Source organism: Azospirillum agricola, assembly GCF_017876095.1.
Classification (GTDB): Bacteria; Pseudomonadota; Alphaproteobacteria; order Azospirillales; family Azospirillaceae; genus Azospirillum; species Azospirillum agricola.
Window position 1 is genome coordinate 1 of record NZ_JAGINM010000025.1, and the last position, 97,497, is coordinate 97,497.

Below are 97,497 nucleotides of genomic sequence, written 5' to 3' on the forward strand. Positions count from 1 at the left end.
GACGTGCTCTACCGCCACCCCGAGGTGCTGGAGGCCGCCGTGGTCGCCCGCCACGACGAGAAGTGGGGCGAGACGCCCTGCGCCTTCGTCACCCTCAAGGACGGCGCCACGGCGACGGAAGCCGACATCATCGCCTTCTGCCGCGCCCACATGGCGCATTTCAAATGCCCGCGCACCGTCGTCTTCGGACCCCTGCCCAAGACCTCCACCGGCAAGATCCAGAAGTTCGTCCTGCGCAAGCAGACCGAGGCGCTGTAGGGGCCGGGGGCGGGCCGGGGGCTCACGGCCCCCGGCGCACCCTTCCGCTTAAAGCAGCGTTTCCAGAACCCGGTCGGGCGGGGTGTGGCCGTCGGTGAAGGTCTTGACGTTGATGACGACCTTCTCGCCCATGTCGATGCGGCCCTCGATGGTGGCCGAGCCCATGTGCGGCAGCAGCACCACGTTGTCGAGCCGCAGCAGCTTCGGGTTCACCGCCGGCTCGTGCTCGAACACGTCGAGGCCGGCGCCGGCGATCTCGCCCTTGGACAGCATGCGGGTCAGCGCCACCTCGTCGATGACCTCGCCGCGCGAGGTGTTGACGATGTAGCAGTGCGGCCGCAGCAGCTTCAGCCGGCGTTCCGACAGCAGATGGTAGGTGGCCGGGGTGTGCGGGCAGTTGATCGACACCACGTCCATCCGCGCCAGCATCTGGTCGAGGCTGGACCAGTAGGTCGCCTCCAGCTCCTGCTCCAGTTCGGGGTGGACGCGGCGGCGGTTGTGGTAGTGGATCGACATGCCGAAGGCGCGCGCCCGGCGGGCCAGCGCCTGCCCGATCCGCCCCATGCCGAGGATGCCCAGCCGCTTGCCGGTGATGCGGTGGCCGAGCATCGTCGTCGGCCCCCAACCGGTCCACTGGCCGGAGCGGACCAGCCGCTCGCCCTCCGCCACGCGCCGCGCGGTGGCCAGCAGCAGCGCCATGGTCATGTCGGCGGTGTCCTCGGTCAGCACGCCCGGCGTGTTGGTGACGACGATGCCGCGCTCGCGCGCCGCCCGCAGGTCGATGTGATCGACGCCGGTGCCGAAGGAGGCGATCAGGCGGAGCTGCGGCCCGGCCTGCTCGATCAGCTCGCGGTCGACGCGGTCGGTGACGGTGGGGACCAGCACGTCGGCGGTGGCGACCGCGTCGCGCATCTGCACCGGCGTCAGCGGCACGTCGTCCGGATTGAGCCGTGTGTCGAACAGCTCCATCATCCGGGTCTCGATGACGTCCGGCAGCTTGCGGGTCACGACAACGAGCGGCTTCTTCTTGTCGGTCATCGAGCGGGGCCTCCCTAACCTCGGCCGTCCGCGCCGCGCGGCGTGGATCGGCCAGTCGTTGCCATACCAAGCGGTTGGGGCACTGTCCAGCCGACTGTGACGAATGACCGCCCTGTGGAAGCCGCCGCCCCTCCACCCTCCCCCCGGCCCGTGACAACCGCCCGCCGGCCCCGCTCCGGCGGCGGCGAGCCTTGCCCCGAAGGAGCACCCCTATCTATAGTGCCGTCCCGCCGTCGCACCCCCCGCTTGCCCCCGGTGTCGTCCATGCCCGTTCGCCGTTTCGCCTTCGCCGCGCTGGTCCTGCTTGCCGGGATGGGAGTCGGCCTGGCGTCCGGCACCGCCGACGCGCAGGCCCGCAAGGAGAAGGACCCGACCCACGCGTCCGGCCTGCCGATCCCGCGCTTCGTCACGATGCGCGTCGGCGAGGTCAACCTGCGCTCCGGCCCCAACGGCAGCTACCCGATCGACTGGGTGTTCACCCGCAAGGAGATGCCGGTGGAGATCATCCAGGAGTTCGACACCTGGCGCCGCATCCGCGACTGGGAGGGCAGCGAGGGCTGGGTCCACCAGAGCGCCCTGTCGGGAAAGCGCGGCGCCCTGGTCGTCGGCGGCGTCCGCGCCCTGCGCAAGGCGCCGCAGGCCGACGCCCCGGTCGTCGCCCGCGCCGAGACCGGCGTCATCGGCTCGCTGAAGAAGTGCCAGGGCGACTGGTGCGAGGTCGACATCAAGGGCTATCGCGGCTGGCTCCAGCGCGCCGATTTCTGGGGCACCTATCCGGGTGAAAAGGTGGAGTAAGGACGGAAAGGTTTTTCAGGCGAAATCCTTCGCCAGTTCCGCCCGCACCGCCTCCGGCATCACCGCCAGATGACCGTAGTTGGGATGCCCGATCCCGACCAGCACCTGGGCGCCCGGCTCGCGGAAGGCGGCGACCTGCTCGTCGGTGAAGTCGAAATGCAGGAAATGGACGGAGGAGGTCTTGCCGGCGGCGTTGGTCCGCTCGACGTCGCCCTCCGGCCGGCCGGCGATGGCCTGGCCGGCGAGCCGGATCGTCATGAAGCCCTCGACCCCGCCGAGCGCGCCCAGCACCCGGTCGCGGCGCTCGGGGTCGTCGATTTCGAACATCACCGTGGCGACCAGCTCGCGCCCCTTGGGAATCAGCGGATTGTAGGCGCGGAGCTCGTCGGCGATCTGCTCCTCCCCGCCCTTCTCGATGTGCAGCATCTCGTGGATCTGCTGCCACATCGTCTCGTAGCTCTCGAAATAGAAGGTCGCGTGCGGACCGACCGAAACGCGGCGGTTCCTCTTGACCGCGACCAGCGCCTTGCGGCGGGCCAGCCGCTCCTGGGCGTACCGCGCCATCGGCATGATGTCGGCGCGGGTGATCTCGGTCTTGGCGGCCATGGCGGCTCCTGCGTTCAGACGGTGATTCCGTAGGCGCGGGCGAACAGTTCGACCGGGTGCAGGTTCTCCGGCCTGGGACCGTCCGTCCCGCCGCCGTTCAGGCGGTCGATGCCCTGCATGATGTGCGGCCCGGCGATCGGGCATTCCGAGGCGACGTAGATCTTGCCGGCCTTCAAAGCCTGGGTGGCGACCGGCTTGCCGACCTTGAGCGCCACCGGGAAATTCCCGGTCAGCACGCCCCATGACCCGCCATGGCCGGAACAGCGCTCGATCACCTTCAGGTCGGCCCTGGGGATCAGCCGCAGCATCTCCGCCGCCTTCTGCCCCATGTTCTGGGCGCGGGCGTGGCAGGCGACATGCAGCGCGACCCCGCCCGGCAGTGGCTCCAGCCCCTCGGCCAGCCCGTCGCGCCGAGCGATGTCGACGATGTATTCGCTGACGTCGAAGGTCGCCTGCGCCAGCTTCTCCACCGCCGCGCGGTGCGGCGCGTCCCTCGGCACGATCAGCGGCCATTCCAGCTTCAGCATTAAAGCACAGCTCGGCACCAGGGCGATGACGTCGTAGCCCTTGTCGATCCAGGGGCCGAGCGCCGCCGCCACCGTCGCCGCCCGCGAATCGACCTTGGCGAGGTCGCCCTGCTCCAGCTGCGGCATGCCGCAACAGGCGGGATAGACCACCTCGCTCTCGACGCCGTTGCGCGCCAGGATGGCGCGGGCCGCCATGCCGATGGCCGGGTTGTTGTAGTTGGCGAAGCAGGTGGCGTAGAGCACCGCCTTGCGCTTGCCGAAGGCCGGGGCCGCGCGGTTGAGCTCCAGCGGCTCGGCCTTGGCCCGCATGACCAGGGTCTTGCCGTTGAACTTAGGCAGATGCGCCTCTTGATGGACGCCGGCGACCTTTTCCAGGAGCGGCCGGGTGATCCTGTTGGTCTCGGCCGAGGCCCAGTTGGCGATGGCCGCGACCGGCCGCGCCAGCTCGCCGTTGCGGTCGGTCTCAGTCAATTGCCTGAGGGCGAAGGGAACGCCGTGCTTTTGCGCCTCCACCGCCCGGTGGCGCACCATCAAATGCGGGAAATCGAGCGCCCAGGGGTGCGGCGGCACGTAGGGGCATTTGGTCATGAAGCACATGTCGCACAGCGTGCAGGCGTCGACGACGCCCTTGAACGCCTCGGACGGCACGCCGTGCAGTTCGGCCTCGCCCGCGTTGTCGACCAGATCGAACAGGCGGGGAAAGCTGTCGCACAGGTTGAAGCAGCGCCGGCAGCCGTGGCAGATGTCGAAGACCCGCCGCATCTCCGCGTCCAGCTTGGCCTCGTCGGAGAAGTCTGGGTTTTGCCAGTCGAGCGGGTGGCGGACGGGCGGCTCCAGGCTGCCTTCGCGCATGGGCGTGTCTCCCTTGGACGTCTCTTCTTTCGCGCTTTTCCGGAGAGCTTTTTTCAAAAGCGGCACAGCCCCTCCCCAACCCTCTCCGACGAAACGGGGAGGGAGGGACCGGCGCGCCCGTGTCGGTGCGGGAGAAGCCTCCCCTTACAGCGCGTCGAGCGCCTTCTGGAAACGGCCGGCGTGGCTCTTCTCGGCCTTGGCGAGGGTCTCGAACCAGTCGGCAACCTCGTCGAAGCCCTCGTCGCGGGCGGTCTTGGCCATGCCCGGATACATGTCGGTGTATTCGTGGGTCTCGCCGGCGATGGCCGCCTTGAGGTTGGCGTCGGTGGCGCCGATCGGCAGGCCGGTGGCCGGGTCGCCGACCTCCTCCAAAAATTCCAGATGGCCATGCGCGTGGCCGGTCTCGCCCTCCGCCGTGGAGCGGAAGACGCTGGCGACGTCGTTGAAGCCCTCGACGTCGGCCTTCTGGGCGAAATAGAGATAGCGGCGGTTGGCCTGGCTCTCGCCGGCGAAGGCGGCCTTCAGGTTCTCTTCGGTCCTGGTACCCTTCAGCGACATGACTGGTTCCTCCGGACGGTTGCGCCCGGCGTCGCCACGCCCACGGCGCGGCGCGCTGGCGTGGGCGGGATCTTCGCACCAACCGTTGGTCAGGTCAACAGTCTGGAGCCCCTCTAAAAACCCCGGCAAACCGCCGTGCACAAAAGGTTTTCTGAGAGTAAGTCGCAGTCGCTCCGGACGATCACTCGCCGTCTTCGACGAGACGGACGATCACATCGACGCGGGCGATTCGCGTTCCGGTCGGCGCGCTCGGCAGGTTCTGGATCGCCAGATGGTCGCCGGGGATGTCCTCCAGCCGGCCGGTGTTCTCCAGAAAGAAATGGTGATGGTCGCTGGTGTTGGTGTCGAAATAGGATTTTCCAGCCTCCACCACCACCTCGCGCAGCAGGCCGGCGGCGGTGAACTGGTTCAGCGTGTTGTAGACGGTCGCCAGCGACACCGGCAGGTCGGCCGACACCGCCTCGCCATGCAGCTGTTCCGCCGTGACATGGCGGTCGCAGCCTTCGAACAGCAGGCGGGCGAGCCCCAGGCGCTGGCGGGTCGGTCGCAGGCCCGCGCCGTGCAGGCGGTCGAGAGCGCGCTTGAAGGGGCGGTGGGCGGTCGTCATGGGCAGCAACCTGCTGAGACGTCGAGATCCGATACGGGGCACGACGTGAGGCACGATGACTTGCGGCGGAAGGCCGCAGATCGTTCCACTGTAGAACGAATCCGCCGCGCGACGCAAGAAACTGCGTCGCGCGGCGGTCATCGGGAATGCGCGCCGGACGGTGACGTCCGCTCAGTAGCCGCTGGCGATCCGCTCGATCAGCTGCTTCACCGTGGGGATGAAGCCGTCCTTGTAATAGGGATCGGAGGCGAAGCGGTAGGCGTTGTGGCCGGCGAACATGAGCTGGTTCTCGCAGTCGTCGGTGTGGCTGACCGCCTGGAGCGTCTTTTGGATGCAGAAGGAGCGCGGGTCGGCCTTCTTGCCGGTGGTGCCGGCCTCGTTCTGCATCCAGTTGGAGAAGCCGCAGGCCGACAGGCAGCCCATGCAGTCCACCTGGTCGCGCAGGATCTTCTCCGACTGCTCCGGCGTCACGAAGACCAGCGTGCTGTCCGGCGTCTTCAGCGCGGTGGTGAAGCCCTGGCTCAGCCAGCCCTCGGCGCGGGCCTTGTCGGTCTCGGTGACGTAGACCGGGCGGCCGCGCGGACCGACCGGGAATTCCGAGGAATGCTCGCCCACCGGCTTGGACAGATAGGCGATCTGCCGCTCCGACCGCGCCATCAGGTCGAGCAGGAACGGGTTCTTCACCGCCGACGAATAGAAGCCGGTCGGCGAGAAGCGGTTGAGGAAGACGTCGCCCGGCTTCAGGTTCAGCAGCCGGTTCTTCCACGCATCGGAGATCGGGCTTTCCTGGGTCAGCAGCGGGCGGGTGCCATACTGGAAGGCGACGGGGCCGAGATCGGGGTTGTCGATCCAGTCCTCCCACTCCGACAGCCACCAGACGCCGCCCGCCATGACGATGGGCGTGTCGTTCAGGCCGAAGCTGTTCATCATCTGGCGCAGCGCCAGGACGCGGGGGAACGGATCCTCCGGCTTCTGCGGATCCTCCGAGTTGGACAGGCCGTTGTGGCCGCCGGCCAGCCAAGGATCCTCGTAGACGACGCCGCCGAGGTTGTCGCGGAACTTGTGGTAGGCGCGCAGCCACAGGGCGCGGAAGGCGCGGGCCGACGAGACGATCGGGTAGTAGTGGACGCCGTAGCTGACGGCGATCTCGGCCACCTTGTAGGGCATGCCGGCGCCGCAGGTGACGCCGTGGATCATGCCCTTGGAGCCTTCCAGCACGCCGTGCAGGATGTGCTCGGCGCCGCCCATCTCCCACAGGACGTTCATGTGGATGCGGCCCTGGCCGTTCGACGCCTCATGGGCGATTCGGGCCTGTGAAATGCCGCCCTGGATGCCGAAGGCGATCAGTTCGTCATGGCGCTCGCGCCGGGTCTTGCCCTTGTAGATCTGCGGCAGCAGGTTGCCGTTCTCGTCGTAGCTGTCGGCGTTGACCCCCGAAAAGGTGCCGATGCCGCCGGCCGCCGCCCAGGCGCCGGAGCTTTCGCCGTTGGACACGGCAATCCCCTTGCCACCCTCGACGAGCGGCAGAACATCCCGGCCGGACATCGGCAACGGCTTCAACGCCTTCAACGAACCCTCCAAAAACCGTACGTGCACCCATGGGGGCGCCGGATCAAAGCGGCGGATACCAGACGACGAAAGACCCCGCCGGAAACGGACCGGTTCCGGCAGGGCGCGCCATGCGGTCCTATATATGAGGAAACGGCCCGTCCTACGAGTGGATTCGGCCCAGCACGCAAAAAACGTTCACACTTTTCCGCAACCGCGAACGGAAGGTTCCGCCAACTCCGCCGCCAGCCGCCCCGGCGCGTCGGTGAAGACCGCCGTGACGCCCCAGCCGAACAGCGTCCGCGCCCGCTCCGCGTCGTTGACGGTGTAGGCCAGCACCGGCCGCCCGGTGGCGCGGTAGGCGGCGACGCTCTCCGCCGTCTGCCACTCCTGGTTCACGTTGAGGCTCGCCGCCCCCACCCGGTCGGCGATGGCCGCCCAATCCGCCGGCTCCTCCCAGATCAGGTAGCCGCGCGGGATCTCCGGCCACAGGTCGCGGGCGACCTCCAGGCAGGGCACCTCGAAGCTGGAGAGCAGCAGCGGCCGGTCGGCCGGCCACAGCGGGCGCAGCACCTCCAGCGCCGCCCGGGCGGTCGCGACGTCCTGCCCCGGATAGGGCTTGATCTCCAGGTTGAGGCCGAGGCCGAGCTCGCGGATCAGCCCGACCGCCGCCTCCAGCGTCGGCACCCGCTCGTCGGCGAAGCGCGGGTCGAACCAGGAGCCGGCGTCGAGTTGACGCAACTGGTCGAGGTCGAGCAGCGGGACCGGCCCGCGCCCGGTGGTGGTGCGGTCGAGCGTGTCGTCGTGGATCAGCACCGGCCGCAGGTCGCGCGTCAGCATGACATCGACCTCGACCCAGCGGGCGCCCTGGCTGGCGGCCTCGCGGAGCGAGGCGAGCGTGTTCTCCGGCGCGCTTTCCTTGGCGCCGCGGTGGCCGATCAGACGGGGAAGAGTCGACAGCATGGGTCTCACGGGAGTAAGAGCGGACGCTTCCTTACATGACGGAATCCGCCGAGGCGGGAAAGAGCGATGAAGGCCCTTCACAACGTTTCCGATCTGGTGGCCGCCGGGCTGATGACCCCCGAGGCGGGCAAGGCCGTGGAAACGGTGGCCGGACGCTACGCCGTGGCGGTGACGCCGTACCTGCGCGACCAGCTGGCCGGGCGTACACCCGACGACCCGCTGTACGCGCAGTACATCCCCTCCCCCGAGGAGGCGTACACGGCGCCGGAGGAGCGCGAGGATCCGATCGGCGACGTGGCGCGCAGCCCGGTCAAGGGCATCGTCCACCGCTACCCGGACCGGGTGCTGCTGAAGCCGCTGCACGCCTGCGCGGTCTATTGCCGCTTCTGCTTCCGCCGCGAGATGGTCGGCCCCGGCGGCGAGGCGCTGACCGGCGAGGAGCTGGACGCGGCGCTCGCCTATGTCCGCGACCATGACGCGGTGTGGGAGGTGGTGGTCACCGGCGGCGACCCCTTCCTGCTGTCGCCGCGCCGGCTGCGCGGCATCGTCCAGGCTTTGTCGGCCATGCCGCATGTCGGCATCGTCCGCCTGCACACCCGCATCCCCGCCGCCGATCCCGAACGGGTGACCGCCGAGCTGGTCGAGGCGCTGACCGCCCCCGACCTCGCCACCTGGGTCGCCGTCCACGTCAACCACGCCGACGAGCTGACCCCGCCGGTCCGCGCCGCGCTGGCCCGGCTGGTCGAGGCCGGCATTCCGCTGGTCGGCCAGTCGGTGCTGCTGAAGGGAATCAACGACAGCCCGGCGGCGCTGGAAGCGCTGTTCCGCGGGCTGGTGCGCAACCGGGTCAAGCCCTACTACCTGCATCACCCCGATCTGGCGGCCGGCACCAGCCATTTCCGCAGCACGCTGGCCGAGGGGCGGGCGCTGGTGAAGGGGCTGCGCGGGCGGGTGTCGGGGCTCTGCCAGCCGACCTACGTGCTGGACATCCCCGGCGGCCACGGCAAGGCCCCCGCCGCCCCCGCCTGGATCGCGGATGAGGGAGAGGGGGAGTACAGGGTCGAGGACTTCACCGGGGCGACGCACCGCTACCGGGGGTGAGCGCTCAGTCCGGAATCAGGAACTGCACGCCCAGCCAGCGCCAACGGCCCTCCGGGGTCGGCAGGGTGCAGTTGACCCGCGCCCGGCCCGGCGGGAAGGGATCCTTGATGCGGACCTCGACGCGGTCCTCGGCGATGCGCTCCAGCACCGTGCGCCCCTGGCCGGCGGCGAAACAGGCCAGCTTGGCGCTGTCGCCGACGCTGTCGGCGATGGTGAAGCCCAGCGGCGGCGGATTCACCGTGATCAGCGGGTCGTCCGGCGTCAGGTCCGACACCGGCAGCGGCAGCGCGTTGGCAGCGAGCTGGAAGCGGTCGACGCTGCCGTAGGTCTCGTTCATCAGGAAGCGCGGCAGCCCCCACGGATCGGCCTGCGGGTGCAGCACGCCCGACTGCTGGCCGAAGGCGGCGACGAAGCCCTGCTCGGCCACCGCCTTGCGCACCGCCAGGGAATATTCACCCTGCGGGTAGGCGAACAGGGTCGGCCGCTGCCCGAGTTCCGTCTGGAAGCGGTCGGACATGCGGCGCAGCTCCGCCACCACCTCGGCCGGCGACCGCGGCACCAGCGACTGGGTCGAGCCGCCCAGCCCGCCGATGGTGACTCCGGCCGCCGCCATCTGGCGGATCTCCGACCAGCTCATGTGGGCGGGCGAGCCCCGGTCGACCGCGTCGGTGGCGACGAACAGGGTGAAGGGAAGGTTGGCGGCCTTCAGGCGCGGCCACGCCTCGGTGTAGGCGGAGCGGCTGGCCTCGTCGATGGTGATGGCCACCGCCCGGTCGGGCAGCGGCTTGCCGGTGCGCAGCGCGTCGAGGATCTTCGGAAGCGGCAGGACCTGATAGTCGCCGTCGGTCAGCTCGTCGAGATGCGCCTCGAACTGGTCGATGCGGATGCTGATCGACGGATTCTGGTCCTCGCCGAAGCGGTCGTAGGCGAACACCACCGCGCTGGCGCCGGTGTCCGCCGCCATGGCCCCGCGTCCCGCCGGAACCAGGGCGGTCCAGACGGTCAGAACGGCGGTGGCGAGCACCCTGACGGCACGGCGAAACGGCATGGCGTCCTGTGACAACGGGAAGCCGGATCAAAAATCCGGCTTGTGGCAAGAGATGTGCCACAGTCCCCCATGCCGGAACAAGGTCCGCCACGGCGTTTTTCCACCAAGGCCGGCGATGCGATGCGCGCATGCAACAACCGATGCGCGGCGGGCTTCGTTTCGTGCGCGGGCCCGCCCGCCTCGCCCTCACATCATCCGGCCGCCGGCGGCGGTGTCGGCCAGCAGCGGGTAGCGCTCGGCGTCGGGAAGCTGGTAGTGCCACCATTCCGACGCGTAATGGTCCCAGCCGGCGGCGCTCATGACGCCGAGCAGGAGGGCGCGGTTGCGCTGCTGCTCGGTGGTCAGGTCGGTGCGGCCGTGGTGCGAACGCTCGGTCATCGCGTCGAAGCCGGTCCCCATGTCGAGCGGCCGGCCGGACGCCGCGTCGGCCAGCGTCAGGTCGATGGCGACGCCGCGCGTGTGGTTGGAGCCCAGCCGGGGGTCGGCGATGTAGGTGGGGTCCGGAAAGGCATGCCAAAGCCTCCATTGCGCCTCGGCCGGCCGGAAGGCATCGTACACCCGCAGCCGGCAGCCGATGCCGCGCGCCAGCGCGATCGACGCGCGCAGCCGCCGCGCGGCCTCGGGGTGCAGCAGGCACACCGGCGCGCGGTAGATCGGCACGCCGGACAGATTGTCCGCCGTGGCGTAGAGAAGGTCCAGGTCGATGTCGTAATCCGGCGGCGCGATGTCGATCAGCATGGTGCGTAAAACCGTTTGTGTACGGATGGGAGGGCCGAGGGGTGCTGTCTAGCACGGGTTTGACGGGACGATGAAGGTTCTGGGACTGGACACGGCGACGTCGGGCTGTTCCGCCGCGCTGTGGGACGATGGCGCGCTGACGGTCCGCCGCAGCGCGCCGATGGCGCGCGGCCAGGCGGAGGTGCTGGTGCCGCTGGCCCAGGCGGTGCTGGCCGACGCCGGAATCGGCTTCTCCGGGATCGACCGCATCGCGGTGACGGTCGGGCCGGGCGCCTTCACCGGGCTGCGCATCGCGCTGGCCGCCGCGCGCGGCATCGCCGTGGCGCAGGATTTGCCGGTGATCGGCGTCACCACCTTCGACGCCGTCGCCCACGGCCTGCCGGAGGCGGAGCGCGCCGGGCGGGCCGTGCTGGTGGCGGTCGACAGCCGGCGGACGGAACCCTTCCTCCAGCTCTTCGACGCCGCCCTGGCCCCGCTCGGCGAGCCGGCGATGCTGGAGCCGGCGGCGGTGCCGGCCTGGCTGGACGCCCGCCTCCCCGCCGACGCCCCGCTCCTGCTCGCCGGCGACGGCGCCGGTCCGCTGCGCCCGGTTCTCGACGGGCGCCCGGACCTGTCCTGGGCGGCGGGCGACGGCGTGCCGGACGCCGCCGTGGTGGCGGCGCTGGGGGCCGCGCGGCCCGCCGGACTGCCGGCGGAGCCCTTCTACCTGCGCCCGCCCGACGTCACGCTGCCGAAGCCCAGATCATGACCGCCAGGCGGGACGATCCGCACCTCCACGCCGCCGGCCCGCTGGAAGCCGGCGTGGTGACGGCGCTCCAGCAGGCCTGCTTTCCCGACGATCCGTGGGACGTCGCGTCCGTCGCCGCGCTGATCGGCCCGCCCGGCGGCTTCGCCGCGCTGGCCCTGCGGGGAGAGGAGCCGGTCGGCTTCGTCATGACCCGGGTCGCGGCGGAGGACGCCGAGATCCTCGCCATCGGCGTGCTTCCCGCCGGCCGCCGGTCGGGGGTCGGGCGCCGCCTCGTGGAGGCGGCGCTGAGCGGGGCCCGGCATCTGGGCGCGACTGCGCTGTTTCTTGAAGTGGCCGAGGACAACGACGCGGCGCGCGCTCTATACAAGGCTTGCGGCTTTTTTTCCGTCGGCCGCCGCCCCGGTTACTACAGGCGGCGGGACGGGCGGGTGGCCGCCCTGGTGCTGCGCCACGACCTCGCCCCGGCCTTCCCGGGGCAGGGGGGTTAATTTTTCCGCACCACCAGGCGGTGAACGCCCGTCGGCTCCTCCGGCCGCTCGGGAACGACCGACAGAATGCTGTGCCCCAGTTCCGCCAAGGAACGGGGCACGTTTTCCAAGGGTTCGCCAGCATTCAGGCGGACTTCGAGGGTCTGACCCGCCGCCATCCGCTCCACCATCAACTTGGTCTTGACGAAGGTTAACGGGCAGAGCTGGGTGGTGATGTCGAGAAACAAGTCCCCGGAGATTTTTTCGCCCACTGCTTCCTCTTTATGATCAAAGGATGGATATTGCACCTCGGGTGAAACCTCTTTATATGGAGAGGAACGAATGCCGCGGAGCAAGCTTACATGAGCAACGGGTCCCCTTCCAACGCGCTGTTGTCTCTGACCACGGAGATCGTGGCGGCGCATGTCTCTAACAATACAGTCGCTCTCACCGATCTTCCGACGCTGATCGAGCAGGTCTACAAGTCGCTGGCCAATGTGGGCACCGAACCCGTGGTGGCGGAGGAGCGGCCGCAGCCCGCCGTTCCGATCAAGAAGTCGGTGACTCCCGATTACATCGTCTGCCTGGAAGACGGCAAGAAACTGAAGATGCTGAAGCGGCATCTGAAGACGGCGTACAATATGTCGCCCGAGGAATACCGCGACCGCTGGGGCCTGCCGACCGACTACCCGATGGTCGCCCCCAACTACGCCCGCCAGCGCAGCTCGCTGGCCAAGCAGATCGGCCTGGGCACGCGCGCCCGCCGCGGCGCCGCCTGACCGGGGCTGTGCCTGACCGGGGCGGCCCAGCCCGGCGTCATGCTGACGGATTTGTGACGGAGCGCGGCCCTTCCGGCCGCTGCCTGGCAAGCGGGGCGGGAAGTCGGACAGGAAGCCGGCAGCCCCGACGATGTCGGTTGACCGCCGCCCGCCGCTTCGTGTTATCCCTTGCGATGCGATCGCACCTTCGCGCATCGTCACCGGCCGCTTGTTCCCGGTGACGAAGGCCGGTGCGCCGCACCGTCGCGAACCACGGCAGCGAACCGTCGACATGGCTGATACGAGCGTTGACCAGGGCGAGGCGTCCGTCATTCGGACGGGATCCCTGGAAGTGCGGCTGGCCAAGACCGCCGCCGAGGTCGATTGGGCGCAGGCTCTGCGCTACCGCGTGTTCTACGAGGAAATGACGGCGATTCCGTCGGACGCGATGAAGGCGCAGCTCCGCGACTTCGACGAGTTCGACGCGCTGTGCGACCATCTGCTGGTCATCGACCACGCGCGCGGCAACGGCCCGGACATGGTGGTCGGCACCTACCGCCTGATCCGCCGCCCGGCCGCCGCCCGGGCCGGCCGCTTCTACTCCAGCGACGAATACGACATCTCCCCGCTGGTCGCCTGGCCCGGCGAGATCCTGGAGTTGGGGCGCTCCTGCGTCGACGCCGGCTACCGCACGCGCGGCAGCATGCAGCTTCTGTGGCAGGGCATCGCCGCCTATGTGTTCCAGCACGACATCGCCCTGATGTTCGGCTGCGCCAGCCTGCCGGGCACGGATCCCGGCGCCCTGGCCGAACCGCTGGCCTACCTGCACCACCATCATCTGGCCCCGCCGGAACTGCGCGCCACCGCGCTGCCGGAGCGCTACGTCTCCATGAACCTGATGGAGAAGGACGCGATCGACCCGCGCCGCGCGCTGAACATCCTGCCGCCGCTGATCAAGGGCTATCTGCGGCTGGGCGGCTTCATCGGCGACGGGGTGGTGATCGACCACCAGTTCAACACCACCGACGTCTGCATCGTGGTGAAGACCGACCTGATCACCGACAAGTATTTCAAGCATTACGAACGTCGCAGCCGCGACGGCCAACCCGGCTGAAGGTTTGAAGACAGCGATGACGGACACCGCGCGAGCGTTGGGATCGACCGGGCGCGGGGCGTTGCGTCTGACCTTGTACGCGGCGTGGACGCTGCTGCTGATCCCCCTTCAGGCGCTGGCCGTGGCCCGTGGCTGGCCGCTCCGGCACCGCCTGCCGGTCTTCTACCACCGGAGCTGCGCCCGCCTGCTGGGCATCGACGTGGTGGTCCGCGGGCGGCGCGTGGCCGACGGGCCGGTCCTGTTCGTGTCCAACCACTCGTCCTACCTGGACATCACGGTTCTCGGCTCGGTCATTCCCGGTTCCTTCGTCGCCAAGACCGAGGTGGCCGGCTGGCCCTTCTTCGGGCTGCTCGCCAAGCTGCAACGGACGGTCTTCGTCGAGCGCAAGGCGCGGACCGAGGTCGGCAAGCAGCGCGACGACATCGGCGGCCGCCTGGACGCCGGCGACAGCCTGATCCTGTTCCCCGAGGGGACGTCGAGCGACGGCAACCGCACCCTGCCCTTCAAGACCGCCCTGTTCGCGGTCGCCGCCCGGCGCATCGGCGACAAGCCGCTGACGGTGCAGCCGGTCAGCGTGACGCCGACGCGGCTCGACAACATTCCGATGGGCTTCGCCTTCCGCCCCTTCTACGCCTGGTACGGCGACATGGACCTCGCGCCGCATTTGTGGCAGGCGTTCAAGCTCGGCGGCATGACGGTGGAGGTGGAGTTCCATCCGCCGGTGACCATCGACGGCTTCTCCAGCCGCAAGGCTCTGGCCGAGCATTGCCACCGCACCGTCACCCTGGGCGTGGCCCGCGCCGTCTCCGGCCGCCACGAGCTTGCCGACCAGCCGCTCCCCGTCGCGCCGCCAGCTGCACCGGCACCGGCTGTCGCCGCCACCACGGCGACCTGAACGGACTTGGTTCGAAGGGGTGTGCCTGTGGGGGAGCGAACCGCCCAGTCAAGGCACGCCTGATGCCAGCCATGACGGACCAGACCGCTAACTAAACTCTAACGTTAGAGTTTGTGAAACTCTAACGGCGTGCTTGCCCCGGACATGGAAAGGCCCCGAAAGGCGTTACCTTTCAGGGCCTTAGAGTGGTGCCGCAACAGGGATTTGAACCCCGGACCTACTGATTACGAATCAGTTGCTCTACCCCTGAGCTACTGCGGCGTCGTCGTGGCGGGGAACATAGCGACGTGCTTTGCCGGATGCAAGCGAACAATTTCAGAAAATCGCTCGCTCAGCCATGCTGGCGGATCACCTCCAGAAACGCGTCGGCGTAGCGGTCCAGCTTGCGCCCGCCCACACCGGGAAGATGGCCAAAGGCCGCGTGGTCGCGCGGGCGCTGGCTGACCATCTCCAGCAAGGTGCTGTCGTGGAAGATCACGTAGGGCGGCACCCCCTGCGCCTTCGCAAGCGCCGTGCGGCAGTCGCGCAGCGCGTGCCACAGCGCGTCGTCGGCCGCCGACAGCGTCCCGCGCGCGCCGCCGCGCGACACCCCCTCGCCCGACGAACCGCCGCGCCCGCCCTGGCGGCGCAGCGCGTCCTTCACACCACGGCGGCGCTCCTGCACCGGATCCTTGCGGAGAGCCACCGTCCGCTGGCCCTTGATGACGGCGACCCCGGCGTCGGTCAGGCGGAAGCCACCATACTCCAGATCCACCGTCAGCAGGCCGTTGGCCACCAACTGCCGGTAGACCGACTGCCACTCCGCCTTCGACAGGTCCTTGCCGACGCCGAAGGTCTTCAGCGTGTCGTGCGCCTGCTGCGCCACCTTCTCCGTCGCGTTGCCGAGCAGCACGTCGATCAGATGGCCGGCGCCGTATCGCTGGCCGGTGCGGTAGACCGCCGACAGCGCCTTCTGCGCCGCGATGGTGCCGTCCCAGCGCTCGACCGGGTCCAGGCAGGTGTCGCAGTTGCCGCAGGGCTCGGCCAGCGTCTCGTTGAAGTAGTTCAGCAGCACCTGACGCCGGCAATGCGCGGTCTCGCAGAAGCCCAGCAGGGCCTCCAGCTTGCCGCGCTCGACCCGGCGGTGGCTGTCGCCGGCCTCCGACTGCTCCAGCATCTGGCGCAGCATCACCACGTCGGCCATGCCGTAGGACATCCAGGCGTTGGCCGGCAGGCCGTCGCGCCCGGCGCGGCCGGTCTCCTGATAGTAGGCCTCCAGGCTCTTGGGCGGGTCGAGGTGGCAGACGAAGCGCACGTTCGGCTTGTCGATGCCCATGCCGAAGGCCACGGTCGCCACCATGACCAAGCCCTCGCTCTTGATGAAGCGGTCCTGGTTGGCCTCGCGCACGTCGGCCGGCAGCCCGGCGTGGTAGGGCAGAGCCTCGCGCCCCTGGGCGTTCAGCCAGGCCGCCGTGTCCTCGACCTTCGCGCGCGACATGCAATAGACGATGCCGGCGTCCTCCGGGTGGTTCTCGTTCAGGAAGGCCAGCATCTGCTGGCGCTCGCTCTTCTTCGGGACCACGCGGTAGGTGATGTTGGGGCGGTCGAAGCTGGACAGGAAGACGCGGGCGTCGGTCAGGCCCAGCTTCTCCTTGATCTCGTTGCGGGTCTGGACGTCGGCGGTCGCGGTCAGCGCGATGCGCGGCACCAGCGGGTGGCGCTCGTGCAGGATCGAGAGCTGGAGATACTCGGGCCGGAAGTCGTGGCCCCACTGCGACACGCAATGCGCCTCGTCCAGCGCGAACAGCGCGAGCGTCGTGCGGTCGAGCAGGTCGAGGAAGCGCGGCGTCACCAGCCGTTCCGGCGCCACATAGACCAGATCGAGATCGCCGGCGACCATGTCGCGCTCGACCTCGCGCGCCTCGGCGGCGCCCAGCGAGGAGTTCAGGAAGGCGGCGCGCACGCCCAGTTCCCGCAGCGCCGTCACCTGGTCGCGCATCAGGGCGATCAGCGGCGACACCACCACGGTCACGCCGTCGCGGACCAGCGCCGGGATCTGGTAGCACAGCGACTTGCCGCCGCCGGTCGGCATCAGCACCAGCGCGTCGCCGCCATGGACGACATGGTCGATGATGTCCGCCTGCTGGCCGCGAAAGGAATCATAGCCGAACACCGCGCGCAGCGCGTTCAGCGCCGCGTCGGAGCCTTTGCCGAACCCCTCGTTGGGGTCACGGCCGGAAAGGGAAAACAACAAATCCACGCCGATGCGGTTCAGTTGGTGGGGCCGGAAACCGGCTTTGCGTTTCTGGGTCCATCATGTGGCACAGATCGCCCCACCGGCAAAGCCGCAATCGGAAGCCGCCGGGGCCGAGGGCTGGAACAAGCGTTGGGCTGCCACACAGGCGTGTGAAGCGATGGCGTCGCTCTTCTCCTGCGGGTAAACTGAAAACGGCGGGCGGAATGGACCACCCGCCGTTTCAGAAGGAAGAAAACGGCATGAAGAAGATGCCTTTCTTCCTGGTGCTCCAGTGGCGGAAATGGCGGATCGAAATCCGCCTGATCCGGCGCTAGGCGCATCAGGAGCGTGCCGGTGGGTGTTAGGAGCACCCATCGGCTACCTCCAAACAAGATACTCCCGACCAAGGCGCTTTTCAACGCAGGGTCTACAGAAGATCCCGCAGCATCGCCACCAGCGGCACGTCGGCCGGCGGCATTGGGTAATCGCCCATCCGGACCGGCCGGACCCAGGCCAGGGTCTGCCCCTCGCGCGCGGTCACCTCGCCTTCCCACACCCGGCAGACATAGAGCGGCATCAGCAGATGGAAGCTCTCGTAGCTGTGCGAGGCGAAGGTGAAGGGGGCGAGGCAGCTCGCCGCCGTGTCGATCCCCAACTCCTCCTTCAGCTCGCGCACCAGCGCCGCCTCGGGCGTCTCGCCCTCGTCGACCTTGCCGCCGGGAAATTCCCAGAGCCCGGCCAGCGACTTGCCGGGCGGGCGCTGGGCGAGCAGGACGCGGCCGTCGGCGTCGACCAGGGCGACCGCCACCACCAGCAGCGTCGGCAGCGAGCCTCGGGCCGGCGTCGAGCTGGGATCGAAACAGGCGGTCATGGCCGTGTCAGCTCCGGTAGCTGCCGTTGATGTCGATGTAGCCGTGGGTCAGGTCGCAGGTCCACACCTTGGCGGTGCCGCGGCCGAGCCCGAGGTCGATGTGGACGTCGATCTCCTTGCCCTTCATGTGGGCGGCGACCGGCGCCTCGTCGTAGCCGGGAACCTCCATCCCGTCGGCACAGATCAGCGTGCCGCCGACGGTGATCCTGATCAGGTCGCGGTCGGCGCGCTCGCCGGCCCGGCCGATGGCGGCGACGATGCGGCCCCAGTTGGCGTCCTCGCCGGCGATGGCGGTCTTGACCAGCGGCGAGTTGGCGACGGTCAGCGCGATGCGCTTGGCCGCCGGGTTGCTGTCGGCACCGTCCACCGTGATGGCGACGAACTTGGTCGCCCCCTCGCCGTCGCGCACGACCTGCAACGCCAGATCGAGCAGCAGATCCTCCAGCGCGGCGCGGAACTCCGCCAGTTCGGCGGCGTCGGCGCTGGCGACCGGAGCGTTCCCGGCCTTGCCGGTGGCGAACAGCAGCAGCGTGTCGCTGGTCGAGGTGTCGCCGTCCACCGTGATGGCGTTGAAGGTGCGCTCGGTGAACTCCGACAGCATGTCCTGCAACGCGGTCGGCGCGATGGCGGCGTCGGTGAAGACGAAGCCCAGCATCGTCGCCATGTCCGGCGCGATCATGCCCGAGCCCTTGGCGAAGCCGGAGATCGTCACCGTCGTGCCGCCGATGCTGGCGGTGCGGACCGCGCCCTTGGGAAAGGTGTCGGTGGTCATGATGGCGCGCGCCGCCTTCTCCCAGGCGGCCGAGTCGGTGGCGAGCGCCGGGACCATGCCCGGCAGGCACCTGCCGATGGCGTCGGCGGCGAGCGGGATGCCGATCACCCCGGTGGACGCGATGTAGACCTCGTCGGGCGCGCAGCCGGCGATGGCGGCCGCGGCCTGCACGGTGGCCTGCACGGTGGCGTCGCCCGCCTTGCCGGTGAAGGCGTTGGCGTTGCCGGCGTTGACCACGACCGCGCGGGCCGAGCCCTTGGGCAGGCTGTCGCGGCACCAGATCACCGGGGCCGAGCAGGTCAGCGAGCGGGTCAGCACGCCGGCGACGGCGGTGTCGGGATCCAGCACGGCCAGCAGCAGATCGTCGCGGCCCTTGTATCGGATGCCGCTGTTCGCCGTGGCGATGCGCACGCCGGCGATCGGGGGCAGCGTCGGAAAGCTGGCGGGAGCCAAGGGGGAGAGCGTCGTGGCCATGGGGCGATTCCCGTGATGGGCGCGTGGTGCGGGGTGTCGGGGAAGATGTGGTGGAGGCTGAGGGCACGTGCCCCCACCCTGCCCCTCCCCCGCTTCGCGGGGGAGGAAACTCCGCCGCTCCGCCACTGAACTCCCTCCCCCGCCCGTGCCGAGGCAGGGTCGGGGTGGGGGTTAGGCGAGCGGCGGCTTCGCGGGCGTCCTCAGTTCTTCTTCGGCTCGGCCGCCGGAGCGGGAGTCGCCGGGGCCGGCTCGGCGGCCTTCGGCTCCTCCTTGGGCATCGGCGAGCCGTCCATCTGGAAGGTCTCGACCTTGGCGCCGGCGCGCAGCTCGTCGACCAGGGCGGTCACGATGTCCTTGGACAGCGTCTGCTCCAGCTGCGGCTTCACCTCGTCGAGCGTCGGCGCCGGCTGGGTGCGCTTGTCCTCGACCTTGATGATGTGATAGCCGAACTGCGTCTTCACCGGCTCCTTGCTCACCTCGCCCTTCTTCATGGCGAAGGCGGCGTTGGCGAAGGGCTCGACCATCGCGTCCTTGGTGAAGTAGCCGAGATCGCCGCCCGACTGGGCCGCGACCGTGTCCTTCGACTTCTCCTTGGCGATCTTGGCGAAGTCGCCGCCCTTCTTCAGCTCGGCGAGGATGGCCTTGGCCTCGTCCTCCTTCTCCACCAGGATGTGGGCGGCCTTGACCTCCTCCTGCGGCGGGTTCTGCTTCAGGAAGGCCTGATAGGCGTCGTCGAGCGACTTCGCCGTGATGCGGGCCTTCACCTCCTTCTGGATGTAGGCGCGCTGCACGGCGCGCTCCTCGGCGCGCTTGATCTCGTCCTTGACCTCGGGGCTGTCGGCCAGCTTGTCCTTGTAGCCGGCCGCGGCGACCAGCTTGCCGCTGACCAGCTGGTCGAGGACGGCCGGGTAGATCATCTCGATCGGCATCTGCTGCACCTGCGGCGGCAGCTGCGACACCATGCGGGTGACGTCCGACTGGTGCAGCTCCTCACCGTTGACGCGGGCGACCACGGGGTCGGCGACGGCGGCGGTCGCCGGGGCGGGGGTAGCCGGAGCGGGAGTCTGGGCGTGCGCCGCCAGGGCGATGCCGCAGGCCGCCATCGAGAGAAGCGCGGTGCGGAACATACGATTGACCATGACCTGTCTTTTCCTTCCGGCGGATGTTATCGAAAGCAAGCCCCCGAGGCACCGGAGCCATCCGCCGCTCCGCGCCCGATTCCGCGTGGATTAAGCATGGGTCGCGCGCACGGGGCAAGGGTCCCATCGATCCGTCACACAACTGTGGCCGCCCGCCCGCCGATACCAGTCCCCCGCCGCCTTTTCCGGCGGGTTTCCGCCCGCTTTCCCGAAGGTTTCCGGCGCGGCAAAGGGGCGGGTCTCGTTGACAGGGCCTTGCCATAGTCCTATGTCAGACCCGTCGATAGGCTGGCCCAACTCCGCTTTACTTCCGAGGTTTTCATGTTCGGCGCTCTCGCCCGCAAGATTTTCGGCACCGCCAACACGCGCGCGGTCAAGGCGCTGCACAAGACCGTCCAGCAAATCAACGACTTGGAACCGTCGCTGATCACGCTGTCGGACGACGAGCTGAAGGCGCGCACCGGCTGGCTGCGCGAGCGCCTGGGCAAGGGCGAGTCGCTGGACGACATCCTGCCCGACGCCTTCGCCACCGTGCGCGAGGCGGCCAAGCGCGTGCTCGGCCAGCGGCATTTCGACGTGCAGCTTCTCGGCGGCATGGTGCTGCACCAGGGCAAGATCTCGGAGATGCGGACCGGCGAGGGCAAGACGCTGGTCGCCACGCTGGCCGTCTACCTGAACGCGCTGGAGGGCAAGGGCGTCCACGTCGTCACCGTCAACGACTATCTGGCGACCCGCGACAGCGGCTGGATGAGCCGGGTCTACGGGTTCCTGGGTCTCTCCACCGGCGTCATCGTCCACGGCCTCGACGACGAGGAGCGCCGCGCCGCCTACGCCTGCGACATCACCTACGGCACGAACAACGAGTTCGGCTTCGACTATCTGCGCGACAACATGAAGTTCCGGCTGGAGGAACTCGTCCAGCGGCCCTTCAACTACGCCATCGTCGACGAGGTCGACTCGATCCTGATCGACGAGGCGCGCACCCCGCTGATCATCTCCGGCCCGTCGACCGACGCGGGCGAGATGTACATGCAGGTCGACGCGCTGATCCCGGCGCTGACGCCCGAGGATTACGAGAAGGACGAGAAGCACCGCTCCGTCAGCTTCTCCGAGGTCGGGCAGGAGCACATGGAGCGGCTGCTGGCCGAGGCCGGGCTGCTGAAGTCGGGCGGGCTCTACGACATCCAGAACGTGGCGCTGGTCCACCACGCCCAGCAGGCGCTGCGCGCCCACACGCTGTTCCAGCGCGACAAGGACTACATCGTCAAGGATGACAAGGTCATCATCATCGACGAGTTCACCGGGCGCATGATGGACGGCCGCCGCTTCTCGGAAGGGCTGCACCAGGCGCTGGAGGCGAAGGAGAAGGTGACGATCCAGCGCGAGAACCAGACGCTCGCCTCGATCACCTTCCAGAACTACTTCCGCATCTACCCCAAGCTGGCCGGCATGACCGGCACCGCGCTGACCGAGGCCGCCGAGTTCGGCGAGATCTACGGGCTGGAAGTCGTCGACATCCCGACCAACGTCCCGGTCAAGCGCATCGACCATGACGACGAGGTCTACCGGACCGCGACCGAGAAATACCACGCGATGATCGACCTGATCGAGGAGGCCCGCAAGCGCGGCCAGCCGGTCCTGGTCGGCACCACCTCGATCGAGAAGTCGGAACTGCTGTCCGACCTGCTCAACAAGCGTGGGATTCCGCACAACGTGCTGAACGCCCGCCACCACGAGCAGGAGGCCTACATCGTCGCCCAGGCCGGCCGCGCCGGCGCCGTGACGGTCGCCACCAACATGGCCGGCCGCGGCACCGACATCCAGCTCGGCGGCAACGTGCAGATGCGCATCGAGGTGGAGCTGGCGAACCTGCCGGAGGGGCCGGAGCGCGAGGCCGCCATCAAGCGGATCGAGGCCGAGGTCGCCGAGGCCCGCGAGAGGGTGAAGGAGGCCGGCGGCCTCTACGTGATCGGCACCGAGCGGCACGAGAGCCGCCGCATCGACAACCAGCTGCGCGGCCGATCGGGGCGCCAGGGCGACCCCGGCACCTCGAAGTTCTTCCTGTCGCTGGAAGACGACCTGATGCGCATCTTCGGGTCGGAGCGGATGGACAGCATGCTCCAGCGCCTCGGCCTGAAGGAGGGCGAGGCGATCATCCACCCCTGGATCAACAAGGCGCTGGAGAAGGCGCAGCAGAAGGTCGAGGCGCATCACTTCGATGTCCGCAAGAACCTGCTGAAGTTCGACAACGTCATGAACGACCAGCGCAAGGTCGTCTACGAGCAGCGCCGCGAGGTGATGGAAAGCGCCGACATCGCCGAGGAAATCCAGGAGATGCGCCATCAGATCGTCGCCAACATGGTGGCGACGGCGATCCCGGCGAACAGCTATTCCGAGCAGTGGGACATCGACGGCCTGCACGAGGCCGCCAACCGCCTGCTGGGCATGGATCTGCCGGTCCACGAGTGGGCCAAGGAAGAAGGCATCGCCGAGCCGGAGATCGAGGAGCGCGTGCGGGAGGCCGCCGACCGCAAATACGCGGAGAAGGAGGAGTCCTACGGCGCCGAGACGATGCGCCACGTCGAGAAGAGCCTGCTGCTCCAGATCCTCGACCAGGAATGGAAGGACCACCTGCTCCAGCTCGACCATCTGCGCCAGGGCATTTCCCTGCGGGCCTACGCCCAGAAGGATCCGCTGAACGAGTACAAGCGCGAGGCGTTCGAGCTGTTCGACGGCATGCTGATGGCGCTGCGCGAGCAGGTCACCTCGGTGCTGATGCACGTCGAGATCCGCATGTCGCCCTCGCCGGAGGAGCTGTTCGCCCGCCAGATGCAGGAGATGCACGAGGGCCGCAACGATCCGGCGCTGGCGCTGGCCGGCGGCGAGGAGCTTCCCGACGGCATGGCCCGCGCGTCCGCCGCCGGGATTCCGGAAGACCAGCCGCTTCCGGCCGACGTGATGGCGACCACCCAGCGCAACGCCGCCTGCCCCTGCGGCTCGGGCAAGAAGTTCAAGCACTGCCACGGGCGCATCGCCTGAGGATCGCCTGAGGATCGAGGATCGGTTGAACGGCCCGACAGCCGGACACGCACGCGAAAGGCGGCTCTCCAATCGGGGAGCCGCCTTTTGTCAACCCGGCTTCTCGCTCCCGCGGATGATGGCGGCGAGCGCTGGGAGCCGGTTTGGCCGCCGGCCCGTCCTGTTCACCAGCGGATCACATAATCGCCGGTCCACGGGCTGGAGCCCGGCCGCAGGTTCTTCGTGCCGAAACTGTCCTGCAAGGCGGGGAAATTGGCGTTCACCGTAACCCCGCGGGCGCTCCAGCCGCCGATGTCGCGGGTGACGGTGAACTCGTTCTCGGTCTGGATCAGGTTTGGATCGTTGACGGCCTGTATCCGCATCGTCCCCTGCTTGGCGGCGGCGAGTTCCGCCTCACGGCTGGAGATTATCTCATTCCAGCCGTCTTCCGCTTTCAGAGCGCCGGAGGCGAGGCCGCTCTTCATGCGGCCGATCTCGTCCGGATAGGCTTCGAGAACCACCTTCCTGTGATCGGCAAGGGCTTGGTCCAGCGTCTTGGGCATGCCGTCGTAGAGCCCTTGGAGGGAGCTGGCGGCGCCATGCACGTCCCGCTCCTCCTCGCTCGGTTGACTCCGCTGGCCTTCGTCGAGCGCGGGCAGCTTGGAAAGCTGGCCGTCGCGAAACAGCGCGGCGCTGCCCGCCTGCATGTGCGCCGCGAGTTGACCCGCCAGCGCGCGCCCCTGCTCCGCCTTCGACAGCAAAGCTTTGGCCCGGTCCGACAGATCGACCGTGAACGAAGGACCACGGTCGCCCGCTGCACCGCTTCCACCCTTTTTCACGAAGACTTCAGCGTTGGATCCGGAACCGGAACGAGCATACGGACCATTCCGTATCGAAGTATTTTCTGTGCCGATCACGCTCATGTTCCTCCCCCCTCCGCCGGAAGTCCTGATTTCCCCGACCATTTCACTATAGGGCAAACACTCCGGACGATGAACACTCGAAACTCCGACCGGCGGGCGTCCGGTCCCGCCGGATGACCGGCATCCATCGGGCCTTCTTGGCGTTCGCCAGCACCATGATCGCTTCAAGGCGCGTTGGCCAACTCCGCCGGCGCTCCTATGGGCAGGAAGAGGTCGGTGACCGCCGCGCCCTCCGGCACTTCGGGGAAGAAGGCGATCCGCTGGCAATAGAGTGGAAAGTCGCGCCGTTGCTCGCCGCTGCGCGGCAGCCAATCCATGCAGAGATGCAGGATCGCCGCGCAAAGCGACTCCTCGGACCCGGTGTGGCGCAGCACGGCACAGCGGCCGCCCGGAATGGTCTTGACGACGACGCCGGCGTCGTTCGGTTCGATCGCGCGATCGGTGGCGGCGCAGAGATCGAGGCGGAACGCGGCGGGCGGCGTGGTCAGGGGATCGTCGTACAGGATGTTGAAGGTGGCGCCGAGCCCGGGCGGCAGCGCCACCGCCTTGCGCCACGCGACGAAGCGCCGGGTCGACTCGCCGATCAGCGCCGGGTCGCCGCGATGCTCCAGCACGGCAACGCGCGTGTCAGGCACCGCGACGATCCGGACCTCGCCGTTTCGGAAACCCCGTTCGGCATCGACCATTCCATCTCCTCCGATCCGCTTGACGCAAGTCCTGCCCCACATGCACCCACCCTAACTCTCATACCGCCGAGCACAAGTCCTGACAGCCCCGTGACTCGTCATGCCCGGCCTTGAGCCGGGCATCCACGGCCGCAAATGATCGGAAGGAGACCGGGCGTGGATGACCGGGGCAAGCCCGGTCATGACGGAAAGGAAGCTGGGTGTGCCAGCGCTTCCGCTTGGCGGTACCACAGCCTCATCGTGGTACACCCGCCGCTCCACCCGGACGCAACGACGCGGCGACGGAAACCATGGTAGCCTGACACTGTTTCTTCGACCGAACGGTTCGGGGGCGAATTCCATGCTCAACGAGTTCAAGACATTCATCAGCCGCGGCAACGTCGTGGAACTGGCGGTCGGCATCATCATCGGCGCCGCCTTCACCGGCATCGTCAACTCGCTGGTCAAGGACATGCTGATGCCGCCGATCGGCTGGATCATGGGTGGCATCGACTTCTCCAACTACTTCATCAGCCTGTCCGGCGGCCGGTACGACAGCCTCGCCGCAGCCGAGGCCGCCGGGGCGGCGACCATCAACTACGGCCGCTTCATCAACGCGCTGATCAATTTCCTGATCGTCTCGGGCGCGCTGTTCCTGATCGTCCGGCAGGTCAACCGCCTGCACTTCATGCACAAGGCCGAGGCCGGGCCGTCGCGCCAGGAGGTGCTGCTGGAGGAGATCCGCGACGCGCTCCGCGCCCGCGCCGCCACTCCCGACACGGCGCCTCCCCCGAACCGTCCAGCCTGACCGGCGGGGCAACCCCGGCAAACGCATGGAGGGCCCGTGAAAGGCGCAGGGCTTCCCCTGGTGGAAAGATCTTGGTTTGTGCGCCGCAATAGACTATGTAGTGCGTCTTGATCGCTGGAGGCTCGCGCGTCTCTTGAGCGAGACGCGCTTAGATTTCGCAGGGCGTCCACCCCAAGGTGGGGACGGACGGTCCGTGCTTCGGATAGACGCCTCTCCCTCTCGACCTCCTCCCGGCGAAACCGCCGGCTTCTCCCACGTCCGCCATCCGGGCGCGCGTGGGCGTGCCGTCATGCTTTGAGAAGGTTGATACGCTTTGTCGTTTTCCGAACTCGGTCTGCACCCGCTCGTCCTGAAGGCCCTCGAGGCGTTCGAATACACCACCGCCACCCCCGTCCAGTCCGCCGCCATTCCGCCGGCGCTCGAAGGCCGCGACATCCTCGCCACCGCCGAGACCGGCACCGGCAAGACCGCCGCCTTCATGCTGCCGGCCCTGACCCGCATCGCCGAGCTGCCGCGCCTGGGCGTCGCCGCCCCGCGCGTGCTGGTGCTGGCCCCGACCCGCGAGCTGGCCAAGCAGGTCACCGACGCCGCCCGCAAATACGCGAAGTTCATGAAGCTGAACATCGTGGACGTGGTCGGCGGCATGCCCTACCGCGAGCAGCTCCGCCTGCTGTCGCGCCCGGTCGACGTGCTGGTCGCGACCCCGGGCCGCCTGCTCGACCATGTGTCGCGCCGCCGCATCGATCTCGAGGCCGTCGAGGTTCTGATCCTCGACGAGGCCGACCGCATGCTGGACATGGGCTTCCTCGACGACGTCGAGACCATCGCCAAGTGCTGCCCGCCGACCCGCCAGACGCTGCTGTTCACCGCCACGCTCGACCGCCGCATGGCCGGGCTGGCCGGCAACCTGCTGCGCAACCCGGAGCGCGTCGCCGTCGAGAGCCAGGCGACCTCGATCAACGTCGAGCAGCGCCTGCACCACGCCGACGACCTCGACCACAAGCGCCGCCTGCTCCAGCACATCGCCGCGACCCCGGAGGTCGGCAAGGCGATCATCTTCGCCGCGACCAAGCGCGACGCCGACACGCTGGCCGAGGAGCTGAGCCTCGCCGGCCACGCCGCCGCCGCCCTGCACGGCGACATGGACCAGGGCAAGCGCAACCGCACGCTCCAGCGCCTGCGCACCGGCCAGGTCCGCCTGCTGGTGGCGACCGACGTGGCGGCGCGCGGCATCGACGTCCGTGACATCACCCACGTCATCAACTTCGACCTGCCGCGTTCGGCGGAGGACTACGTCCACCGCATCGGCCGCACCGGCCGCGCCGGCGCCTCGGGCATCGCGATCTCCTTCGCCTCGCGCGCCGACCGCGAGACGCTGTTCCGCATCGAGCGCTACACCAACGCGACGCTGGCGATCCACACGATCCCCGGCCTGGAGCCGCAGCGTCCCTTCACCGCCGGCGGCCGTCCGCCGAGCCGCAACGGCCGCCCCAGCGGCGGTCCGAAGCCGTGGCAGCGCAACAACAGCCATGGCGGCGACAGCAAGGGCGGCCACCCGGCCCGCTCCGCCCGCCCGGACCATGCCCGGTCGGACAGCCACCATGGCCAGGGCCGCCCGGACCACAGCCACGCGCGGCGCGAGCCGCACGCCAACGGCAAGCCGGCGCACGCCCGCGCCAAATCCTGGTAAGACGACAGCGCCTTCACCGGCGTGACTGAGAACGGCGCGGCTCTCCGTGGAGGGCTGCGCCGTTTTCGTTTGTCTCCGCGAATCGGCGCGATCGGATTGGCGTGATCTTGACGGCCGCCGGCAATCCCGCCGATGTCGTGGCGGCGGCGTCTCCGCTATCCTTCCCGGCGCCACCCGCCAGAAGGACCGCGCGCCATGCTGCAACTCCGCCCCAACTGCGAATGCTGCGACCGGGACCTGCCGCCCGACTCCGTGGACGCCTACATCTGCTCGTTCGAATGCACCTTCTGCGGCGACTGCCGCAGCCGGCTGCCGGGCGAGCGCTGCCCCAACTGCGGCGGCGAACTGGTCCGCCGCCCGATCCGTCCGGCCGCCAAGCTGGCCGCCAACCCGCCGGCGGCCGAGCGCACCGTGAAGCCCGGCGGCTGCGGCCTCGCCTTCTGAGCGGCTGCGATCGCCGACGCTTCGGCCTTGACCGAAACGGGCGAGGGAGCTTCCCCTGTAAGCTCGGCCTGTAAGCTCGGGGCGAAAGGAGACCGTGATGCGGATCGCGGCGATCACCGCGCCGCCGGTGGCGAAGCCGCCGCGCACCGGGCCACGCGGCGCGGCGCGGCGCCACGCGCGCCTGTGCTACCACCACCTCGCCGGGGGACTCGGCGTGGCGATCACCGACGCCCTGCTGGCGCGCGGCGTCATCGAGTTCGACGACGGCGCCGTCGGCGCCGCGCTGTGCGCGCATCTTCTGGAGCGGGACGTCATCCGGCGCAGCGGGGAGAGCCGGACCCTGTCCACCACGCCGCGGGGGCGGGCCGTGCCGCGCGACCTGTTCGGCATCGGCGCGCCCGCCGACGCGGCGGCCTTCTGACGATCCCCGCGAGCGCCACCGTCCCAAAAAGCGCATACCCCATCCGGTTGCGCTGCGGTGGCGAAGAGCGGCGTTCCTCCTGTATGGTCGCGCCAACGGTTGAGCGATCCACAGGGTGTCCGATGATCCGGCGTGCGCGTCTCCTCCCCTTGGCCTTGGCCCTGACCACGCTGATGGTCCCCGGCTGCATGCCGCGCGAGCGCATTCCCAACCCGCCCGACGTGCGCTCCGCGCCGGAAGGCACGGGGCTGGAGCCCGTTTACGGCCAGTGGGAGGCCGACAAGGCGACGCAGCTGCGCAGCCAGCCCTCGGCCAGCGGCCCGGTGGTCGCCACCATCGGCGCCGGGCAGGCGGTCAGCGTGCTGGGTCGGGTGCGCAACAGCGACTGGATCGCGGTGAAGGCCGGCGGCTCCACCGCCTATGTCCGGCTGCATCTGCTGCGGCTGAAGGGCAGCGCCCCGGCCGGGTCGCGCGGCACGACCACCACCATCGCCAAGCCGGCCGACAACGCCGGCCCGTCGATCAAGGCCGCCCCCCGCCGCAAGATCGGCGCCTCGCCGATCGCGGAGTGAAGAAGGAGGGAGCGGCGGTCCGCCGCTCCCTTTGAAGCCGGTTTTTCAGCCCAGATTGTGCTTGGCCACCACGGCGGCGAAATCGTCGCCGAAATGCTCGCCGACGCGGATCACCGAGACGCCGTGCGGGATTTCCTTGAGCGACGGGTGGTCGAGGTTCAGCGAGGTCAGCAGCGCCATCGGCACGTTGTGGGTGACGCTCATCGCGCGCAGGCCACGGATCAGGTCGAGGCCGGACAAACCGTCCATCACCATCGAGGCGATGACCATGTCGGGCGGCACGCGGACCGCGAGGCTGATCGATTCGATGGGGTCGGTCACCGTCATGGTGCGGAAGCCGCAGGCGGCCAGTTCCGCCCCCAGCTTCTTGGCGATCACCTTGGACGGCGTCACCAGCATGATCTCGACGTTGCGGACCTCGATGTCGGTGACCTGGAACTCGTAGCGCACCGGCAGCGCGCGGATGATCTGGTTGGTCTCGGCCAGCCGTGGCTGCTCGGCGCGGTCCACCAGCTCGGCGATGCGGTCGATGAAGGTCTGGGCGTCGGTGAGCTGCCGGATGTCGAGCTGCTTCAGGCCGCTCAGGTAATCCTCCAGCCGGTGCGCCACGAGGCTGACCGTGGGATAACCGAAGCTGGTGCCCATGCCCTTGAAGTTGTGGGCCTCCAGCCGCAGCACGCCGATCGTCTCGGCATCGCTGCGGGCACCTTTCGTCCGTTCCGCCAACGCGCCGTTCATCAGCTCCAGCCGATCCCGCGCGTCATCGACGAATTCCATGCGAAGGCGGTCTTCAAGGTCGTCGGTCGACAGGATCGAGGCCATGGAGGGATCATTCCGGCAGGTTGATGTCGCCGCCAAGCTACACCAGAATCCGGCCCCAAAACAAACGCGGACGCGACCCCGGTCGAAAAGGTCGCGTCCGTGCAAGAATTCGGTAAATAAAAGGTTACAGACGGTTCAGCAGATCCTGGAACCACGCCAGCCGTTCTTCGGCCTGGGCGACGTCTTGCTCCAGCCACGCGGCGAAATGACCGGTGGAGGCGGTGTTGGCGCGCTTCAGGTCGCCCAGCCGCGCCAGTTCGGTCTCGTACAGGGCGACGAGATTGTCGACCTGCTCCTTCTGCGACTCGGTGTCGAGCAGATGCAGGAAGCGCAGCTTCAGCGCGATGACCAGCTTGTTCAGCCCGTCGGCCGAGGGGGCGCGGACGTTGGCGCGGATCAGCGTGTCGAACTCGGCGCGGCCGGCCGCGGTCGGGCCGAGCAGCGCGTTGTCCTCCATCCCGCTGCCGTCGAGCGCCTCGATCAGCCCTTCGTAGCGCAGCATCTCCAGCGAGGTGCCCATCAGGTCGAGCGACGGGCCGACGAGGCGGTCGAGGAAATGACGCACCGACCCGGCGAGGTCGGCGTAGCGCAGCGGCCCGCCCTGGATCAGCGTGCCCAGGACGACGAGGCGCACGGCCTCCTTCGGCATCAGCGAGTTGTCACGGTACATGGCAAACCCCTGGACAGGTTTAGGGACGGGCGGGCGCGAACAGGATGGCTGCGAGTCAATCGCAACCACCCTGTCAAGTTAGGGCCGCGCGCCCCGTCTGTCCAGAGGGGAAAATATTCGTACCACGGGAGAAGCACCCGCGACCGGAGTCCGCCCGTGGGTCCGGTCAGGCGGCCAGACGCAGGTCCAGCCGGCTCCACACGTCGAGCAGCGCCTCGACCAGCCGCTCCATCTCGGCGTCGCCGTGCAGCGGCGTCGGGGTGAAGCGCAGCCGCTCGGTGCCGCGCGGCACGGTCGGGTAGTTGATCGGCTGGACGTAGATGCCGTGCCGTTCCAGCAGTTCGTCCGACGCGCGCTTGCAGCGGTGGGCGTCGCCGACCATCAACGGGACGATGTGGCTGACCGAGGGCATCACCGGCAGGCCGGCGGCGGCGAACAGCCGCTTCAGCGTGGCGGCGCGCTCCTGGTGGCGCTCGCGCTCGGTCTGGCTGGTCTTCAGGTGGCGGATGCTGGCCAAGGCACCGGCCGCCAGCACGGGGGCCAGCGAGGTCGAGAAGATGAAGCCGGCGGCGAAGCTGCGCACGCAGTCGATCAGCGCCGCCGAGCCGGTGATGTAGCCGCCCTGCACGCCGAACGCCTTGCCCAGCGTCGCCTCGATGATGGTGAGACGGTCCATCGCGCCGTCGCGCTCGGCCACGCCGGCCCCGCGCGCGCCGTACATGCCGACCGCGTGCACCTCGTCGAGGTAGGTCATGGCGCCATGCTTCTCGGCGACGTCGCACAGGTCATGGATGGGGGCGATGTCGCCGTCCATCGAGTAGACGCTCTCGAAGGCGACCACCTTCGGCCGGCCGGGGGCGATGGCGGACAGCAGCTCGTCGAGATGCTTGGGGTCGTTGTGGCGGAAGATGTGCTTCTCGGCGCCCGAGTTGCGGATGCCGGTGATCATCGAGTTGTGGTTCAGCGCGTCCGACAGGATCACGCAGTTGGGCAGGATCTTGCCCAGCGTGGTCAGCGTCGCGTCGTTCGACACGTAGCCCGAGGTGAAGAGAAGGGCGGCGTCCTTGCCGTGCAGGTCGGCCAGCTCGCGTTCCAGCAGCACGTGGTAGCGGTTGGTGCCGGAGATGTTGCGGGTGCCGCCGGCCCCGGCGCCGACCTCGTCGAGCGCGTCGTGCATGGCCTTCAGCACGGTCGGGTGCTGGCCCATGCCGAGATAGTCGTTGGAGCACCAGACCGTCACGGTCCGCTCCCGCCCCTGCGAATCGCGGAAGGTGGCCGTCGGGAAGTTGCCGGCCTGCCGCGCCAGATCGGCGAAGAACCGGTAGCGGCCGTCCTGCTTCAGCGTTGCGATCTGGCTGCGGAAGAAGCTCTCGTAATCCATCGCGCGGGTTCCGTTCGCGGTCGTACCAACGATCTGCTGCGCCGGCCCGGAGGGGATAAACCCTTCGCTCCGTCCCTGCGCAACGGGAGGATGGCATCTTCATCATCAAAGTGCCATCCGGCATTGATCGAAATCAAGACCGCCCCACTGGGACATTCGCACGAGCCGACGGCTTCGGTTGCCGCCGGTTCCAGCGGGTCGCTCATACCAAAGTCTGGAAGAACGGTTTCCCCCTTCGCCATGGCCGGGCTTGGCCCGGCCATCCACGAGCGCACGTGAGACTTGCGCGTGGATGCCCGGCACAAGGCCGGGCATGAGGATGCTTGGAGGCGGCGAAGCGGGAAGGCCCGATCTCCTTACCCGCGCAGGACCGGGATCGCGGCGTCGAGCGCCGTGGTCAGGCGGTCGAACATGTCGTTGACCTCGGCCTCGGTGATGACCAGCGGCGGGCACAGCGCGATGGAATCGCCCATGGCGCGGATGATCAGGCCGTTCTCCTGGGTCAGGCCGTTGACCACGGCGCCGGCGCGGCCGACCGGCTCGAAGTTGGCCTTGGTCGCCTTGTCGGCGACCAGCTCGATGGCGCCGATCAGGCCGGTGCCGCGCGCCTCGCCGACCAGCGGGTGATCGGCCAGCGCCTTCAGCCGCTTCTGGAACGGCACGGCGACGTCGCGGACATGGGAAACGATGTCGCGCTCCTGGTAGATCGCCAGCGTCTCCAGCGCCACCGCCGCCGCCACCGGATGGGCGGAGTAGGTGTAGCCGTGGCCGAAGGTGCCGATCTTCTTGCTCTCGTCGACGCAGGCCTGATAGACGGCCTCCGACACCATCACCGCCGAGATCGGCAGGTAGCCGGACGACAGCTGCTTGGCGCAGGTCAGGATGTCCGGACGCATCCCCATGGTCTGGCTGCCCCAGAAGTTCCCGGTGCGGCCGAAGCCGCAGATGACCTCGTCGGCGACCAGCAGGATGTCGTATTTCTTCAACACCGCCTGGATTTTCTCATAGTAGGTCGCGGGCGGAACCACCACGCCGCCGGCCCCCATGATCGGCTCGGCGAACATCGCGGCGACGGTGTCCGGCCCCTCGGCCAGGATCTGCGCCTCCAGCTGCTCGGCCAGACGGGTCGCGAACTCCTCCTCGCTCTCGCCCGGATTGGCGTTGCGGTAATGGTGCGGACAGTCGGCGTGCAGGATGCGGGCGATCGGCAGGTCGAAGTCGCGGTGGTTGTTCGGCAGGCCGGTCAGGCTGGCGGTCGCCACCGTCACGCCGTGATAGCCGCGCGTCCGCGCCAGGATCTTCTTCTTCTCCGGCCGGCCGAGCGCGTTGTTGTAGTACCAGATCAGCTTGATGGCCGTGTCGTTGGCCTCCGAGCCGGAATTGGCGAAGAACACCTTCGACATCGGCACCGGAGCCAGCGCGATCAGCTTCTCGGCGAGGTCGATGCCCGGCTCGTGCGACTTGTGGCCGAAGATGTGATAGCTGGAGAGCTGGCGCATCTGCTTGGCGGCGGCCTGGACCAGACGCTCCTCCCCCCAGCCCAGCGAGACGCACCACAGGCTGGCCATGCCCTCGATGTAGGCGTTGCCGGCGTCGTCGAAAACGCGCACGCCCTCGCCGCGCTCGATGACGAGCGGACCCTGGGTCTCGTGGGCGTGCAGGTTGGTGTAGGGGTGGAGAACGAAGGCCTTGTCGCGGCTTGCCGCCGAGTTGCCGATCGCGGTCATCTTGCTCTTCCTGTTCGAGGAACGAACCCCCAATTCGTCGCGGGGTGTTCGATATGTTAAACAGCCTCGGGGATCATACGCACAGTTCGGTCTCGCGACAAACCCGCGCTTCGGGCAATCGTGCCATGCGCGGGCGCGGGAGAGGGCGATGACCGCTGGACCGGGGGCGGCATCCGGCGCTATTGCCCCGGTACGCTTCGCTCCACGGATCCGGAGGCCCCCTTGACCACCCTCTACGCCATGCCCAGCACCGCCGCGATGGCGCCGCACATCCTGCTGCGCGAGATCGGCGCGCCCTTCGATCTGGTGCTGCTCGACCGCGACAAGGCGGAGCACAAGCGCGCGGACTATCTGGCGCTGAATCCGCACGGCCGGGTCCCGACGCTGGTCGACGGCGATCTGGTGCTGTACGAGGCGGCGGCGATCTGCCTGCATCTGGCCGACGCGCACCCGGAGGCCCGCCTCGCCCCGGCCGTCGGCACGCCCGAGCGCGCGGCCTTCTACAAATGGCTGGTCTACCTGACCAACAGCGTCCAGGCCGACATGCTGCTGTACTTCTATCCGGAGCGCTACGTCGAGGGCGCCGACGCCCAGGCCGCCTTCAAGCGGGTGGCGGAGGCCCGGCTGAACGACCAGTTCGACGGGCTGGACCGGGCGCTGGGCGGGCGCGAGTGGATGCTGGACGGCGGCTACTCGGCGGTCGATCCGTATCTGTTCATGCTCTGCCGCTGGACCCGCTTCATGCGGCGTCCGGCCCGCAGCCTGCCCAATCTCGGCCCCTACCTCGCCCGCGTCCTGGAGCGCCCGGCGGTGAAGGCCGCCTTCGCGGCGGAAGGGCTGGCGGCTCCGTATGTCTGATCCGCAGTTCCGGGCGGAAGGGGCGGAAAAAGCGAAGGGCCGGTGCGCTGTGCGCGCCCGGCCCTTTGGTCTTCGCTGTGCTGTCCGGCCTGCGCTGTCCAGCTCGTGCCGTGCCCTGACGAACTGGAGCGGGCGAAGGGATTCGAACCCTCGACCCCAACCTTGGCAAGGTTGTGCTCTACCCCTGAGCTACGCCCGCGCTCCCGTCGTCCGGGTGCGGCTTTCTACGGAAATCCGGCCGGCTCCGCAACAGGGAATCTGACGCCGCGCCGAAAAATAATCGCCACGCGGCACAGGCTGGAAAACGGAGGCCGGAAAAGCGAAGGGCCGGTGCGCTGTGCGCGCCCGGCCCTTTGGTCTTCGCTGTGCTGTCCGGCTCGTGCTGTCCGGCACGCGCCGTGCCCTGACGAACTGGAGCGGGCGAAGGGATTCGAACCCTCGACCCCAACCTTGGCAAGGTTGTGCTCTACCCCTGAGCTACGCCCGCGTTCCCGTCGTCCGGGAGCGGCTTTCTACGGAAATCCGACCGCTCCCGCAAGCGGAAAAACGCGGTCGCCCGCATTTTTCCCAAAAGCCGCCCTCCCCGTCCCGTTGGCCGCTCACCAGTCGGTCGGGCAGCCCCGGCAATTGTCCATCAAGGCGCCCTGGAAGATGGCGAAGCGGATCTTGGTCCCCTCCATCACCGCGCCCGACAGGTTGGTGTTGGCGAGCTTGGCCTCCTGAAGGTCGGCCCCCTCCAGGTTGGCGCCGGTCAGGTCGGCCTTGTCGGCCTTGATCGCCTCCAGGCTGGCGGCGGTCAGGTCGGTGTGGCGGAAGTCGGCGCCGCTCGCCCGCGCCTGCTCCAGGTTGGCGCCGCGCATCCGCGCGCCCTCCAGCTTGGCGTTTTGCAGGAAGGCGGTGCGCAGGTCGGCGGCGTCGAGGATGGCGCCGCGCAGGTCGGCGTTGCGCAGGTTGGCGTGGCGCAGGTCGGCCCGCATCAGGTTGGCCCCGCGCAGGTCGGCGCCGCCGAGATCGATGTTGCGCAGGTTGCGGTGGCGCAGATCCAGGTTCGGGCAGACGGCCTTGGGCACCAGCTTGCAGCCGGCCACCTCGGTCGGCCTCGGTTCCTCGCCGCCGCCGACGAGGGCTTCGGTGGAGGTTTCGCTCGGCTCGCTCTCCGTCGCCAGCGCCAGCGCGCCGGTCCCGGACAAGGCGGCGGGCAGGACAAGAGCGCTCAACAGGCACAGCGCGCGCAGGCTCGCGTTCATCAACGTCTCCACGGTTCCGGCAAAAACGGAGGGCAAAGAAACGGAGGGACGGGGCGGTGGAACCGCCCCGCCCGTCACGGGCAGCGCCTCACTTGGCGCTGGACACCTTCACGTCGGCCAGCTTGAACACCCAGAAGGACCCGCCCTGGGTCACGCGGGTGGTCAGGTCGGCGAGGTCGCCGCCCCACAGCGGGACGGCGCCGCCGTAGCCGGTGGTGATGCCGACATACTGCACCCCGTCCTGCTCCCAGGTGACCGGGGAGGAGATGATGCCCGAGCCGGTCTGGAACTTCCAAAGCTCCTCGCCCGTCTTGGCGTTGAACGCCTTGACGTAGCCGTCGCCGGTGCCGGTGAAGACCAGGTTGCCGGCGGTCGCCAGCGTGCCGGACCACAGCGGCAGCTCCTCCTTGTGCTCCCAGGCGATCTTGCCGGTCTTGGGATCGAGCGCCCGCAGCGTGCCGACATGGTCGTCGAACAGCTTGTGGATGCGGAAGCCCATGCCGAGATAGGCCGAGCCGGGGTTGTAGCCGACATGCTCGGTCCAGTAGTCCTCCTTCCAGTGGTTGGCGGCGATGTAGAACAGGCCGGTGTCCTCGCTGTAGGACATCGGGTTCCAGTTCTTGCCGCCGAGGAAGGGCGGGGAGACCTCGACCGACTTGCCGCGCTTCTCGTCGCCCACGGGCAGCGGCGGACGCTGGCCCTCGTTCTCGATGGGGCGGCCGGTCTTCAGGTCGATGCCCTTGGCCCAGGTGATGCCGTCGACGAAGGGATAGGCCGCCAGCACGCTGTTCGGCTTGTTCGCCTCGCCGCCGGCGTTGGCCAGCTTGTTGCGGTCGGTGACGTAGAAGAAGCCGTTGCGGTCGGCGTGCGCCGTCGCCTTGACCGTCTTGCCCGACGAGTCGGTGAAGTCGAACAGCACCAGCTCGTTGTTGCCGGAGAAGTCCCAGGCGTCGTTCGGCGTGTGCTGGTAGAAGCCCTTCAGCTCGCCGGTGGTCGGATCGACGTAGGCCTGGCCCGAGGTGTAGAGGCTGTCGCCCGGCCAGCGTGCCCAGCCGTTCCACGGCGCCGGGTTGCCGGTGCCGATGACGATGGTGTTGGTCTCGACGTCGAAGGTGGCGCTCTGCCAGGGGGCGCCGCCGCCGTGGCTCCACGCCTCGACCAGCTTGCCGTCCTTGTCGCGCGGCCAGGACGGGGCTTCCTTGTTGCCGGTGACGGTGCTGTCCTTGCCGTTCAGCCGGCCCATGTGCCCCTCGACCATGGGGCGCATCCAAATCTCCTCGCCGGTGTCAGGATCGCGGGCGTAGAGCCGCCCGACGACGCCGAACTCGTCGCCCGAGGAGCCATGGATCAGCAGCATCTTGCCGGTCTTCTGGTCCTTCACGATGGTCGGCGCGCCGGTCATCGTGTAGCCGACCTTGTGGTCGGCGAACTTCTGCTTCCACACCACCTTGCCGGTGTTCTTGTTCAGCGCGACGATCGAGGCGTCGAGCGTGCCGAGGAACACCTTGTCGCCGTAGATGGCGGCGCCGCGGTTCACCACGTCGCAGCAGGGGCGGATATCGTCGGGCAGGCGGTGGGCGTAGGACCACAGCCGCTTGCCGGTCTTGGCGTCGAGCGCGAACATGCGCGAGTAGGAGGCGGTGACGTAGATCACCCCGTCATGCACCAGCGCCTGCGTCTCCTGCCCGCGCTGCTTCTCGTCGCCGAAGGAGAAGGACCAGGCCGGCACCAGGCGCGAGACGCTGGAGGTGTCGATCTGCTTCAGGGTGCTGAAACGCTTGCCTTCCACGCCCATGCCGTACATCAGCACGTCGTGGTTGGTCTTGCCGTCCTTGGCGATGTCGTCCCAGGTGACGTCGGCGGCCGAGGCCGGCGCGGCGGTCAGGGCGGTGCCGAGCAGACCGGCGACGATGGCGGCCACACTGGCGCCGAGCGTGAGGCGAGAGCGCGCCTTATGGGACCAAGCTGTCATGCGTTTCCCCCGAATGTTTGGCCCTTGGGGATTCGGGCGATCCGAATCCGGGTGGCCGGACTTTGAGCAGAATGGGCAATCGGACTTTCGGCGGAGCGGCCGGCGCCGGCCCGCGGCCGTCCATCGCCATCCGGCCGGAAGACGGGAGTGCGATGCCTCCCGGCCGGGAATGACGGAACGCGCGAAAGGGCGCCGCTTCCAAGAAAAAGCCCTGATCCGGCAAGATCCGCCTGAGACCGGCGAAAGCAGACCCCCGCACGGATCGGCCTTCGTCGTCTTGCCGTGTCCTATTGTTTCTCCGAAAGCCGGGGCGGCGACAATGGGACGTTGGACGGATGATGAATTCCCCCAACAAATAGGATGACTTCCTGTCGTGATCCGGGAAAATATCCTGCCCGCGGGAGCTTGATCGAAGGGCTCATGGCCGGACGGCCGGCGCGGTTGCTACCCTTCCGCACAGCCGCAATCCCTGCCAGCGAGGGCTTCCGATGACCGCGACCATCCTGCTGGTGGACGACCACCCCATCATCCGCGCCGGCTGCCGGCGGCTGTTCGGCGACGCCGGTCTGGGACGGGTCGTCGAGGCGGAGGATGCCGGCGGCGCGCTGGCGCTGTGGCGGTCGGAGCGGCCGGACATCGTCGTGCTCGACCCCGACCTTCCCGGTCCGGACGGCGGCATGGGGGTGATGAGGGCCATGCTGGCGGAAAACGCGGCGGCGCGCGTCCTGGTCTTCGGCGGGCGCGGGGATCCGGCGGTCGCGGCCGGCGCGCTGAAGGCGGGGGCGAAGGGCTACGTCGCCAAGAACAGCGCCCTGGACACCCTGCTGTCGGCGGTCGGTCAGGTTCTGGCCGGCGGCATCCACCTCGACCACGCGCTGGCGCGCGACCTCGCCTTGATGAGCCTGTCGCCACCGCCCGACCCGCTGGCCCCGCTGACCCTGCGGGAGCGCGAGATTCTCGGTCTGCTCGGCCGCGGGCTGACGGCGGCGGCGATCGCCGACTCGCTGGGAATCAGCCGGAAGACGGTCGCCAACGCCTGCACGCAGATCAAGGACAAGCTGGGAGCCGACGGCCCGCGCGCCCTGGTCCGCATCGCCATCGACGCCGGGCTCGCGGGGTAGGGCGCCGCCCGGCCGACACGCCCGGTCAATGACGGACCTGGAGCCCCTTGAGATAACCGCCATCCGTCCCGGTCAGGAGGTGGAAGGGGCGTTCCCGCGCGTCAGCGCGGCGCCTGCCAGGGAAGCTCGCCGCCGACCAGCTTGCCGGCCTCCTCGGGCGGCAGCGGCCGGGCGAAGTGGTAGCCCTGGCCGTAGTCGCAGGCCAGCGCCCGCAGCAGGTTGGCGTCGGCGCTGGTCTCGATGCCCTCGGCGATGACGTCGAAGCCGAGCAGGCGCGCCAGATCCATGATGATGCGGACGATGGCGCGGTTCTCCTCCGACTGGTGCATGGCCGAGACGAAGGAACGGTCCACCTTCAGGCTGTCGATCGGCAGCTTGTGCAGGTAGGAGAGCGAGGAATAGCCGGTGCCGAAATCGTCGATCGACAGCTTGATGCCGAGCGCCCGCAGATCCTGGAGCAGGCGGATCGACTGCTCCGCCTTGTCCATCACCGCGCTTTCGGTCAGCTCCAGCTTCAGCCAGGACGGCTCGACCCCGGTCTCGCGCAGCACCTCGCGCACCACCTCGACGAAGTTCGGGTCGGAGAGCTGGCGGGTCGACAGGTTGACGCTCATGAACAGCGGCGCCGACCCCGGCTCGCGGTGGTCCTGCCAGAGAGCGATCTGCCGGCAGGCCTCGCGCAGCACCCAGGTGCCGAGCGACACCACGAGGCCGGTGCTCTCGGCGATGGGGATGAAGACGCCGGGCGGGATGTTGCCGCGCTCCGGGTGGTTCCAGCGGACCAGCGCCTCGAAGCCGGCCAGGCCCCCCGTCACCATCTCGACGATCGGCTGGTAGGCGACCCACAGGTCGGTGCCGCGCTGGAGCGCGCCGCGCAGGTCGTTCTCCATCCGCACCTGCTCGACCACATGGGCGTGCATGGCCGGGTCGAACCAGCTCTGGCGGCCGCCGCCCTGCTCGCGGGCGCGGCCGGTGGCGATCTCGGCGTCGCGCAGCACGTCCTCGGGCCGCTCGTGGCTGGGCATCGCCACGGCGACGCCGATGCTGGCCGACAGGAACACCGTGCCGCCGGAGCTGGAGCGCGCCGAGCGCACGACGCCCGACAGCTCGTCGAGCGAGCGTTCGACCACCGGCCGGTCGCAGGGCCCGGCGACCAGCAGCGCGAAGGCGTGGTCGCTGACGCGCGCGATCAGGTCGAAGGCGGCCCCGTGCGCGCCCAGCCGGTGGGCGAGATCGTCCAGCAGCTCGTTGGCGAAGGCCTGGCCCAGGCTGGTGCGGATGTCGGCGAAGCGGTCGATGTCCATGATGACGAGCGTGAAGGGCTCGCCCATGTTGCGGTAGTCGGCCATGTGCTTGAGCAGCATCAGGCGGTTGGCCAGCCCGGTCACCGGGTCGTAGTAGGCGAGGCGGAACAGGTCGTCCTGCACCTGCCGCCGCTCCGTCATGTCCTGGATGATGACGAAATAGCCGGCGATGGCGCCGTCCGGCGTGCGGTGGGGAGCGTGGACGCGCAGGATGTAGCGCTGCTGCCCGTCGGCCTGGGTCATCCAGCCTTCCGAGCCGGCGACCTCGCCGTTCAGCGCGCGCTTGACCAGGCTGGTCGTGCTGCGCTGCACCTCCGGCCCGAGCAGGTCGCCGATGGTGGAGCCGAGCGCGCGATCCAGCGTGGCGCCCATCATCTCCAGATACGCGCGATTGGCGTAGATGTGGCGGCGCTCGCGATCGAGAAGCCCGACCTTGACCGGCATCGCGTCAAGAATCTGGCGCAGCGTGTCGAGCGCCGGAGCACCGGAGGCGGTCCCGGACAAAGCTTCGACCAGCGCGGAGATGTGGGGGTCCGGATTCATGGCGAGGAAAGAGCGGAGCAACCAGCAGGAAATCGTCGCCCAACACTTACGCGATGTGTTGCCTTCGCGTCAAAACCAAAGCCACCGAAACGAGCCTTATCTTTGCCGTTTCCACGAGATCGGAACCGACAATCAAGCTTCATACTCCAGTATTCACGCAAGCCGGGGTTGCGGCCGGGCAGGGAATCGAATTGTTTTTGCGATTGATCTTGCGTGCCCATGCGATTGCTCCTGCCGCGACGCCTGAGAAGTATCATTCTTCCACCCGTTACCGGGAAAAAATCCAAGGTTGCTCAATTCGCCAAACCAATCCGTTTTGGGAGAGTCGCGCGCAACGGGCATGCCTGCGCTTCCCATTCGAACGGTCGCCAGCACCGGCGCTTTCCCCCTATACTGCCAAGACAAATAGGGGCGTTGGCCCGGCCGGCGCCCCGGATCAACGGCATCAGGGGAGAACGACGCCATGGCTTTCAAGGATCTGCTGGTCGTTGTCGACAGCGGGGCCGCATCCGAGGCCCGCCTCGATCTGGCCGCCCGGCTGGCGACGCAGACCGACGCCCATCTGACCGCGCTCTACACCTTCACCGACGTGGCGCTTCCCGGCTACATCCAGGCCGAGCTTCCGGCCGAGCTGCGCGCGAACCGCCGCAAGGCGCTGGACGAGCAGGCCGCCGCCGCCGCCCGCCGCTTCGATGAGGCGATGCGCCGCCACGGCCGGACCGAGCGGTCGGAATGGGTCGCCATCGAGGGGGATCCGACCGCCGCCGCCGCGCTGCGCGGCCGCTACGCCGACCTGATCATCGTCGGCCAGCCCGACCCGCAACACGACCGCGAAACGCCGGTCGCCCAGCCCGCCGACCTGCTGTTCGAAACCGGCCGCCCGCTGCTGGTCGTGCCCTACGCCGGCCGCTTCGCCAGCATCGGCGAGCGGGTGCTGGTCGGCTGGAACGGCAGCCGCGAGGCCGCCCGCGCCATCGGCGACGCCATGCCGCTGCTGGAGCAGGCCCGCCGGGTGGTGGTGATGGCCGCCAATCCGAAGCCCGGCCCGAACGGCCTGGGCGACGAGCCCGGCGCCGACATCGCCCGCCACCTGTCCCGCCACGGCTGCAAGGTCGAGGCGGCGCACATCAGCACCGACGTGGTCGAGGCCGGCGACACGCTGCTGAACGTCGCGGCGGACGAGAGCTGCGACCTGCTGGTGATGGGCGCCTACGGCCGGTCGCGCCTGCGCGAGCTGGTGCTGGGCGGGATGACCCGCTTCATGCTCCAGCACATGACCGTGCCCGTGCTGATGAGCCACTGAGGCGCCCGTGGGGTTAAGCGACCGCTCCCGCCGGAGTCGCCCTGGTGTCGCCCTGGTGTCCCCGGCGAATTGCGCGGAGTCGGCCGTGGGGAGAAGCGACCGGCCCGCTTTTCCCCGTCCCCCGGCGTGGGGGAAAGCGGCCGGGCCGTGGGGGAAAGCGGCGCGACTCGGGGCTTTCCCCTGGGGAGAAGCGGCGAATCAACTAATAAGAAATCCAACTAGCCGCAAATAGCCCGGTCGCCTAACCCCACATTGACTCCCCCGCCGCCGGCTCACCAGGATGCCTCAACATTTTGGTGGGGCGGCGATGGGCGACATACACAGGCTGGTGATCGAGCATGGCCGCGACCGCGCGAGGGCGCTCGTCCGGCCGGAGGAACGCCCGCTGGTCGACATCGCCGCCGATATCCTGGCGGACGAGAACCAGCATCTCGGCATCACCTACAGCGGCTTCTGCCTGACCAGCCTGCCGCACAAGAAGCTGGCCGACGACGCCCCCTGGGAAAAGCGCGGCCATCAGGTGACGCTGCTGGTCGAGCCGGGCCGGCTGAAGGTGAACGGCAAGGTGAAGCTGTTCGGCGTGCCCTACGGCGCCCGCGCCCGCATGATCCTGATCTATCTGCAAACCCAGGCGGTGCGCACCGGCCGGCGCGAGGTGGAACTCGGCCGCTCGATGCGCGACTGGCTGACCCGCATGGGGATCAGCGTCGGCGGCGAGACCTTCAAGGGTTTCCGCGAACAGTCGCTGCGCATTTCCGCCTGCACGCTGAAGTTCTTCTGGGACGGCGAGAACGCCGACGTCTTCGAGAAGGGCGGCATCGTCAAGCGCGGCCTGATCTTCCACGACGATCTCGGCGACCAGCGGCAGGGCACGCTGTGGAACGACGTGGTGCAGCTGGACGAGACCTTCTTCCAGGCGCTCCAGGACCACCCGGTGCCGCTGCTGGAGGAGGCGGTGCGGCAGTTGAAGGACCGCTCGCTCAGCCTCGACCTCTATGTCTGGCTGGCCTACCGGCTGCATTCGCTGCAACGGCCGCAGCCGATCTCCTGGCCGTCGCTCTACGCCCAGTTCGGCGCCGGCTACGACCAGATGAAGCATTTCAAGCCGCGCTTCGTGCAGGCCCTGCAATACGCGCTGGCCGCCTACCCCGACGCCAAGGTCGAACCGGCCGACGACGGCGTCGTCCTGCACCCCAGCCGCCCGCCGATCGCCCGCCTGCTGGCCTGAGGCCGGTCCCGGCGGACGCCGTGGGGTGAGGCGACCGGTCGCTTAACCCCACGCCCTCCCCTCCCGGCCGGGCCCTCTCAGCTCGGCCCGGACTCCCCGCACCAGGGCTGGCGCCGCTCGCCATGATAGGGGCGGACCAGGCCGGTCTTCAGCAGGGCGTCGGTCAGGTCGGCGCCGCCGGCCACCCGCACGCGGGCGCGCACCCGGCCGCCGTACTTGTCGGGCTGCACGTCCAGCAGATGCACCAGCCCGACGCCGACCAGCCCGCGCACCGCCTCGCGCGCGGATTCCGCCAGCGCCTTCTCCTGCGGGCAGTGGGCGCGCATTTCGGGGGCGTCGACGCCGTCGAGCCGCACCTTGGTTTCCACCGACTGCCCGAGCCAGATGATGGCGCGGACGGTCAGGGTGTCGCCGTCCACCACCTCGACGACCTCCGCCGGGATCGGGCCAGGCAGCGTGGCGGGCGCACCGCCGGCCGACGACGTCCAAGCCACGGCCAAGGCGGCGGCCAGCGTGGCGCCCAGCATGGCGGTCGATGTCCAGCGGCGGGGCGCGTGCATGGGAGGAAGCCTCGGGCCAAGGTACGGAAAGCGTGTCCTTGGCGCAGAGACTACCGCGCCCGCCCGGCCGGAGCAAGGCGCGTAAGGGCTTTTATTCCTGAATACCTTTGTATTCTATTTGGATTCCGGCCCGATCCCAGACACAAATCCTATCATCCGGTCCGGATCAGAAGTCCGAGCAGCGCCCCTTGAACTCCCAGTCGCCGTAGCGGGTCGGTTCCGGCCCCTGCGGGCCGCCGATCTCGCCGGGCTTCTGCTCCGGCCCCGTCAGGGCGGAGGCGTCGGAGGCCGTCCCGGCGGGCGGCGTGGTGGCGTCCGCCTTCGGATCGACCGGAAGGGACGTCGGTGCAGCGGGGGCGGCGGCGGGATCGGAGGGGGTCTTGTCGGTCATGGCAACCTGCGTGCAACCATCTTGAACGGGGGCTTCGGCCAAGCCCATATCATCGGCGAGGCGGGGCGGAAAGCCCGCCGGCCCCATCCTGAACCGATGCGACTGCCATGACCAGCACCCTGAAGACCACCATCCTCCTCGCCGCCCTGACGGCCCTGTTCATGACGGTCGGCTTCCTGCTGGGCGGGAAGACCGGCCTGATCGTCGCCTTCGTCGTCGCGCTTGGCATGAATCTCTTCAGCTACTGGAACTCCGGCGACATGGTGCTGTCGATGTACGGCGCCCGCGAGGTCGACGCCTACTCCGCCCCCGAATATTACGGGATCGTCGCCCGGCTGGCCGAGCGCGCCGGCCTGCCGATGCCGCGCGTCTTCATCATCGAGAACGACCAGCCCAACGCCTTCGCCACCGGCCGCGACCCGGAGCACGCCGCCGTCGCCGCCACCACCGGCCTCCTGCGCATGCTGAGCCCGGAGGAGGTCGCCGGGGTGATGGCGCACGAGCTGGCCCATGTGAAGAACCGCGACACGCTGATCATGACCGTCACCGCGACCATCGCCGGCGCCGTGTCGATGCTGGCGAATTTCGGCCTGTTCTTCGGCGGCTCCAGCAACGACGAACGCGGCGGCAACCCGCTGGGCATGGTCGGCGCCATCCTGGCGGCGGTGCTGGCGCCCATCGCCGCCTCGCTGGTGCAGATGGCGATCAGCCGCACCCGCGAGTACGAGGCCGACCGCATCGGCGCCGAGATCTGCGGCCGTCCCCTGTGGCTGGCCGACGCGCTGACCAACATCCACAACGCCGCCAACCACATCCCCAATTATCAGGCCGCGGCCCATCCGGCGACCGCCCACCTGTTCATCGCCAACCCGCTGAGCGGCGCCAGCCTGTCCAACCTGTTCTCCACCCACCCCGACATGGGCGAGCGGGTGCGCCGCCTGCGGGCGATGGCGGTCCCCCCGGCGGGCCACGCCCAGCCGCGCGGCGGCTTCATGCCCCAGCGCCGGAACCGCCCCGGCCCCTGGGGCTGAGGGGGAGCCCCGGCGGTTAGGGGATTGCGCGCCGGAGGGGTTGGCGACTACCTTTCCGGCACCGCACAACCACCATGTCCGCCAGGGGTCGCCCGCATGTCCGTCGCCGAGAAATACCGGCTCGTCACCCGTTCCGACTTCGACGGTCTGGTCTGCGCCGTCCTGCTGAAGGAGCTGGGCATCCTGGACGAGATCAAGTTCGTCCACCCCAAGGACATGCAGGACGGCAAGATCGAGATCACCGACCGCGACATCACCACCAACCTGCCCTACGTCGACGGCGCCCATCTGGTCTTCGACCACCATCTGTCGGAAACCATCCGCGTCGGCGAGAAGCCGAACTACGTCATCGACCCCAAGGCGCCCTCGGCGGCGCGCGTCGTCTACGATTACTACGGCGGCAAGGAGCGTTTCCCGACCATCTCCGACGAGATGATGCGGGCGGTCGATCAGGCCGATTCCGCGCGCTACGACCGCGACGACATCCTGAACCCGACCGGCTGGACCCTGCTGAACTTCCTGATGGACGCGCGCACCGGGCTGGGCCGCTTCCGCGAGTTCCGCGTGTCGAACTACCAGTTGATGATGGACCTCATCGACTATTGCCGGAACCACAGCATCGACGAGATCCTGGCCCTGCCCGACGTCAGGGAGCGGGTCGAGCTGTACAGCCAGCACGCCGAACCGTTCGTCGACCAGCTCAAGCGCTGCTCGACCGTGCGCGGCAACGTCGTCGTCCTCGACCTGCGCAACGAGGAGACGATCTACGCCGGCAACCGCTTCATGATCTACGCGCTGTATCCCGACACCAACGTGTCGATCCACGTGCTGTGGGGCCTGAAGCAGCAGAACACCGTGCTGGCCTGCGGCAAGTCGATCATCAACCGCTCGTCGAAGACCGACATCGGCCCGCTGATGCTGGAGTATGGCGGCGGCGGCCACCAGGCGGCCGGCACCTGCCAGGTTCCCAACGACCAGGCCGAGGCGGCGCTCGACGCCATCGTCGCCCGCATGCGGGCGGACGGCTGACTCCACCCTTTCCCCCATCATGCTGACCACCCACCGCATCTTCTCCGAGGCGTGGCTGGCCGACCTGTCGGCCGACACGCCCCGCGAGCGGGCTCTCGACAGCGCCCGGCCGGTGATCGACGCGGCGCTGCGGCGGATCGCCGAGGCCCTCGGCCAGTGGCGCGCCCAGGCGGAGGCGCTGGGCGCCAGCGGCGACCCGGCCCACATCACCCCGCTGCTGCGCACGGAAACCGAGGGGCTGCCGCGGGCGGCCGAGGCGGCGGACAGCGCCGTCCACGACGTCATGCAGCGGGTCGCCTTCAAGCGGCGGGAGCTGATGCCTCTGTTCCCGCCGCTGCTCGACCGCATCCACCCGGCGCACGCGGAGGCCGCGCTCCATTGCGGCGCGGCGCGCTGGCGGCTGATGGCGCTGCGGGTCCTGGCCGATCCCGGTGGCCCGTCCAGCCCGATCCAGGGCTACGGCACCCGCTACGTGAAGAGCGACCGTTTCGACGCCCGCGCCCTCCAAAGCCTCAGCGCCGCCGACCGCGTCCGCGCCGACCGGGCGCTGAAGCGGCTGGGCGAGAGCCCCATCCCGGAGGAGCTGGATCTGCGCCCGCTGGAGGGGCACGACGGCCTGTGGACGATGAAGGCGGGTGGCCGAAACCGCTTCATCCTGCGCATCGGCCAGGACCGGCGCGGACCGCACTATGTGATCGAGGATGCCGGGCCGGCGGGTGGCGTGGAGGCGCCCTGAACAGGCGGTTGTTTGCATCGCCTTTTATTTTCTGACACAGATGAACACAGAGAGACACAGATAAAAAATATCGATTCTTTCTTCGGGACGGCGTTCACCCCGAAGAAAAATTCATCTGTGTCTCTCTGTGTTCATCTGTGTCCAAACATCCTTGCCTTCAAATCCCCGCCACGCCCCACAGCAGCAGGGCGACCAGCCCGACCAGGATCAGCGCGGCCACCGCGTAGAGCGCCAGCGCCCGCCCGATGTCGGCGGGGGTGACGCGGGCGCGGCCGTCGCCGATCCACGGCTCGGTGATGACCACGCCGCCGTCGCGGTGCGGACCGCCCAGCGACAGCCCGAGCGCCCCGGCCATCGCCGCGATCGGCCAGCCCATGTTCAGCGACGGGTGCTTGCGGGCGTCGCGCGCCAGGGCGCGGAAGGCGCCGCCGCCCTTGGCCGAGACGAAGGGGGCCGCCAGCGCCAGCAGCAGCGCCGCCAGCCGCGCCGGCAGCGCGTTCAGCGCGTCGTCCAGCGTCGCGGCGGTCGAGCCGAAGCGCCGGTGCCGCACGCCGGGGCTGCCCAGCGCCGCGTCGGCCCCGTCCATCGCCGTCCACACCAGCAGCCCCGGCACGCCGAGCAGCGCGTAGGCGAAGACCGGCGCCACCAGCTTGCGGTCGAAGGCGCGGGCGGCGGCCTCCACCGCGGCGCGGGCGACGCCATGCTCGTCCAGCCCGTAGGCGTGGCGCCGGGTCAGCCCCTGCACCGCCTCCTGGCCGGCGCTGACCCCGCCCGTCTCCAGGGCGCGCCGCACCGCGCGCACCCTGGTCCAGGCGGCGCGCCCGCGCAGGCCGCACAGCAGGACCAGCAGCTCCAGCAGCCAGCCGCGCCCGAACGAGCCGATCCACTCGACGGCCAGCCCGGTCCCGGCGGCCATCAGCACCAGCGCCAGCACCACCAGCGCGCCGCGCACCATCCGGTCGGTGTCGCCGCGCCCGGCCCGGTTCAGCCGGGCGTCGGCGGCGTTGCAGAAGCGGACGGCGAGCCGCGCCGGGTCGGGAAGAATCCGGTCCAGCCAGTCGCCGAAGACCGCCTCGATCGCCAGCGCCAGAAGCAGGATCAGCAGCGGGCCGGGACCGCCGAAGGCTGTGCCGAACATCGCCGCCTCTCCCGTGGCGTCAGCGCGCGCCGGCCTGGCGCAGCAGGCTGGTCACGCGGGCGTTGCGGCCGTCCTCGGCCCAGTTCATCGCCGTGCGCCCGGTGAAGTCGGAGCGGTCCACCTTGGCCCCGCCCTTCAGCAGCCGGTCGACGAGGTCGGCCCGGCCGCCGCGCGCGGCGGCCATCAGCGGGGTCATCCCCTCGCGGTTGTCCTGGTCGACCTTGGCGCCCTTCTTCAGCAGCAGGTCGAGGATCTCGAAATGCCCGCCCTCCACCGCCGCCAGCAGCGGCGTGTTGCCGGCCTTGTCGGCGCGGTTGACGTTGGCGCCGCCGTCCAGCAGCGTGCCGACGATCGACGGGTTCCCCGCGATGACCGAGGTCAGCAGGGCGGTGCGCCCGTGGATGTCGGTCTGGTTGGGGTTGTCGCCCCGCAGCAGCGCCGACTTCAGCTTGGACAGGTCGCCCTGGTTCACCGCCTGCATGACGCCGGTGTCCTGGAACAGGCTGATCTGGGCATGGGCCGGGACATGGGCCGAAACGCTCAGCCCGGCGGCGAACAGGCACGCAATCAGCAGCCGTTTCATGGCGGGTGTCCTTCCTTGACAGCGAGATGGGCCGGATACTAGCCAAAAGGGCCGACCCTCAAAAGGATCTATGCTCGGCCGCCCGGTCTTTTCCACCCTCGCCCGACGGACATCATGCCGCGCAACCCGCTCGCCCGTCACATCGCGCTGTTCCTGCTGGTCAAGGCCGCGCTGATCGCGCTCGGCCTCTGGTGGTTCCTGGCCTCCATGCCGGAGCCGCGCGGCGCGGCACCGCCGCCGCCCGCCGCCGCCGGGAAGCCCTGACGGAACCTCCGTGCGTCCGGCGGGTTGGATTCGGGCCGTTGGATTCGGGCCGACGGAACGAGCACGCGAACGGAGGGGTGGAAGCATGGCCGACAGCACCGACACCAACCAGACGATCGATTCCAGCGCCTGGACGGGCGAGGCGGAGGCCGGCGGAGCGGCGCCGCGCGGCAGCGTCCGCGAGGCGGTCGCCGTCTTCGACAGCCGCGATTCCCTCCAGCAGGCCATCGACGACCTGACGATGGCCGGCTTCCAGCGCCACGAGCTGAGCCTGCTCGCCAACGACCAGACCATCCGCGACCGGCTGGGCCATGTCCCGCAACAGGTCGAGGATCTGGCCCACGACCCCGACGCCCCGCGCCAGTCCTTCGTCTCGCCGGAGGACATCGGCAGCGGCAAGGGCGTCGCCGTCGGCTTCCCCGCCTATGTCGGCGCCATCCTGGCGACCGGAGCCGTGCTGGCGACCGGCGGCACCGCGCTGGCCGCGGCGGCGGCGGCGGCGGCGGCCGGGGTGGGCAGCGGCGCGGCCGGCTCCTACCTGTCGCAATGGCTGACCGACAAGCGCAACGAGCCGATGCTCCAGCACCTCGACAAGGGCGGCATCCTGCTGTGGGTCAACATCGGCGACGCGGCGCGCGAGCGGGCGGCGGTCGAGATCCTGAACCGCCACGCCGTCCGCCCGGCCGAGGTCCACGAGGTCGCCCAGGCCGGGTCCGACTGAGTCCGCCAGCAGCCCTGCCGGGTGCCGGAGAAGCCCTGCGGAGCGCGCCGGGCAGCCCATTGACCCACGTCATGGGTGCGCGGCGCGCCCTTGCGCTATGGTCCGGGGATCGCATCCGGAGATCCCCCCTTGGACGCCCTGTCGCTGCTGCAAGACGGCCTCAACCACTGCGCCCTGGTCATCGACCGCGACGGCGGCTTCCTGCTGGCCCTGCTGTCGGCCGGGCTGGTCGGCGGCGCCACCCATTGCAGCGGCATGTGCGGCCCCTTCGTGCTGGCCCAGGTGTCCGCCCGGCTGGAGCATGTCCCGGCGGCGCGCATGTCGGAGCTCCACCGCCTGACCGGGGCGGCCGTTCTTCCCTACCATCTCGGGCGCGGGACGACCTACGCGCTGATCGGCGCGGTCGCCGCCTCGGTCGCCGGCCATGTCGGCGCCCTGCCCGGCCTGCGCTGGCTGTCGGTCGGGCTTCTGGCCTTCGCCGCGCTGTTCTTCCTCGGCTACGCGGCGAAGAGCCTGGCGGCGTGGCTGCCCCGGCTCCGGATCGCATCCGGCGCGCCGGTCCAGCGCTGGTGGGGCGACCGGGTGTCGCGCCTCGCCCGCCCGCTGTTCGGCAACCCGACGGGGTGGCGCGGCTACGGGCTGGGGGTGGCGCTCGGCTTCATCCCCTGCGGGCTTCTCTACGGCGCGGTCGCCGTCGCGGCGGCCAGCGGCAGCGCGCTGACCGGCGCGCTCGGCATGGCCGCCTTCGCCGTCGGCACGGTGCCGGGCCTGCTGGCGGTCGGTCTCGCCGGGCACCTCGCCGGGCGGACCTGGAGGACGGCGGTCGCCCGCGTCGCGCCGGCGATCATGCTGGTCAACGCGGGCGTGCTCGGCTGGATGGCCTGGAAGCTGGTCGCCTGACCCCTTTCCTCCGGACCCGGTGCGCAAAGCTTTGCCCTTGGTGAGCGGCGCTCCCCGGTGTACACCTGCCCCTCATGAAGGCGAGCCCAAGTACCACCTGCATCCCGCTCTCACGCGCCTGACGCGGAGAGCGTGAACGCGAGCGGCCTAGCAAGGTTGCCCGCGCTGGTCGCCTGCGCCCACGCGCAGGCGGGACGCCGCCGGTTCGGCGCCTCACACGCAGTGAGTGGCTCACATGGAAAACGTCTTCGAAAGCCCGTTCAAGGGCATCCCTCTGGAAAAGCAGGTTACCAACCCGAACATCATCGTCGGCCGGTACAGCTATTATTCCGGCTATTATCATGGCCACGGTTTCGATGACTGCGCCCGCTTCCTTCTGCCGGACGAAGGCGTCGACAGGCTGGTGATCGGCAGCTTCTGCTCGATCGGGTCCGGCGCGGCGTTCATCATGGCGGGCAACCAGGGCCACCGGAACGACTGGATCAGCACCTTTCCCTTCTTCTGGATGCCCGAGGCGCCGGCATTCGCCGGCGCGCGGAACGGCTATCGGCCGGCGGGCGACACGGTGGTCGGCAACGACGTCTGGATCGGCTCGGAGGCGATCGTCATGCCCGGCGTCACCATCGGCGACGGCGCCGTGATCGGCACGAGGTCGCTGGTGACGCGGGACGTCGAGCCCTACGCCATCGTGGGCGGCAACCCGGCCAGGGTGATCCGGAAACGCTTCGACGACGGCCTCGTCGCGTTGCTTCTCGAGATGAAATGGTGGGACTGGTCCGACGACCAGTTGCGGGGCGCCATGCCGATCCTGACCAGCGGCGACGTCGCGGCGCTTCACCGTCACTGGCAAGACGCGATCGAGCGCAGTTGACGCGGCCGTGCCCGCTCCGCTCCCGTTCGGCCGGGAGCCGGGCGGGCACAACCGGCACCGGCGGGCGTCCGCTGGGAAACGGAGCGGCCAAACGGAACGGTGGTTTCCGCCCGAATCCTCAGTGCGTCGCCCGCCCTCCCCTCAACGCCTGCCCGAGCGGGATTTCGCCGCTGCCCGGCTTGAGGGGCTGCTGCTGGCTTTCGTGCGGCGACCAGCCGGCCAGATAGAGGATCTGGAAGGTCACCGGGATGCGCCCGTCCGGCTCGGCGTACAGCTCGGCGTAGCGCCGCGCCGCGTCGAACAGCAGCCCGCGCGTCGCCGGAACCTTGCGGCGGGCCAGCACCGTGTTCGTCTCGCCCATGCCGCGCAGCTCGCGCATCAGGGCGAAGGCGTCGGAGTAGGTGACGGTCAGCGTGTCGCTGTCCACCACCGGCAGGGCGAAGCCGGCGCGCTGGAGCAGGCCGCCGGCGTCCTTGATCTCGGCGAAGGGCGACACGCGCGGCGACACGCCGCCGGCCTGTTCGAGTTCCGCCTCGTACAGGCAGCGGCGCAGCTCGAACAGGGTCTCCCCGCCCAGCATGGCGCCGCAGAAGAAACCGTCCGGCTTCAGCGCCTGACGGATCTGCACCAGCGCGCCCGGCAGGTCGTTGACCCAGTGAAGGCTGAGGTTGCTCACCACCAGATCGAAGCTGCCGGGGGCGAAGGGCAGGAACTCCTCGTCGGCGGCGATTCCGCGCGCCACCCGCGCGAAGCCCGGCGACAGGTCGCAGGCGACGAGACGCTCGATCCCCTTGCGCCCGGCCAGCGCCCGGCCGACCGCCCCGTCGTGGCAGCCGACGTCGAGCGCCATCGGGAAGGGACGCAGCACATCCTCCAGCCGGTCGGCCAGACGCTCCGCGACCTCGTCGAACAGGAAGGAATGGTTGGTGAATTCGGAGACGGCGCGGTCGCGGCGGCGGCGAACGAGCGCGCGGTCGAAGACGGTCATGCTGTCGGAACTGGCCATGGCCGCACTATACCCCAGCGCCGACGGGCGACAACCGTGCTACCATGGGACACCCCCACCTTCACCGACCGGCAGGGATGCGGATTCGCATGGGCATCGAGGAAGCCATCGGCGTCACCTACGAGGCGCTGATCGTCATCATCAAGATCACCTTCCCGGCGCTGGCGATCACCACCGCGCTCGCCGCGATCCTGACCATCTTCCAGTCGGTGACCAACATCAACGAGGCCTCGATCCAGCAGGATCTGAAGCTGTTCACGACGCTGGCCATCCTGTTCGTCACCGGCCCGGCGATCTTCATCGCGCTGCGCGACTACACGCTGCTGATCTTCGAACGCATCGCCATGCTGCAATAGCCGGCGCGGGCCCTCGCCCATGCCCATGCCGACCATGCCGGCGCTCCGCCGCCTCGCCGCCGCCGCGTCCGGCGCCCTGCTCGACGCGCTGCTGCCGCCGCGCTGCCTGTGCTGCGGCACGGCGGTGGACCGGCAGGGCGGCCTTTGCCCCGGCTGCTGGAGCGGCCTGAGCTTCATCGCCCCGCCCTTCTGCGCCCGCTGCGGCCTGCCCTTCGAGTACGCGGCGCAGGAGGGCAACGTCTGCGGCGCCTGTCTGGCCGCCCCGCCGGCCTTCGCCCGCGCCCGCGCCGTGCTGGTCTACGACGACGGCAGCCGCCCCCTGGTCCTGGGTTTCAAGCACGGCGACCGCATCCACGCCGCCGACGCCTATGGAGGCTGGCTCGCCCGCGCCGGCAAGGAGCTGCTGGCCGACGCCGACCTGCTGGCCCCGGTCCCGCTGCACCGGGGCCGCCTGTTCCGCCGCCGCTACAACCAGGCCGCCCTGCTGGCGCAGGCGCTCGCGAAGCGGTGCGGCGTCCCGGCCGTCCCCGACCTGCTGCTGCGCCAGCGCGCCACCCCGACCCAGGGCGGGCTGAACCGCGAGGGCCGGCACCGCAACGTCCGGGGCGCCTTCCGCCTGCGCTGCGGCCCGGCGTCGGTGGAAGGGAAGCGGGTGGTGCTGGTGGACGACGTGCTGACCACCGGGGCGACGCTGGCCGAATGCGCACGGGTTCTGGGGCGGGCGGGGGCGGCGCGGGTCGACGTCCTGACGCTCGCCCGCGTGGTCAAGGAGAGCTGAGAACGGGGTGGGAGGGCCGCGGCAACAAGGCGGCGGGACGGCATGGCAGACCGGCGGCGCGGCGTCCGGCGCGACGTCTGGTGCCCCGGGGGTGTTGATCCTATAGTTTGTTCCAACACCCCCCAGGAGCCAAGCCCATGGCCGAAATCGTCATCTACACCACGCCCTTCTGCCCCTACTGCTCGCGGGCCAAGAGCCTGTTGCAGAGCAAGGGCGTCCAGTACGAGGAGATCGACCTCTACGTCCAGCCCGGCCGCCGCAGCGAGATGATCGAGCGCGCCGAGGGCCGCACCACCGTCCCGCAGATCTTCATCGACGGCCGGCCCTACGGCGGCAGCGACGACATCCACGCGCTGGACCGCGCCGGCAAGCTCAACCCGCTGCTCGGCCTGCCGGCATGAGCGGCGTGCTGAAGGCCGCCTGCGTCCAGGTCAACGCGGGCACCGAGCTTGAGCCGAATCTGGCGGCGGCGGGCGATCTGGTCCGCCGGGCGCGCGACGCCGGCGCCGACTTCATCGCTCTGCCGGAAAATGTCGGCTGGATCGTCCAGGGCCGCGCCAAGACGATGGCGCGGGTGAAAAGCGAGGCCGAACACCCCGGCGTGCCCTTCTTCGCCGGTCTGGCGCGCGAGACCGGAGCGTGGCTGCTGTCCGGCACCCTGCACGTCCTGCTCGACGAGCAGCGGGTCGCCAACCGCAGCTATCTGTTCGACCCGCGTGGCCGCGCCGTCGCACACTACGACAAGATCCACATGTTCGACGTCGACCTGAAGGACGGCGAGAGCTACCGCGAATCGGCGACCTTCCGGCCCGGCGAGCGCGCGGTGGTCGCCGCCACCCCCTGGGGCGGCGTCGGCATGACCATCTGCTACGACGTGCGCTTTCCCTACCTGCACCGCGCGCTGGCCAAGGCCGGGGCCTCGATCCTGACCGCGCCGGCCGCCTTCACGGTGCCGACCGGCCGGGCGCACTGGCACACGCTGCTGCGCGCCCGCGCCATCGAGACCGGCTGCTTCGTGATCGCCCCGGCGCAGACCGGCACCCACGACGAGGGGCGCCAGACCTACGGCCACTCGCTGATCGTCGCCCCCTGGGGCGAGGTGCTGGCCGATGCCGGGGAGGAGGTCGGCTTCGTCGTCGCCGACCTCGACATGGCGCGGGTCGAGGAGGCCCGCCGCATGGTGCCGGCGCTGACCCACGACCGCGGCTTCGAGGTCGTGCGCGAGGGCTTCTGAGCCGGCGCGGGCGCTTACGATGCGGGCAGCGGCCTCGGTTCCGGATCGCCCCCGGACCCGGTGTCCAGACCGGCGCCGGGGGCGAGGTCGTTGACCGCGCAGAGCCGCTGCACCACCGCCGCCTTCGGCGACGCGACCTCCCCCTGCTCGAAACCGACGACCTGGAGCCGGCCGCGCGCCAGCTCCAGCAGTTCGCCGCTGCGCAGCAGGAAGGCCGGCGAGGACGGGCGGCCGAAGCGGGCGTTGCCGACCGCGAAGGTCTCGTAGAGCAGCACGCCGCCCGGCTCCAGCGCGTCGAGCAGGCGCGGCAGCAGGGGACGGTGCAGGTAGTTGGTGACGACGATCCCGGCGAAGCGGCGGTCCGCCGGCAGGGGCCAGGAATTCCCGGCCTCCGGATCGGCCTCCAGATCGGTTTCGAGCAGTTCGACCCCGGCGGCGCCGGCCAGATCGGCGACCCCGCGCAGGTCGCGATCGAGCCCGACCACCGGATGGCCAAGGCCATGGAACAGCCGCAGATGCCGGCCCGACCCGCAGGCCACATCCAGCACGGCGCCGCCCGCCGTCACCAGCGGCGCGAACCGGACCACCCAGGGCGAGGGCGGCGTCAGGGCGGCGTGCGGCGAAGGGGTCGGCATGGCGGCGGGGCGTCCTTAGTCGCGGTCCGTGGTCCATGGTCCATGGTCCATGGCCCGCAAGGATGTTTCGAAATCGAACGGCATGTCGTTTGACGGCGCGCGTCCGGCGTGCTGAATTAAGCCGTTTTCGGACCGGGCCGCAACCCGGCCCGGCTTTTTCGTGTGACCGTCAGGAAGTTGGGTGGGGACATGATCCTCTTCGCGTTGAAATGCACGGCCGAGCATCGCTTCGAAGCGTGGTTCCGCAACGGCGCCGCCTACGAGGAGCAGGCCGCATCCCACCAGATCGCCTGCCCGGTCTGCGGCGACACCCTCATCACCAAGGCCCCGATGGCGCCGCGCATCGCCAAGGGCGTCGCCAAGGCCGCCGACCGCAACCGCCCGCCGGAGGACGCAGCCCAGCCGACCGCCGAGTCGGCGCCGCCAGCCGCCCGGCCCGCCGCCCAGCTGCCGGTTCCGGCCCCCGCCGCGCTGCCCGCCCCGGCCGATGTCGTCGCCTCCCTGCCGCCCTCGCTGAACGACGCCCAGCGCGAGGCGGTGGCCGAGGTGATGCGCCAGCTCGCCGAGGTCCGCCGCACGGTGGAGAAGAACTGCGACTATGTCGGCGACCGTTTCGCCGAGGAGGCCCGCCGCATCCATTACGGCGAGACCGATCCGCGCGGCATCTACGGCGAGGCCTCGTCCGACGAGGTCGAGGAACTGCATGAGGAAGGTGTGGCATTTCACCGCATCCCCTGGCTGCCGCGCACCGATTCCTGACGCCCTCCCGCGTCGGCGCGGGTTGATTCCACCCGAAACCATTTGAAAAGCCGACTGTTTGCAAGGCGTCCCCGGGAACGGGGACGCCTTTCGCGCATCCGCGCCCGCCCATGCCGCCGGAGCCCGCCCACCGACCAAGGTCGGGGGTGCACCCAACAGTGATCTGTATCAAACAATTGGGTGGATCAAGGGCGTACGTAAGGACGGTACAGCCCGAGTGTCTTAAAGGACCGTCGAACAATCGCTCGGCACTCGCGAGGGGACGCACTATGAGTCAAAACGCACAACGGATTGTAAACAATCCAAAATTCCAGGAGCTGATCGCCAAGCGGTCGGCCTTCGCCTGGACGCTGTCGATCGCCATGCTTGTCATCTACTTTGGTTTCGTTCTGCTGGTGGCCTTCGGGAAGGGTTTTCTCGGCACGCCCATCGGTTCCGGCGTGACCACCTGGGGCATTCCCATCGGCGTCTTCACCATCGTCTCCGCCTTCATCCTGACCGGCATCTATGTCCGGCGGGCGAACGGCGAGTTCGACGAGCTGAACCGCCAGATCCTGGAGGAGTCGAAGTGATGCGCGCCATCAACCGCATCGCCGCCGCGACCGCAGCGGCCGGCGCCCTGCTTCCCGTCACCGCCTTCGCGGACGCCATCGGCGGCGCCGTGCAGAAGCAGGCGACGAACTGGGAAGCCATCATCATGTTCCTGATCTTCGTGGTGGCCACGCTGGGCATCACGTATTGGGCGGCGCGCCGGACGAAATCGGCGAAGGACTTCTACGCGGCCGGCGGCGGCATCACCGGCTTCCAGAACGGTCTGGCCATCGCCGGCGACTACATGTCGGCGGCCTCCTTCCTCGGCATCGCCGGCCTCGTCTACGCCTCGGGCTTCGACGGGCTGATCTACTCGGTGGGCTGGCTGGTCGGCTGGCCGATCATCCTGTTCCTGGTCGCGGAACGCCTGCGCAACCTCGGCAAGTACACCTTCGCCGACGTCGCCTCCTACCGCTTCCAGCAGATGCCGATCCGCACGATGGCGGCCTGCGGCTCGCTGGCGACCGTCACCTTCTACCTGATCGCCCAGATGGTCGGCGCCGGCAAGCTGATCCAGCTGCTGTTCGGCCTCGACTACATCGTCGCGGTGATCCTGGTCGGCGTGCTGATGATCGGCTACGTGACCTTCGGCGGCATGCTGGCGACGACCTGGGTGCAGATCATCAAGGCGGTGATGCTGCTGTCGGGCGCCTCCTTCATGGCCTTCATGATCCTGGCCCAGTTCAACTTCAGCCCCGAGGCGATGTTCAAGGCCGCCGTCGACGTCCACCCGAAGGGTCTGGCGATCATGTCGCCGGGCGCCCTCGTCACCGACCCGATCTCGGCGATCTCGCTGGGCATGGCGCTGATGTTCGGCACCGCCGGCCTGCCGCACATCCTGATGCGCTTCTTCACGGTGTCGGACGCCAAGGAGGCCCGCAAGTCGGTCTTCTACGCCACGGGCTTCATCGGCTACTTCTACATCCTGACCTTCATCATCGGCTTCGGCGCGATCCTGATGATCCTGCGCCCCGACGCCACCGGCGCCTATCCCTTCCTGACGGCGGCCCCGGCGGCCGGCGCCAAGGCGGTGGTCACCAGCATCATCGGCGGCACCAACATGGCGGCCATCCACACCGCCAACGCGGTCGGCGGCTCGCTGTTCTACGGCTTCATCTCGGCGGTCGCCTTCGCCACCATCCTGGCGGTGGTCGCCGGCCTGACGCTGGCCGGCGCCTCGGCGGTCTCCCATGACCTCTACGCCTCGGTCTTCGCCAAGGGCCGCGCCACCGAAGCGGACGAGATCCGCGTGTCGAAGATCACCACGGTGGTCATCGGCATCGTCTCGATCTTCCTCGGCGTCGCCTTCGAGAACCAGAACGTGGCCTTCATGGTCGGCCTCGCCTTCGTCATCGCGGCCTCGGCGAACTTCCCGATCCTGCTGATGTCGATGTTCTGGGGCAAGATGACCACGCGGGGCGCCGTCATCGGCGGTGCGCTCGGCCTGGTCTCGGCGGTCACGCTGCTGATCCTCGGCCCGACCGTGTGGAAGGCCGTGCTGGGTCACCCGGAAGCGATCTTCCCGTACGACAACCCCGGCTTCTTCACCATCCCGCTGTCCTTCATCGCGATCTGGTTCTTCTCGATCACCGACAACAGCGAGACCGCGAAGAACGAGCGCCGCGCCTTCGAGGCCCAGTACATCCGGTCGCAGACCGGCCTGGGCGCGGAGGGTGCCTCGGCCCACTAAGAAACCACGCGGCCCCCGCGCCGCACGCCAATTGTCGCACCCGCTTTCGCGCCCTGCGGGGCGGGTGTAGCCTGAAGCGCCCCTGGACCATCCGGGGGCGTCTTTTTTTGCCCGATCGCTTTCGCCCGACACTCGCGCAACCTCGCCACCGACGGAGCGGGCCGCTTGTCCGACACTTCTTCCGGCACCTCGTCCTCCACCGATCCGGCAGCCTTCGACTTCGGCCTGCCGCCCTTCGACCTGCTGACCGCCGGGGAGCGCGAGGGGCTGGCGTCGGCGCTCGACATCGGGATCTACGCCAAGGGGCGCCCCCTGCTGACCCGCGACGAGCCGGTCGACGCCCTGTTCGTCGTGCTGCGCGGGTCGGTGCTGGAGCGCCACGGCGGCGAGGTCGCGGCGCTGCACGGGCCGGGCGACCGCTTCGACCTGGCGGCGCTCTACGGCGCCGGTCCGGCGCGCGGCTTCGTCGCGGCGGAGGACACGGTCTGCCACCTGATCCCGCGCCCGGCGCTGGAGGCGGCGGCCCGCGACAACCCGGCCTTCGGCGCCGCCGTGCTCGGCGCCTTCGCCCAGCGCATGAGCGACCTCGCCGGCGAGCGCTCCAACCGCGAGATGGCGGCGCTGACCATGGCCCGCATCCGGCAGGCCTACCTGCACCCGCCGCTGTTCGTCCCCGGCACCGCCAGCCTGCGCGACGCCGCCGACGCCATGAAGCGCGGCAAGGCGAGCAGCGTGCTGGTCCGCGACTCCGGACCGGAGGGGGAACGCATCGGCATCCTGACCGGCACCGACCTGCGCGACCTCGTGGTGCTGGAGGGACGGCCGGTGGACGAGCCGGTCGGGCCGCTGGCCCGCTACGGGCTGCTGACGCTCGACCGCGACGACCTGCTGTTCAACGCGCTGGTGCTGATGACCAAGCACGCGGTGCGCCGAATCGTCGTGACCGAGAACGGCGCCGTCGTCGGCCTGCTGGGCCAAAGCGACCTGCTGGCGGTGCTGTCCAACCATTCCCAGGTCATCGGCCTCCAGGTCGAGCACGCCACCGATCCCGAGGATCTGCGCCGCGCCAGCCTGTCGACCGTCGAGCTGATCCGCGCGCTGCACGCCACCGGGGTGAAGGTCGCCTTCATCGCCGATCTGGTGACCGAGCTGAACCGCCGCATCTTCCGCAAGCTGTTCGAGCTGCTGGCCCCGCCCGACCTGCTGGCGAACTCCTGCCTGATCGTGATGGGCAGCGAGGGGCGCGGCGAGCAGCTGCTGAAGACCGACCAGGACAACGGGCTGATCCTGCGCGACGGCTACCATTGCCCCGATCTGCCACGCATCGCCGCCGACTTCAGCCGGCATCTCGTGGCCTTCGGCTACCCGCCCTGCCCCGGCGGCATCATGGTCTCCAACCCGGACTGGACCCGGCCGCTCGCCGCCTACAAGGACGCGATCTTCCACTGGATCCACCGCCCGGACGAGGCGGCGCAGATGAACCTCGCCATCTTCTACGACGCCGCCGCCGTGGCCGGCGATCCGGCGCTGCTCGACGAGGCCAAGGGCTACCTGCTGGGCCGTTTGCAGGACAACCAGATGTTCTTCACCCATTTCGCCCGGCCGACGCTGGCCTTCGACACGCCGTCGGGCCTGTTCGCCGCGCTGTTCGAGCGGCGCCGGGCCGAGCCGGTCGACATCAAGAAGGCCGGCATCTTCCCCATCGTCCACGGCGTCCGCGCCCTGGCGCTGGAAAAACGCATGACGGAGACCAACACGGTGGCCCGCATCTGGGCGCTGGCCGAGCTGGGCGCGCTCGACCGCAAGCTGGCCGGCGATCTGGCGGAGGCCTTCGCCATCCTCTCCACCATCCGCCTGAAGGCGCGGGTCGATTCCCCGGCCGACGGCGAAACGGGGACGGAACTCGCCATCGACAACCTCGTCCGCCTGGAAACCCTGGGCAAGCTCGACCGCGACCAGTTCAAGGACTGCCTGGCGCTGGTGAAGAGCTTCAAGGACACCATCGCCTATCACTTCCGCCTGAACCACTGAGGGGCCGGCGATGCCGACCACCGCCATTTCGGCCGCCGGCAGCGCCGCCGCCAGCACCGCCACGCGGCCCGAGGACCGCATCGCCCTCCATTGCGAGGCGACCAGCTTCGACGCCGCCAGCGCCCAGCCGCTGCGGGTCGTCGCCCTGCGCATCCGTGGCGAGCGCATCCTGACCGGGCAGGCCCTCGACCTGCGGCCCGGCGTGGACGGGTCCGCCGCCATGGTCGGCGAGCGGCTGCGGCGCTTCGTCGCCGACCGCCCGCTGGTCGGCTATTTCCTGGATTTCTCCGTCGCGATGGCGGAGCGGCTGACCGGCACGCCGCTGCCCAACGAGCGCGTCGAGGTGTCCGGCCTCTATTACGACCGCAAGGTCCGCAGCGCCTCGAAAAGCGCCGTCGATCTGCGGCTGGACAGCCTGATCCGCGACCTCGGCCTGCCGGTACGCGCCGAGGACGCGCGCGGCGCGGCGCTGGCCGCCGCAATGGCGTGGCTGACGCTGACCCGCGACGAGCGCTGACGGCGTCGCAGGGCGCGCCGCACACGAACGTCGGCACCAGACACATTTCCGCAAAGATTGCCGGGTACCATTCGCTCACAAAGATGGTGTGGCATACAATCCTTTATACGGATAGTTTCCGATTGCCGGCGCGACCCGTTCCGCCGCGCGCATCGGTGACGACGCCGAAACCGGCCAGAACACCGAACCGATTAAGAACACCGAACCGACAAGAACAACGAACTGGGAGTACACGCACATGCGCTTCAAGACCGCCCTGGCGCTGGGCGCCACCGCCGCCGCCCTGCTGGCCGGCGCCGCCACGGCGCAGGCACAGATTTCCGGCGACGCGGTGAAGATCGGCCTGCTGACCGACATGACCGGCGCCTATTCCGACGTCGCCGGGCCGGGCGCCATCGCCGCGGCGAAGCTCGCCATCGACGACATGGGCGGCAAGGTCGCCGGCAAGCCGATCGTGCTGCTGACCGCCGACCACCAGAACAAGGCCGACATCGCCGCCAACAAGGCCCGCGAATGGGCCGACACCGAGAAGGTCGACGTCTTCGCGGAGCTGGTGACGACCTCGGTCGCGCTGGCGGTCAACGAGATCGCCAAGACCAACAACAAAATCAGCCTGATCTCCGGAACCGCCTCTTCGCGCATCACCAACCAGGACTGCTTCAAGGGCGGCATCCACTGGACCTACGACACCTACGCCATGGCCATCGGCACCGGCAGCGCCGTGGTGCAGGAGGGTGGCAAGAGCTGGTACTTCCTGACCGCCGACTACGCCTTCGGCCAGAATTTGCAGGACGACGTGTCGAAGGTGGTGAAGGCCAGCGGCGGCACGGTGGTCGGTTCGGTCAAGCATCCCTTCCCGGCGTCCGACTTCTCGTCCTTCCTGCTCCAGGCCCAGGCGTCGAAGGCGAACGTCATCGGTCTCGCCAACGCCGGCGCCGACACCATCAACGCCATCAAGGCCGCCAAGGAGTTCGGCATCGTCGAGGCCGGGCAGCGGCTGGCCGGCCTGCTGGTCTTCATCTCCGACATCCACTCGCTGGGTCTGGAGACCGCCAAGGGGCTGAACCTGACGACCGGCTTCTACTGGGACTTCGACGACAAGACCCGCGCCTGGTCCAAGCGCTTCTTCGAGAAGACCGGCAAGATGCCGACCATGGTGCAGGCCGGTGTCTACTCCTCGCTGATGCATTACTTCAAGGCGGTCGAGGCGACCGGCACCGACGACACCGACACGGTGGTCGCCAAGATGAAGGAGACCAAGGTCGATGACTTCTTCGCCCGCAACGGCCGCATCCGCGAGGATGGCCGCATGGTCCACGACATGTATCTGGCCCAGGTGAAGAGCCCGGCGGACTCGAAGGCGCCGTGGGACTATTACAAGATCCTGCGCACCATCCCGGCCGAGGAGGCGTTCCTGCCCATCGCCGACAGCCAGTGCCCGCTGGTCAAGAAGTAAGGCGGACAAGCGGAAGCCGGAGGGGGGAAGCCGGAGGGGAGGAGCCTACTCCTCCCCGTCCTCCACCGGCTTCTGTTCGCCGCGGATGCGGCGGCGTCGGTCGGCGCTGCGCATGATCTGCCGGCCGTGCCGGTGCGCCGACGGGGCCTCCAGCGGGCCGCCCGGCCGCACCGGACGCTCGGCGAAGCGGCCCAGCGAGATCATGCGGTCGTACATCACCAGCGCCCCGGCGACGCCGACGTTGATGCAGAAGGCCATCGGGATCTTCACCACGAAGTCGCAGCGCTCGATCAGCGGCTGCGACAGGCTGGCGCGCTCCGGCCCCAGCACATAGGCGGCGCGGCTCGGGTGGCGGAAGCTGGGCAGCTCGATGGCGTCGTCGGTCAGCTCGACCCCGACCAGCGCGCAGTCCCTGGGCAGGGTGAGGTCGGCGACCCGGTCGTGAACGTAGAGCGGCAGGTGCATCGTCGCGCCCGAGGTGTCGACCAGCTTGGTTTCCCGCAGGTCGGGCTCCGGGTCGATGGCGAAGAAGAAGGAGGCGCCGAAGGCGTGGGCGGTGCGCATCAGGTTGCCGACATTGCCGGGCTTGCTGATGCGTTCGACGCCGATGGCGAAATAGCCGCGCATGAAGGGAACCGTGCAACAGAGGTAAGGATAGGGCGGGCGGGAGCTTGCCTCGCGGGACCGGCGGAGGCAAGCTTGCCGCCATGACCCACGATCATTCCTCCTGCTGCGGCGGCCACGACCACGGGCATGCCCACGGCCACGACCATGACCATACCCATCCCGCCACCGGCGCCGCCGACCTGTCGGGCCCGGCCGAAAGCCCCATCGTCGTCGAGGTGACGCGCGGCGCCATGGTGGAATCCGTCCACCGCGCCCGCGCCTGCATCGTCGACGCCGCCGGCCATGTGCTGGCCCGCTGGGGCGACATCGACGCGCCGGTCTACCCGCGCTCGGCCATCAAGTCGCTCCAGGCGATTCCGCTGGTGGAGAGCGGGGCGCTCGACGCCTTCGGGCTGGGCGACGAGGAGCTGGCGCTCGCCTGCTCCTCGCACAACGGCGAGGTCGCGCACACCAGCCGGGTCGCGGCCTGGATCGCCCGCGTCGGGTTGAGCGTCGACGACTACGAGTGCGGGGCGCAGATCCCCTACGACCCCGACACCGCCGCCGCCCTGGTCCGCGCCGGCGAGGCGCCGACCGCCTTCCACAACAACTGCTCGGGCAAGCACGCCGGCTTCCTGACCACCGCCCGCCACAAGGGCGAGCCGACCAGGGGCTATGTCCGCTTCGACCACCCGGTGCAGCAGCGAATCCTCGGCGTGATGGAGCAGATGACCGGGCAGGATCTGTCGCGGGCCCCGTGGGGCGTCGACGGTTGCTCGATTCCGACCATCGGCATCCCGCTCGGCGCCATCGCCTACGCCATGGCGCGCATCGCCGATCCGGTCGACCTGCCCGACGCGCGGGCCGAGGCGGTGACCCGCATCGCCGCCGCCTGGGGCGCGCATCCCTACCTGATCAGCGGCAAGGACACCTTCGACACCGCGATGATGCAGGCGTCGGACGGCCGCGTCCTGGTCAAGGGCGGTGCCGAGGGCGTCGGCTGCGTCGTGTTTCCCCAGTCCGGAATCGGCATCGCGCTGAAGATCGAGGACGGCGGCGCCCGCGCCCGCGAGGTGGCGCTGGCGGCGCTGATCCGCTCGACCAACGCGCTGACCGAGGAGCAGTGGAAGCGCGCCGCCGGCCTGCTGGCGACGCCGATCACCAACCGCGCCGGGCTGGAGGTCGGGACGATCCGCGCCGCCGGGAACTGGCCGGCGGCGTCCTGACGGCAGCGTCCTGACGGCAACGTCCCCACGGCACTTCGGCCCTCTCCGGAACTCCGCAAGCGCGATCAAGCCGGACCGGGATAGGGTCGCGGGACTGGAGGCGCCCGACGATGAGCACGACGCTGACGAGCATGACATCGGCCGGCGGGCCGGCCAAACCCGACACGCGGCTGGACTATGGACGGCGGATCGAACGGGTGGCGGCGCACATCCCCGCCCATCTCGACGACCCGCTGGACCTGGAGCGGCTGTCGGAAATCGCCTGCTTCTCGCCCTACCACTTCCACCGCATCTACCGGGCGATGACTGGGGAGACGGTGGCGGACACCCTGCGCCGCCAGCGCCTGCACCGCGCGGCGGGGGAACTGGTCCAGGGCCGGGGGACAGGGATCACCGGCATCGCCCGGCGGGCCGGCTATGGCAGCGTTGCGGCCTTCACGCGCGCCTTCACCCAGGTCTACGGCGTTCCCCCGGCCGCCTACCGCCGCCGGGGGCATCTGACGCCGTTCGCCTGGCCCCACACCAGAACGGAGGATGCCATGCAGACCGTCACCATCGAGAACCAGCCGGCGCTCCACCTGACCGGCTTTGACCACCGCGGCCCCTATATGGAGATCAGCGCCGCCTTCGACCGCATGCTCGCCTGGGCGGCCGGGCGCGGCCTGATCGGGCCGGGCGCGCGCAGCGCCGCCATCTATTACGACGATCCGGAATCGGTGGCCCCGGAGGCGCTGCGCTCCTTCGCCGGGCTGGTGACGGCCCCCGACCGGATAGCCGACGGCGGAGCGCGCTCGGTGACGCTTCCCGCCGGCCGCTACGCCGTCCTCGTCCATAAGGGTCCCTACGCGGAGCTTGGGGGAGTCTACCGCCGCCTCTACCGCGACTGGCTCCCGGCCAGCGGCCATGTCCCGGCCGACCAGCCCTGCTACGAGGAATATCTCAACGACCCGCGCGGCCTGCCGCCGGAGGAGTGGCTGACGCGGATCTGCGTGCCGCTGGGGTAAGGCTGACGCTGGACGGGAGCGGCCTCCACCAATCCCAGGCGTCGAAGGACACGGATGAACACGGATGCGGGCTTCGCCCGCGCACCGATCGCGGATGGGCCACCGTCATCCGTGTTCATCCGATCCATCCGTGTCTTCCTTGCATGTCTCGTCCCACACGACACGGCGCCAGGACTGCCAACCAGCCGGGACGGGTGCTAAGGTCCCACCCGTCCGCCCCCTCCCGCGAGCCTCCGCCCATGAGCATCGACGACCTGCGCGCCCAGTACGAGGCCTACCCCTACCCGGCGCGCGACCCGGCCGACGAGAAGAAGCGCCTGATCACCGGCTCGCCCAGCCATCTCGACGAGGTTGTCCATTACGTCTTCGGCGGACGGCTCGACCGCTCGCGGCCGCTGCGCGCGCTGGTCGCCGGCGGCGGCACCGGCGACGGCGCGATCATGCTGGCCCAGCAGCTCGCCGACGCCGGCGACGCCGGCCACGTCACCTACCTCGACCTGTCCGACGCCAGCCGCGCCATCGCCGAGGCGCGGGCGGCGGCGCGCGGCCTGACCAACATCGCGTTCCGGCGCGGCTCCCTGCTGGAACTGGATGGCCTCGGGCCGTTCGACTACATCGACTGCTGCGGCGTGCTGCACCATCTGGACGATCCGGCGGCGGGGCTGCGCTCGCTGGCGGGCGCGCTGGCGCCGGGCGGCGGGATCGGCATGATGGTCTACGCGCCGCTCGGCCGCACCGGCGTCTACCCGATGCAGGAGGCGCTGCGCGGCATGACCGAGGGTCTGCCACCCGCGGAGAAGGTGGCGCTGGCCCGCCGGCTGATCCAGCATCTGCCGGCCTCCAACTGGCTGCTCAACAACCCCTTCGTCGGCGACCACCGGCAGGCCGACGCCAACCTCTACGATTTGCTGCTGCATTCCTGCGACCGGCCCTACAGCGTCGGCGAGCTGGCTGCCCTGGCCGACAGCGCCGGGCTCGCCGTCGGCGCGCTGATCGACCCGGCGCGCTACGAGCCCGCGACCTGGATCAAGGATCCGCGCATCCTCAAGCGGCTCGACGGGATGTCCTGGCTGGAGCGCGCGGCCTGGACCGAGCGGATCACCGGCGGCATGACCAAGCACATCGCCTATCTGCTGCGCCCGGCCGACCTCGCCGGAGCGATCGCCCGGCCCGACGGGCCCGACGTCGTGCCGGTGCTGCGCGACCTCGACGGCGCGGCGCTCGCCAGGTCCATGCCGCCCGGCGGCAGCCTGGAGGTGGAGTTGCAGGGCGTCTTCGTGGCGCTTCCCCTGCCCCGCCTCGCCGGTCCGATCCTGGCGCGGGCGGACGGCCGGACGACGCTGGGGGAGATCCACGCCGCCGTCGCCGCGACCGCCGGCGTCACCTGGGACGCCTTTCTCGTGCAGTTCCAGCAGCTCTTCAAGGCCCTGGGCGGGGTGGGAAAGATGCACCTGCGCCGCTGACGGCCGATCCCGAAAATCCCAAGGCCCAAAAGCGAAAGGCCGCCGGGGGAAGCCCCGGCGGCCTTTCGTCCGTCCAAGCCTTGCGGGCTTAGTGGATGCTCTCGCCGTGCAGGGCGAGGTCGAGACCGTCGCGCTCGACGTCCTCGTCGACGCGCAGGCCCATCACCACGTCGATCACCTTCAGGATGATGAAGCTGGCGATGCCCGAGTACACGATGGTGGCGACGATGCCGTAGAGCTGCGTCACGACCTGGCCGGCGTTGCCTTCCAGCAGACCGGCGGTGCCGCCGATGGCTTCCTGGGCGAAGACGCCGGTCAGGACGGCGCCGACGATGCCGCCGATGCCGTGCACGCCGAAAGCGTCCAGCGAGTCGTCATAGCCGAGAGCGCGCTTCAGGCCGGTGGCGCCCCAGTAGCAGACGATGCCGGCGACCACGCCGATGACCAGCGCGCCCATCGGACCGACGAAGCCCGAGGCCGGGGTGATGGCGACCAGACCGGCGACGGCGCCCGAGATGATGCCCAGCACCGAGGGCTTGCCCTTGATGACCCACTCGGCGAACAGCCAGCTGAGAGCGGCGGCGGAGGCGGCGATCTGCGTGACCAGCATGGCCATGCCCGCACGGCCGTCGGCGGCGGCGGCCGAACCGGCGTTGAAGCCGAACCAGCCGACCCACAGCATGGCGGCGCCGACGAGGCTCAGCACGAGGTTGTGCGGAGCGAAGTTCTCCTTCGGGTAGCCCTTGCGCTTGCCGAGCACGATGGCGGCGACCAGACCGGCGACGCCAGCGTTGATGTGCACCACGGTGCCGCCGGCGTAGTCGAGCACGCCGTCGCCCGCCAGATAGCCGCCCGGACCCCAGACCCAGTGGGTGATCGGCGCGTAGACCAGCAGCGACCAGACGGTCATGAACACCAGCATGGAGGAGAACTTCATGCGGTCGGCGAAGGCGCCGGTGATGAGCGCCGGGGTGATGATGGCGAAGGTCATCTGGAAGGTGATGAAGACCGTCTCCGGGATCACGCCGGTCAGGCTGTCCTTGGTCAGGCCGTTCAGCAGCACCTTGCTGAGGCCGCCGAAATACGGGGTGCCCTCGGTGAAGGCGATGCTGTAGCCGGCGACGATCCACAGGATCGACATCAGGCAGCAGATCGCGAAGCTCTGCATGACCGTGGACAGCACGTTCATCTTGCGGACCATGCCGCCGTAGAACAGGGCCAGACCCGGAATGGTCATGAACAGGACCAGGACCGTCGACATCAGCATCCAGGCGGTGTCACCGGGGCTGAGCGTCGGTGCCGGCGCGGCGGCGGCCGCGTCCTGGGCGAGGGCGTCGGTGGGCACGCCGGCCACCAGGCCCAGGGCAACCGCCATCATGGGTGCGGCCAGAAGGAACAGACGGTTCATCGAGGCTCCTCATTTCTTCAAAATCGCTCCCGCCCCTCGCGGCGTCCATCCGAAGCCTTGCCGAATGGACGCCGCGAGGGGCGACCCCGTCCCGGTCGCCCCGTCCCCGGCGAAGACGGGGCGGCGGACGGGACCAAGGACGTCCCAACCTCTACAAGAAGCGTGCCAGCCGAAAATGGCGGGGAATCGTCAGGGTTGTCGAAGCCCCGGCCCCCCGATCGGGCATCCCCTTTCGAGTCGCGGGGCTGCTTTGCCCAGAAAAAAGGCAGGCATCGCTCTGGCCAAAGGAAAGCAATTTTCGGGTTTTTGATCCTTGAAACACCGCCGCTGCGCCACGTCGCGTCCCGGTCAGGCTTCTTTTTCAGCGGATGGGCAAAAAATAGGCATTTGGTGCGCCGCACTCTTGCGCAGACGGCCGCCGGGAAACCATTCGATCTAGGACCTGTCCGGAGCTGCGGTCTATGCGCCCACCGTCCGCTGCGCCTATTGGCCGGGCGGCGCAGATGTGGCACCGTCGTTGCCCCATGCGGTCGTTCGCACACGACCGGTGGCACCAAGAACGGCCTCAAGACGAATAAGGCAGGGGGAGTGTCGGCCATGCTCGACAAACGGGATCTGCGTCTGGCGCCGCGCCGCGCGGTGGCGCTGGTGCTGGCCGGGGGACGGGGCAGCCGTCTGAAACAACTGACCGACCGCCGCGCCAAGCCGGCGACCTATTTCGGCGGCAAGTTCCGCATCATCGACTTCGCCCTGTCGAACTGCGTGAATTCCGGCTTCCGCCGCATCGGCGTGATCACCCAGTACAAGTCGCACAGCCTGCTGCGCCACCTGCAACGCGGCTGGAACTTCTTCCGCGGCGAGATGAACGAGTTCTGCGACCTGCTGCCGGCGCAGCAGCGCATCGACGAGACCTCCTGGTACCAGGGCACCGCCGACGCGGTGTACCAGAACCTCGACATCCTGCGCGACCACGAGCCGGAATATGTCCTGATCCTGGCCGGCGACCACATCTACAAGATGGATTACGGCGCGCTGCTGCTCGACCACATCGCCCGGCAGGCCGACGTGACGGTGCCCTGCGTCGAGGTCCCGCGCGAGCAGGCGACCGGCTTCGGCGTCATGCACGTCGACGAGGAGCGCCGCATCATCGATTTCGTCGAGAAGCCGGCCGACCCGCCGCCGATGCCGGGCAAGCCCGACATGGCGCTGGCCAGCATGGGCATCTACGTCTTCAACGCCCAGTTCCTCTACGACCAGCTGGAGCGCGACGTCGCGACGCCGGGGTCGAGCCGCGATTTCGGCAAGGACATCATCCCGCATCTGGTCAAGAGCGGCGCCCGCATCATGGCGCACAACTACGCCGACAGCGCGGTGATCGACGCACCGGACGACGTGCCCTACTGGCGCGACGTCGGCACCATCGACGCCTATTGGGAGGCCAACCTCGACCTCTGCCACGTCACGCCGCAGTTGAACATGTACAACCGCGACTGGCCGATCTTCACCTACCAGGAGCAGCTTCCCCCCGCCAAGTTCGTCTTCGACGACGAGGACCGCCGCGGCATGGCCGTGGATTCGCTGGTCTCGGGCGGCTGCATCATCTCCGGCTCGACGGTGCGGCGCTCGCTGCTGTTCAGCTCGGTGCGCGTCAACTCCTACAGCGAGCTGCACGAGGCGGTGGTGCTGCCGGAGTGCGACATCGGCCGCCATTGCCGCCTGAAGAAGGTGGTCATCGACCGCGGGGTCAACATCCCCAACGGGCTGGTCGTCGGCGAGGACGCCGAGCTGGACGCCAAGCGCTTCTTCCGCAGCGAGGGCGGTGTCGTGCTGATCACCCGCGAGATGATCGAGGCGCTGCCGAAGGAGTGAGCTCCCCTTCGCTTTTCCGTCCTCCCGCCATTCCCGCCCGCGCGGGAATGGCGCTATAAGGGTGCGGCCTTCCCGGCCGCTTCCCTCCCGCCGCCGAGTGCCTCCCCGATGCGCGTCCTCTACGTCACGTCCGAATGCTACCCGCTGGTCAAGACGGGGGGGCTGGCGGACGTGTCCGCCGCCCTGCCGCCGGCGCTGAACGCCGCCGGGGCCGACGTCCGCCTGCTGCTGCCCGGCTATCCGGCGGTGCTGAACGGCCTGTCGAACCTGCACGAGGTCGGCGACCTGATCACCGACCTGCCCGGCTGCGACCGCGCCCGGCTGCTGATCGGCCGCACGGCGGACGGGGTGATGGCCTACGCGCTGGACGCGCCGTCGCACTACAACCGTCCCGGCAACCCCTATCTGGGGCCGGACGGACAGGACTGGCCGGACAACGCCCTGCGCTTCGCGGCGCTCGCCTGGGCCGCCGCCGGCTTCGCCGCCGAGGACAGCTACGATCCCTGGTGGCGGCCCGACGTGCTGCACGGGCACGACTGGCAGGCCGGGCTGATCCCCGCCTACCTCGCGCTGCGCCCCGACCGCTTCGCCGGCCCCTTCCGCCCCGGCACCGCGCTGACCATCCACAACATCGCCTACCAGGGCCTTGTCGGGCCGTGGATGATGGGCGACCTCGGCCTGCCCTCCGCCGCCTTCCGCGTCGACGGCGTCGAGTATTACGGCAACATCGGCTACCTGAAGGCCGGTTGCTACTACGCCGACCGCCTGACCACGGTCAGCCCGACCTACGCCCACGAGATCCAGACTCCCGAGCACGGCACCGGGTTGCAGGGGCTGCTCGCCACCCGCTCCGACGACCTGACCGGGATCCTGAACGGCGTCGATTACGGCATCTGGGACCCGTCGCGCGACCCGCACATCGCCGCCCGCTACACCCCCGACGATCTCGGCGGGAAAGACGCCTGCAAGGCCGACCTGCAATCCGCCTTCGGTCTGGAGCGCCGCCCCGACGCGCCGCTCGCCGCCGTGGTCAGCCGGCTGACCTGGCACAAGGGGTTGGATTTGGTGCTGGAGGCGGCGGCGCAATGGGTCGCCTGGGGCGGGCAGCTCGTGGTGCTGGGAAGCGGCGACGCGGCGAGCGAAGCCGGTTTCCGCCACCTCGCGCAATGGCACTCCCATTCGGTCGGCGTCCGCATCGGCTACGACGAGCCGCTGTCGCACCGCATCCAGGCGGGCTCCGACCTGTTCCTGGTGCCGTCGCGGTCGGAGCCCTGCGGCCTGACCCAGATGTACGCGCTGAAGTACGGCACGCTGCCGCTGGTCCGCCGCACCGGCGGTCTCGCCGACACGGTGATCGACGCCAACCCGGCGGCCAGCAACGACGGTAGCGCCACCGGCTTCCAGTTCGTCAACGCCAGCGCCCAGGAACTGCTGTGGTCGCTGCGCCGGGCGATGAACCTCTACCGCAAGCCGGAGCGCTGGCAGGCCATGCAGCGCCGCGCCATGACGAGGGACTTCGGCTGGCACGGCCCGGCGGAGGAATACATGGAGCTGTACCGGAGCATCGCCGGCAATTCGTAACGAATTGAAGAATCGACCGCCAAGCCACGATCAATCATGCCGTTCATCTGTGTTCATCTGTGTCTAAAATTCTCCTGCCCGACCAGAACCTGTCCGGGACGGCTGTTTTGTTTGACACAGATGAACACAGATAGACACAGATGAACGGGGATGACCGCCGGCTCTGCCCGTCCCTTCTTCTCCCGCATATCCGTATGGCCGTGCCGAAGCGCACCCCGCCCGTACACACCATCGTTGCGCCCATCCCGCGTCCGCCCTATGTTCCCCGGCAAACTCTTAAAGTCCCGGGCCCCGATGACTGACCTCTCGCACATCCGCAATTTCTCGATCATCGCCCACATCGACCACGGCAAGTCGACGCTTGCCGACCGGTTGATCCAGCAGTGCGGCGGCCTCGACGCGCGCGAGATGCGCGAGCAGGTGCTCGACAGCATGGACATCGAGCGCGAGCGCGGGATCACCATCAAGGCCCAGACCGTCCGCCTGCTCTACAAGGCCGAGGACGGCAAGCAGTACACCCTGAACCTGATGGACACCCCCGGCCACGTCGACTTCGCCTACGAGGTCAGCCGGTCCTTGTCGGCCTGCGAGGGCTCGATCCTGGTGGTCGACGCCTCCCAGGGGGTCGAGGCGCAGACGCTCGCCAACGTCTATCAGGCGATCGACAACAACCACGAGATCATCCCGGTCCTCAACAAGATCGACCTGCCCGCCGCCGAGCCGGACCGCATCAAGCAGCAGATCGAGGACGTGATCGGGCTGGACGCGACCGACGCGGTGGAGATCTCGGCCAAGACCGGCCTGAACATCGCCGCCGTGCTGGAGGCCGTCGTCAAGCGCCTGCCGGCGCCCAAGGGCGACGCCGACGCCCCGCTGAAGGCGCTGCTGGTCGATTCCTGGTACGACCCCTACCTCGGCGTCGTCATTCTGGTGCGCGTGGTCGACGGCGTCCTCAAGGTGAACCAGAAGGTCCGCTTCATGGCGGCCGGCAGCTCCCACGACGTCGAGCGCGTCGGCGTCTTCACGCCGAAGGCGCTGCTGACCGGCGAGCTGCGGCCCGGCGAGATGGGCTTCATCACCGCCGCGATCAAGGACATCACCCAGACCAAGGTCGGCGACACCATCACCGAGGAGCGCAAGCCCGCCGCCGAGCCGCTGGCCGGCTTCAAGCCGTCGGTGCCCGTGGTGTGGTGCGGCCTGTTCCCGGTCGACGCCGCCGATTTCGAGCGGCTGCGCGATTCCTTGGGCAAGCTGAAGCTGAACGATGCCAGCTTCCATTACGAGGCCGAGACCTCGGCGGCGCTGGGCTTCGGCTTCCGCTGCGGCTTCCTCGGGCTGCTGCATCTGGAGATCATCCAGGAGCGGCTGGAGCGCGAGTTCAACCTCGACCTGATCACCACCGCCCCCTCGGTGGTCTACAAGCTGACCATGACCGACGGGACGGTGCAGGATCTGCACAACCCGGCCGACATGCCCGACGTGGTCAAGATCGACCACATCGACGAGCCGTGGATCAAGGCGACCATCATGCTGCCCGACGAGTATCTCGGCGGCATCCTCCAGCTCTGCACCGAGCGTCGCGGCCAGCAGATCGAGCTGACCTACGCCGGCGCCCGCGCCATGCTGGTCTACCGCCTGCCGCTGAACGAGGTGGTCTTCGACTTCTACGACCGGCTGAAGTCGATCAGCCGAGGCTACGCCAGCTTCGACTACCAGATGGACAGCTACGAGGAAGGCGACCTCGTGAAGCTGGCGATCATGGTCAACGCCGAGCCGGTCGACGCCCTGTCGATGATCGTCCACCGCAGCCAGGCCGAGCGGCGCGGCCGCCAGCTCTGCGAGCGGCTGAAGGAGCTGATCCCGCGCCAGCTCTTCAAGATCGCGGTGCAGGCCGCCATCGGCGGCCGGGTCATCGCCCGCGAGACCATCAGCGCCATGCGCAAGGACGTGCTGGCCAAGTGCTACGGCGGCGACATCAGCCGCAAGCGCAAGCTGCTGGACAAGCAGAAGGAAGGCAAGAAGCGCATGCGCCAGTTCGGCCAGGTGGAGATCCCGCAGAGCGCCTTCATCGCCGCGCTCAAGATGGGCGACGAATGACCGGATGGGGATGATCGGATGACGGGAAGGCGGGCTTCGGCCCGCCTTTTTTGTTTGTGTGCAAGCGCAAAAGAAAATCCATAACCCTTTCGCATCTGCGAGATGAAAGTCCGGACGCCCTGTTCTCGGGTGCAGGGATGCGGGCGCCGCGGCGCCGCCCCCGCCGACGCTTCCGACCATCATCGTGGCAGGGACCATCATGGAAACCGGATCGACCGGGGAACGGGTGATCGTTCCCCTTGCCGAAGAAATCGCGACCGTCCACAAGACCGCCCGCGCCTCCGGCGGCGTGCGGGTGCGCAAGACGGTCCAGGAAACCTTCCAGGACATCGACGAAACGGTGAGGACCCAGGAGGTCACCGTCCGCCGCGTCCCGGCCGGCCGCTGGATCGACGAGGCTCCCCGCCAGCGCCAGGAGGGCGACACGACGATCATCCCCATCGTCGAGGAGGTCGCCGTCATCGAGACCCGACTGCGGCTGGTCGAGGAAATCCATGTGACCCGGCGATCCTCCATCCGCCCCCTGCGCACCGCCGTTCCCGTGCGCCGCGAACGGGCCGAGATCGAGGCCATCGCCGCCGACGGCACCGCCATCAAAGCCCACCACCACACCAACGACGACACCAATCACGACACCGACGACGACACCCGTGACGGCGCGGCCGCCGCGCCCGTCCCCGCCCTCAGGAGAACAGCCATGACGACGATCATCGGTCTTTTCACCGACGCCACCGCCGCCGCCACCACCGCCCAGCAGGCCCGGACGGCGCTTCACGCCCTCGGCGACAGCGGGGCGGACATCCGGGTTTTCGGCTCCGGCGGCGATGGGACGGCGGCCGATCTGCGGGCCGCGCTGTCCGGCCTGGAAATCGACGATGCGGACATCCAGGCCCTCGCCGGCTCTCTGGAGCGGCGGGCCTTGATCGTCACCGCGCGGGTGTCCGCCGACCGGACCGAGGCGGTTGTTGAAATCATGACGGAGAACGGCGCGGAAGGGACCGACGTCTTCGACGGCCCGGACGAGGAACGGCTGGTCCTGCCCGAAGCCGAGGAGAGCATCGACGTGGCGAAGACGAGCGTGACCACCGGCGTCCGCGCCCGCAGCACGGTCACCGAGCGCCCGGTCCACAAGACCGTGACCCTGAAGGACGAGACGGTCCAGGCCCGCCGCCGCGACGCCGACCGCGACCTCAGCCCGGAGGAGGCCGAGGCCGCCTTCCAGGAGCGGACTGTCGAAGTGACCGGCGTCTCGGAAGAGGCCGAGATCCGCAAGGCCGCCCGCCTGATCGGCGAGGTCGAGATCACCAAGGACAGCCAGGAACGCCAGGAAGTCATCCGCGACACCGTCCGCCGGACCGAGGTCGAGACGCAGCGGATCGAGCGTCACCGCTGATCCCCCGTCGCTGAGGAAGCGTGGGTGGGGACGGTGCGTCGCGACCGGCGTGCCCACCCCCCACCCACCGCTTTTCCGGCCCTTCTTCGGACCGGACGGACTTAGAGCGCCGAACAGAAGCTTGAGTCGTCTCTCGACACGTCATCCCCGCGAAGGCGGGGATCCAGAGTTTTCCGAGCGGAACCAATGGGAAAAGCCTGGATCCCCGCCTTCGCGGGGATGACGGTTCCATTGGGCACCGATGGCGAAAACGGAATTCTGTTCGGCGCTCTTATCGCGTCGCGCCGCCCCGCCGGTCGAGTCGGTTCCGCATCCTCTCCACCCGTTCCCGCAGATCGTTGACGCAGGTGGTTCGAACCCAGCGGGCCAGGGCCGCCGGGTTGCGGGTCGGCGCATTCCGTTCGACGTAGCGGTCCGCCGACAGCCCGTCCCGCGCGCTCCGAGCCTGGAGCAGTTCCCAGTAGACCGGCTCCAGATTCACCGTGACGGGCGTGCCGTCGAGGGTCAACACGCGGTTCACCATGCAGCGCCTCCTTCAAGCGATGGGTGGGTTTACCACAGCGTGTGCATTCTTCATAACTACGTAGTTTGATATTTACTATCTTTTAGTTATACGTATTTACTTATTAAGCTAATTAATTGCTTTCGAAAATTCGCTGATGCATCGTCTCCGCATGGCGGAAGACCTTGTTGCCCTGACCGTGAAGCTCGAACGTGACGACTGGCGCGTTGTCCATGAGCATGCCCTCGCCCTGAAGATGAGCGGCGACCCCGCGCGCGGGTCCATACAAGGGGTGCTGACATCGGCCCTCGCCGATTATTTTCAGGCCCATGGCTTGGGTGAGCTCAAGACGAAGCCGACCGGACGCGGTGGGCCGCGCAACCGCACGCGCGGCTGAGCTTTTCGAGGGAAAAACGCCGCCCGCATGCAACGAATCGGGCGCTGGCGTGTCAATGCGTGGACAAGCGCCGCCACCGCGCGGCCCGTTCCATCCGCCATGGGAGCATGACATGCGCACGCTTTTCACCGCCGCCGTCCCGGCCCTTCTGCTGCTGGCGGCGGCCACGCCGGGCCAGGCCCAGACCGCCACGCCCCCCGGCAAGGCCGAGGCCGTGGCAGCCGGCACCATGGACACCGGCGCCCGCGACCTCGTGCCCTCGCGCGACCTGATCGGCAAGCCGGTGGTCCATCGTCACGGCGGCCCGGTCGCCGGCACCATCCAGGACGTCACCACCGGTTCCGACGGCCAGCCGGTCATCGCGCTGAAGCGGCCGAACGACGACCGCCCGCTGATGCTCGGCGCCTCCGACTTCGAGCGGCGCGGCGACAGCGTCGTCATCATGCACGACCCGAGCGCGCTCGACCAGCGCGCCCAGTACGAGCGTCAGGGCGCCACCGGTTCCGGCAGTTCCTCGGGCGGCGCGGCGGCGACGGGCGCGGGAAGCGCGGGCACCGTCAAGTAAGAGAGCCTCGTTCCGCAGCGGCGGCACAGCGCCAGGACGAAAAACATCCACGCTTTTCGCCCGCAGGAGGCGAGCCGTTTCGTCAGATTGAGGGGGCGGTCGGGGCGGTGGATCGGCCACCGCCCGCGCCGCACTGACGGAGGGCAAGAGGATGGACAAAATCCTCACTCTCCTGATCCTGGTGCTGGAGATCGTCAAGCGTCTGCTTGACCTTCTGCACTAAGATCGGGCGGGCGTGCCGGAGGATACGAGCCCCCGGCACGCCTACCCCCGATATTGCGCTTCCCTATCCGCCGGTCAAGGCTTCAATAGGATCCAGGCGCCTGCGCAATCGCCGGCTGCACGGGGGGAACGCTCAGCCCTCCGCCGCTTCACCCTCGTCATCGCCCAGTGCGGCGTTGATCTGGTCGAGAGTTCGGCCGCAGCCGGTGCAGACATCGCCGTCGATGGCGCACATGCCCAGGCAATCGGGATCGTCGCTCATTCCGTAGACACCTCAAGCCCTGTGGGAACCGCTGGACAGCCGTCATTGTGCCGACGCGCCAACCCCGAATCCACCATCAAGCGTCGATGACGGTCAGCTCACCGGCGATCGGCGTCGCCATCAGCCCCTTGACCGCGACCGGATCGAGACCGGCGGCGAGCAGGCAGACCAGCTTGGCGTAGGACGCCTCGGGCGTCATGTCATAGGCGCCGACCGCCCCGACCGCGCCCAGCCCGGTGGCGTAGGCGCCGGGCAGCACCGCGCCGGCCTGGACCTGGGTGTTGTCCATCACCACCACGCCGGACCGGTCGGCGCCGGCCAGCGCCGCGAGGAAGGCCGGATCGGTCGGGCCGTTGCCCTCGCCGAAGGCCAGCAGCACCAGCCCCTTCGCCGCCGGGACGGTGCCCGACAGCATGGCGGACACCGTCGAGGCCCGGATGCCCGGATGGAGCCAAAGCATCGGCACGGAGAACCCATCCAGCGCCGCCGCCTGGGCGTCCAATTCCTCCCGGCGCCCGGCGCGGTTCGCCGGCACCGACAGCGAGCTGTCCTCGCCGGGCATCGGCAGCCACAGCGCGCTGTTCCGGTCGACGAAACTCCCCACCGTCGCCAGCGGCGGGAAGTTGGGCGACCCGAAGCCGGCGAAGCGGTTGGCGTCGATTTTCCGCGCCCGGTTGCCGCGCAGCAGCCGCGTGTCGAAGAAGACGCAGACCTCCGGCACCGGCAGGGTTCCGGCCAGCGCCAGGGCGCCGACCAGATTGGGCAGCGCGTCGCTGAGCGCGACGGTCAGCGGCACCTGGGAACCGCCGAGGATCACCGGCTTGGACAGGCCGGGCAGCAGGAAGGACAGGGCCGAGGCCGTGTAGGCCATGCTGTCGGTGCCGTGCAGCACGACGAAGCCGTCATGCTCGTCGTAGACGTCCAGGATGCGGCGGGCGATGACGATCCAGTCGGCCGGGGTCATCGCCGAACTGTCGAGCGTCCGGTCGAGCCAGCCCATCGTCCAGGTCAGGCCGGGATGATCGGCCACCCGGTGTCCGGACAGGCCGGGCATCGAGAGCACGAGCCGTTCGAACTCCGGACCGGGAACCGGGGCCAGCGCCCCCTGCGCGTCGGGAACGCAGCCGATGGTGCCGCCGGTGTACAGGACATGGACCTTCGCCATCGCTCGCCCCCCTTGCCGCCTGTCCCTCGCGAGCGCGAACGATACGACGGAGCGGTTCAGTCCTCAACAAGCACGCGGCCGTAAACCCGGGCCGGGACCGCCAGCGCCGGCATGACGGCGGAGCGGAAGGAAAGGCCCGGCGTGTCGTCGGCGACGCCGTTCGGGACGCAGCCCGCAACGCCCTTCGGAACGATGACGGGGGCGTAGGCCAGCCGGAAGGGTTCGCGCCCGGCCGCCGGGCGCGCGGGGGGATCGCGCGGGCGGTCGAGGCGGGCGGCCTCCAGCACCACGCTGGTCAGGGCCATGGTCAGCAGCATGATCGTCTCGCAGGTCTCGGGGGATGTCTTGGAGACGGAACATGGGGCGGCGCGCATTCCCCTGGAAACGAATAGGCATTATGAGGTCATTACGATTCGTGATGACCAGCCGTTGCGGCGGCGGGGCGCCTCTGCTTGAATGGGAGGCAACTTCCGGTGCCACGGCCATGCTCGCGAATCTCGACACCGACCTGCTGCGCGCCTTCGTCGCCGTCGCCGAACAGCTCAGCTTCACCCGCGCGGGCGAACGGCTCGGCCGCACCCAGGCGGCGGTCAGCCAGCAGGTCCGCCGGCTGGAGGACACCGTCGCCAAGCGCGTGTTCGAGCGCGACACCCACGGCGTCCGCCTGACCCGCGACGGCGAGGTGCTGCTGGCCTACGCCCGGCGCATGCTGACCCTGAACGACGAGGTGATGGCGCTGATGCGCCGGACCACCACCGTCGCCAGCGTCCGCATCGGCACGCCCGACGACTACGCCACCATGCTGCTGCCCGAGGTGCTGGCCCGCTTCAACGCCAGCTACCCCGACGTGATGGTCGAGGTGGTCTGCGACAACAGCCCCGATCTGGTCGCCGAGATCGACAAGGGCCGCTACGATCTGGCGCTGGTCACCCGCCGCTCCGACGACCCCGGCGGCGAATTGGTGCGGCGCGAGCCGGTCGCCTGGGTGGCGCCGCCGCTCGATCCCGCCACGGGCCCAGGCGTACGGCCGGTGGAGCGGTGCGATCCCCTGCCGCTGGCGCTGTTTCCCAAGGGCTGCGTCGTGCGCGACCTCGCCGTCGACGCGCTCGACCGCATCGGCCGCGACTGGCGCGTCGCCTTCACCAGCAAGAGCGTCGTCGCCGTGCACGGCGCCATCCTCGGCGGGCTGGGGGTGACGGCGATGGAGGAGTGCACGGTGCCGCCCTCGCTGCGGCGGATCGGCCCGGCCGACGGCTTTCCGGAGCTGCCCGACATCCACATCGCCCTGCACCGGGCGCCCGGACAGCTGGCGAAGCCGGTCCGGCTGCTGGCCGACGCCATTCACGATCTGGTGGGGGAGACCGCGCGATGAGACGCCGCGCGACGCTCCCGCGGATCGCCCTGCTGGCTGCCCTGCTCCTGCCCGCGTCCTTGCCGGCGCGGTCGCAGAGCCCGGTCGCCACCGGCGCCCCGCTGACCGGCGAGGTCATCCTGAACCGCGACATCGAGGTGCGGATCGGCCCCAACGAGGATGCCCGCATCGTCATGACCCTGAAGCAGGGCAAGGCGCTGAACGCGCTGGGCACGCCGCGCGGCACCTACTGGACCGAGGTCGCCATCGGCGGCCAGCCGATCGGCTATGTCCCGGCCGACAGCCTGGACCCGGCCCTGATGGTCACCGGCCGCCCCGCCGTCGGCGGCGAGGGGCCGCGCCCGGCCAGGCCCGCCGCCGGCAAGCCGGCCGAGCCGGCGACCAGCGGCCGAACCGCCGCCGTCGTCCCGCGCGAGGCGTGGGACAAGGCGGCGCAGGCTCCCGCCCAGGGCTACGTCGTCGCCGCCAAGCCGGTCGGCGCCACCGAATTCCTCAGCAACAAGAAGCGGCGCGGCTTCACCCTGCGCAAGGGCGACGTCGTCGGCGTCATCAGCGTCGCCAGCGGGCAGGCGACGCTGGCGCTTCCCGCCGGAACCCGCGCGACGGCGCCGGTGGACGGGCTGGTCGGGGTGGTCGCCCCCTACCCGCTGCCCGGCATGCCGCCGATCGAGCCGGGGATGCTCTACGCCGCCAAGCTCGGCGAGTATGTCAGCTACGGCGAGGGGCTGCGCGCCTGGCAGGAGTTCACCGCCGGCCCCGGCAGCGCCTACCGCGACCTGCCGCCGATGGTCTGGCCGGTCTTCAAGGGCGCCCGCACGCTTTACGACATCGGGGTCGGTCCTTTCACACGCTTGCAGGTCGACACCGCCTGCGGCACCTTGGCGCAGCGCGGACTGGATTGCACGGTGATCGAGTTGGACACGTTTTGAGATTCGTTAAACCATGATTCCTTAAGATTTGGCGGCCATTGTGTTGCGGCCCTGCCCTCCGGACGGTTCGTCATGCCCCACGCCGACACGCCTGCCCCCGATGACGCCGCCGACGACGATCTCTTCTTCCTGGACGATGGGGACGGTGCCTCCTCCACGGATGAACCGGGGACGGCGCCGCCGGGCATCGGCAACCGCTGGAAGATGCTGATCGTCGACGACGAGCCGGAGGTCCATTCGATCACCAAGCTCGTGCTGTCCGACTTCTCCTACAAGGGGCGCCCGGCGCACTTCATCTCCGCCCATTCGGCGGCGGAGGCGCGGGAGATCCTGGCGCGCGAGACCGACATCGCCATGATCCTGCTGGACGTGGTGATGGAGACCGAGGACGCCGGCCTCCAGCTCGTCCACCACATCCGCGAGGAGCTGAAGAACCGCCACGTCCGCATCATCCTGCGCACCGGCCAGCCGGGACAGGCGCCGGAGCGGGCGGTCATCCTCGACTACGACATCAACGACTACAAGGCGAAGACGCAGCTCACCGCCCAGCAGCTCTTCACCACCACGGTCGCGGCGCTGCGGTCCTACGAGGACATCATGGCCATCGAGGCCAACCGCCGCGGCCTGGAGAAAATCATCGAGGCGTCCTCCTCCCTGTTCCAGGCGCGTTCGATGAAGCTGTTCGCGGCGGGGGTGTTGACGCAACTCTCCGGCCTGCTGGCCGTCGGTCCCGACGCCATCCTCTGCGTGCAGCGCGGGTCCGTGCTGGGCGCCGCCAGCGACGGGCTGTATGTGCTGGCCGGGTCCGGCCGCTTCGAGACGGTCATCAACGAGCCGGCCTGCGAGCATGTCGAACCCGCGGTCCTGGCGGCGGTGGTGGCCTGCCTGGAAAGCCACGCCAACCAGTACGCCGCCGACCACTGCACCCTCTACATCCGCACCCCCAACGACCGCGAGAACGTGGTCTATCTGCGCTCCGACCGGCCGCTGTCCGACCTCGACCGCGAACTGATCGAGGTGTTCTGCGGCCGGATTTCCGTCGGCTTCGACAATCTGCACCTCTACGAGCAGCTCCACCGCGCCCAGCAGGGCACGCTGGCGGCGCTCGCCGATCTGGCCGAGCGCCAGCGGGGCGGGGAGCCGGACTGGGAGGGGGACGGCGGGCCGGAGGACGATGGGGCCGGCGAGGAGTCCCGTTTCGCCCGCTCGCTGCGCATCGCCACCATCACGGAACGCATCGCCCGGCGCCTCCAGGAGGAGAACCGCTTCCCCGGCCTCGTCGACGACGCCTTCCTGGCGATCATCGGGCTGGCCGCGGTGCTGCACGATGTCGGCAACGCCACCGTCGATCCGGCCATACTGGGCAAACCGGGCCCCTTGACCGAGGCGGAGCGCACCGCCATGCAGCGGCACACCATCGCCGGCTCCCTGCTGCTGGACCGCGCCAGCCGTCTGGCCGAGGGGCATACCCACCTGCATCTGGGCGCCGAGGTGGCGCGCTGGCATCACGAGAACTGGGATGGCACCGGCTATCCCGACCGGCTGGGCGGGGAGTCGATCCCGGTCGCCGCCCGCATCGTCGCGGTGGCCGACGCCTACGACGCGATGACCCGCGACCGGCCCTACCGCGCCGCGCTGGGCCATGAGCGGGCCGTCGCCGAAATTCGGAAGCAGGCGGGCAGCCGCTTCGACCCCGCCGTGGTCGATGCCTTCCTGATCATCGCGCCGGACTTGGCGGCGTCCTGAGGCGGCGTCCTGACCGCACCGGCACGGCCAGGACTTGGACGGGGCGCTCAGTGGCGGGCCAGCCGCTCCACCGCGTCGCGCAGGGGAGCGACCTGCACCGGCTTGTGCAGCAGCGTGCAGCGGTGCTGGCGTGCCTCGTCCTGGCGCTCGGGCGTGGTGTCGCCGGTCAGGATGATCGCGGGCACCTGGATTCCGGTAAATTCGCGCAGCCGCTCGACCGCCTCTGCCCCGGTGCGTCCGGCGGGCAGGAAATGGTCGGCGATGATCAGCCCCGGCGGACGGTGCAGGCCGGGCAACGCGTGCTCCAGCGCGTCGAAGCTCAGGGCCGCCAACACCTCGTAGCCCCAGCCGTCGAGAAGCAGGGACAGACCCTCGACGATCGCCCGGTCGTCGTCCACCACGACAACCAAAGACGGTAAATCCGCTCGAGAATCACCATCACCCGCCGCCCGCTCTTTCGCGTCGTCCGCCATCGTCCGGTTCCCCCGATCCATTCGACACTTTTTAGGCTAAAACAAGGAAAGATGAGCAATCAGATCAATGGCTGTGGCTTTTTCGTGATTTGACTGATTTGTACGTTTGGAAGAAAAAACATATCAAAGGTTTGAAAATTTTAATCCAATGATTCAGAAACGCCTTTCATGCCAATTCGCAAAACTTCAAGCATCATCCCTTATAATCTCATGGCGAAGACTCTCAATTCTGAAAAATTGCATATGCGTGCATTCTCAGAAACGATGACTATGCAACTGAAAGCGGCATGAAAAAGGCCCCTGCCGAAGCAGAGGCCTTTTGCAAACAAATGGATAGACGGATCAGGCGCGCAAGGAGCCGCCCGTCGCCTTTACCACCGACGCGACAATCTTTTGCCCGACCGCCTCGATCGCCTCGTCGGTCAGGGTGGCGGTGGTCGGCTGGTAGGTGACGGACACCGCGACGGACTTCTGCCCCTCGCCGACGCCGGGCCCCTGGTAGACGTCGAACACCGTGACGTCCTTGACCAGCGCCTTGTCGGCGGCCTTCACCGCGCGCAGGATCTTGTCGGCCTCGACCTGGCGGCCGACCAGGAAGGCGAAGTCGCGCTCGACCGGCTGGAAGGCCGAGAGCTGGACCATCGGCTTGGCGGTGCCGCCCTTCTTCTTGGGCAGCGGGATGGCGTCGAGCGTCACCTCGAAGCCGACGACCGGCCCCTTGACGCCCAGCGTCTCCAGCACCGACGGGTGGATCTCGCCGAAGCGGGCCATCACCGTGGGGCCGAGCCGCAGCACCCCCGAACGGCCGGGGTGGTACCAGCCCGGCGCGTCGGTGGTGACCTGGAGGTTGGCGGTCGGGGCACCGGCCGCCTCCAGCACCGCCAGGGCGTCGGCCTTGGCGTCGAAGACGTCGACGACGCGCGCCTTCTCGGCCCAGTGGCGCGGCACGGCGTTGCCGGCGCGGATGCCGGCGGCGACCGTGTCCTGGCCGTCGGGGGCCGGGCTGCGGAAGGCGGCGCCGACCTCGAACAGCCGGACGTCGGCGATGCCACGGTCGGCGTTGCGGCCGGCGGCCTGGATCAGGTTGGGCAGGATCGACGGGCGCATGACGTCGAGGTCGCTGCTGATCGGGTTGACCAGCCGCAGCCCCTCATTCTCAGCCCCGAACAGCGCCGCGACCGGCGACGCCAGGAAGGACCAGGTCACCGCCTCCGACAGGCCGCGCGACGCCAGCGCGCGCTTGGTCAGCGCGACACGGCGCTGCCTCAGCGTCAGGGCCGGGCGGGCCAGCACGGTCTCGCGCGGCAGCGGCGTCGCCGGGATGGCGTCGAAGCCGTGGACGCGCAGCACCTCCTCGACCAGATCGGCCTCGCCATGGACGTCGGCGCGCCAGGAGGGGACGCCGACATGCAGGGTGCCGTTGTCGTCCTCGCCCTCGATGGTGAAGCCGAGGTCGGTCAGGATGCGGACCTGTTCGCCCTGCTCCAGATCGACGCCGCCCAGGCTCTTCACCCGGCCGGGGCGCAGGGTCAGGGTGCGCCGCCACGCCGGCTCGGCGCCGGCGATCACCAGCTCCGACGCCTCGCCGCCGCAGATCTCCAGGATCAGGCGGGTGGCGCGCTCGACGCCGGAGACGACGGCCGCCGGATCGACGCCGCGTTCCAGCCGGTAGCGCGCGTCCGACTCGACGCCGAGGCGGCGGCCGGTCTGCGCGGTGCGGACGGTGTCGAAGATCGCCGCCTCGAGGAACAGGGTGGTGGTCGCCTCGGTGCAGCCCGACGCCTCGCCGCCGATGATGCCGGCCAGCGCCTCGGCCTTCTCATGGTCGGCGATGACCGTCATGGCGGGGTCGAGCGCGTACTCCTTGCCGTTCAGCGCGACCAGCGTCTCGCCCTCGCGCGCCATGCGCACGACGATGCCGCCCGTGACCTTGTCGGCGTCGAAGGCATGCAGCGGGCGCGACAGGTCGAAGGTGATGTAGTTGGTCACGTCGACCAGCGCCGAGATCGGGCGCAGGCCGATGGCGGTCAGCTTGTCCTGCATCCACTGCGGCGACGGGCCGTTCCTCACGCCGCGGATGGTGCGGCCGACATACATCGGGCAGGCGTCCGGGGCCTCGATGGTCACGCCGATCGGGCTGGGGAAGGCGCCCGGCACCGGCGTGGCGTCGATGCGCCCCCCGGTCTGCGGCTTCAACCTGCCGAGCCCGGCCGCCGCCAGATCGCGGGCGATGCCGCGCACGCCGGCGCAGTCGGCGCGGTCGGGCGTCAGGTTGATGTCGATGACCGGGTCGTTCAGCCCGGCATACTCGGCGAAGCTGGCGCCGACCGGCGCGTCCTCGGGCAGCTCGATGATGCCGTCATGCTCGTCGGACAGCTTCAGCTCGCGCTTCGAGCACATCATGCCGTTGGATTCGACGCCGCGGATGACGCCCTTCTTCAGCGTGATGTCGGAGCCGGGGATGTAGGCGCCCTCGGCGGCGAAGACGCCCTTCAGGCCGGCGCGCGCGTTGGGCGCGCCGCAGACGACCTGGAGCTTCTCGGTGCCGGTGTCGACGACCAGCACGCGCAGCTTGTCGGCGTCCGGGTGCTTCTCCGCCGAGACGACGTGGGCGACGCGGAAGGGAGCCAGCTCCTTGGAGCGGTCGTGGACGCCTTCGACCTCCAGCCCGAGAGCGGTCAGCGTCTCGGTGATCCGGTCGAGCGTGGCGTCGGTGTCGAGATGGTCCTTCAGCCAGGACAGCGTGAACTTCATGGCTTTGGCTCCTTACCGCGTCAGGCCTTGGGCGATGTTGGGGATGTCGAGCGGCACGAAGCCGTAATGCTTCAGCCAGCGCAGGTCGGCTTCGAAGAAGGTGCGCAGGTCGGGGATGCCGTATTTCAGCATCGCCACGCGCTCCACCCCCATGCCGAAGGCGAAGCCCTGGTACTTCGTGCTGTCGATGCCGCAGGCCTCCAGCACGTTGGGGTGCACCATGCCGCAGCCGAGGATCTCCAGCCAGTCGCCGTAATTGCCGAGCTTCAGCTCGCCGCCCTTGCGCGAGCAGCCGATGTCGACCTCCGCCGAGGGTTCGGTGAAGGGGAAGAAGCTGGGACGGAAGCGCAGCGGCAGGTCGTCCACGTCGAAGAAGGCGCGGCAGAACTCCACGAGGCAGCCCTTCAGGTGCCCCATGTTGGTCGCCTCGTCGATGACCAGCCCCTCGATCTGGTGGAACATCGGGGTGTGGGTCATGTCATAGTCGGACCGGTAGGTCCGGCCCGGCGCGATGATGCGGATCGGCGGCTTCTGGTTCAGCATGGTGCGGACCTGCACCGGGCTGGTGTGGGTGCGCAGCAGCATCTTCTTGTCGCCGGCATCCGGCAGATAGAAGGTGTCGTGCATGTCGCGCGCCGGATGGCCGGGCGGGAAGTTCAGGGCCGTGAAGTTGTGGAAGTCGTCCTCGATGTCCGGCCCTTCCGCGACCGCGAAGCCCATCTCGGCGAAGATGGCGACCATCTCGTCCATGGTCTGGCTGATCGGGTGGATGCGGCCCTCGGTCTCCGGACGGACCGGCAGGGTGACGTCCACGCGTTCCGCCTCCAGCCGCGCCTTCAGATGGGCGCTGGCGAGGTCGGCCTTGCGGGCGTCGAGGGCGGCGGCGATCTCGTCCTTCAGCGCGTTCAGCGCCTGGCCGCGCTCCTTGCGCTCCTCGGGGCTGAGGCCGCCGAGTTCCTTCATGAAGCCGGTGATGCGCCCCTTCTTGCCGAGCGCGTTGACGCGCACCTCGTCCAGCGCCGGCAGATCGGCGGCGGCGTTGACCATCGACAGGAGTTCGTCTTTCAGCGCGTCGAGCATGGCGGTTCCCGGCAAACGTGGGGACGGAAGAGCAAAAACACAAAAAAGGGAGCCGGACCCAGCGGCCCGGCTCCCTTCTTCTTATCTGGCGCCTTGTGGAAAGCGTCCGCGCGATCGCGGAAGCCTTACGCGGCGGCCTTGGAGGCGAGCGCGGCCTGGGCCTGATCCACCAAGGTCTTAAAGGCCTCCGGCTCGCGCGCGGCCAGATCGGAGAGGACCTTGCGGTCGATCTCGATGCCGGCGAGCTTGATGCCGTTGATGAAGCGCGAGTAGGTCAGGCCGTACTGGCGGACGCCGGCGTTGATGCGCTGGATCCACAGGCCGCGGAAATCGCGCTTCTTGTTGCGACGGTCGCGGTAGGCGTAGCGAAGCGCCTTTTCGACCTTCTCGATCGCAATGCGGAAGTTCTTGGAGTTGCGACCCCGGTAGCCCTTGGCGAGCTTCAGAATCTTGCGGTGACGGGCGTGCGTGGTGACGCCGCGCTTAACACGAGCCATAAGTCAGATCCTTCCCAGTATCAGGCGTTGCGCAGCCAGTTCTTCAACACCGTGCGCGCGTTGGCGTCGCACAGGGTCATCATGCCGCGCGCGTTGCGCTTCATGGTCGGAGACTTCTGCTCGAGGCAGTGGCGCTTGAAGGCCGCCTGGGCGCGGACCTTGCCGGTCGCGGTCACCTTGAAACGCTTCTTGGCGCCGCTCTTGGTCTTCAGCTTGGGCATTTTGGGTTCCTATCGGATAGGGTCGACTTCCAGCGGACGGTTGGGCATGCCCTGGGCCTTGCGGTCCAGCCTCGCCGCCCGTGGAAGGATCGCCTTATACGCGCGGGACCGCCGCAACGCAAGCGCCCGTTACGGGGCGCGGATCACGAGGAGGATTGCCGTCGGCCACGGATCAACACGGATATCCACGGATGAACACGGATTTTGTTTTTCCTTGATCCCGTTCATCCGTGAGCCGGCGCAGCCGGCATCCGTGTTCATCCGTGTCAAACATCGCTGGTGGCCCCGATCCCCGTCCCCGATCCCCGTCAGCGGGTGATCATTCCCGGCAGCCCGGCGAGCAGAGCCTCGCGCACGACCATGCCGGCGAACTTGTCGGACTGGATGGCGCCGGATTCCAGCCGGGCGAAGACGACGCGCCGGCCCTCGCGCTCGGCCCAGCCGACGAACCAGCCCAGTTGGAGGGTCGGATCCTTGACACCCGAGGCGTTGCGCAGCCAGCCGCTGCCGGTCTTGCCGCGCACCGCCCAGCCGTCGGCGGCGGCGAACTGCGGCAGGATCGCCATCGTCATCCGCTGCGCCCGCTCCGACACCGGCAGGGCGCCGTCCAGCAGCCGCTTCAGCAGCTGAGCCTGCTCGTCGGGCGACACCGCCAGCGAGGACATCAGCCAGGACCTGGTCAGGCCGTCCTTCTTGGCGGGATCGCCGGTCAGGTCGCGGTTGCCGTAGTCGAAACGGTCGATGTAGCCCTGGAAGCGCTTCATGCCGAGCCGGCGCGTGATCTCCTGCGAATACCAGACAATGGAGTCGCGTTCCCAGATCGTCGGGTCGGTGGTCTTCTTCTCGCGGTCGCTGGCGTTGAACTCCGGGCGGTAGTCCCAGACCGGACGGTGCTCGTCCTCCAGGATGCCGGAATCGTAGCCCATCAGCGCCAGCGGAACCTTGAAGGTCGAGGCCGGGCTGAAGCGCGTCTCGCACGGCCCCTCGCGGAACAGCACGGCCCCCGACGCCGCGTCGAGCACCACCGAGCAGGCGATCCTGCTGAAGGGCTTGGCCGACTTGCGGGTGGCCTCGGCCGCCAGCGCGCCAAGCGGCGCTCCCAGCGCCCCCATCCCCAGCCCGATGCAAATTCCCTTTGTGAGTTGACGCCGATCGATCACCGTTTTCCTCCTCGTTGGTGGCCCGGCACAGGGATACGAGGCTGGATGTGCACCGGCAAACGATGATAAATCGGGCGAGCCCCTAGAAAAATTTGGATCGGAGCATGGTCCGCCCCCATCTGCCGCTGAACGCCCTGCGGGCCTTCGAGGCCTCCGCCCGCCACCTCAGCTTCACCAAGGCCGCCATCGAGCTGTGCGTCACCCAGGCGGCGGTCAGCCATCAGGTGAAGACGCTGGAGCAGCGGCTGGGCGCGGTGCTGTTCCGCCGCCTGCCGCGCGGCCTCGCCCTGACCGACGAGGGGCTGGCGCTGCTGCCGGTGCTGCGCGACTCCTTCGACCGCATCGGCGACCTGCTGGAACGTTTCGAGACCGGGCATGTCCGCGAGGTGCTGACGGTGGGCGCGGTGGGGACCTTCGCGGTCGGCTGGCTGCTGCCGCGCCTGCGCGGGTTCACCGAGGCGCACCCCTTCATCGACCTGCGGCTGATGACCAACAACAACCGGGTCGACATCGCCGCCGAAGGACTTGATTACGCCATCCGCTTCGGCGACGGGGCGTGGCACGGGATGGACGCGGAGCCGCTGTTCGACGCCCCGCTGTCGCCGCTCTGCGCCCCGGCCATCGCCGGGCGGCTGACCGGCCCGGCCGATCTGCTGGGGGAGACGCTGCTGCGCTCCTACCGCTCCGACGAATGGCCGCGCTGGTTCGCGGCGGCCGGGCTGGAGGCGCCGCCGATCCGGGGAACCGTGTTCGATTCGTCCTGGATGATGGTGGAGACGGCGATCGAGGGCGACGGCGTCGCGCTGGCGCCGCCGCTGATGTTCGCCCGCCCGCTGGAGGCGGGGCGGATCGTCCGCCCCTTCGCCGTCGAGGTGTCGCTGGGCGCCTATTGGCTGACCTGGCTGAAGTCCCGGCACGTCACGCCCGCGATGCGCGCCTTCCGCGCCTGGATGCTGGCCCAGGCCAACGAGGTCAACGGTACTCCTTGAAGCGCTCCGTCGCCTGCACCAGCGCCGCGCGGATGCCCGGCTCCATCGCCGAATGGCCGGCGTCGGGGATGATCCGGTAATCGGCCTCCGGCCAGGCCCGGTGCAGCTCGTCGGCCGAAATCGGCGGGCAGACCACGTCGTAGCGCCCTTGCACGATGATGCCGGGGATGTGGCGGATGCGGTGGACGTCGCGCAGCAGCTTGTCCTCCGGCTCGAAGCGGTTGGAGCGGAAATAGTGCGCCTCGATCCGCGCCAGCCCCAGCGCGTGGGTGTCCTCGCCGCTGGCGGCGATCAGCTCGGGCGAGGGCAGCAGCGACGAGCAGCTCCCCTCATAGACGCTCCACACCCGCGCCGCCGCCATCCGCACCAGCCGGTCGGGCGAGTCGAGCCGCTTCCAGTAGGCCTCCAGCAGGTCGCCGCGCTCGCCCTCCGGGATGTGGGCGGTGAAGGCGGCCCAGGCCTCCGGGAACAGCACGCGCATCGAATAGAGGAACCAGTCGATCTCGCTCTTCCGCATCAGGAAGATGCCGCGCAGGATCAGCCCCAGGCAGCGCTCCGGATGGGTCTGGGCGTAGGCCAGCGCCAGGGTCGAGCCCCAGGAGCCGCCGAACAGGTGCCAGCGCTCGATCCCCAGATGGCGGCGCAGCGTCTCGACATCCTCGACCAGCCGTTCGGTGGTGTTCTCACGGATCTCGCCGAGCGGGGTGGAGCGGCCGGCGCCGCGCTGGTCCATCACCACGATGCGGTAATGGGCCGGGTCGAAGAAGCGGCGGTGGGTCGGCGAGGCGCCCGCCCCCGGCCCGCCATGCAGGAACATCACCGGCACGCCGCGCGGGTTGCCCGCCTGCTCCCAATAGACCGTGTGGAGGCCGTCCACGGCCAGCGTGCCAGTCTGGTACGGGTCGATGGGCGGGTAGAATTCGCTGCGGGGCATGGGGGTCGGTCCTGTGATGCGGAGGTCGAGTGTAAAGGAGCGGCCGCGCCTTGCGCCAGAGTGGAAAACCCTGGCCGGCCGTCTGGCCGGCGGCGCTTAGGGGAGCTTCCGTCCGGCCATGTGCCCGAGATAGGCGATCACCCGCTCCAGGTCGGCGTCGCTCAGCATCGCCGGGTCGAAGCCGGGCATCCGCTGCTCCGGCCAGCTCCGCACCGAGCGCGGGTCGCGGATCAGCCGGGCCAGCCCGGCCGGGGTCAGATACTCGGTCGGGTTCATCGGCCGGTTCAGGTCCGGCCCGACCTCGGCGCTCCCGGCGCCGCTCAGCCGGTGGCAGGCCATGCATTGCGTGACGAACACCGCCTGCCCGGCGCGGGCGGCCGAGTCGGACGGCAGCGCCGCGTCCACCGCGAGTTGCGGCCAGCGCTTCAGCGGGTCGTCGACGCTGACGAGGCGGGCGAGCTGGTAGGGCCACTGCTCGCTGCGGACGCCCGACGCCTCCGGCCGCACCCAGACCAGATAGAAGGGGCCGGCCGACACCGTCTTGCCGGGCAGCGGCGGCCAGGGCCGGTCGGCCGGCTCCACCGCCAGGAAGGCGACCGCCCCCTGGTCATCCGTTCGCAGGCACAGCTCGGGCGGCAGGGTCGCGGCGAAACCGTCGCTCGCCACCCCCTCCAGCACCGCGTCGGCCGGAAAACGGTCGAGGCCGATCAGGCTGGCCAGCGGCACCGCGCGGTAGCGCATGGGACCGCCATAGGCGACGTCGGCCGGTATGTCCACCGTCACCGCATCGGGGCGGGCCAGCAGCGCGTCGCGGTCGAACCTGCGCTCGATTCCGCCGACGGCGATGGTCAGTTCCGGCCCGCCGGCCAATGCCGGGGCCGAGGCCGGGACCATTGCCGCGAAGAGCAGCCAGCAGGCGGCCAGCAGGCGTGCGATCATTCGGAATCCTCCTCTTCGATGTCGGCGTCCGCGGCGGCATCCACAGGCGGCGAAGGCCGCGCCGGCGCCGCGCCACCCTCCAGCCGCTCGATCTGCTCCGGGTGCGTGATGTCGATCATGGGGCCGCTGCGCAGGCCGATCCAGCCGCGAACGCGGACGCGCCGCCCCTCGTAGGACAGCGGATCGATGCCGGCCTTGGCGAAATCGCGCATCACCGGGCGCGAAATGTGGACCGTCACGTCGGTGCGCCAGTCCTCGCCGAAATCGAGATAGGCCTCGCCGCCGGTCTTGGAGACCCGGAGTACGCGCCCCTCGACGATCTGGAAGCTGTCGCGGTCGCGGGCCAGCGCTCCGGGATCGGCGTCGCGCACGGCGTAGACGCGGGTCCGCCACAGCCCGCGCCGCGCGCCGCGCGCGCCGTCCTCCGTCGCCAGCATCTCGCGGGCGTAGGCGCGCGCGTCCGGCCGCGTGTGGACGCGGGCATGGCCGCGCGCCAGCATCTCCGCCTGGAGCCACAGCCCGTCGTCGCGCAGCAGATGCGCCATCGTCCGGCCGTGACGGTCGGGCGCGGTCTCGCCGTGCGTCGTCACCAGCCGGCCGAGCGCCAGCTCCGACAGGGCCGCCGCCGCCGCCTCGGCCAGCGGCCAGCGCCGTTCCTCGTCGGAAGGCGCGTTGCGCGGCGGCTTGGCGGCCTCGATGCCGGCGAGCCGGATCCGGCGCCCGTCCTCCAGCTCCAGCGTGTCGCCGTCGAGAACAGCGGTCACGCGCCAGCGCTCCACCGGCGCGGCGGCCGCCAGCAACAGGCTGAGCGCGAGCAGGCAGAAGCGGCGCATGGCGGTCGATCGGGAGCCACGGTGTCGGTGGGAACAACCGCCGGCCGGCGGGGTTCTGACCGGTATGCCGAGCTTCCCGCCCAACCGCAACCTCCGCCGCTGCCTCGCCAGCATCCTGGCCACCGGCCTGACCGCGCTGTGGCTGGTCGCGGCCCCGCCATCCCCCGCCCAGGCCGGCCTGTTCGACGGAAACGAGCAGGCCGTCGGCGCCCAGGAGCACCCGAAGATCCTGGCGCAGTTCGGCGGCGCCGTGAAGGACGCCCGGCTCCAGGGCTACGTCGACCAGCTCGGCCGCCGGCTGGCCGCCACCACCGAACGCGCCCGCGACCCCTGGACCTTCACCGTGCTGGACAGCGAGGTGGTGAACGCCTTCGCCTTGCCCGGCGGCTACATCTACGTCACCCGCGGCCTGCTGGCGCTCGCCAAGGACGAGGCCGAGGTCGCCGGCGTGCTGGCCCACGAGATCGGCCACGTCACCGCCCATCATTCCGCCCAGCGCCAGACCCGCGAGACCATCGCCGGGCTGCTGGCCGCCGGGGCCGGGCTTCTGTTCGGCAACGAAACGGCTGCCCAGCTCGCCGGGCTCGGCGGCACCGCGCTGGTCGCCAGCTACTCGCGCGAGCAGGAGACCGAGGCCGACGAGCTGGGCGTCGCCACGCTGGAGCGCGCCGGCTACGATCCCTTCGCCATGGCGACCTTCCTGGAGACGCTGCGGCGCGACAGCCAGTACGCGGGCCTGCGGGAAGGCCGGAGGACCGACGGCGGCTTCGACTTCTTCGCCAGCCATCCGCAGACCGAGGACCGAGTCCGCCACGCCGCCGACCTGGCCCGCGCCCGCCCGCCCGGCGGCGTCCGGCCGCGCGAGCCCTACCTCGCCGCCGTCGACGGCATGATCTACGGCGACAGCCCGGAGAACGGCTTCGTCCGTGGCCGGACCTTCGCCCATCCAGGCCTTGGAATTTCCTTTTCGGTTCCGGAAGGATACAGCCTGCTGAACGGAGCCGAGCAGGTCATCGCCAAGAGCAGGAGCGGTGCCGCGCTCGCCTTCGACGGCGGCCCGGCGGGTGGTGTGCGCGACCCGGCCGATTATCTGGCCCGCGTCTGGGGCAAGGGCGCCAGTCTCCAGGGCCTCCAGGCGACCACCATCGGCGGCCTGCCCGCCGCGACCGCCGTGACGCGCGGGGAGACCGGCGGGGAAGCCGCCGACATCCGTCTGGTCGCCATCCGTTTCGACAACGACACGTTCTATCGCTTCACCTTCCTGGCCCCGGCCGGGGGGCTGGCGCGCGCCGATCGCGATTTCCAGGCCACCGCCAACAGCTTCCACCGGCTGACCCGGCAGGAGGCGGCGCAGCTTCAGCCACGCCGCCTCCGGGTCGTCGCCGTCCAGCCGGGCGACAGCATCGAGGGCTTCGTCCGCCGCATGCCGCAGGAGCCCTACGCCGAGGAATTGTTCCGGATCATCAACGATCTTCCGCCGGGAGCACCGCTGACTCCCGGACAGGCGGTGAAGCTGATCGAAAGCCGCTGACGGGTTTCCCTGTCACAGATTTCGCGTCGCACGATAACGGATTTCGCGCCGCGCGATGGTTGCTCCCGCCGGTGCGCCTGGGTACCCTGCCGGCCATGGTCGACGCCCCAACAGCACCCCCGGCGGACAGCGCGCGGGCAGCCAGGATGGCGGCCGGAGCGGGAGCCGGCCGGGCCGCCCGCAAACGGCTGCGGCTGCCCATAGCGGCGGTCCTGGTCGCCGGCTTCGGCTCGCTGATGCTGCTGGCGGTGGCCAGCGTGCTGGTGCTGGGGCTGGTCAGCGCCGGAACCAACACCTTCGCCCTGCTGAACGACAAGGCCGATCTGGCTCTGGCCGGGGTCGAGGTGCGGGTCCGCCACCAGCTCGACCCGGCGCGTGACATGGCGCGCTTCCTCGCCGGCCTGATCGAGCGCGCCGACCTCGACCCCGCCGACTCGAACGCGATGCTCATGACGCTGCGCGGCGCCCTGGCGGCGGCCCCCGACGTGACCGGCGTCGCCTTCCTGCGCCCCGACCTGACCGGCTTGCGGGCCGGGCGGCTGAACGGCGGGCTGGTCGCCGGCCCCTTCGACATGCAGGGGGAACCCGACATCCCGCCGGAAATGCTGGACGGCCCCAACCGCAGCGCCGCCACCTGGGTCGATCCGCGCTGGTCGAAGGAGGCGTCGAACAGCTTCGTCTCGCTCTACCAGCCGGTGCGGCGCGATGGGCGCTATCTGGGGCAGCTCGCGGTCGCCGTGTCGCTCGGCGACCTGTCGCGCTTCCTGTCTCTGCTCTATGTCGAGCAGGGGCTGAACGCCTTCGTCCTCTACGACCACTCCCATGTGCTGGCCCACCCGGCGCTGGTCGGCCGCAGCTTCGACTTCTCCAACAAGCCGGACGGCCCGCCGCTGCCGCGCACCGACCAGGTCGACGACCCGGCCCTGGCGGCGCTGTGGACCAGCGGCACCCCGGTGCAGGCGCTGAAGAAGCGGGTCGAGGGCAAGGCCGTCAGCGTCATGGGCGACGACTACCTGTTCCTGATGCGCGCCATGTCCGGCTATGGCCAGCAGGACTGGATCATCGGCATCGGTTTCCGTGAAAGCGAGATGAACGGCGAGGTCCGGCGGCTCTACAAGACCGGGCTGGTCGGGCTCGCCATCCTGCTGGTCTCGGTCGGGGTGGCGCTGTATGTCGGGCGCAAGATCAGCCGGCAGGTCGCCCGGCTGGCCGAGGCCGCCGACCGCGTCCGCGCCTTCGAGTTCCGCGCCATTCCGGAGCTCCCCGATTCCCGTCTGCGCGAGATGGCCCGCGCCGCGAGCGCCTTCAACGCCATGGTCGCCGGCCTGCGCTGGTTCGAGACCTACGTCCCGAAGGCCCTGGTGCTGCGGCTGATGCGCCAGCGCGAGGGGCTGCCCGGCGACGCCGGGGGAGGCGGGTTGGCCTCGGTGCAGCGCGAGGTGACGGTGATGTTCACCGACATCCGCGGCTTTTCCCGCATGGCCGAGCGCATGGCCGCCGCCGACACCGCCGCCCTGCTGAACGAGCATTTCACCCTGCTCGCCGCCTGCATCGAGGCGGAGGGCGGCACGGTGGACAAGTTCATCGGCGATTCGCTGATGGCCTTCTGGGGCGCGCCCGAGGCGCAGGAGGACCACGCCGCCCGCGCGCTGCGCGCCGCCCACGCCATCCACCAAGCGGTGAGCGCCGACAACCGCCGCCGGACCGCCGCCGGGCAGGCGCCGATCCAGATGCGGATCGGGCTGCACAGCGGCCCGGTGGTGGTCGGCAACATCGGCTCGGACAGCCGGATGAACTACACCATCATCGGCGACACGGTGAACGTCGCGGCGCGCATCGAGGAGTTGTCCGCCGCCCTCCAGGGCGAGGCGGAGGTGATCATCCTGACCAGCGGCGTCACCGCGGCCAAGGGCGGCGGCGCGGCCCCGCTGGTGCGCCAGGGCGGGCGTTCCCTGCGCGGCCGCACCGGGATGACCGAGCTGTGGCGGCTGGTCGCGACCGGCGCCGACTCGCCGGGGACGCCCCCACCGATGGACACGGCCGCCGCCGTCCCGTCCCCCGAGACGGCCGGAATCACACCGGCGGCCCGATAATTCCCGCTGCGGGATGGCAGCCGGGACGCACCGGTGCCATAGTGCGCGTTACAACCCCTTCCATTGCCCATCGGATGAGGACACCGCCGTGACGCTCGAACTTTGGATCGTCTACGCGCTCGCGGCCATCGGCCTGTCGCTGACGCCGGGACCGAACGGCCTGCTGTCGCTGACCCATGGCGTGCGTTTCGGCTTCGCCCGCACCGTCTTCACGGTGCTCGGCGGCGTCTGCGGTTTCCTGGTGCTGGTCGCGGCGTCGCTGGCCGGGATGGGCGCGCTGCTTGCTGCCTCCGAAACCGCCTTCACCATCGCCAAATGGATCGGCGCCGCCTATCTGGTCTATCTCGGCATCCGCTTGTGGCGGGCGCCGGCTGCCACCGTCAGCGCCGACGCCGATGCGGGAACCGCGAGGCACGCCGCCAGCCCGCTGCGGCTGTTCGCCCAGGGCTTCCTGGTCGCCGCGTCGAACCCGAAGGCGATGATCTTCTTCGCCGCCTTCCTGCCCCAGTTCATGGTTCCGGGCGCATCCTTCTGGCTGCAATTCGCCGTTCTCGGTGGCACCTTCGCCCTGACGGAATTCTGTTACGAACTGGTGCTGGCCGGCATGGCCCAGCGCATCGCCCCCTGGCTCGGCCGCCATGGGCGCTGGTTCAACCGCGTCACCGGCGGCACCTTCGTCGGCATCGGCGGGCTGATGGCGACGGCACACCGGGTCTGACGCCCGGTCCCACCGCCTACCGGACAGGCTACGCGCGTTCGCGCACCTCCGCGATCCGCCCCCGGAAGTGATCGACCTCCCGGCGCCGTTCCCGCTTGTCGGCATACATCAGCGCATCGGCGTCGCGCAGCGCCTGCTCGGGCGATGTCGAGAAGGGGTCGGCGTGGAGCACGCCGAAGCTCGCCCCCGGATACGCGAAGCTGCACGGGCCGAGAGCGAACTCGCCTTCGATCAGGGACGCCAGCCTCCGCCGCGTCGCCTCGGCCACCGACGCTCCCGCCATCTCGCCCGACGGCACCAGACCGACGACGATGAACTCGTCGCCCCCGAGCCGCCCGAGCACGTCACCGGTGCGCAGCCCGCCGGACAGGCGATGCCCGACCTCGATGAGGAACGCATCGCCGGCGTCATGCCCATAGGTGTCGTTGATGCTCTTGAACCCGTCGAGATCGATGAAGACGATCAGCACCCGCTGCCCCGTCCTCTCCGCCAGAGTGAACATGCGCCCCAGCGCCATGAGGGCGAAGCGCCGGTTCGGCAGCCCCGTCAGGGCATCGGTGGAGGATTCCGCCTCCAGCGCCGCGTTCGCCTTCTGCAACTGTTCCAGCAGCTGCTCCCGCTGGATGTGCTGGGCGATCAGCGTCGAGAAGAGCGTCAGGACCTGCCGTCCTTCCCGTGAAAAAGGCCGGCTCTCCGTGCTCGCGGCACACAGCGTCCCATACAGCCGGTTGTCGTCGAGATAGACCGGCGTGCTGGCGTAGGTCCGGATGCCGAGGCTTCGGGCGGCTTCCGAGTCCCCCCAGCAGGCGGAAACGTCTTCCGTGTAGGAACGCCCTTCGTCCAGCGCCCGCTTGCACAGCGTATCGTCCCAAGGAACCGACAGCCCTTCTGGAATTTGCATCGTCTTGCTGTTGCGGGAAAAGATGATGGTCTGGACACCGGCGTCCGCGTCGATGCGGGTCAGATAGGTGCTCTCCAATCCGGTGATCAGTTCCAGCAACTCCAGCAAAGGGTGGGTCAGCTGCCCAACGGTGCGGGCCGACACCAACGTGCTGGAAACCCGCTCCAGAAACTCCTGAGGGACCATTGCGTTGATCTGATTCATGGATGGCACGCCCCTATGCTGTGAACCACACCCAATTTCCGCGAGCTTATCGCCTTGAGTTTCCATCACCATCGCGCTTCCCACAGCCGATGCGTGTTCGCGCGATTCGACGCTGGCGGTTCGGCCTTTCTGTCTGGAGACGAGGAAAAGCCCCTGAAAGCGAAGCTTTCAGGGGCTTTGATTTGGTTGCGGGGGCAGGATTTGAACCTGCGGCCTTCAGGTTATGAGCCTGACGAGCTACCGGGCTGCTCCACCCCGCGGTTGCCGGTGTGCGTGA

97 protein-coding genes and 4 tRNA genes are annotated in these 97,497 nt (G+C 69.4%); 51 read left to right on the forward strand and 50 right to left on the reverse strand.

Features of this window, described 5'->3' with window-relative positions; translation table 11 throughout:
• Positions 1–258, forward strand: a 258-nt coding sequence (locus J2847_RS27775) for an AMP-binding enzyme (protein WP_411800655.1), incomplete at its 5' end; no start/stop codon positions are given.
• A gap of 48 nt (positions 259–306) precedes the next feature.
• On the opposite strand, the gene J2847_RS27780 is transcribed toward J2847_RS27775, so the two are convergent.
• The gene (locus tag J2847_RS27780) at positions 307–1,296 is read right to left on the reverse strand and encodes a 2-hydroxyacid dehydrogenase (RefSeq protein WP_209782002.1); all 990 of its coding nucleotides are present in this window, start codon (positions 1,294–1,296) and stop codon (positions 307–309) included.
• A gap of 264 nt (positions 1,297–1,560) precedes the next feature.
• Between J2847_RS27780 and J2847_RS27785 the strand changes: the two genes are divergently transcribed.
• The gene (locus J2847_RS27785; protein ID WP_209782003.1) at positions 1,561–2,091 is read left to right on the forward strand and encodes an SH3 domain-containing protein; all 531 of its coding nucleotides are present in this window, start codon (positions 1,561–1,563) and stop codon (positions 2,089–2,091) included.
• A gap of 15 nt (positions 2,092–2,106) precedes the next feature.
• Here the strand turns inward: J2847_RS27785 and J2847_RS27790 are convergent, their stop codons facing one another.
• The 6 genes from J2847_RS27790 to J2847_RS27815 all read right to left on the reverse strand — a co-directional run bounded on the left by J2847_RS27790 (position 2,107) and on the right by J2847_RS27815 (position 7,752).
• Complete coding sequence (locus tag J2847_RS27790; RefSeq protein ID WP_209782004.1) at positions 2,107–2,697, reverse strand: DUF3501 family protein; 591 nt, start codon at positions 2,695–2,697, stop codon at positions 2,107–2,109.
• 14 nt (positions 2,698–2,711) lie between these two features.
• Positions 2,712–4,076, reverse strand: coding sequence for a (Fe-S)-binding protein (locus tag J2847_RS27795; RefSeq protein WP_209782005.1), 1,365 nt, complete (start codon positions 4,074–4,076; stop codon positions 2,712–2,714).
• A gap of 144 nt (positions 4,077–4,220) precedes the next feature.
• Positions 4,221–4,634: a rubrerythrin family protein gene (locus J2847_RS27800; RefSeq protein WP_085555740.1), complete on the reverse strand. Its 414-nt coding sequence runs from the start codon at positions 4,632–4,634 to the stop codon at positions 4,221–4,223.
• A 181-nt stretch (positions 4,635–4,815) separates the two neighbouring features.
• Positions 4,816–5,241 (reverse strand): iron response transcriptional regulator IrrA, encoded by a 426-nt coding sequence (gene irrA, locus J2847_RS27805; protein WP_085557268.1) that lies wholly within the window; start codon positions 5,239–5,241, stop codon positions 4,816–4,818.
• A gap of 171 nt (positions 5,242–5,412) precedes the next feature.
• A complete protein-coding gene (locus J2847_RS27810) occupies positions 5,413–6,786 on the reverse strand; it encodes an NAD(P)H-dependent flavin oxidoreductase (protein WP_085555739.1) in 1,374 nt (457 codons plus the stop codon).
• Positions 6,787–6,987: 201 nt separating this feature from the next.
• Positions 6,988–7,752 (reverse strand): glycerophosphoryl diester phosphodiesterase, encoded by a 765-nt coding sequence (locus J2847_RS27815; protein ID WP_209782006.1) that lies wholly within the window; start codon positions 7,750–7,752, stop codon positions 6,988–6,990.
• Between the two features lie 66 nt (positions 7,753–7,818).
• Here J2847_RS27815 and J2847_RS27820 point away from each other — a divergent pair, with 66 nt between their 5' ends.
• Positions 7,819–8,853 (forward strand): lysine-2,3-aminomutase-like protein, encoded by a 1,035-nt coding sequence (locus J2847_RS27820; protein ID WP_209782007.1) that lies wholly within the window; start codon positions 7,819–7,821, stop codon positions 8,851–8,853.
• 4 nt (positions 8,854–8,857) lie between these two features.
• Here J2847_RS27820 and J2847_RS27825 read toward each other — a convergent pair whose 3' ends face one another.
• Together J2847_RS27825 and ddpX are read right to left on the reverse strand one after the other, a co-directional pair.
• Positions 8,858–9,901: a polysaccharide deacetylase family protein gene (locus tag J2847_RS27825; RefSeq protein WP_209782008.1), complete on the reverse strand. Its 1,044-nt coding sequence runs from the start codon at positions 9,899–9,901 to the stop codon at positions 8,858–8,860.
• A gap of 186 nt (positions 9,902–10,087) precedes the next feature.
• Positions 10,088–10,639, reverse strand: a complete 552-nt coding sequence (gene ddpX / locus J2847_RS27830; protein ID WP_209782009.1) for a D-alanyl-D-alanine dipeptidase — start codon at positions 10,637–10,639, stop codon at positions 10,088–10,090.
• A gap of 70 nt (positions 10,640–10,709) precedes the next feature.
• Between ddpX and tsaB the strand changes: the two genes are divergently transcribed.
• Complete coding sequence (tsaB, locus tag J2847_RS27835) at positions 10,710–11,387, forward strand: tRNA (adenosine(37)-N6)-threonylcarbamoyltransferase complex dimerization subunit type 1 TsaB (RefSeq protein ID WP_209782010.1); 678 nt, start codon at positions 10,710–10,712, stop codon at positions 11,385–11,387.
• Positions 11,384–11,875: a GNAT family N-acetyltransferase gene (locus J2847_RS27840; RefSeq protein WP_209782011.1), complete on the forward strand. Its 492-nt coding sequence runs from the start codon at positions 11,384–11,386 to the stop codon at positions 11,873–11,875. The genes tsaB and J2847_RS27840 overlap by 4 nt, the downstream gene beginning before the upstream one ends.
• Here J2847_RS27840 and J2847_RS34360 read toward each other — a convergent pair.
• Positions 11,872–12,126, reverse strand: coding sequence for a sulfurtransferase TusA family protein (locus J2847_RS34360; protein ID WP_209782078.1), 255 nt, complete (start codon positions 12,124–12,126; stop codon positions 11,872–11,874). The genes J2847_RS27840 and J2847_RS34360 overlap by 4 nt on opposite strands.
• Positions 12,127–12,216: 90 nt before the next feature.
• Here J2847_RS34360 and J2847_RS27850 point away from each other — a divergent pair, with 90 nt between their 5' ends.
• From J2847_RS27850 to J2847_RS27860, 3 genes are all read left to right on the forward strand, one after another.
• Positions 12,217–12,633, forward strand: a complete 417-nt coding sequence (locus tag J2847_RS27850; protein WP_085555731.1) for a Ros/MucR family transcriptional regulator — start codon at positions 12,217–12,219, stop codon at positions 12,631–12,633.
• A 271-nt stretch (positions 12,634–12,904) separates the two neighbouring features.
• On the forward strand, positions 12,905–13,726 hold the full coding sequence (locus tag J2847_RS27855) for a GNAT family N-acetyltransferase (RefSeq protein WP_209782012.1): 822 nt from the start codon (positions 12,905–12,907) through the stop codon (positions 13,724–13,726).
• 16 nt (positions 13,727–13,742) lie between these two features.
• Positions 13,743–14,621 (forward strand): lysophospholipid acyltransferase family protein, encoded by an 879-nt coding sequence (locus tag J2847_RS27860; RefSeq protein WP_209782013.1) that lies wholly within the window; start codon positions 13,743–13,745, stop codon positions 14,619–14,621.
• 186 nt (positions 14,622–14,807) lie between these two features.
• On the opposite strand, the gene J2847_RS27865 is transcribed toward J2847_RS27860, so the two are convergent.
• The 5 genes from J2847_RS27865 to J2847_RS27885 form a co-directional block, all read right to left on the reverse strand.
• A tRNA-Thr gene (locus tag J2847_RS27865) sits at positions 14,808–14,882 on the reverse strand.
• A gap of 70 nt (positions 14,883–14,952) precedes the next feature.
• On the reverse strand, positions 14,953–16,860 hold the full coding sequence (recQ, locus tag J2847_RS27870) for a DNA helicase RecQ (protein WP_209782014.1): 1,908 nt from the start codon (positions 16,858–16,860) through the stop codon (positions 14,953–14,955).
• 403 nt (positions 16,861–17,263) lie between these two features.
• Complete coding sequence (gene mutT, locus J2847_RS27875) at positions 17,264–17,707, reverse strand: 8-oxo-dGTP diphosphatase MutT (protein ID WP_209782015.1); 444 nt, start codon at positions 17,705–17,707, stop codon at positions 17,264–17,266.
• A gap of 7 nt (positions 17,708–17,714) precedes the next feature.
• Positions 17,715–18,953 carry a bifunctional glutamate N-acetyltransferase/amino-acid acetyltransferase ArgJ gene (gene argJ / locus J2847_RS27880; RefSeq protein ID WP_209782016.1) on the reverse strand — a complete coding sequence of 413 codons (1,239 nt, stop codon included), beginning with the start codon at positions 18,951–18,953 and terminating at the stop codon, positions 17,715–17,717.
• Between the two features lie 200 nt (positions 18,954–19,153).
• Positions 19,154–20,092, reverse strand: a complete 939-nt coding sequence (locus J2847_RS27885) for a peptidylprolyl isomerase (RefSeq protein WP_209782017.1) — start codon at positions 20,090–20,092, stop codon at positions 19,154–19,156.
• 321 nt (positions 20,093–20,413) lie between these two features.
• Here J2847_RS27885 and secA point away from each other — a divergent pair, with 321 nt between their 5' ends.
• Entirely contained in the window at positions 20,414–23,131 is a 2,718-nt protein-coding gene (gene secA / locus J2847_RS27890) for a preprotein translocase subunit SecA (protein WP_209782018.1), read from the forward strand.
• Between the two features lie 164 nt (positions 23,132–23,295).
• On the opposite strand, the gene J2847_RS27895 is transcribed toward secA, so the two are convergent.
• Positions 23,296–24,033: a hypothetical protein gene (locus J2847_RS27895; RefSeq protein ID WP_209782019.1), complete on the reverse strand. Its 738-nt coding sequence runs from the start codon at positions 24,031–24,033 to the stop codon at positions 23,296–23,298.
• A 164-nt stretch (positions 24,034–24,197) separates the two neighbouring features.
• Positions 24,198–24,719, reverse strand: a complete 522-nt coding sequence (locus tag J2847_RS27900; protein WP_209782020.1) for an AraC family transcriptional regulator — start codon at positions 24,717–24,719, stop codon at positions 24,198–24,200.
• A gap of 340 nt (positions 24,720–25,059) precedes the next feature.
• Between J2847_RS27900 and mscL the strand changes: the two genes are divergently transcribed.
• From mscL to J2847_RS27925, 5 genes are all read left to right on the forward strand, one after another.
• On the forward strand, positions 25,060–25,506 hold the full coding sequence (mscL, locus tag J2847_RS27905) for a large conductance mechanosensitive channel protein MscL (protein ID WP_209782021.1): 447 nt from the start codon (positions 25,060–25,062) through the stop codon (positions 25,504–25,506).
• Between the two features lie 313 nt (positions 25,507–25,819).
• Complete coding sequence (locus J2847_RS27910) at positions 25,820–27,196, forward strand: DEAD/DEAH box helicase (protein WP_209782022.1); 1,377 nt, start codon at positions 25,820–25,822, stop codon at positions 27,194–27,196.
• A 195-nt stretch (positions 27,197–27,391) separates the two neighbouring features.
• Positions 27,392–27,640 carry a DUF1272 domain-containing protein gene (locus J2847_RS27915; protein WP_209782023.1) on the forward strand — a complete coding sequence of 83 codons (249 nt, stop codon included), beginning with the start codon at positions 27,392–27,394 and terminating at the stop codon, positions 27,638–27,640.
• A 97-nt stretch (positions 27,641–27,737) separates the two neighbouring features.
• Positions 27,738–28,061 (forward strand): hypothetical protein, encoded by a 324-nt coding sequence (locus J2847_RS27920; RefSeq protein WP_209782024.1) that lies wholly within the window; start codon positions 27,738–27,740, stop codon positions 28,059–28,061.
• Between the two features lie 149 nt (positions 28,062–28,210).
• Positions 28,211–28,633 carry an SH3 domain-containing protein gene (locus J2847_RS27925; protein ID WP_223677817.1) on the forward strand — a complete coding sequence of 141 codons (423 nt, stop codon included), beginning with the start codon at positions 28,211–28,213 and terminating at the stop codon, positions 28,631–28,633.
• Between the two features lie 45 nt (positions 28,634–28,678).
• Here J2847_RS27925 and J2847_RS27930 read toward each other — a convergent pair whose 3' ends face one another.
• The 4 genes from J2847_RS27930 to J2847_RS27945 form a co-directional block, all read right to left on the reverse strand.
• Entirely contained in the window at positions 28,679–29,455 is a 777-nt protein-coding gene (locus J2847_RS27930; protein WP_209782026.1) for an Hpt domain-containing protein, read from the reverse strand.
• Positions 29,456–29,579: 124 nt separating this feature from the next.
• On the reverse strand, positions 29,580–30,125 hold the full coding sequence (locus J2847_RS27935) for a hypothetical protein (RefSeq protein ID WP_085555716.1): 546 nt from the start codon (positions 30,123–30,125) through the stop codon (positions 29,580–29,582).
• Between the two features lie 166 nt (positions 30,126–30,291).
• Positions 30,292–31,506 (reverse strand): 5-aminolevulinate synthase, encoded by a 1,215-nt coding sequence (gene hemA / locus J2847_RS27940; RefSeq protein ID WP_209782027.1) that lies wholly within the window; start codon positions 31,504–31,506, stop codon positions 30,292–30,294.
• Between the two features lie 356 nt (positions 31,507–31,862).
• Positions 31,863–33,233 (reverse strand): aspartate aminotransferase family protein, encoded by a 1,371-nt coding sequence (locus J2847_RS27945; protein ID WP_209782028.1) that lies wholly within the window; start codon positions 33,231–33,233, stop codon positions 31,863–31,865.
• A 222-nt stretch (positions 33,234–33,455) separates the two neighbouring features.
• Between J2847_RS27945 and J2847_RS27950 the strand changes: the two genes are divergently transcribed.
• Positions 33,456–34,091: a glutathione S-transferase family protein gene (locus J2847_RS27950; RefSeq protein WP_209782029.1), complete on the forward strand. Its 636-nt coding sequence runs from the start codon at positions 33,456–33,458 to the stop codon at positions 34,089–34,091.
• A 124-nt stretch (positions 34,092–34,215) separates the two neighbouring features.
• On the opposite strand, the gene J2847_RS27955 is transcribed toward J2847_RS27950, so the two are convergent.
• From J2847_RS27955 to J2847_RS27970, 4 genes are all read right to left on the reverse strand, one after another.
• Positions 34,216–34,290: transfer RNA gene (locus J2847_RS27955), tRNA-Gly, on the reverse strand.
• Positions 34,291–34,503: 213 nt separating this feature from the next.
• Positions 34,504–34,578 (reverse strand) — tRNA-Gly (locus J2847_RS27960).
• 112 nt (positions 34,579–34,690) lie between these two features.
• The gene (locus J2847_RS27965; protein ID WP_209782030.1) at positions 34,691–35,338 is read right to left on the reverse strand and encodes a pentapeptide repeat-containing protein; all 648 of its coding nucleotides are present in this window, start codon (positions 35,336–35,338) and stop codon (positions 34,691–34,693) included.
• An 88-nt stretch (positions 35,339–35,426) separates the two neighbouring features.
• Positions 35,427–37,310, reverse strand: coding sequence for a methanol/ethanol family PQQ-dependent dehydrogenase (locus tag J2847_RS27970; RefSeq protein ID WP_209782031.1), 1,884 nt, complete (start codon positions 37,308–37,310; stop codon positions 35,427–35,429).
• A 488-nt stretch (positions 37,311–37,798) separates the two neighbouring features.
• Here J2847_RS27970 and J2847_RS27975 point away from each other — a divergent pair, with 488 nt between their 5' ends.
• Positions 37,799–38,431 carry a response regulator gene (locus tag J2847_RS27975; protein WP_209782032.1) on the forward strand — a complete coding sequence of 211 codons (633 nt, stop codon included), beginning with the start codon at positions 37,799–37,801 and terminating at the stop codon, positions 38,429–38,431.
• A 101-nt stretch (positions 38,432–38,532) separates the two neighbouring features.
• On the opposite strand, the gene J2847_RS27980 is transcribed toward J2847_RS27975, so the two are convergent.
• Together J2847_RS27980 and J2847_RS27985 are read right to left on the reverse strand one after the other, a co-directional pair.
• Complete coding sequence (locus J2847_RS27980) at positions 38,533–40,299, reverse strand: putative bifunctional diguanylate cyclase/phosphodiesterase (RefSeq protein ID WP_233474842.1); 1,767 nt, start codon at positions 40,297–40,299, stop codon at positions 38,533–38,535.
• Entirely contained in the window at positions 40,275–40,499 is a 225-nt protein-coding gene (locus J2847_RS27985) for a hypothetical protein (protein ID WP_209782033.1), read from the reverse strand. Before J2847_RS27985 ends, J2847_RS27980 begins: the two co-directional genes overlap by 25 nt.
• Positions 40,500–40,741: 242 nt before the next feature.
• Here J2847_RS27985 and J2847_RS27990 point away from each other — a divergent pair, with 242 nt between their 5' ends.
• Positions 40,742–41,581, forward strand: coding sequence for a universal stress protein (locus J2847_RS27990; protein WP_209782034.1), 840 nt, complete (start codon positions 40,742–40,744; stop codon positions 41,579–41,581).
• A gap of 307 nt (positions 41,582–41,888) precedes the next feature.
• A complete protein-coding gene (locus J2847_RS27995) occupies positions 41,889–42,809 on the forward strand; it encodes a replication protein RepA (RefSeq protein WP_085555706.1) in 921 nt (306 codons plus the stop codon).
• 77 nt (positions 42,810–42,886) lie between these two features.
• Here the strand turns inward: J2847_RS27995 and J2847_RS28000 are convergent, their stop codons facing one another.
• Together J2847_RS28000 and J2847_RS28005 are read right to left on the reverse strand one after the other, a co-directional pair.
• Positions 42,887–43,369: a thermonuclease family protein gene (locus J2847_RS28000; RefSeq protein WP_209782035.1), complete on the reverse strand. Its 483-nt coding sequence runs from the start codon at positions 43,367–43,369 to the stop codon at positions 42,887–42,889.
• Positions 43,370–43,535: 166 nt separating this feature from the next.
• A complete protein-coding gene (locus J2847_RS28005; protein ID WP_209782036.1) occupies positions 43,536–43,760 on the reverse strand; it encodes a succinate dehydrogenase assembly factor 4 in 225 nt (74 codons plus the stop codon).
• Positions 43,761–43,867: 107 nt separating this feature from the next.
• Between J2847_RS28005 and htpX the strand changes: the two genes are divergently transcribed.
• The 3 genes from htpX (at position 43,868) to J2847_RS28020 (ending at position 46,556) form a co-directional block, all read left to right on the forward strand.
• Positions 43,868–44,791, forward strand: coding sequence for a zinc metalloprotease HtpX (htpX, locus tag J2847_RS28010; protein ID WP_209782037.1), 924 nt, complete (start codon positions 43,868–43,870; stop codon positions 44,789–44,791).
• Positions 44,792–44,887: 96 nt separating this feature from the next.
• On the forward strand, positions 44,888–45,820 hold the full coding sequence (locus J2847_RS28015; protein ID WP_209782038.1) for a DHH family phosphoesterase: 933 nt from the start codon (positions 44,888–44,890) through the stop codon (positions 45,818–45,820).
• A 19-nt stretch (positions 45,821–45,839) separates the two neighbouring features.
• Positions 45,840–46,556: a hypothetical protein gene (locus tag J2847_RS28020; RefSeq protein ID WP_233474843.1), complete on the forward strand. Its 717-nt coding sequence runs from the start codon at positions 45,840–45,842 to the stop codon at positions 46,554–46,556.
• Between the two features lie 157 nt (positions 46,557–46,713).
• Here the strand turns inward: J2847_RS28020 and J2847_RS28025 are convergent, their stop codons facing one another.
• Complete coding sequence (locus tag J2847_RS28025) at positions 46,714–47,694, reverse strand: cobalamin biosynthesis protein CobD/CbiB (protein WP_209782040.1); 981 nt, start codon at positions 47,692–47,694, stop codon at positions 46,714–46,716.
• Positions 47,695–47,713: 19 nt separating this feature from the next.
• The gene (locus J2847_RS28030) at positions 47,714–48,277 is read right to left on the reverse strand and encodes an ankyrin repeat domain-containing protein (protein ID WP_209782041.1); all 564 of its coding nucleotides are present in this window, start codon (positions 48,275–48,277) and stop codon (positions 47,714–47,716) included.
• 114 nt (positions 48,278–48,391) lie between these two features.
• Between J2847_RS28030 and J2847_RS28035 the strand changes: the two genes are divergently transcribed.
• The 4 genes from J2847_RS28035 to catB all read left to right on the forward strand — a co-directional run bounded on the left by J2847_RS28035 (position 48,392) and on the right by catB (position 51,033).
• Entirely contained in the window at positions 48,392–48,541 is a 150-nt protein-coding gene (locus J2847_RS28035) for a hypothetical protein (protein WP_179166197.1), read from the forward strand.
• Positions 48,542–48,626: 85 nt separating this feature from the next.
• Positions 48,627–49,262, forward strand: coding sequence for a hypothetical protein (locus tag J2847_RS28040; RefSeq protein WP_209782042.1), 636 nt, complete (start codon positions 48,627–48,629; stop codon positions 49,260–49,262).
• A gap of 129 nt (positions 49,263–49,391) precedes the next feature.
• Complete coding sequence (locus J2847_RS28045) at positions 49,392–50,162, forward strand: sulfite exporter TauE/SafE family protein (protein WP_209782043.1); 771 nt, start codon at positions 49,392–49,394, stop codon at positions 50,160–50,162.
• A gap of 235 nt (positions 50,163–50,397) precedes the next feature.
• Positions 50,398–51,033 (forward strand): type B chloramphenicol O-acetyltransferase, encoded by a 636-nt coding sequence (catB, locus tag J2847_RS28050; protein ID WP_209782044.1) that lies wholly within the window; start codon positions 50,398–50,400, stop codon positions 51,031–51,033.
• 118 nt (positions 51,034–51,151) lie between these two features.
• Here catB and J2847_RS28055 read toward each other — a convergent pair whose 3' ends face one another.
• Positions 51,152–52,039, reverse strand: a complete 888-nt coding sequence (locus J2847_RS28055; RefSeq protein WP_209782045.1) for a methyltransferase domain-containing protein — start codon at positions 52,037–52,039, stop codon at positions 51,152–51,154.
• 89 nt (positions 52,040–52,128) lie between these two features.
• Here J2847_RS28055 and J2847_RS28060 point away from each other — a divergent pair, with 89 nt between their 5' ends.
• From J2847_RS28060 to J2847_RS28075, 4 genes are all read left to right on the forward strand, one after another.
• Complete coding sequence (locus tag J2847_RS28060; RefSeq protein ID WP_085555694.1) at positions 52,129–52,395, forward strand: flagellar biosynthetic protein FliQ; 267 nt, start codon at positions 52,129–52,131, stop codon at positions 52,393–52,395.
• Positions 52,396–52,414: 19 nt separating this feature from the next.
• Positions 52,415–53,173 (forward strand): ComF family protein, encoded by a 759-nt coding sequence (locus tag J2847_RS28065; protein WP_233474844.1) that lies wholly within the window; start codon positions 52,415–52,417, stop codon positions 53,171–53,173.
• Between the two features lie 137 nt (positions 53,174–53,310).
• Complete coding sequence (gene grxC / locus J2847_RS28070; RefSeq protein ID WP_209782046.1) at positions 53,311–53,574, forward strand: glutaredoxin 3; 264 nt, start codon at positions 53,311–53,313, stop codon at positions 53,572–53,574.
• Positions 53,571–54,407, forward strand: coding sequence for a carbon-nitrogen hydrolase family protein (locus J2847_RS28075; protein ID WP_209782047.1), 837 nt, complete (start codon positions 53,571–53,573; stop codon positions 54,405–54,407). Before grxC ends, J2847_RS28075 begins: the two co-directional genes overlap by 4 nt.
• Positions 54,408–54,421: 14 nt before the next feature.
• Here J2847_RS28075 and J2847_RS28080 read toward each other — a convergent pair whose 3' ends face one another.
• A complete protein-coding gene (locus J2847_RS28080) occupies positions 54,422–55,042 on the reverse strand; it encodes a class I SAM-dependent methyltransferase (RefSeq protein WP_209782048.1) in 621 nt (206 codons plus the stop codon).
• Between the two features lie 189 nt (positions 55,043–55,231).
• Here J2847_RS28080 and J2847_RS28085 point away from each other — a divergent pair, with 189 nt between their 5' ends.
• The 6 genes from J2847_RS28085 (at position 55,232) to J2847_RS28110 (ending at position 62,086) form a co-directional block, all read left to right on the forward strand.
• Positions 55,232–55,801, forward strand: a complete 570-nt coding sequence (locus J2847_RS28085) for a DUF1178 family protein (protein WP_209782049.1) — start codon at positions 55,232–55,234, stop codon at positions 55,799–55,801.
• Between the two features lie 269 nt (positions 55,802–56,070).
• On the forward strand, positions 56,071–56,373 hold the full coding sequence (locus tag J2847_RS28090) for a DUF485 domain-containing protein (protein WP_085555689.1): 303 nt from the start codon (positions 56,071–56,073) through the stop codon (positions 56,371–56,373).
• Positions 56,373–58,082, forward strand: coding sequence for a cation acetate symporter (locus J2847_RS28095; protein WP_209782050.1), 1,710 nt, complete (start codon positions 56,373–56,375; stop codon positions 58,080–58,082). The genes J2847_RS28090 and J2847_RS28095 overlap by 1 nt, the downstream gene beginning before the upstream one ends.
• Before the next feature lie 165 nt (positions 58,083–58,247).
• On the forward strand, positions 58,248–60,113 hold the full coding sequence (locus tag J2847_RS28100; protein WP_209782051.1) for a DUF294 nucleotidyltransferase-like domain-containing protein: 1,866 nt from the start codon (positions 58,248–58,250) through the stop codon (positions 60,111–60,113).
• 10 nt (positions 60,114–60,123) lie between these two features.
• Positions 60,124–60,630: a 3'-5' exonuclease family protein gene (locus J2847_RS28105; protein WP_211114875.1), complete on the forward strand. Its 507-nt coding sequence runs from the start codon at positions 60,124–60,126 to the stop codon at positions 60,628–60,630.
• A gap of 238 nt (positions 60,631–60,868) precedes the next feature.
• Positions 60,869–62,086 (forward strand): ABC transporter substrate-binding protein, encoded by a 1,218-nt coding sequence (locus J2847_RS28110; protein WP_209782052.1) that lies wholly within the window; start codon positions 60,869–60,871, stop codon positions 62,084–62,086.
• Positions 62,087–62,131: 45 nt separating this feature from the next.
• On the opposite strand, the gene J2847_RS28115 is transcribed toward J2847_RS28110, so the two are convergent.
• Positions 62,132–62,713, reverse strand: a complete 582-nt coding sequence (locus J2847_RS28115; protein ID WP_209782053.1) for an RNA methyltransferase — start codon at positions 62,711–62,713, stop codon at positions 62,132–62,134.
• Between the two features lie 80 nt (positions 62,714–62,793).
• Here J2847_RS28115 and J2847_RS28120 point away from each other — a divergent pair, with 80 nt between their 5' ends.
• The 3 genes from J2847_RS28120 (at position 62,794) to J2847_RS28130 (ending at position 66,385) form a co-directional block, all read left to right on the forward strand.
• Entirely contained in the window at positions 62,794–63,918 is a 1,125-nt protein-coding gene (locus J2847_RS28120) for an asparaginase (RefSeq protein WP_209782054.1), read from the forward strand.
• Between the two features lie 110 nt (positions 63,919–64,028).
• Positions 64,029–64,922, forward strand: a complete 894-nt coding sequence (locus tag J2847_RS28125) for an AraC family transcriptional regulator (protein WP_209782055.1) — start codon at positions 64,029–64,031, stop codon at positions 64,920–64,922.
• A 239-nt stretch (positions 64,923–65,161) separates the two neighbouring features.
• The gene (locus tag J2847_RS28130) at positions 65,162–66,385 is read left to right on the forward strand and encodes a class I SAM-dependent methyltransferase (protein WP_209782056.1); all 1,224 of its coding nucleotides are present in this window, start codon (positions 65,162–65,164) and stop codon (positions 66,383–66,385) included.
• Positions 66,386–66,473: 88 nt separating this feature from the next.
• On the opposite strand, the gene J2847_RS28135 is transcribed toward J2847_RS28130, so the two are convergent.
• Positions 66,474–67,793, reverse strand: coding sequence for an ammonium transporter (locus tag J2847_RS28135; protein WP_085555682.1), 1,320 nt, complete (start codon positions 67,791–67,793; stop codon positions 66,474–66,476).
• Positions 67,794–68,390: 597 nt separating this feature from the next.
• Between J2847_RS28135 and glgC the strand changes: the two genes are divergently transcribed.
• From glgC to J2847_RS28155, 4 genes are all read left to right on the forward strand, one after another.
• Positions 68,391–69,662 (forward strand): glucose-1-phosphate adenylyltransferase, encoded by a 1,272-nt coding sequence (gene glgC / locus J2847_RS28140; RefSeq protein ID WP_209782057.1) that lies wholly within the window; start codon positions 68,391–68,393, stop codon positions 69,660–69,662.
• A 108-nt stretch (positions 69,663–69,770) separates the two neighbouring features.
• Complete coding sequence (gene glgA / locus J2847_RS28145; RefSeq protein WP_209782058.1) at positions 69,771–71,243, forward strand: glycogen synthase GlgA; 1,473 nt, start codon at positions 69,771–69,773, stop codon at positions 71,241–71,243.
• Positions 71,244–71,537: 294 nt separating this feature from the next.
• On the forward strand, positions 71,538–73,340 hold the full coding sequence (lepA, locus tag J2847_RS28150; RefSeq protein WP_085555679.1) for a translation elongation factor 4: 1,803 nt from the start codon (positions 71,538–71,540) through the stop codon (positions 73,338–73,340).
• Positions 73,341–73,539: 199 nt separating this feature from the next.
• The gene (locus J2847_RS28155) at positions 73,540–74,733 is read left to right on the forward strand and encodes a YsnF/AvaK domain-containing protein (protein ID WP_209782059.1); all 1,194 of its coding nucleotides are present in this window, start codon (positions 73,540–73,542) and stop codon (positions 74,731–74,733) included.
• A 271-nt stretch (positions 74,734–75,004) separates the two neighbouring features.
• On the opposite strand, the gene J2847_RS28160 is transcribed toward J2847_RS28155, so the two are convergent.
• Positions 75,005–75,256 carry a ribbon-helix-helix domain-containing protein gene (locus J2847_RS28160; protein ID WP_209782060.1) on the reverse strand — a complete coding sequence of 84 codons (252 nt, stop codon included), beginning with the start codon at positions 75,254–75,256 and terminating at the stop codon, positions 75,005–75,007.
• Between the two features lie 151 nt (positions 75,257–75,407).
• On the opposite strand from J2847_RS28160, the gene J2847_RS28165 reads away from it, so the two are divergent.
• Both J2847_RS28165 and J2847_RS28170 read left to right on the forward strand, forming a co-directional pair.
• Positions 75,408–75,632 (forward strand): hypothetical protein, encoded by a 225-nt coding sequence (locus J2847_RS28165; RefSeq protein WP_209782061.1) that lies wholly within the window; start codon positions 75,408–75,410, stop codon positions 75,630–75,632.
• Positions 75,633–75,744: 112 nt separating this feature from the next.
• A complete protein-coding gene (locus tag J2847_RS28170; protein ID WP_209782062.1) occupies positions 75,745–76,197 on the forward strand; it encodes a hypothetical protein in 453 nt (150 codons plus the stop codon).
• A gap of 355 nt (positions 76,198–76,552) precedes the next feature.
• On the opposite strand, the gene J2847_RS28175 is transcribed toward J2847_RS28170, so the two are convergent.
• From J2847_RS28175 to J2847_RS28185, 3 genes are all read right to left on the reverse strand, one after another.
• A complete protein-coding gene (locus tag J2847_RS28175) occupies positions 76,553–76,681 on the reverse strand; it encodes a DUF1289 domain-containing protein (protein ID WP_209782063.1) in 129 nt (42 codons plus the stop codon).
• A gap of 76 nt (positions 76,682–76,757) precedes the next feature.
• A complete protein-coding gene (locus J2847_RS28180; RefSeq protein ID WP_209782064.1) occupies positions 76,758–77,846 on the reverse strand; it encodes an asparaginase in 1,089 nt (362 codons plus the stop codon).
• A 56-nt stretch (positions 77,847–77,902) separates the two neighbouring features.
• Entirely contained in the window at positions 77,903–78,163 is a 261-nt protein-coding gene (locus J2847_RS28185; protein ID WP_209782065.1) for a hypothetical protein, read from the reverse strand.
• Between the two features lie 167 nt (positions 78,164–78,330).
• Between J2847_RS28185 and J2847_RS28190 the strand changes: the two genes are divergently transcribed.
• From J2847_RS28190 to J2847_RS28200, 3 genes are all read left to right on the forward strand, one after another.
• Positions 78,331–79,218 carry a LysR substrate-binding domain-containing protein gene (locus tag J2847_RS28190; protein ID WP_209782066.1) on the forward strand — a complete coding sequence of 296 codons (888 nt, stop codon included), beginning with the start codon at positions 78,331–78,333 and terminating at the stop codon, positions 79,216–79,218.
• Positions 79,215–80,147, forward strand: a complete 933-nt coding sequence (locus tag J2847_RS28195; protein ID WP_233474845.1) for an SH3 domain-containing protein — start codon at positions 79,215–79,217, stop codon at positions 80,145–80,147. Before J2847_RS28190 ends, J2847_RS28195 begins: the two co-directional genes overlap by 4 nt.
• A 72-nt stretch (positions 80,148–80,219) precedes the next feature.
• Positions 80,220–81,893, forward strand: a complete 1,674-nt coding sequence (locus tag J2847_RS28200) for a DUF3369 domain-containing protein (RefSeq protein ID WP_209782067.1) — start codon at positions 80,220–80,222, stop codon at positions 81,891–81,893.
• A gap of 47 nt (positions 81,894–81,940) precedes the next feature.
• On the opposite strand, the gene J2847_RS28205 is transcribed toward J2847_RS28200, so the two are convergent.
• The 6 genes from J2847_RS28205 to blaOXA all read right to left on the reverse strand — a co-directional run bounded on the left by J2847_RS28205 (position 81,941) and on the right by blaOXA (position 88,030).
• Positions 81,941–82,294 carry a response regulator gene (locus J2847_RS28205; protein WP_085555670.1) on the reverse strand — a complete coding sequence of 118 codons (354 nt, stop codon included), beginning with the start codon at positions 82,292–82,294 and terminating at the stop codon, positions 81,941–81,943.
• A 414-nt stretch (positions 82,295–82,708) separates the two neighbouring features.
• Positions 82,709–85,120 carry a phenylalanine--tRNA ligase subunit beta gene (gene pheT / locus J2847_RS28210; RefSeq protein ID WP_209782069.1) on the reverse strand — a complete coding sequence of 804 codons (2,412 nt, stop codon included), beginning with the start codon at positions 85,118–85,120 and terminating at the stop codon, positions 82,709–82,711.
• 12 nt (positions 85,121–85,132) lie between these two features.
• Complete coding sequence (pheS, locus tag J2847_RS28215; protein ID WP_209782070.1) at positions 85,133–86,200, reverse strand: phenylalanine--tRNA ligase subunit alpha; 1,068 nt, start codon at positions 86,198–86,200, stop codon at positions 85,133–85,135.
• A 125-nt stretch (positions 86,201–86,325) separates the two neighbouring features.
• On the reverse strand, positions 86,326–86,697 hold the full coding sequence (gene rplT, locus J2847_RS28220) for a 50S ribosomal protein L20 (protein ID WP_085555667.1): 372 nt from the start codon (positions 86,695–86,697) through the stop codon (positions 86,326–86,328).
• Positions 86,698–86,717: 20 nt separating this feature from the next.
• Positions 86,718–86,918: a 50S ribosomal protein L35 gene (rpmI, locus tag J2847_RS28225; RefSeq protein WP_085555666.1), complete on the reverse strand. Its 201-nt coding sequence runs from the start codon at positions 86,916–86,918 to the stop codon at positions 86,718–86,720.
• A 308-nt stretch (positions 86,919–87,226) separates the two neighbouring features.
• Entirely contained in the window at positions 87,227–88,030 is an 804-nt protein-coding gene (blaOXA, locus tag J2847_RS28230) for a class D beta-lactamase (protein ID WP_233474850.1), read from the reverse strand.
• Between the two features lie 152 nt (positions 88,031–88,182).
• On the opposite strand from blaOXA, the gene J2847_RS28235 reads away from it, so the two are divergent.
• The gene (locus J2847_RS28235; RefSeq protein WP_209782072.1) at positions 88,183–89,067 is read left to right on the forward strand and encodes a LysR family transcriptional regulator; all 885 of its coding nucleotides are present in this window, start codon (positions 88,183–88,185) and stop codon (positions 89,065–89,067) included.
• Here J2847_RS28235 and pip read toward each other — a convergent pair.
• From pip to J2847_RS28250, 3 genes are all read right to left on the reverse strand, one after another.
• On the reverse strand, positions 89,051–90,001 hold the full coding sequence (gene pip, locus J2847_RS28240) for a prolyl aminopeptidase (protein ID WP_209782073.1): 951 nt from the start codon (positions 89,999–90,001) through the stop codon (positions 89,051–89,053). The two genes, J2847_RS28235 and pip, sit on opposite strands and share 17 nt — an antisense overlap.
• 96 nt (positions 90,002–90,097) lie before the next feature.
• The gene (locus J2847_RS28245; RefSeq protein ID WP_209782074.1) at positions 90,098–90,940 is read right to left on the reverse strand and encodes a c-type cytochrome; all 843 of its coding nucleotides are present in this window, start codon (positions 90,938–90,940) and stop codon (positions 90,098–90,100) included.
• On the reverse strand, positions 90,937–91,773 hold the full coding sequence (locus tag J2847_RS28250) for a thermonuclease family protein (RefSeq protein ID WP_209782075.1): 837 nt from the start codon (positions 91,771–91,773) through the stop codon (positions 90,937–90,939). The genes J2847_RS28245 and J2847_RS28250 overlap by 4 nt, the downstream gene beginning before the upstream one ends.
• A gap of 64 nt (positions 91,774–91,837) precedes the next feature.
• On the opposite strand from J2847_RS28250, the gene J2847_RS28255 reads away from it, so the two are divergent.
• The 3 genes from J2847_RS28255 to J2847_RS28265 all read left to right on the forward strand — a co-directional run bounded on the left by J2847_RS28255 (position 91,838) and on the right by J2847_RS28265 (position 96,115).
• Complete coding sequence (locus J2847_RS28255; protein ID WP_233474847.1) at positions 91,838–93,304, forward strand: M48 family metalloprotease; 1,467 nt, start codon at positions 91,838–91,840, stop codon at positions 93,302–93,304.
• Between the two features lie 71 nt (positions 93,305–93,375).
• The gene (locus tag J2847_RS28260; RefSeq protein WP_325169500.1) at positions 93,376–95,397 is read left to right on the forward strand and encodes an adenylate/guanylate cyclase domain-containing protein; all 2,022 of its coding nucleotides are present in this window, start codon (positions 93,376–93,378) and stop codon (positions 95,395–95,397) included.
• Positions 95,398–95,485: 88 nt separating this feature from the next.
• Entirely contained in the window at positions 95,486–96,115 is a 630-nt protein-coding gene (locus tag J2847_RS28265) for a LysE family translocator (protein WP_209782077.1), read from the forward strand.
• A 28-nt stretch (positions 96,116–96,143) separates the two neighbouring features.
• On the opposite strand, the gene J2847_RS28270 is transcribed toward J2847_RS28265, so the two are convergent.
• Complete coding sequence (locus tag J2847_RS28270) at positions 96,144–97,292, reverse strand: sensor domain-containing diguanylate cyclase (RefSeq protein WP_233474848.1); 1,149 nt, start codon at positions 97,290–97,292, stop codon at positions 96,144–96,146.
• A gap of 111 nt (positions 97,293–97,403) precedes the next feature.
• Positions 97,404–97,480: transfer RNA gene (locus tag J2847_RS28275), tRNA-Met, on the reverse strand.
• Between the last annotated feature and the right edge of the window lie 17 nt (positions 97,481–97,497).

Excerpts from the sequence above, each read along its gene's own strand:
- grxC (WP_209782046.1), top strand. The coding sequence starts at position 53,311 with ATGGCCGAAATCGTCATCTACACCACGCCCTTCTGCCCCTACTGCTCG.
- J2847_RS27795 (WP_209782005.1), bottom strand. The coding sequence starts at position 4,076 with ATGCGCGAAGGCAGCCTGGAGCCGCCCGTCCGCCACCCGCTCGACTGG.
- J2847_RS28165 (WP_209782061.1), top strand. The coding sequence starts at position 75,408 with ATGGCGGAAGACCTTGTTGCCCTGACCGTGAAGCTCGAACGTGACGAC.
- J2847_RS28020 (WP_233474843.1), top strand. The coding sequence starts at position 45,840 with ATGCTGACCACCCACCGCATCTTCTCCGAGGCGTGGCTGGCCGACCTG.
- J2847_RS28135 (WP_085555682.1), bottom strand. The coding sequence starts at position 67,793 with ATGAACCGTCTGTTCCTTCTGGCCGCACCCATGATGGCGGTTGCCCTG.
- J2847_RS27915 (WP_209782023.1), top strand. The coding sequence starts at position 27,392 with ATGCTGCAACTCCGCCCCAACTGCGAATGCTGCGACCGGGACCTGCCG.
- J2847_RS28195 (WP_233474845.1), top strand. The coding sequence starts at position 79,215 with ATGAGACGCCGCGCGACGCTCCCGCGGATCGCCCTGCTGGCTGCCCTG.
- catB (WP_209782044.1), top strand. The coding sequence starts at position 50,398 with ATGGAAAACGTCTTCGAAAGCCCGTTCAAGGGCATCCCTCTGGAAAAG.
- J2847_RS28040 (WP_209782042.1), top strand. The coding sequence starts at position 48,627 with ATGGCCGACAGCACCGACACCAACCAGACGATCGATTCCAGCGCCTGG.
- rplT (WP_085555667.1), bottom strand. The coding sequence starts at position 86,697 with ATGGCTCGTGTTAAGCGCGGCGTCACCACGCACGCCCGTCACCGCAAG.
- J2847_RS28160 (WP_209782060.1), bottom strand. The coding sequence starts at position 75,256 with ATGGTGAACCGCGTGTTGACCCTCGACGGCACGCCCGTCACGGTGAAT.
- J2847_RS28190 (WP_209782066.1), top strand. The coding sequence starts at position 78,331 with ATGCTCGCGAATCTCGACACCGACCTGCTGCGCGCCTTCGTCGCCGTC.
- J2847_RS28245 (WP_209782074.1), bottom strand. The coding sequence starts at position 90,940 with ATGATCGCACGCCTGCTGGCCGCCTGCTGGCTGCTCTTCGCGGCAATG.
- J2847_RS28005 (WP_209782036.1), bottom strand. The coding sequence starts at position 43,760 with ATGACCGACAAGACCCCCTCCGATCCCGCCGCCGCCCCCGCTGCACCG.
- htpX (WP_209782037.1), top strand. The coding sequence starts at position 43,868 with ATGACCAGCACCCTGAAGACCACCATCCTCCTCGCCGCCCTGACGGCC.
- J2847_RS28155 (WP_209782059.1), top strand. The coding sequence starts at position 73,540 with ATGGAAACCGGATCGACCGGGGAACGGGTGATCGTTCCCCTTGCCGAA.
- J2847_RS27790 (WP_209782004.1), bottom strand. The coding sequence starts at position 2,697 with ATGGCCGCCAAGACCGAGATCACCCGCGCCGACATCATGCCGATGGCG.
- J2847_RS27970 (WP_209782031.1), bottom strand. The coding sequence starts at position 37,310 with ATGACAGCTTGGTCCCATAAGGCGCGCTCTCGCCTCACGCTCGGCGCC.
- J2847_RS27895 (WP_209782019.1), bottom strand. The coding sequence starts at position 24,033 with ATGAGCGTGATCGGCACAGAAAATACTTCGATACGGAATGGTCCGTAT.
- J2847_RS28065 (WP_233474844.1), top strand. The coding sequence starts at position 52,415 with ATGCCCATGCCGACCATGCCGGCGCTCCGCCGCCTCGCCGCCGCCGCG.
- J2847_RS27975 (WP_209782032.1), top strand. The coding sequence starts at position 37,799 with ATGACCGCGACCATCCTGCTGGTGGACGACCACCCCATCATCCGCGCC.
- J2847_RS28080 (WP_209782048.1), bottom strand. The coding sequence starts at position 55,042 with ATGCCGACCCCTTCGCCGCACGCCGCCCTGACGCCGCCCTCGCCCTGG.
- J2847_RS28235 (WP_209782072.1), top strand. The coding sequence starts at position 88,183 with ATGGTCCGCCCCCATCTGCCGCTGAACGCCCTGCGGGCCTTCGAGGCC.
- J2847_RS28035 (WP_179166197.1), top strand. The coding sequence starts at position 48,392 with ATGCCGCGCAACCCGCTCGCCCGTCACATCGCGCTGTTCCTGCTGGTC.
- ddpX (WP_209782009.1), bottom strand. The coding sequence starts at position 10,639 with ATGCTGATCGACATCGCGCCGCCGGATTACGACATCGACCTGGACCTT.
- J2847_RS27815 (WP_209782006.1), bottom strand. The coding sequence starts at position 7,752 with ATGCTGTCGACTCTTCCCCGTCTGATCGGCCACCGCGGCGCCAAGGAA.
- J2847_RS28110 (WP_209782052.1), top strand. The coding sequence starts at position 60,869 with ATGCGCTTCAAGACCGCCCTGGCGCTGGGCGCCACCGCCGCCGCCCTG.
- J2847_RS27850 (WP_085555731.1), top strand. The coding sequence starts at position 12,217 with ATGAGCAACGGGTCCCCTTCCAACGCGCTGTTGTCTCTGACCACGGAG.
- J2847_RS28055 (WP_209782045.1), bottom strand. The coding sequence starts at position 52,039 with ATGGCCAGTTCCGACAGCATGACCGTCTTCGACCGCGCGCTCGTTCGC.
- J2847_RS27965 (WP_209782030.1), bottom strand. The coding sequence starts at position 35,338 with ATGAACGCGAGCCTGCGCGCGCTGTGCCTGTTGAGCGCTCTTGTCCTG.
- J2847_RS28025 (WP_209782040.1), bottom strand. The coding sequence starts at position 47,694 with ATGTTCGGCACAGCCTTCGGCGGTCCCGGCCCGCTGCTGATCCTGCTT.
- glgC (WP_209782057.1), top strand. The coding sequence starts at position 68,391 with ATGCTCGACAAACGGGATCTGCGTCTGGCGCCGCGCCGCGCGGTGGCG.
- mscL (WP_209782021.1), top strand. The coding sequence starts at position 25,060 with ATGCTCAACGAGTTCAAGACATTCATCAGCCGCGGCAACGTCGTGGAA.
- J2847_RS28125 (WP_209782055.1), top strand. The coding sequence starts at position 64,029 with ATGAGCACGACGCTGACGAGCATGACATCGGCCGGCGGGCCGGCCAAA.
- pheS (WP_209782070.1), bottom strand. The coding sequence starts at position 86,200 with ATGCTCGACGCGCTGAAAGACGAACTCCTGTCGATGGTCAACGCCGCC.
- J2847_RS28130 (WP_209782056.1), top strand. The coding sequence starts at position 65,162 with ATGAGCATCGACGACCTGCGCGCCCAGTACGAGGCCTACCCCTACCCG.
- glgA (WP_209782058.1), top strand. The coding sequence starts at position 69,771 with ATGCGCGTCCTCTACGTCACGTCCGAATGCTACCCGCTGGTCAAGACG.
- J2847_RS27985 (WP_209782033.1), bottom strand. The coding sequence starts at position 40,499 with ATGGGCACGCAAGATCAATCGCAAAAACAATTCGATTCCCTGCCCGGC.
- J2847_RS28185 (WP_209782065.1), bottom strand. The coding sequence starts at position 78,163 with ATGCTGCTGACCATGGCCCTGACCAGCGTGGTGCTGGAGGCCGCCCGC.
- pheT (WP_209782069.1), bottom strand. The coding sequence starts at position 85,120 with ATGAAGTTCACGCTGTCCTGGCTGAAGGACCATCTCGACACCGACGCC.
- J2847_RS27820 (WP_209782007.1), top strand. The coding sequence starts at position 7,819 with ATGAAGGCCCTTCACAACGTTTCCGATCTGGTGGCCGCCGGGCTGATG.
- J2847_RS28000 (WP_209782035.1), bottom strand. The coding sequence starts at position 43,369 with ATGCACGCGCCCCGCCGCTGGACATCGACCGCCATGCTGGGCGCCACG.
- J2847_RS28250 (WP_209782075.1), bottom strand. The coding sequence starts at position 91,773 with ATGCGCCGCTTCTGCCTGCTCGCGCTCAGCCTGTTGCTGGCGGCCGCC.
- J2847_RS27785 (WP_209782003.1), top strand. The coding sequence starts at position 1,561 with ATGCCCGTTCGCCGTTTCGCCTTCGCCGCGCTGGTCCTGCTTGCCGGG.
- J2847_RS28105 (WP_211114875.1), top strand. The coding sequence starts at position 60,124 with ATGCCGACCACCGCCATTTCGGCCGCCGGCAGCGCCGCCGCCAGCACC.
- rpmI (WP_085555666.1), bottom strand. The coding sequence starts at position 86,918 with ATGCCCAAGCTGAAGACCAAGAGCGGCGCCAAGAAGCGTTTCAAGGTG.
- lepA (WP_085555679.1), top strand. The coding sequence starts at position 71,538 with ATGACTGACCTCTCGCACATCCGCAATTTCTCGATCATCGCCCACATC.
- J2847_RS27855 (WP_209782012.1), top strand. The coding sequence starts at position 12,905 with ATGGCTGATACGAGCGTTGACCAGGGCGAGGCGTCCGTCATTCGGACG.
- J2847_RS27840 (WP_209782011.1), top strand. The coding sequence starts at position 11,384 with ATGACCGCCAGGCGGGACGATCCGCACCTCCACGCCGCCGGCCCGCTG.
- J2847_RS27860 (WP_209782013.1), top strand. The coding sequence starts at position 13,743 with ATGACGGACACCGCGCGAGCGTTGGGATCGACCGGGCGCGGGGCGTTG.
- argJ (WP_209782016.1), bottom strand. The coding sequence starts at position 18,953 with ATGGCCACGACGCTCTCCCCCTTGGCTCCCGCCAGCTTTCCGACGCTG.
- tsaB (WP_209782010.1), top strand. The coding sequence starts at position 10,710 with ATGAAGGTTCTGGGACTGGACACGGCGACGTCGGGCTGTTCCGCCGCG.
- J2847_RS28180 (WP_209782064.1), bottom strand. The coding sequence starts at position 77,846 with ATGGCGAAGGTCCATGTCCTGTACACCGGCGGCACCATCGGCTGCGTT.
- pip (WP_209782073.1), bottom strand. The coding sequence starts at position 90,001 with ATGCCCCGCAGCGAATTCTACCCGCCCATCGACCCGTACCAGACTGGC.
- secA (WP_209782018.1), top strand. The coding sequence starts at position 20,414 with ATGTTCGGCGCTCTCGCCCGCAAGATTTTCGGCACCGCCAACACGCGC.
- J2847_RS27810 (WP_085555739.1), bottom strand. The coding sequence starts at position 6,786 with ATGTCCGGCCGGGATGTTCTGCCGCTCGTCGAGGGTGGCAAGGGGATT.
- J2847_RS28175 (WP_209782063.1), bottom strand. The coding sequence starts at position 76,681 with ATGAGCGACGATCCCGATTGCCTGGGCATGTGCGCCATCGACGGCGAT.
- mutT (WP_209782015.1), bottom strand. The coding sequence starts at position 17,707 with ATGACCGCCTGTTTCGATCCCAGCTCGACGCCGGCCCGAGGCTCGCTG.
- J2847_RS28170 (WP_209782062.1), top strand. The coding sequence starts at position 75,745 with ATGCGCACGCTTTTCACCGCCGCCGTCCCGGCCCTTCTGCTGCTGGCG.
- hemA (WP_209782027.1), bottom strand. The coding sequence starts at position 31,506 with ATGGATTACGAGAGCTTCTTCCGCAGCCAGATCGCAACGCTGAAGCAG.
- J2847_RS28120 (WP_209782054.1), top strand. The coding sequence starts at position 62,794 with ATGACCCACGATCATTCCTCCTGCTGCGGCGGCCACGACCACGGGCAT.
- J2847_RS27945 (WP_209782028.1), bottom strand. The coding sequence starts at position 33,233 with ATGACCGCGATCGGCAACTCGGCGGCAAGCCGCGACAAGGCCTTCGTT.
- J2847_RS27920 (WP_209782024.1), top strand. The coding sequence starts at position 27,738 with ATGCGGATCGCGGCGATCACCGCGCCGCCGGTGGCGAAGCCGCCGCGC.
- J2847_RS27885 (WP_209782017.1), bottom strand. The coding sequence starts at position 20,092 with ATGGTCAATCGTATGTTCCGCACCGCGCTTCTCTCGATGGCGGCCTGC.
- J2847_RS27935 (WP_085555716.1), bottom strand. The coding sequence starts at position 30,125 with ATGTACCGTGACAACTCGCTGATGCCGAAGGAGGCCGTGCGCCTCGTC.
- J2847_RS28075 (WP_209782047.1), top strand. The coding sequence starts at position 53,571 with ATGAGCGGCGTGCTGAAGGCCGCCTGCGTCCAGGTCAACGCGGGCACC.
- irrA (WP_085557268.1), bottom strand. The coding sequence starts at position 5,241 with ATGACGACCGCCCACCGCCCCTTCAAGCGCGCTCTCGACCGCCTGCAC.
- blaOXA (WP_233474850.1), bottom strand. The coding sequence starts at position 88,030 with ATGGGGGCGCTGGGAGCGCCGCTTGGCGCGCTGGCGGCCGAGGCCACC.
- J2847_RS28030 (WP_209782041.1), bottom strand. The coding sequence starts at position 48,277 with ATGAAACGGCTGCTGATTGCGTGCCTGTTCGCCGCCGGGCTGAGCGTT.
- J2847_RS28095 (WP_209782050.1), top strand. The coding sequence starts at position 56,373 with ATGCGCGCCATCAACCGCATCGCCGCCGCGACCGCAGCGGCCGGCGCC.
- J2847_RS27930 (WP_209782026.1), bottom strand. The coding sequence starts at position 29,455 with ATGGCCTCGATCCTGTCGACCGACGACCTTGAAGACCGCCTTCGCATG.
- J2847_RS28200 (WP_209782067.1), top strand. The coding sequence starts at position 80,220 with ATGCCCCACGCCGACACGCCTGCCCCCGATGACGCCGCCGACGACGAT.
- J2847_RS28090 (WP_085555689.1), top strand. The coding sequence starts at position 56,071 with ATGAGTCAAAACGCACAACGGATTGTAAACAATCCAAAATTCCAGGAG.
- J2847_RS28085 (WP_209782049.1), top strand. The coding sequence starts at position 55,232 with ATGATCCTCTTCGCGTTGAAATGCACGGCCGAGCATCGCTTCGAAGCG.
- J2847_RS27900 (WP_209782020.1), bottom strand. The coding sequence starts at position 24,719 with ATGGTCGATGCCGAACGGGGTTTCCGAAACGGCGAGGTCCGGATCGTC.
- J2847_RS28060 (WP_085555694.1), top strand. The coding sequence starts at position 52,129 with ATGGGCATCGAGGAAGCCATCGGCGTCACCTACGAGGCGCTGATCGTC.
- J2847_RS28115 (WP_209782053.1), bottom strand. The coding sequence starts at position 62,713 with ATGCGCGGCTATTTCGCCATCGGCGTCGAACGCATCAGCAAGCCCGGC.
- J2847_RS28270 (WP_233474848.1), bottom strand. The coding sequence starts at position 97,292 with ATGGTGATGGAAACTCAAGGCGATAAGCTCGCGGAAATTGGGTGTGGT.
- J2847_RS28255 (WP_233474847.1), top strand. The coding sequence starts at position 91,838 with ATGCCGAGCTTCCCGCCCAACCGCAACCTCCGCCGCTGCCTCGCCAGC.
- J2847_RS28015 (WP_209782038.1), top strand. The coding sequence starts at position 44,888 with ATGTCCGTCGCCGAGAAATACCGGCTCGTCACCCGTTCCGACTTCGAC.
- J2847_RS27800 (WP_085555740.1), bottom strand. The coding sequence starts at position 4,634 with ATGTCGCTGAAGGGTACCAGGACCGAAGAGAACCTGAAGGCCGCCTTC.
- J2847_RS27995 (WP_085555706.1), top strand. The coding sequence starts at position 41,889 with ATGGGCGACATACACAGGCTGGTGATCGAGCATGGCCGCGACCGCGCG.
- J2847_RS27990 (WP_209782034.1), top strand. The coding sequence starts at position 40,742 with ATGGCTTTCAAGGATCTGCTGGTCGTTGTCGACAGCGGGGCCGCATCC.
- J2847_RS27780 (WP_209782002.1), bottom strand. The coding sequence starts at position 1,296 with ATGACCGACAAGAAGAAGCCGCTCGTTGTCGTGACCCGCAAGCTGCCG.
- J2847_RS27825 (WP_209782008.1), bottom strand. The coding sequence starts at position 9,901 with ATGCCGTTTCGCCGTGCCGTCAGGGTGCTCGCCACCGCCGTTCTGACC.